At 50.4% G+C, this 88667-nt stretch carries 75 protein-coding genes and 1 tRNA gene (1 of these 76 only partly in view); 35 read left to right on the plus strand and 41 right to left on the minus strand.

Annotation, left to right across the window (positions count from 1 at the left end; translation table 11 throughout):
• Positions 1-664: the 5' portion of a UbiA-like protein EboC gene (eboC, locus tag ACYU87_RS08155; RefSeq protein WP_461133533.1), read on the minus strand. Its footprint begins 212 nt before the window's first position; only the first 664 of its 876 coding nucleotides appear in the window; its start codon is at positions 662-664; its stop codon lies beyond the left edge, outside the window.
• 88 nt (positions 665-752) lie between these two features.
• Positions 753-1685, minus strand: a complete 933-nt coding sequence (locus tag ACYU87_RS08160) for a TatD family hydrolase (protein WP_461133534.1) — start codon at positions 1683-1685, stop codon at positions 753-755.
• Positions 1686-1923: 238 nt separating this feature from the next.
• On the opposite strand from ACYU87_RS08160, the gene ACYU87_RS08165 reads away from it, so the two are divergent.
• Together ACYU87_RS08165 and ACYU87_RS08170 are read left to right on the plus strand one after the other, a co-directional pair.
• The gene (locus ACYU87_RS08165) at positions 1924-2598 is read left to right on the plus strand and encodes a DUF4136 domain-containing protein (protein ID WP_461133535.1); all 675 of its coding nucleotides are present in this window, start codon (positions 1924-1926) and stop codon (positions 2596-2598) included.
• A 6-nt stretch (positions 2599-2604) separates the two neighbouring features.
• Complete coding sequence (locus ACYU87_RS08170) at positions 2605-3267, plus strand: porin family protein (protein WP_461133536.1); 663 nt, start codon at positions 2605-2607, stop codon at positions 3265-3267.
• A gap of 68 nt (positions 3268-3335) precedes the next feature.
• On the opposite strand, the gene ACYU87_RS08175 is transcribed toward ACYU87_RS08170, so the two are convergent.
• The 3 genes from ACYU87_RS08175 to rpsU all read right to left on the minus strand — a co-directional run bounded on the left by ACYU87_RS08175 (position 3336) and on the right by rpsU (position 5387).
• Entirely contained in the window at positions 3336-4010 is a 675-nt protein-coding gene (locus ACYU87_RS08175) for an EboA domain-containing protein (RefSeq protein WP_461133537.1), read from the minus strand.
• Between the two features lie 54 nt (positions 4011-4064).
• Complete coding sequence (locus ACYU87_RS08180) at positions 4065-4985, minus strand: tyrosine-type recombinase/integrase (RefSeq protein ID WP_461133538.1); 921 nt, start codon at positions 4983-4985, stop codon at positions 4065-4067.
• A gap of 204 nt (positions 4986-5189) precedes the next feature.
• Entirely contained in the window at positions 5190-5387 is a 198-nt protein-coding gene (gene rpsU, locus ACYU87_RS08185; protein ID WP_046576296.1) for a 30S ribosomal protein S21, read from the minus strand.
• A gap of 58 nt (positions 5388-5445) precedes the next feature.
• On the opposite strand from rpsU, the gene ACYU87_RS08190 reads away from it, so the two are divergent.
• The 3 genes from ACYU87_RS08190 (at position 5446) to ACYU87_RS08200 (ending at position 8178) form a co-directional block, all read left to right on the plus strand.
• The gene (locus ACYU87_RS08190; protein WP_461133539.1) at positions 5446-6372 is read left to right on the plus strand and encodes a Ppx/GppA phosphatase family protein; all 927 of its coding nucleotides are present in this window, start codon (positions 5446-5448) and stop codon (positions 6370-6372) included.
• A 124-nt stretch (positions 6373-6496) separates the two neighbouring features.
• The gene (locus tag ACYU87_RS08195; RefSeq protein WP_461133540.1) at positions 6497-7489 is read left to right on the plus strand and encodes a bile acid:sodium symporter family protein; all 993 of its coding nucleotides are present in this window, start codon (positions 6497-6499) and stop codon (positions 7487-7489) included.
• A 26-nt stretch (positions 7490-7515) separates the two neighbouring features.
• Entirely contained in the window at positions 7516-8178 is a 663-nt protein-coding gene (locus tag ACYU87_RS08200) for an alpha/beta hydrolase (RefSeq protein WP_461133541.1), read from the plus strand.
• 28 nt (positions 8179-8206) lie between these two features.
• Here ACYU87_RS08200 and ACYU87_RS08205 read toward each other — a convergent pair whose 3' ends face one another.
• The 9 genes from ACYU87_RS08205 to ACYU87_RS08245 all read right to left on the minus strand — a co-directional run bounded on the left by ACYU87_RS08205 (position 8207) and on the right by ACYU87_RS08245 (position 18339).
• Complete coding sequence (locus tag ACYU87_RS08205) at positions 8207-10291, minus strand: PAS domain-containing sensor histidine kinase (protein WP_461133542.1); 2085 nt, start codon at positions 10289-10291, stop codon at positions 8207-8209.
• 295 nt (positions 10292-10586) lie between these two features.
• Positions 10587-10883, minus strand: a complete 297-nt coding sequence (locus ACYU87_RS08210) for a hypothetical protein (RefSeq protein ID WP_461133543.1) — start codon at positions 10881-10883, stop codon at positions 10587-10589.
• A 376-nt stretch (positions 10884-11259) separates the two neighbouring features.
• Positions 11260-11622, minus strand: coding sequence for a hypothetical protein (locus ACYU87_RS08215; RefSeq protein WP_461133544.1), 363 nt, complete (start codon positions 11620-11622; stop codon positions 11260-11262).
• Positions 11623-12176: 554 nt separating this feature from the next.
• Positions 12177-12692, minus strand: a complete 516-nt coding sequence (locus tag ACYU87_RS08220; RefSeq protein ID WP_461133545.1) for a hypothetical protein — start codon at positions 12690-12692, stop codon at positions 12177-12179.
• A 112-nt stretch (positions 12693-12804) separates the two neighbouring features.
• A complete protein-coding gene (locus tag ACYU87_RS08225; RefSeq protein WP_461133546.1) occupies positions 12805-13359 on the minus strand; it encodes a hypothetical protein in 555 nt (184 codons plus the stop codon).
• A gap of 39 nt (positions 13360-13398) precedes the next feature.
• Complete coding sequence (locus ACYU87_RS08230) at positions 13399-14787, minus strand: alkaline phosphatase family protein (RefSeq protein WP_461133547.1); 1389 nt, start codon at positions 14785-14787, stop codon at positions 13399-13401.
• A 10-nt stretch (positions 14788-14797) separates the two neighbouring features.
• Positions 14798-16042, minus strand: a complete 1245-nt coding sequence (gene eboE / locus ACYU87_RS08235; protein WP_461133548.1) for a metabolite traffic protein EboE — start codon at positions 16040-16042, stop codon at positions 14798-14800.
• Complete coding sequence (locus ACYU87_RS08240; protein WP_461133549.1) at positions 16039-17205, minus strand: 3-dehydroquinate synthase; 1167 nt, start codon at positions 17203-17205, stop codon at positions 16039-16041. Before ACYU87_RS08240 ends, eboE begins: the two co-directional genes overlap by 4 nt.
• A 144-nt stretch (positions 17206-17349) precedes the next feature.
• Positions 17350-18339 (minus strand): glycosyltransferase family 2 protein, encoded by a 990-nt coding sequence (locus ACYU87_RS08245; RefSeq protein WP_461133550.1) that lies wholly within the window; start codon positions 18337-18339, stop codon positions 17350-17352.
• Between the two features lie 315 nt (positions 18340-18654).
• On the opposite strand from ACYU87_RS08245, the gene ACYU87_RS08250 reads away from it, so the two are divergent.
• The 6 genes from ACYU87_RS08250 (at position 18655) to ACYU87_RS08275 (ending at position 28734) form a co-directional block, all read left to right on the plus strand.
• Positions 18655-19407, plus strand: coding sequence for an SDR family NAD(P)-dependent oxidoreductase (locus tag ACYU87_RS08250; RefSeq protein WP_461133551.1), 753 nt, complete (start codon positions 18655-18657; stop codon positions 19405-19407).
• 241 nt (positions 19408-19648) lie between these two features.
• Positions 19649-20209, plus strand: a complete 561-nt coding sequence (locus tag ACYU87_RS08255; protein ID WP_461133552.1) for an RNA polymerase sigma factor — start codon at positions 19649-19651, stop codon at positions 20207-20209.
• Positions 20210-20334: 125 nt separating this feature from the next.
• Positions 20335-21432, plus strand: a complete 1098-nt coding sequence (locus tag ACYU87_RS08260) for a FecR family protein (protein WP_461133553.1) — start codon at positions 20335-20337, stop codon at positions 21430-21432.
• Positions 21433-21624: 192 nt separating this feature from the next.
• Positions 21625-25263, plus strand: a complete 3639-nt coding sequence (locus ACYU87_RS08265; RefSeq protein ID WP_461133554.1) for a SusC/RagA family TonB-linked outer membrane protein — start codon at positions 21625-21627, stop codon at positions 25261-25263.
• A gap of 20 nt (positions 25264-25283) precedes the next feature.
• Complete coding sequence (locus tag ACYU87_RS08270) at positions 25284-27089, plus strand: RagB/SusD family nutrient uptake outer membrane protein (RefSeq protein ID WP_461133555.1); 1806 nt, start codon at positions 25284-25286, stop codon at positions 27087-27089.
• Between the two features lie 109 nt (positions 27090-27198).
• Positions 27199-28734, plus strand: a complete 1536-nt coding sequence (locus ACYU87_RS08275) for an FG-GAP repeat domain-containing protein (RefSeq protein ID WP_461133556.1) — start codon at positions 27199-27201, stop codon at positions 28732-28734.
• Between the two features lie 27 nt (positions 28735-28761).
• Here the strand turns inward: ACYU87_RS08275 and ACYU87_RS08280 are convergent, their stop codons facing one another.
• Positions 28762-29187 (minus strand): response regulator, encoded by a 426-nt coding sequence (locus ACYU87_RS08280; RefSeq protein ID WP_461133557.1) that lies wholly within the window; start codon positions 29185-29187, stop codon positions 28762-28764.
• 326 nt (positions 29188-29513) lie between these two features.
• Here ACYU87_RS08280 and ACYU87_RS08285 point away from each other — a divergent pair, with 326 nt between their 5' ends.
• Positions 29514-30365, plus strand: a complete 852-nt coding sequence (locus tag ACYU87_RS08285; protein WP_461133640.1) for a sugar phosphate isomerase/epimerase family protein — start codon at positions 29514-29516, stop codon at positions 30363-30365.
• A 223-nt stretch (positions 30366-30588) separates the two neighbouring features.
• Here the strand turns inward: ACYU87_RS08285 and ACYU87_RS08290 are convergent, their stop codons facing one another.
• Together ACYU87_RS08290 and ACYU87_RS08295 are read right to left on the minus strand one after the other, a co-directional pair.
• A complete protein-coding gene (locus tag ACYU87_RS08290; RefSeq protein ID WP_461133558.1) occupies positions 30589-32130 on the minus strand; it encodes a YifB family Mg chelatase-like AAA ATPase in 1542 nt (513 codons plus the stop codon).
• A gap of 282 nt (positions 32131-32412) precedes the next feature.
• Complete coding sequence (locus ACYU87_RS08295; protein ID WP_461133559.1) at positions 32413-34830, minus strand: PAS domain-containing sensor histidine kinase; 2418 nt, start codon at positions 34828-34830, stop codon at positions 32413-32415.
• A gap of 296 nt (positions 34831-35126) precedes the next feature.
• Between ACYU87_RS08295 and ACYU87_RS08300 the strand changes: the two genes are divergently transcribed.
• Positions 35127-35615 carry a low affinity iron permease family protein gene (locus ACYU87_RS08300; RefSeq protein WP_461133560.1) on the plus strand — a complete coding sequence of 163 codons (489 nt, stop codon included), beginning with the start codon at positions 35127-35129 and terminating at the stop codon, positions 35613-35615.
• Between the two features lie 104 nt (positions 35616-35719).
• Here the strand turns inward: ACYU87_RS08300 and ACYU87_RS08305 are convergent, their stop codons facing one another.
• Both ACYU87_RS08305 and ACYU87_RS08310 read right to left on the minus strand, forming a co-directional pair.
• Entirely contained in the window at positions 35720-36655 is a 936-nt protein-coding gene (locus ACYU87_RS08305) for a YihY/virulence factor BrkB family protein (protein ID WP_461133561.1), read from the minus strand.
• A 155-nt stretch (positions 36656-36810) separates the two neighbouring features.
• The gene (locus ACYU87_RS08310) at positions 36811-37653 is read right to left on the minus strand and encodes an SMP-30/gluconolactonase/LRE family protein (RefSeq protein WP_461133562.1); all 843 of its coding nucleotides are present in this window, start codon (positions 37651-37653) and stop codon (positions 36811-36813) included.
• Between the two features lie 249 nt (positions 37654-37902).
• Here ACYU87_RS08310 and ACYU87_RS08315 point away from each other — a divergent pair, with 249 nt between their 5' ends.
• The 9 genes from ACYU87_RS08315 to ACYU87_RS08355 all read left to right on the plus strand — a co-directional run bounded on the left by ACYU87_RS08315 (position 37903) and on the right by ACYU87_RS08355 (position 48931).
• Positions 37903-39150, plus strand: a complete 1248-nt coding sequence (locus tag ACYU87_RS08315; RefSeq protein ID WP_461133563.1) for a glycosyltransferase family 4 protein — start codon at positions 37903-37905, stop codon at positions 39148-39150.
• A gap of 526 nt (positions 39151-39676) precedes the next feature.
• The gene (locus tag ACYU87_RS08320; RefSeq protein WP_461133564.1) at positions 39677-40123 is read left to right on the plus strand and encodes a cold-shock protein; all 447 of its coding nucleotides are present in this window, start codon (positions 39677-39679) and stop codon (positions 40121-40123) included.
• 119 nt (positions 40124-40242) lie between these two features.
• Positions 40243-40422 carry a hypothetical protein gene (locus ACYU87_RS08325; RefSeq protein ID WP_460940605.1) on the plus strand — a complete coding sequence of 60 codons (180 nt, stop codon included), beginning with the start codon at positions 40243-40245 and terminating at the stop codon, positions 40420-40422.
• Positions 40423-40661: 239 nt separating this feature from the next.
• Positions 40662-41351, plus strand: a complete 690-nt coding sequence (locus ACYU87_RS08330; RefSeq protein WP_461133565.1) for a response regulator transcription factor — start codon at positions 40662-40664, stop codon at positions 41349-41351.
• Between the two features lie 2 nt (positions 41352-41353).
• Positions 41354-42721, plus strand: coding sequence for a sensor histidine kinase (locus tag ACYU87_RS08335; protein WP_461133566.1), 1368 nt, complete (start codon positions 41354-41356; stop codon positions 42719-42721).
• 99 nt (positions 42722-42820) lie between these two features.
• The gene (locus ACYU87_RS08340) at positions 42821-44071 is read left to right on the plus strand and encodes a TolC family protein (RefSeq protein WP_461133567.1); all 1251 of its coding nucleotides are present in this window, start codon (positions 42821-42823) and stop codon (positions 44069-44071) included.
• A gap of 41 nt (positions 44072-44112) precedes the next feature.
• Positions 44113-45195: an efflux RND transporter periplasmic adaptor subunit gene (locus tag ACYU87_RS08345; protein ID WP_461133641.1), complete on the plus strand. Its 1083-nt coding sequence runs from the start codon at positions 44113-44115 to the stop codon at positions 45193-45195.
• A gap of 20 nt (positions 45196-45215) precedes the next feature.
• Positions 45216-48320: an efflux RND transporter permease subunit gene (locus ACYU87_RS08350; protein ID WP_461133568.1), complete on the plus strand. Its 3105-nt coding sequence runs from the start codon at positions 45216-45218 to the stop codon at positions 48318-48320.
• Positions 48321-48538: 218 nt separating this feature from the next.
• Positions 48539-48931 carry a LytR/AlgR family response regulator transcription factor gene (locus ACYU87_RS08355; protein WP_461133569.1) on the plus strand — a complete coding sequence of 131 codons (393 nt, stop codon included), beginning with the start codon at positions 48539-48541 and terminating at the stop codon, positions 48929-48931.
• Between the two features lie 51 nt (positions 48932-48982).
• Here the strand turns inward: ACYU87_RS08355 and ACYU87_RS08360 are convergent, their stop codons facing one another.
• Positions 48983-49990: a YpdA family putative bacillithiol disulfide reductase gene (locus ACYU87_RS08360; RefSeq protein WP_461133570.1), complete on the minus strand. Its 1008-nt coding sequence runs from the start codon at positions 49988-49990 to the stop codon at positions 48983-48985.
• A gap of 322 nt (positions 49991-50312) precedes the next feature.
• On the opposite strand from ACYU87_RS08360, the gene priA reads away from it, so the two are divergent.
• From priA to ACYU87_RS08380, 4 genes are all read left to right on the plus strand, one after another.
• On the plus strand, positions 50313-52847 hold the full coding sequence (gene priA, locus ACYU87_RS08365; RefSeq protein ID WP_461133571.1) for a replication restart helicase PriA: 2535 nt from the start codon (positions 50313-50315) through the stop codon (positions 52845-52847).
• A 324-nt stretch (positions 52848-53171) separates the two neighbouring features.
• Positions 53172-53450 (plus strand): hypothetical protein, encoded by a 279-nt coding sequence (locus tag ACYU87_RS08370; RefSeq protein WP_461133572.1) that lies wholly within the window; start codon positions 53172-53174, stop codon positions 53448-53450.
• An 847-nt stretch (positions 53451-54297) separates the two neighbouring features.
• Entirely contained in the window at positions 54298-54600 is a 303-nt protein-coding gene (locus ACYU87_RS08375) for a hypothetical protein (protein ID WP_461133573.1), read from the plus strand.
• Positions 54601-54715: 115 nt separating this feature from the next.
• Positions 54716-55945 (plus strand): outer membrane protein assembly factor BamB family protein, encoded by a 1230-nt coding sequence (locus tag ACYU87_RS08380; protein WP_461133574.1) that lies wholly within the window; start codon positions 54716-54718, stop codon positions 55943-55945.
• 445 nt (positions 55946-56390) lie between these two features.
• Here ACYU87_RS08380 and ACYU87_RS08385 read toward each other — a convergent pair whose 3' ends face one another.
• Positions 56391-57299 (minus strand): helix-turn-helix domain-containing protein, encoded by a 909-nt coding sequence (locus tag ACYU87_RS08385; protein WP_461133575.1) that lies wholly within the window; start codon positions 57297-57299, stop codon positions 56391-56393.
• Entirely contained in the window at positions 57296-58270 is a 975-nt protein-coding gene (locus ACYU87_RS08390; RefSeq protein WP_461133576.1) for an NADP-dependent oxidoreductase, read from the minus strand. Before ACYU87_RS08390 ends, ACYU87_RS08385 begins: the two co-directional genes overlap by 4 nt.
• A 229-nt stretch (positions 58271-58499) precedes the next feature.
• On the opposite strand from ACYU87_RS08390, the gene pyk reads away from it, so the two are divergent.
• Positions 58500-59936, plus strand: coding sequence for a pyruvate kinase (gene pyk, locus ACYU87_RS08395; protein WP_461133577.1), 1437 nt, complete (start codon positions 58500-58502; stop codon positions 59934-59936).
• 181 nt (positions 59937-60117) lie between these two features.
• Here pyk and ACYU87_RS08400 read toward each other — a convergent pair whose 3' ends face one another.
• Entirely contained in the window at positions 60118-60642 is a 525-nt protein-coding gene (locus tag ACYU87_RS08400; protein WP_461133578.1) for a DUF5606 family protein, read from the minus strand.
• A gap of 145 nt (positions 60643-60787) precedes the next feature.
• A complete protein-coding gene (gene yihA, locus ACYU87_RS08405; RefSeq protein ID WP_461133579.1) occupies positions 60788-61390 on the minus strand; it encodes a ribosome biogenesis GTP-binding protein YihA/YsxC in 603 nt (200 codons plus the stop codon).
• A 184-nt stretch (positions 61391-61574) separates the two neighbouring features.
• Between yihA and ACYU87_RS08410 the strand changes: the two genes are divergently transcribed.
• Positions 61575-62048 (plus strand): thioredoxin family protein, encoded by a 474-nt coding sequence (locus ACYU87_RS08410; RefSeq protein ID WP_461133580.1) that lies wholly within the window; start codon positions 61575-61577, stop codon positions 62046-62048.
• Positions 62049-62082: 34 nt separating this feature from the next.
• On the opposite strand, the gene ACYU87_RS08415 is transcribed toward ACYU87_RS08410, so the two are convergent.
• The 14 genes from ACYU87_RS08415 to tgt form a co-directional block, all read right to left on the minus strand.
• Positions 62083-63075, minus strand: coding sequence for an MraY family glycosyltransferase (locus ACYU87_RS08415; RefSeq protein ID WP_461133581.1), 993 nt, complete (start codon positions 63073-63075; stop codon positions 62083-62085).
• Complete coding sequence (locus tag ACYU87_RS08420) at positions 63072-63989, minus strand: NAD-dependent epimerase/dehydratase family protein (RefSeq protein WP_461133582.1); 918 nt, start codon at positions 63987-63989, stop codon at positions 63072-63074. The genes ACYU87_RS08415 and ACYU87_RS08420 overlap by 4 nt, the downstream gene beginning before the upstream one ends.
• Complete coding sequence (locus tag ACYU87_RS08425) at positions 63986-65236, minus strand: glycosyltransferase family 4 protein (RefSeq protein WP_461133583.1); 1251 nt, start codon at positions 65234-65236, stop codon at positions 63986-63988. The genes ACYU87_RS08420 and ACYU87_RS08425 overlap by 4 nt, the downstream gene beginning before the upstream one ends.
• The gene (locus ACYU87_RS08430; protein WP_461133584.1) at positions 65233-66840 is read right to left on the minus strand and encodes a heparinase II/III domain-containing protein; all 1608 of its coding nucleotides are present in this window, start codon (positions 66838-66840) and stop codon (positions 65233-65235) included. The genes ACYU87_RS08425 and ACYU87_RS08430 overlap by 4 nt, the downstream gene beginning before the upstream one ends.
• On the minus strand, positions 66833-69040 hold the full coding sequence (locus tag ACYU87_RS08435; protein ID WP_461133585.1) for a bi-domain-containing oxidoreductase: 2208 nt from the start codon (positions 69038-69040) through the stop codon (positions 66833-66835). Before ACYU87_RS08435 ends, ACYU87_RS08430 begins: the two co-directional genes overlap by 8 nt.
• Positions 69037-70191 (minus strand): non-hydrolyzing UDP-N-acetylglucosamine 2-epimerase, encoded by a 1155-nt coding sequence (wecB, locus tag ACYU87_RS08440; RefSeq protein ID WP_461133586.1) that lies wholly within the window; start codon positions 70189-70191, stop codon positions 69037-69039. Before wecB ends, ACYU87_RS08435 begins: the two co-directional genes overlap by 4 nt.
• 20 nt (positions 70192-70211) lie before the next feature.
• Complete coding sequence (locus ACYU87_RS08445) at positions 70212-71351, minus strand: Gfo/Idh/MocA family protein (protein WP_461133642.1); 1140 nt, start codon at positions 71349-71351, stop codon at positions 70212-70214.
• Entirely contained in the window at positions 71351-72484 is a 1134-nt protein-coding gene (locus ACYU87_RS08450) for a glycosyltransferase (RefSeq protein ID WP_461133587.1), read from the minus strand. Before ACYU87_RS08450 ends, ACYU87_RS08445 begins: the two co-directional genes overlap by 1 nt.
• Positions 72481-73503, minus strand: coding sequence for a glycosyltransferase family 4 protein (locus ACYU87_RS08455; RefSeq protein ID WP_461133588.1), 1023 nt, complete (start codon positions 73501-73503; stop codon positions 72481-72483). Before ACYU87_RS08455 ends, ACYU87_RS08450 begins: the two co-directional genes overlap by 4 nt.
• A 7-nt stretch (positions 73504-73510) precedes the next feature.
• A complete protein-coding gene (locus ACYU87_RS08460; RefSeq protein ID WP_461133589.1) occupies positions 73511-74842 on the minus strand; it encodes a hypothetical protein in 1332 nt (443 codons plus the stop codon).
• Positions 74839-75915 (minus strand): CgeB family protein, encoded by a 1077-nt coding sequence (locus ACYU87_RS08465; RefSeq protein WP_461133590.1) that lies wholly within the window; start codon positions 75913-75915, stop codon positions 74839-74841. Before ACYU87_RS08465 ends, ACYU87_RS08460 begins: the two co-directional genes overlap by 4 nt.
• Positions 75890-77182, minus strand: a complete 1293-nt coding sequence (locus ACYU87_RS08470) for a nucleotide sugar dehydrogenase (RefSeq protein ID WP_461133591.1) — start codon at positions 77180-77182, stop codon at positions 75890-75892. Before ACYU87_RS08470 ends, ACYU87_RS08465 begins: the two co-directional genes overlap by 26 nt.
• A 52-nt stretch (positions 77183-77234) precedes the next feature.
• Positions 77235-78302 (minus strand): GNVR domain-containing protein, encoded by a 1068-nt coding sequence (locus ACYU87_RS08475; protein ID WP_461133592.1) that lies wholly within the window; start codon positions 78300-78302, stop codon positions 77235-77237.
• A gap of 136 nt (positions 78303-78438) precedes the next feature.
• Complete coding sequence (tgt, locus tag ACYU87_RS08480; RefSeq protein WP_461133593.1) at positions 78439-79569, minus strand: tRNA guanosine(34) transglycosylase Tgt; 1131 nt, start codon at positions 79567-79569, stop codon at positions 78439-78441.
• A 165-nt stretch (positions 79570-79734) separates the two neighbouring features.
• Between tgt and ACYU87_RS08485 the strand changes: the two genes are divergently transcribed.
• From ACYU87_RS08485 to ACYU87_RS08510, 6 genes are all read left to right on the plus strand, one after another.
• A complete protein-coding gene (locus ACYU87_RS08485) occupies positions 79735-80934 on the plus strand; it encodes a glycosyltransferase (RefSeq protein WP_461133594.1) in 1200 nt (399 codons plus the stop codon).
• A gap of 74 nt (positions 80935-81008) precedes the next feature.
• Positions 81009-81638, plus strand: a complete 630-nt coding sequence (gene rsmG / locus ACYU87_RS08490; RefSeq protein ID WP_461133595.1) for a 16S rRNA (guanine(527)-N(7))-methyltransferase RsmG — start codon at positions 81009-81011, stop codon at positions 81636-81638.
• Between the two features lie 96 nt (positions 81639-81734).
• The gene (locus ACYU87_RS08495) at positions 81735-82037 is read left to right on the plus strand and encodes a hypothetical protein (RefSeq protein WP_461133596.1); all 303 of its coding nucleotides are present in this window, start codon (positions 81735-81737) and stop codon (positions 82035-82037) included.
• Positions 82038-82133: 96 nt separating this feature from the next.
• A tRNA-Asn gene (locus ACYU87_RS08500) sits at positions 82134-82207 on the plus strand.
• Between the two features lie 321 nt (positions 82208-82528).
• Positions 82529-82945 (plus strand): hypothetical protein, encoded by a 417-nt coding sequence (locus ACYU87_RS08505; RefSeq protein WP_461133597.1) that lies wholly within the window; start codon positions 82529-82531, stop codon positions 82943-82945.
• Between the two features lie 697 nt (positions 82946-83642).
• Positions 83643-83858: a hypothetical protein gene (locus ACYU87_RS08510; RefSeq protein ID WP_461133598.1), complete on the plus strand. Its 216-nt coding sequence runs from the start codon at positions 83643-83645 to the stop codon at positions 83856-83858.
• A 139-nt stretch (positions 83859-83997) separates the two neighbouring features.
• Here ACYU87_RS08510 and ACYU87_RS08515 read toward each other — a convergent pair whose 3' ends face one another.
• Positions 83998-85065, minus strand: a complete 1068-nt coding sequence (locus ACYU87_RS08515) for a lipid A deacylase LpxR family protein (RefSeq protein WP_461133599.1) — start codon at positions 85063-85065, stop codon at positions 83998-84000.
• A gap of 381 nt (positions 85066-85446) precedes the next feature.
• Positions 85447-87018, minus strand: a complete 1572-nt coding sequence (locus tag ACYU87_RS08520; protein ID WP_461133600.1) for a Na+/H+ antiporter — start codon at positions 87016-87018, stop codon at positions 85447-85449.
• Positions 87019-87611: 593 nt separating this feature from the next.
• Between ACYU87_RS08520 and ACYU87_RS08525 the strand changes: the two genes are divergently transcribed.
• Positions 87612-88328 carry a LytR/AlgR family response regulator transcription factor gene (locus ACYU87_RS08525; RefSeq protein WP_461133601.1) on the plus strand — a complete coding sequence of 239 codons (717 nt, stop codon included), beginning with the start codon at positions 87612-87614 and terminating at the stop codon, positions 88326-88328.
• A 109-nt stretch (positions 88329-88437) separates the two neighbouring features.
• Here the strand turns inward: ACYU87_RS08525 and ACYU87_RS08530 are convergent.
• The coding region (locus ACYU87_RS08530) for a type IX secretion system membrane protein PorP/SprF (protein WP_461133602.1) at positions 88438-88667 on the minus strand (230 nt) is incomplete at its 5' end.

Below are 88667 nucleotides of genomic sequence, written 5' to 3' on the forward strand. Positions count from 1 at the left end.
ACAGCAGAAAGGGTAGCGCCGTACCTAATTGTTGCTGCCGCTGGGCCAGAGCTGCTACACAACCAATAACAAGCGCGTACAAAATACCCGCGAACCGCAAAATGGTCGGGCTACCGCCGTGCACCTCTCCCCGACTGATCATAGTGATAGCCGCAATGTACGCAATGGGAACGACCCCAACCCATAGCCAGGGCAACACCTGATCGGGTAGAATGCTGATACCTAACAGTAAGTTTAACCCTCGGCATAACCCCATGTTAACCGGCCCCAGCCAACTATGATGCTTACCGAACCGGTCGTACACGAGCGATGCCACACTGATAGCGACAGCGAGAAAGCCCGCCGTCTGGTTTACCAAAAACGAACATACGATCCCAATGATCAGTAAAACAGCTCCCAGTAGCGCTGCGGTAGATTTGCTAACGATTCCGCTGGGAATAGGACGCTCCGGGCGCTCGATGGCATCCAGTTCTGCATCAAAAACATCGTTGAACACAACTCCCCCACCATACAGCCCGATTGTCGCTAAACAAAGCCAGCCTACAGGAACCGGAGCCGGATCGAATACCCCAAAATAACCCGCAATGGCCATCCCAGCCAGCACATCGGCAACGGCCGTAACAAGGTTAGCCGGGCGGGTTAAGGAAAGAAGTGCTTTTAGCATAGGAAAGAGTGAAAGAGTGAAAGAGTGGAAGAGTGAAGAGCTGGCGGATTCTTTGGGCGCTCTTTCATTCTTTCGCTCTTTCACTCTTTTATTTAATAATCGTTGATTCCTTATCTACGCGCGGGGCCTGCCCACCACGCAGAATTGAGCTGCCATTGAACCGTTGGCTCTGATCGACACCCATCGGCTGGGTGAGTTCGTCGAGGCTAAGCTGGCCGCTTTGCGCAAAAGCCGTTACGGCATTGGTAAACGTAACGAGTTTAATAGCCTCGTCTGAGATACCCCGCTGCTTCATCAAGGCCGCCGTTTTTGGCACCGCCAGCGGATCACTGATACCCCAGTCGGCGGCCGAGTTGATCATAATGCGCTCCGGACCGTACTGTTTCACGATCTCAACCATCCGCTCATTTCCCATTTTAGTGAACGGGTAAATGGTAAAACCAGCCCAGAAACCCCGGTCCAGTACTTCCCGCACCGTTTCTTCATTGTTGTGATCAACGATTACCATACCGGGCGCAATACCGTGCTCAATGGCAATATCCATACTACGGCTGGTTCCCTGTTTTTTGTCACGGTGGGGCGTATGGATCTGAACCGGCAGATTGGCCTCTTTTGCCAGCTCCAGCTGCGCCCGGTAGTATTTGTCTTCTGCGGGAGTCTGGTCATCGAAGCCAATTTCCCCAACGCCTACTACGCCTTCTTTATAGATGAATAAAGGCAGGATTTCCATAACCTGCTCCGCTAATTCTTCCTGATTGGCTTCCTTAGAGTTCAATCCAATCGTGCAGTAATGCCGAATACCGAACTGAGAAGCTCGGAACCGCTCCCACCCAACCAGGCTGGCAAAGTAATCGCGAAACGAATCAACACCCGTTCGCGGCTGACCTAACCAGAAAGCCGGTTCAATCAGGGCTACTACGCCCGCATCGGCCATTGCCTGGTAATCATCGGTGGTGCGGGAGGTCATGTGAACGTGCATATCGAAGAAAGACATGCCACGAATTGAATCCATAAAATCCATAATTGTACTACGTTAAAGGCATTGTGCAAGGGTCAATCGATCCGTAAAGTTCTGCAAAAATTACCCCCTTTCTGCACGTTTTTTAGCAACATTTAATTCAACTCAACAAACTTCAGACTAGCCTATTCGTTTTATAGATAGAACTTCCGTAAAAGAACATAGTCTGTTCTGATCAGATGCCGCCAAGGGCATTTGAACGCTCTACAGTAGCAAAATCAATTGTACAACAAATGCAACCATGAAGATGTATCAACAACGTAAAGCAGGAAAGTGGAAACTCGGCGTAGTTTTACTGCTCCTTGGCATTGGTGGATTGACAGCCTGCCGCGAAAATGCAATTAACGACCTGAGCCCTGCCGATAGTCCGGTTTATATTACCAACTACGACCGCTCGGTTAACTTCAGCCAGTACAAAACGTTCAGCCTGCCCGATTCAGTCATCATCGAGTCAAACGATTCGTACAGTATGACACAATCGGATGTTTCAACCCGGTTTGTCACGAACGTAGCCAACGCACTAACAGCTAAAGGATTTCGGCGGGTTAGCCGGGGCGAAAACGCCGACCTGGGCGTAGCCATCATTCGGGTCAATAACCAGTATACGGGTGTAGCCTCCAATCCATATTCCTACTATTCAAACTATTGGGGCGGTGGTTTTGGCGGCTTTGGCGGGTACGGCTATTCTCCCTATTACCCTAGTTACTACACTTACCAGGTTACAGACCAGTACTGGGAGATTCAGATTGTCGATCTGAAAAATCGTCCCGCAACGGGCACGGGTACCACACAGACCCAGTTGAATGTCATTTATGATGCCACCATTCGCGGCACCGACATCACCGATCAACAAACCGTCGACACAGCCGTTACGGCTATTTTCAACCAATCGCCTTACCTGAAGGCCACTGAATAATCACGCATGAAACCGATCATAGCTTTCTTTGCCCTGATGGCGTTAACAACAACGGCCTGGGCGCAGTATCAAAATGACAATAAGGGAAACTACGACTTCCCGTCACCTTATCAGGAATACGTAACGTTCAACATTTCGGCCCGGTACGGTGTCGCGTTCCCGATGGGTGGAACGCAGGGGTACATCGACAAAGTGTCGCCTACGAATCTGGCGCTTGATGGCGAATGGCTCTTTCCAAGGCAGTTCTCAATTGGTATAAAAACAGGGTATCAGTACAACAAGCAGCGCCTTCCCCGTCAGGTCTACCAGTACGACAATCAGTCTATTTCGGCGGTACAAACGCGTACGCTATCGGTCATTCCGGCCATGATTTCCCTGTCTTACTATTTTGCGGATAATGCAGCGGCTCTTCGGCCATATGTGCAGTTTGCGGGTGGTGGCGCTTTTGTCAATTACACAAACTACTTCGGTCCCTTGGCCGATCAGTCGAGTGGATTCAAAGGAGCCATTGCTCCGGCTATCGGAGTGAAGTATTATGGCAAGCGAGAACAGGGCTTTGGTGCCGAGTTCCAGGCTCAGTACCAAAACGTATTTTTTAACTATGACCTGTTGAAAAACAGTAGCCCTTCGCTCATGTTGTCAGCCGGTATTTCGTACCGGTTCTACTAATCGTTTTTGGTTGGCTGACGCGAAAGCCATACGGCCGCTCCAGCCAACCAAAAATCGTACAACCGACCTTACATCAGTTCCTCTATATGAGTGGGTAAACTGCGTCCGGCAGCCCGGCGTTCGGCAGCATAATCAGCCAGCGTCTGGGCAAGTCGGGCGTTTTTGCGTTCATGCAGGCCTGTAATCTGGGTTACGTCTTTATCCGTAAAAAACGCTTTCATAATCAGCTGATTCCAAGCGGCTTCGGTAAAGTAGTCGGCGGGAAACGGATTGTGAAGCATAATAGCTGACTGCACATCGGCAATGTTATTCCGTATACCTTCTGTAGCCTGAAACGTCCAGGCTTCGGGATACGACAGCACCGGTAGCGCCGAATAAAGCGCGACCAACTCATTTAGTTCGCCCGCTTTGAAGAGTTCGCTGATCGTTTTGACGTAGCCAAGCTGATCATCAGCCGGCAGTTGAAGCAACCACCACACTCGCGCCAACCGATCAAGTGTCCAACCCTCGACCGTGAAGCCGGGCCGCACCCGCTGCAACGCAAATTGCAGATCGGTCGGTATGCTGATGGGTTGTTTGCCCACGAAACGGGGAATAGCCGTGAATACACGGTAAAAAACAGCGACCTGCTGGCTGGTGTTAAACGCGTCGGCCTGTTGAGTAAGGTAGTTTACTGCCTTTTCAGAATTGGGCTGCTGTTCAAGTAGATAGAACAGCGTTTGACTCATTGTGAGAATATTCATACCGTAACGCGGACATCCAGTCCGCTTATGTTAAAAGCGGACTGGATGTCCGCGTTACTTTTTTGCCTTTGGGTGGGCCTGGTCATATGTGTTTTTCAACTGTTCCAGGCTGGTATGGGTATAAATCTGCGTAGCCGCCAAACTACTGTGTCCGAGCAGATCTTTAATGGCATTTAAGTCGGCCCCCCGGTTGAGCAGGTGGGTGGCAAAAGAGTGACGTAGCACGTGCGGGCTCTTCTTTTCAAGCGTCGTGACAAGCGTAAGGTGCCGGGTTACAATGCGCTGGATCAGCATCGCATAAGCCGCCACGCCTTTGTCGCTCACAATTAAATGCAGCTGGTCAGCCTGCCCCAGAAAGGTTTCCTCTTTCAAACGGCTGTATTGTTGAATAAGCACGAATAGCGGGTCAGTCAGGGGAATAATTCGATGCTTGTTCCGTTTGCCCAGCACCGTAATTGTTTTTTCGTAGAGATTTACGTCGGCTGTTTTCAGGCCCGTCAATTCACTCAATCGAATACCCGTACCGTATAGCAGTTCGAGCACCAGTTTGTCGCGCACACCCTCGAATGTTTCGGGAAACTCGACATCGCCAAGCAGCATTTCCATTGGCTTTTCTTCGACGTACTGCGGCAGTTTTTTACTGGTTTTCAGCGCCTGTATTTTCGACATGGGGTCGAAATCGATAACTTTCCGGCGTAGCAGAAACCCAAAAAAAGCGCGTAACGTAGCGATTTTGCGGTTCACGGACGATTTGTCCATATCGCCCTCGACCAAACTTACGATCCACGACCGAACGTGACGGAAATCGGCAAGTTCGGGTTGGTCGATGTTGCATTCTGTTGCCACAAACGTACAGAACTGGTCCAGATCCTTTGTATACGCCGTTAGCGTATGGTGACTCAGCCGTTTCTCAAACCGGATGTGCTGGAGGAAATCTTGCCCGCTTCGGCAGCCCGTCGGATCTGTCTGATTCATAGGATTCCTCTGATTTTAGTCAAATCTAATCATGCCAATTAAACGAATCAAAAAAATCTGGCCGGGCCGCCGAAACAGACAAAAAAAAGCAGCAAGCATGGCTGCTTACTGCTTCTGTGTCGTGTTATACCACTTGGCGATTCATCATCGTTGACTGCGCATTCAACGATTCATCCACAACCAACTTCACACCACCAAACAAGTCTATTGCTCGGTATGATTGCCGTACATGCGTTCTTTGTACGTGGCTTTGATGATTTCTGTGCGACGCTTGATGGATGGCTTCTGGAAAGCCGTCCGCGACCGCAACTGCCGCAACACACCCGTCTTTTCAAATTTCTTTTTGAAACGTTTCAGGGCCTTGTCGATCGACTCGTTGTCTTTTACGTTAATGATAAGCATGTTCTAAATATTCTGTTTTAGCTAAAAACCGGACGGCAAAGGTAATAGCTTTGCAACTATGAAACAAGCCATTATCGACTTAGGTACCAACACATTTCATCTGTTAATCGTTGAAAAATCCGGTTCGGCCTATACAACCCTGTTTCGGGAAAGCCATCCCGCTAAAATCGGGCAAGCGGGTATCAATCAGGGGTTCATCACCGAAGACGGCATTGGCCGGGCGCTGGGCGTGCTGGCCTACTTTCGGCAAGTGATCGATCAGTATGGAGTTGATCCCGGCCAGGTCATTGCGACGGGTACGAGTGCCATTCGTGTTGCCCGCAATCAGACGGAGTTCATTGACCGGGTTCGCGAGGCAACCGGTATTCCAATTACCGTTATCTCGGGCGAACAGGAGGCCGAGTATATTTATCGGGGCGTTCGGGCAGCCGGCGCGCTGGACGAGGCTACCTCGCTGGTCGTTGATATTGGGGGCGGTAGCGTTGAATTTATCCTGGGCAATCAATCGCGGACGTTCTGGAAACAAAGTTTTGAGATTGGCGGGCAGCGTCTCCGCGAACGCTTTATGACGACTGACCCCATCAGCTCGGGCAGTCTTCGCCGACTCCACGACTATTTTCAGGAACGGCTGCTGCCCCTGGCTAATGCCATTCATCAGTATCAGCCAACTATTCTGGTGGGTTCATCGGGGTCGTTCGATACATTGGTCGATATGTGGTTTATGCACGAATACGGCCATTTACCCAATCCGGCGCACACGTCGTTTACGTTGCCCGTATCCGAATTTTATCGAGCCTACGCCCTGCTTATCAGCCGTAACCATGCCGACCGGATGCAGATTCCTGGTATGATCGAACTGCGCGTCGATATGATTGTGGTAGCCGTTTGCCTGATCGATTATGTATTGAAAACGTATGGCATTTCGCAGATCAGAACCTCTACCTATTCCCTGAAAGAAGGCGTGCTGGCGTCACTTTTTGCGTAAGCAGACCAGATACAAGACTAGTTTAGCAGGAAATAAACCCTCTCGCAAGCACGGGTAAGTTTGGCCATCTGTGCGCTTTTACGTCCTGGTTTAGTTACCCATTATCTGTTAGTCCGTTGAGGAAATGAAAGCCGACACAAACGAACGCTCGTCTTACAGCAATTTACTTTATACAGCCCTCATCATTTCAGCCGTAGCCGTAGCGCTCGCGTTTCCGGGACCATTTACCAGAGTAGGCGATTTTCCACTGAAAAAATTAATTGTGCCACTGCTCCAGATCATTATGCTGGGGATGGGCACAACCATGTCGATCAGGGATTTTGAGGGTGTCATTAAGCAGCCCCGGGCGGTATTGGTCGGTGTATCGTGTCATTTTCTTATTATGCCTCTGCTGGGTTTTACGCTGGCTAACGTCTTCCATTTTCCACCCGAAATTGCAGCCGGTGTTGTACTGATTGGCTGTTCGCCCAGCGGTCTGGCCTCCAACGTCATGTGCTTCATTGCCAAAGCAAACGTACCCCTGTCCATCACCGTAACCACTTTATCGACGTTGCTGGCCCCGTTCCTGATGCCTGCCCTGATGACGCTGCTGGCCGGCCAGTTTATTGAGATTTCGTTCTGGAAAATGATGGTCGAGATTATGGAAATCGTCATTTTGCCGGTTATCATCGGGCTGGCGCTGAACCGCATTTTTCATAAATCGGCCATTCTCCTGAACCGGGTTATGCCCCTCATCTCAATGGCCGGTATTGTCCTGATTGTCGCCATCATTACGGCCGCCGGGCGAGATAGTTTACTGACAGTAGGCTGGACATTAGCACTTTGCGTTCTGATTCACAACCTGACGGGTTTCATATTAGGCTACTGGAGCGCCCGACTATTCGGAATGGATGAGCAGAGTTGCCGTACGGTAGCCATTGAGGTCGGCCTACAAAACGGCGGTCTGGCATCAGGTATTGCCGTCCAGATGGGTAAAGTAGCGACCGTAGGCCTCGCTCCTGCTCTGTTTGGTCCCATTATGAACACAACAGGTTCGCTGCTGGCCACCTATTGGAGCCAGCACCCGCCCAAAGAAGTATTGTTGGCAGAACCGGATAAGTCGGTCGTCTTGCCGTAGCCATCTGGTCAACATTGGCGTATATTATGGCAACCGAACATCACCTTACCGTTCAGCGAACGGCCCGTTACTACATGCTCGGCGAGCTGAACACGGCAACAACACACGTCTGGTTTTGCCTGCATGGCTTTGGTCAACTGGCCCTGTATTTCAGCCGGAAATTTGTCGATCTGGTCGATGGCAAAACATGTATTGTGGTACCAGAAGGTTTGTCCCGCTCCTACCTCGATGGTACCTATAATCGGGTCGGGGCATCATGGCTCACTCGGGAAGATAAGGAGCACGAAATCAGTGACTTCCTGGCCTATCTGAATACCCTGTATACTACTGTGCTAAACGAAAAAGACCGTTCGAGCCTTCATATTACGGTGCTGGGTTTTTCGCAGGGTGCGGCCGTTGCCTGCCGCTGGCTAAACCTGGCCCAGTCCATTCAGGCAGACCGGCTGATTTTGTGGGCAGGCTACTTCCCGAATGGGCTGACTGAACTGATCGATCCAGCCAGACTAGCAACCATCGAAACCCATTATGTTTTCGGCCAGCAGGATGAATACATCTCCCGGATGGATGATGCACAGGGCTACCTGGACCGTATACAGGCCGATGTGCCAACGATGAAACTAACGGCGTTTGAAGGCGGACACAAGGTAGAGCCCAGGGTATTAACTCAACTGATTGGGCTGGGTATTTAGTCCTTTTTCTATCCTTATCTAAACCAACTTACACGGGCAGATAGATACTGAACGTGGCCCCATTGCCGGGTCTGCTTCTAGCCGTGATCGCTCCTCCGTGGTTGGTCACTACCTTCTGGCAGATGGCTAATCCTACCCCTGTACCGGCAAATTCGCCCCGCCCGTGCAGGCGCTGGAAAACCTGAAAAATACGATCGGCGTATTTCTCATCGAAGCCAATGCCATTGTCCGCAACCTCTATGACATGATAGGCCACTGCCTGCCGAGTAGGCTTCACCCCATTCGGCAAGTCCTGGGCCTGCACAACCATTGCACTGACCTCGATTCGGGGAGGAACATCCGGCCGCCGGAATTTGAGTGCGTTTGAGAAAAGATTCTGGAGCAACTGGCCTAGTTGCGATATATCGCCAAATACAGTCGGTAAGGGATCTATCTGGACGTCCGCTCCCGTTTCGTCAATGGCCACCGACAGGTTATCCAGTGCTTCGCTGACAACCCGCGAGAGTGACACGCGTGCGGCTGGTGCAGGGCTCGTCGAAATGCGCGAGAAAGTCAGCAGGTCCTTTATTAACAGCGACATACGGCTGGCCGCAACCTGCATCCGCTCCAGATAAACGAGCTCGTCGCCGGATGATGCTGCATAGCGCGTTTTGAGCAGATCGCTGAACTGCTGAATCTTCCGCAAAGGCTCCTGCAAATCATGACTGGCAATGTAAGCAAACTGCTCCAGGTTCTGGTTAGACCGGGTAAGGTGTTGATTGGACTCGGCCAGCTCTTCATTGGCTTCCGTCAGTTCCTCATTGGTAGCTGCTAACTCTTCATTAGTGGCTGCCAGTTCCTCAATGGTAGCCGCCAATTCTTCATTCGTTATTTCCAGTTCTTCGGTACGTTCTCGAACCTGCTGCTCCAACGCCAGCTGCACTCTGCGTTGTTCGGTAACGTCCTGCGCATTACCGCTTAACATGACCGGAATTCCCTTCTCATCGTACAGCAATTGAGCCTGTGCATGAATAAGACGCTCCTGCCCCGTCAGTCGGTTAATGATTAAATGCTCATTTTCATAACGCCCGCTCGAACCGGGCCGAATGGCCGCGCCGATGGCGTCGGCAACCGATTGTCGGTATTCGACCGGCAGTGGATTAAAGGCATCATCCAGGGTCTTGGTGTCACTGGAAAAGCCCAGCCACTCCATGAACCGCTTCGAATACGTGAAGGTATTTGTCTCAATATTCAGGCTCCAGGTCGCCAGCTCAGCAAGTTCAATTGCGCCCCGGAGGCTTTCTTCCGTATTGATCAGTTTACGATTTGCCAATACCTGTTCGGTCACATCAACCGCCATATTCAGAATGGCGTACACATTCCCCTGTTCATTGGTAAGGGGCTGGTAGGTAAACGTAAACCAAAAGCTTTGCAAACGACCCTCTACGACGAGGTACACTTCCTGCTCGCTGGTTTCATAAGCAACATTCGTATCATAAACCTGCTCCAGCAAGCCGATGAAAGGTTGCCCTTCCAGCTCCGGCAGCGCTTCGGCCAGTTTCATACCAACAACCGCTGGCGTTTTTCCCCACACTTTGATAATGGCATCATTAGCCATGTCAATGATGAACTCCCGTGTTGTGTAAACACCAATGGCAAAGGGAGCTTCTTGAATCAAACCTCTAAACCGCTGTTCACTCAGTTCAATCCGTTGGCGAGCCAGTACATCCTCGGTCACATCCTGCGCAACACCCGAGAACCTGAACAGTTCACCAGCCGCATTAACGTAACCCTGCCCCATAAATCGAACCCAGCGCAGACGGCCATTATCGGCCCCAATCGTGCGGTATGTCACGTCCAGTTCACCGGTGCCTTGGGGGTCCATGGCGGATTGGACGGCCTTATCTACCCAATCCAGGTCATCGGGATGAAGATATCGGATGGTTTGCCTGTAAGGAACCTGATTGCTGAGAGTCATGCCGTACAGCTCCTGACAGCGCTTGTCCCAATGGATGATAAACGTTGCCGGATCTATCTCCCAAACACCAAGACGTGCTGCTTTTAACGCAAAATTTACATCTAAACGCTCGCTGAGTGCCTTATCCTGATCAAGTGGCTTTTGCTCGCCGGTCATAGATGAAGAAATTAATGTTGCCAATATAGTAACGTCCTGGTGTAGTTTTGGGTTTCGGGGTTCTTTCATTTAGACAGAAAGGCTTTATTCCGCGAGATTCGGTTTCGGCCCTACTGGGCAGGGCAACAAAAAACCAGACCCCTTTTGGAATCTGGTTTTGCTGTCAATGCAAACTCAATGATCAGGAAACGCTAGTGTGGTTATGGGCAACCCGACACAAGTGGAACAACGTTTATCTACTTAACTTAGTCATTTTCAGGAAAAACTGCGTATTGTAGCGCCCGCAGCGCAGCTGTTACATCAGGATCCATTTACAGATATAGCCCAGTATGGTTAACCCGGCAATGGCACCGGCCGAGAACAGCCAGTTTTCTTTTCGCGTCAGGCTGTACATCGTGTGATTGTTATCATCGATTCCCAGAAAATCTCTGCCTAACAACAAATGAGCGGCTGGTTCTTCCATAGAGAGTGATGAATATTCTTTCTGACTCATGGCCAATGAGTTATCCAGAATACGACTATTTACACGTTGATTGTCCGATATAACGACAGTCGACAAAGCAGGGCGAAGGGTTGAGATAACAGGGTTCATGCGTGTATGTTTATGCCTTAGTGAATGGTGGTTTGTGCCAGCGATTTATGATTCAAATTTGGCAAATAATGAGCCTTTGATCTCTCATATTTCGATGAACTGTCGATTTCTCCGGTTTTTTGGTAAGAAAACCAAGAAACAGCTTTGTCAACCGGTTTGTAGCACTCTCTCCGAAGTAGTCTGTCGGCGCTTTATCACCTATCTCAGGTATAAAAAACGAACGAGAAGACGCTGATATTTTATAAATAAAACAAAACCGACTCTGGAAGTCGGTGTACATTAACTAAAAAGCCCTGACCGATGGCCAAGGCTTTCAACACTTATAAGATAGTAGGAAGGGGTGGCGACTTCAAAGCGGTCGGCTTTTCGAGCGCGTTCAGCCCATTAATTGACTTGTGTTTGATTCCTGCTGATGACGTGCCCAAATCAAATCCCGCTTTTTCTGGAAAAACATAGACACTTCTTGTGACTCCCGTGATTCAGCGGCCAGTATGGCCATTTGCTCGCCATGGCTCAGCGTACCCGCCTGGCTCCGAATGTGTTGATAGTTTTCCCGGATCTGCTCTATTGCCTGACTTTCGAGCGTGTAATGTTGTTTCCACTCCTGAACATGCCGTTGTAGAAGTTGTGCCCAGGTTAGCGTAGCATTTGCAGGGCCTGGAACAATGGAAGACACATTTTTCTCAATAGTCTGCTGCCGATAGGCATCCAGTAACTGGTTAAACGTATCAGTAGTCATATTTACTTGGTAGTAATTCAATAAACCCTACTGTAGATAGATAGGCTTCACCTTTTGCTTGTCCGTAACAAAGTTACAAAACAAAGATACGATTTTCCAGAGATTGACTAAACGGTACGCTTTTTGCTCTACGTCAGTTCCCTTTCGGAAAATATCTATTTAACACATTAGGCAGCTTATTGCTTTCCTCTCACCGCATCAGTATCGTTTAGCGAGGTTATTTATAGGTTTTTTGGTTACTATAAAGTCATTTTTATTAATAATAAGCATATAAAATTCAACTATAGTCTATTTTTTGTACCTGTAGTTTATGTCCGATTTCGGCGCTAAAAGCGGCTGGAATGTATGGGCAGTTGGTAAATTCTACACCAGGAAGCGGGGAAAAGTAGGTAGGATTCTGTTAGTGAAAAAGGCTTAGAAAGAATTAGCGCAGGAAATTCCCGCGCTAATTGCCCAATTCATTCTTTTTAATTTTACCTACAAACTAACTAAAATTTAAATGAACTGTACACTTATAGCTAAATTATTCCTGTGTCGGAGCGCATTTCGACCATCTACTGGTCTCCCCGCTTCGTTATGGTCTGAACAACTTTCCCGTTTTCGACCAGTTTGGTTTTCAATACAGTCTGCTTGGGTATCATGACCAACAGGACTGGATTTACAGATTCAGGTAAAGGCGCGTTGGTCAAGGTAGTATCAGCAACGCGTATGTAGCGGACGGTTAGTGTTGAGTCCTGAACGAATAGTCTACTCACCGACAGTTTAGGTGGCTTCTTTGTCGAAGGGAGGACGATACCAATGCCCATTTCCTTGTCGAAGTTCGGAGCATCACGCTTTCGCGACGATCCGCTGCCCGTTAATTGAAAAACCTGGCTGAAGGTATCGGCTTGCTCAAAGACAAAAAGTGTGGGCTTCCCTTTAGCAACGGGGGCGTCGGTGCTGAGTGCATAGCCGGTCAATAAACGATAGGTCAGGTTGACTTGGGCGAGGACGAACAAACTGGAAAACAGACCGATAGAAACAAGAAAGGGAGTGCGTAAACGACGCTTAAGTGATGAAAAAGAGGGCATGATCAAACAAAAACAAAATGATAACCGTACTTGGTTAACGTCTGATCAGTCCGTTCGGTGTATAAACGGGCAGAAAAAAGCGCCCGGCTCACGGCCAATTCGCCCAAGCCGGCTAATTCTCTTTAACCTCCGAATGAAGCGGATTCTGGACGGTCATGCCGGCCACATTGAAGCATGAGTTTAGATCGTCGCTTTTGCACTCGAACAAATCGAACAATTCGATACCCTTGTCCAGCCGTTCGAAGTAAAGGACAAAAGGCACTCGTTCGTCGTTTTTGATTTCACGACTATCCGGCGACATGGGGATGCCTTCCGTTTTTACTAACGCGTACGTTCGTTTACCATCTGCCGAAGCCAGTACTGCTTTGGGGTTGAAGGAAATGTTGCTGGTGCCGTAATAATTGCTGTATCGGTCGTCCTTGTTTTTGCCGAATGTCATGTACAGTACCGTGTAGCTGGCCGTCAGTCGAATATCCGTCACACGAATGTCGGGGTCCTGCGCATGGCCGAGTCCCCCTTGTGGATCAGGATAGAGACGGGGCATCCCGGCTGATACCGACTGGTTGGGCTGGTAATATTCGGCACCATCGGCGGGGGCATTTACGGCCGATGGCCGGGTCGATGTGCAGGCGGAGACCAACAAGAAGAGGACGACAAGGGCTTTCATACACGTAAATTACATGCTTTCGTCCGAATAACCAACACCTTAGCTCGTCTGTTTTTCAAATACACCCGCCGATAGCGTATCCCATATTTTATCGTATACAGCGGTGGCTGTCAGGGTTTTGCCTACATTCTGACTGCTCACAAAAACGGGATGGTATTCGGAAGCGGTCCCGATTCGGCCGTGCGATCCTTTCACGAGCGTGGCATCCAGCGAGATCACATTCATCAGGTACCGGAACCCGAGCAGTTTACGGCCCAGTTTGTACCCCGCTTTTAGTTTAATCAGCGGATTCGTCTGGTCCATAAACATCTCGACGGGATCATAGCCGGGTTTCTGGTGGATTGCTACCAGTCGGGCAAAGTCGGGAGCGCGGGCATCATCAAGCCAGTAATAATACGTAAACCAGCTGTCGGCATCGGCTACAACAACGAGGTCACCGGAGCGTTCGTGATCAATGTGATACTGCTTCTGCTGCTCCTTATCCAGCACGAGGTCAATGCCAGGCGTTTTCTCCAGCAACGACCGGACTTTCTCAAAAACCGACGGGTCGTTAATGTACACATGAGCAATCTGGTGATCGGGCGTTGCGAAGGCGGGCGAAGCACCCCCATCGAACAACTCCAGTCCGCGCTCTTCACGGTAGCGAATCATACCGGCCTCGCGCAGAATCCGGTTGATATGAATGGGCTTACTTACGTTCGTTATGCCATACTCTGATAGCACGATGATTTCGGCGTTCTGCTTCTCGTAGTACTGGATCAGATCCCGGCAAACGTCGTCGATCTCCCGTAAGTCGTTGGCAATTTTTGAAAAATCCTGACCGAACTTTTGCAGACAGTAATCAAGGTGGGGCAGATAAATCAGCGTCAGGGTCGGGTTGTGCCATTTATCCACCAGCATAGATGCATCGGCAATCCAGCGCGTACTTTTGATCGTCGTAGCCGGTCCCCAGAACTGAAAAAGTGGAAACGTGCCTAATTCTTTGGTCAGCCGGTCGCGCAGATCGCCGGGCTGGGTATAGCAATCCGGTAACTTCATACCATCTGACGGGTACTGAGGACGGGGCGTTGCCGAATAATCGGCGGACGAATACATGTTGTACCACCAGAACATTTTCGATACCGTAAACGTAGGATCCAGCTTTTTGGCCCGTTCCCAGATTTTTTCCCCGGCAACGAGTTTGTTGGACTGCTTCCAGAATTTCACTTCCGAATCCGTCCGATCGTACCAGCCGTTGCCAACAATGCCTGTTTCGCTGGGCCATTTACCGGTTACATACGTAGACTGTACCGACGTTGTAACGGCGGGAAGCATCGGATCAATGGTAGCCTGGTGCTTTCCGGCGAACCATTGTTTCAGAAAAGGCGTGTGTTCGCCGATCAGCGAATACGACAGGCCCACAACGTCGAGTACGACAGTCTTTTTCATTTTTTATTCCTTAGATGGACAATGCCTGATTTTTACTGGCCAGAACCCACTGGATCTCGCGTTCGATGGAGTCGACCAGATCCAGTTTGAGGGGTGAGGGCAATACGTCCCACGTATAGGTTTCCACTTCCAGCTGATTGGTAAAGGGCCGGGTTGCCAGTAGATCGAGAACAACCCGAATATCGTCCTGCGTCGACCGCAACACCCCATAATCGTCAACAAAAATGGGCACATGAAAATGAGCCCGCCATTCAGCGTGGGTATCATCAAAAGCAGCCAGCGCGTTGGGTAAATCGGGGAAACGCAGTAACTCGCCCGACTTCGTTCTCGCCACAACCTGATGCAGGTAGGTGGGCTCGTCGAACCGGGCAAATGCCTGCCGGACTGCTTCACGTTCTTCGGCTCCATCAGGAAACTCAGCCTTTAACGCTGCGCTGATCTGAATTTTACCGACCCGTAAGCCATACTTTTTGAGTTTGTCCAATACCTCGACCGGCCTTTCGTAACCCACCGCAAAGTGGCACACATCGTAACACAGGCGAACGTGTTCGCAAATGGCAGCCTCGGCTTCTTCGTCAGTCAGCCCGAACTGGTCGCTCAACTGTTCAATTCCCATCGGCAGCAGGTAATCCGTGAACCAGCTGATAAACTCGTCGGCCGTTTCAATAACGCCATCCGGTTCGGGTTCCAAATCGAGGTGCATGAGCCGGTCGGTTTGTTTTCTCAGCCGAATCAGTTCAGCCACCACCTCCAGTACGTTCTGGGTTGTCTGCGAAAAGATATAGTCGCGGGCGGCCGGTTGCTCCCATTCAAACCAGTGCCGATACGACAGGGGCGACGTAGAGACACCACCCTGAATGGGGTTTCCCAACTCATCGACGGGCAGCAGCACCGACAGAATGCGAAACAGCCGGTTGCTGTACTCAACCCGGGCCTCGGTTGTCCAGTCGGGCGCATGCACCTGATCTTTCACAACCGTATCATGAAACCCCCCGAACGGAAAGCCATTCATCGTAAAGACATAGCAGTCGTTCTGGGCCAGCCAGTGCTGAAAAGCAACCAGGTTTTCGGGAATTTCCAGTTCTTCACTTGCCATGTTCGACAGGCGAAGGCCTAAGCCAAACGCCTGGTCGGGCGATAAGCGTTTTTTTACGTCGGGGATAACCCGCTGCAACACCGCAAAATGATCCGTCCAGGTTTCGCCGGGATGAATATTGGTGCAATAGCCCACATGGCCAATAGCGTTCACGTTCATACGAGTTGTTCCTGCTGTTGCTGTTTCTTCAATGTTGCGATGGCCCGGCGAATACCGTCGGCGTCCATTTCGTGTACTTCTACACCTTGTCCGAGGCCTTTCAGCAGCATGATGGTCAGTTGTCCACCCAAATGTTCGCGAAATTCGGAGAGTCCTTTCAGTACCCCGGCGCTGTTATCGGCATCGAGCATGGGTTGGTAGAGCGCAAAGCCAAGGGTACGGAGTGTCGTCAGCACACGGTTTGTATCGGTTTCGGTAAGCCAGCCGAGTTGCTGTGAGTACAGGCTATCGAGCGCAATACCAATGGCAACCGCTTCGCCATGCCGAATCTCAAAATTGGTCAGTTGTTCTAACTTATGCGCGCTCCAGTGCCCAAAATCGAGCGGTCGGGAGGAGCCCATTTCAAACGGATCACCACCCGCAATGTGTTGCAGGTGCATCTCGGCGCACCGATGAACGAGGTACTGCATGGCCGTCATATCACGAGCGGCCAGTTCCTCGGCGTGCGCGTCAATCCAGTCGAAGAAAGTCTTATCCTTGATGAGGGCAACCTTAATGGCTTCAGAGATGCCCGCCCGCCAATCGCGGTCATCAAGTGTGGTTAGAAACTGGCTGTCGTTGAAGACGGCAATGGGCGGAACGAATGTGCCGAGGAAATTTTTCTTTCCCCGGTAGTTGACGCCATTTTTAACCCCTACCCCCGAGTCGTTCTGCGACAGTACCGTTGTTGGAATCCGAATGTGGCGAATGCCCCGGTGTGAGATAGCAGCCGCATAGCCGACCAGATCGAGCACCGACCCACCCCCAATAGCAGCCACGTACGAATGGCGATCGATACCATGCCGGTCTACCGCATCGACAATCTGTTCGACAAAGTCGGGATCATTTTTGGCAATTTCTCCCCCCGGAATAATCAGAAACTCGGCTACCAGATCGACCAGATCGGCGTGTTCTTTAAAATACGTTCGGATGTCATTCTGTACATCCGGTTGCGCATCGGCCACCCCGGAATCAATGACGAACAAAAGCTTCTTCCGGGCATCTGTAGTAACTTGCTGGCTGAAAAAATCGGCGAGTACTGGATTGGTACGATCGAAAAGACGTTCGGTAAAAAGGATACTGTACGAAAACCGAACGCTAAAAGTTTGATGCAAGTGATCCATGAAAGATGGAGCCAGTTGAGTAATACCGGCCCTATCCATCAAAAATACAATCAAATCGTTAATGGTTCCTTATTGCGTTGTTTCCACACAGGAAAATAGGTGTCAACGTGTATTTTTTACGTACTCATCACGTACGGATGTCACCTATAAATATAATACTCTGTATTTCACGGCTCCGTAAAGCCGCCAGTAAACCGACAGAAAGGGGGTTGCCATAACCGTAAGCGTAACGTGCTTAAAAATGAGCCAGGTTAAAGGTTTATTCGGTAAGTGATGCAATACCTGATCGGTCGATAAAATGACCCATATGCATAGCCCCATAATCGCTACGTTTGCCTGCCCGATGAGTAAACCTATCAGGCCAAACGCCAGGCTGATCACGGAAGCATAGTAGCTAATGATCTGCCGACGGTAGGTTGGGATGCGCTCCCTGAACAAATCAGGATGGCGTTTATACAGGAGTGCATCATAGCAGTTGTTGCGCTCATCCTGCAACAACTCATACCAGGGACATGGCCGAATTGGGTAAACGACAATGGCGTCGGGGCACTTTCGGATCGGAATGCCAAGCTGAATAAACTTGAATTGCAGATCACTGTCTTCGCGCCAGTCGGTATCGAAAGCTTCTTCAAAGCCGCCAACACGTTCCAGCGTCGATTTCCGGCAAAAGCAGTTGGAAGCCATAAACTCCGCCCGTTTCAGAAACGTCGCCGTACGGTCGAGGGGAGTTGGCTGGTTGGGTAAGTGTACCCGTAGCTGGCCGCTTAGCACCTGCGCTCCGCGCTGAAAGCAGGGTAAAGCCGCCGAAAGCCAGGCGGGTTCCGGCAAGCAATCGGCATCCGTAAATGCGATTACTCGTCCGCGAGCGGCCCGCCAGCCCCGATTGCGGGCAGCCGCCAGTCCGCGTTGTTCCGGCTGACCCAGGTAACGCACGTCGATGGGGGCTCCATCGCGGGCTATTTGTTTAGCAAAGAGCAGAACGGCCGTTTCCGTTTCGGACGAGTTTCGTTCATCGACCACAATGATCTCGAACCGGTCGTGCGGTAATCGTTGTCTGCCCAGCGCATCCAGGCATTTAAGAAGTAAAGCAGGTTGCTGATAGGTGGGGATGACAACCGAAAAGTCAGGTAGCATAGCAACGCGTATTGATTTCTGTTAGATAGAAAGAGAAAGGATTGAGTCAGCTAAACGGTCCTATACTTACCACGGGTTAGACCAAACGTTAACCGCCACTAAATCAACCTTTGCCCAGCTCGGCGCAAAAACCTGACCAAAATCGCTGATCGGCTATACTACGGGAAAATATTTTAGATAAATTTCAAAAAATGAGCAACTTATCGTGTACAGGCTGTTTATAATCGGCTTTCGGCAGCGGAATTATAGGCTATGGGCCATAAACCTGTTGCCCCCCGTTTATCTTTGTATGATCTTTTATTACATACCTTTCATATGTCTCGTATTGCCCTCATCACCGGTGCAACATCCGGCATTGGCCACGCTACCGCTAAAGCCTTTGCTGATCTCGATTATCAGTTAATTCTTTGTGGTCGTCGGCAGGACCGGTTAGACGAAATAGCCAGTCAGCTTGGTACACAGACGACGGTAACGACCCTTACGTTCGATGTACGCAACCGGACCGAAGTGGATGACGCAATAAGCACCTTGCCCGATGACTGGAAGGCTATTGATATTTTGGTGAACAATGCCGGTAACGCCCATGGGATGTCGCCGATTCAGGACGGTGACCCCGCCGACTGGGATCAGATGATTGATGGCAACGTACAGGGATTATTGTATGTATCGAAAGCCGTTGTTCCCGGCATGGTCGAGCGCCAGCGGGGGCACATTGTCAACCTGAGTTCGATTGCCGGAAAACAAACGTACGCCAATGGGGCGGTCTACTGCGCCAGCAAAGCAGCGATCGAGGCCCTGAGCACTGGTATGCGACTGGACCTGACCCAGCACGGCATTAAAGTAACCAACATTGCACCCGGTGCCGTCGAGACAGAATTTTCGGTTGTTCGATTTAAAGGCGATCAGGAACGGGCGGCCAAAGTGTACGAGGGCTATGCACCCTTAACCGCCGACGACATTGCGGATTCGATCGTCTATGCCGTGACGGCTCCGGCCAATGTCACCATTGCCGACATGACCATTCTGGCAGCCGCCCAGGCAGCCGCTACTACAATACACCGCCAATAGGCCGTAGTCAGGCTTTGGCATGGTATGATGGCGGTTCTAGTTACCAGCCTTGCACTATGTTAAAGCCTGCTATAAGCATTGCCTGGCTCCCTCTCCGAAGCGGGTAACTCGGCCAGACAAACGAATAATAACCGAGCAATTACGTTTTATTATTTCTTGATGGATTTCCACTTTTCCGTGGAATTAACCGGAACGAGAATGCGGTTTACTATATGGGAAAGGTAGTGGTTCAGGTCAGAAAATGAAGCGTTTATTCTCAACTAATTTGCCGAACGATGAAGTGCTTTGGGATCGCTTTAAAAAGGGTGACCGCCAGGCCTTCGAGCAAATTATTTCGGCACATTATGCCGCGCTGTTCCGGTTTGGAACGCGCTACTGCAAAGACACTGATCTGATTCAGGATTGTCTGCACGACATGTTCGTGTACCTGTGGGAACGGCGTTCGCACATCGGCGGTACGGATAATATTAAAAAATACCTGCTCAAATCACTGCGCCACAAAATATTGCTCGAACTACAACGGACCCAGCGCCGGGGCTGGGTCGATGAAGACGAAGCACTGGACGTTACACCCGAGCAACCCTTCGAAGATTTTTTTATGGCCATTGAGGCTGAGCAGCTCTCAGCCCGAAAAATAAAGACCCTGTTCGACCTCCTCCCCCAGCGTCAGCAGGAAGCGCTCCACCTTCGCTACTTTCAGGAACTCGATATTGAACACATTGCCGATGTAATGGCCATCAGCCGGCAGTCCGTTTCCAACCACCTCCACAAAGCCCTGAATTTTCTGCGGGAACACTGGTGATCCCTTCCTTTCTGTCTTCCCTAAATTAAAAATCACTTTACTTAAAAAAAATAGCAGAATTAGAGGGTATGATGCGCTGACTGGCTAATTATATAAGTAGACTAGCCAAAAAGTAGACATTTTCTATGAAATCATTTGATCATTTCGAGCTACGTGATTTTCTGGAAGACGAATCATTTCGATTATGGGTGTTTGAGCAAGCCCCGGCCTCAGTTGTAGAGTGGTGGGAGCGCTTTCCGGTTATGTTTCCGCAGAAGGCCATGCTGATGATCCAGGCCCGTGAAACACTACAGGCTATTCAGGAAGATACCCTTGACCCAACACCCGACTTAGTTTACCGAAACATTCAACAAATCATGCAGGATACCGAACCAGCCCTGCATGACTCGGTACCTTCTATATCATACGGGCGGCTGGCCTGGGTGACGGCTGCCTCGGTAGCTGTGATTTTGTTTACCTGGTTTGGCTGGTACAGCGGGCAGGATAAACCAACCACCGTGTACCAGAAGCTGGTGACAACGTCCACCCTGCCCATGAAGGAAGTGATTAACACGGGGGCAAAAACGAAACTGGTGCTGCTGGCCGATGGGAGTTCGGTCTTGTTGCAGCCTAACAGCCGTATCAGTTACCCGAGTGCCTTTTCCAGCTATAAAAAACGGGAGGTGTATCTGGTCGGGGAAGCGTTCTTCGAAGTAGCCAAAAATCCCGATAAACCCTTTTTTGTGTACGCCGACAACCTGATTACGAAAGTACTGGGCACAAGCTTTACCGTGCGGGCGTACGACAAAAAAATCGTTGACGTTACGGTGAAAACCGGGCGCGTATCTGTCTTCACCCGCACGGATCACGAACGCGTGGAAAAACAGGAGTCCCGTCAGTTAATCGGGCTGGTGCTAACGCCCAACCAGCGCGTACATTTTAATCGGGATGAGAGTCAGTTGTTCCGGTCGCTGGTCGATTCACCGACGCTGCTGGACATGCCCATTCAGCAGGCCATGTTCGAGTTTAGCGGAACCCCCATTGCGCGGGTTTTTGCCGCCCTCGAAAAAGCGTATGGCGTTGAAATTGTCTTCGATGCTGAGGTCATGAAAAACTGTTACCTGACGGCCTCCTTGGATGACGAACCCCTGTTCGAAAAGCTAACGATGATCTGCCAGACGCTGGATGCACAGTACGAACAAATGGATGGAAAAATAATCATTACCAGTAAAGGGTGCCTCTGAAATTACTCAACTTACTAAACCAGCCTATGCCCGAAAAACACTCACGCTAGAATACAAAAAAAAGAGTCAGCGATGCGCCAACATCACTGACTCCAGAATTTAGTCTCCCAATTGCTCTCTGCGAAAAAAGCATGCCCTGGTGGGGTATAGGGATTTTTATTGCCGATGTAAACCGACAACCAATTCAAAAGTATGACAAATAGAATACAAATGCAGCAAAAGCTGCTCAAAATTATGCGAGTCAGTTTTTACCTGTTTTTTGTGGTGACCGCCTTTGCGACCATAGCAAGAGCGAACGACACGTATGGTCAGGAATTACTTAATCGCCGGGTGAGCCTTCAGCTGTCTAATCTGACCATCGAGCAGGCCATCAGCCGCATTGGGAAAGAAGCCGACGTGAAGTTTATGTATAACCCACGCATTTTTACCCAGCAGCGAATCAGCTCGTTCTCGTTTACCAACGAAAAGCTTTCTGATGTACTCAACGTTGTGTTAGGACCCGCAGCCATCAACTATGAAGTGGGCGGCAAAACGATTATTCTGAAACGGGCAGCCGATGCATCGTCCACAAGCGCCCGCCCAGCCGCTGACCCAAACGCCGAAAAATCCGTTCCGCCAATAACCGTCACGGGTCGGGTTCTCGATGAAAAAGGGACAGGGTTACCGGGCGCAACGATTCTGGTCAAAGGAACTGCCAACGTCGGCACGGCAACCGACGCCGATGGCCGCTTTACCCTGAACGTACCCGACGGTAACGGAACGCTGGTCATCTCATCGATCAGTTACACAACGCAGGAAGTCGCCATTAATAACCGAACAACCCTCCCCGATATTCAACTGGCCTCCGACGTAAAATCACTGAACGAGGTGGTTGTGGTTGGGTATGGTACGCAGCGCAAAAAAGACCTGACGGGTGCCGTTTCGGTGGTTAACGTGGCAGAATTACAGCAGCAGCCAACCGCTCAGATCACCAACCAGTTGCAGGGCCGGGCATCGGGCGTTACTGTACTGGGGTCGGGTCAGCCGGGCGAGGCTCCCCAGATTCGTATCCGCGGGCTGAATACATTCGGCAATAACCAGCCGCTGTACGTGGTTGATGGTGTACCTACGCAGAACATCAACGACATCAACCCCAACGACGTTGCCTCCATGCAGGTATTGAAAGATGCCGGTTCAGCGTCGATCTACGGTTCGCGGGCGGCCAATGGCGTGATCATCATCACCACTCGTCGCGGAACGGGTAAAGTAAAAGTGCAGTACGATGCCTATTACGGGGTTCAGATTCCTAAGAGCGGCAACGTATGGAACCTGCTTAATCCGCAGGAAACGGCTCAGTTGAAGTTCAATGCCCTCCGCAATGCCAACCCGAATGTGGCTATCAACGATCCGTTGTACGGTAGTGGTACCACGCCCGTTTTACCGGATTACATTGCCCCCCAGGGTGCGAAAGAAGGCGACCCTTCCGTCGATCCATCGCGGTACAATGTTAACCCGACGTACAACGATGCCGCGCAGTACAACGCATTCAACCGAATTACTCGCGCCAACAAAACGGGAACGGACTGGTTTCACGAGATTTTCAAAACAGCACCCATCACGAGCCATAACCTGGCCGTTAGTGGTGGTAGCCCACAAGGCAATTACCTATTCTCGTTCAACTATTTCAACCAGCAGGGTACACTCATCAATACGTACCTGAAGCGCTACACGATCCGGTCGAATAGCCAGTACAACATCCGGGAGAATATTCGGGTAGGCGAGAACATTGCCTTTTCCGTATCGGATAACCCGCGCGTTAATGCGTTGCAGGAAGGCAGCGCCATCGGGATGGCATTCCGGGAGCAGACCATTATTCCGGTGTATGACATTGCCGGAAACTACGCCGGTGGCTACGGTCAGGGATTGGGGAATGCCAATAACCCCGTTGCGGTTCAGCAGCGGACGGCCAATAACCGGGGGCAAAACAACCGCCTGTTCGGTAACATGTACGCAGAAATCGACTTTCTGAAAGACTTCACGGCCCGCACCAGTTTCGGGGGCGAAATCTACACGGGTAACTTCCATTCGTTCACGTACCCAACGTATGAGAACCAGGAGAACACCACGACCAACTCGTACACAGAAAATACCTTCAACGGGGCGAACTGGACCTGGACCAACACCATCCAGTACCAGCATAATTTCAACAATACGCACGACCTGAAAGTACTGGTCGGTACGGAAGCGTATCAGAACCAGGGCCGCAATGTGGGGGGTACAACGCAGGGCTACTTCTCGTTTGATCCTAATTTTACCAACCTCTCAACGGGATCGGGAACGCCAACGAACTACAGCAATCGCTACGCCGATGCGCTCTTCTCGCTGATTGGCCGGGTCGACTACTCGCTGAAAGACAAGTACCTGTTTGGCGCAACGATTCGGCGCGATGGTTCATCCCGTTTCCTGAACTACCAGTATGGCTGGTTCCCGGCGGTGAGTGCCGGCTGGCGGATTTCGCAGGAAAGTTTTATGAGCGGACTGACCTGGCTGAATGATTTGAAAATTCGCGGGGGCTACGGAATCATGGGTAACCAGTTGAACGTTGATCCGGCCAATGCCTACACAACGTATGGTGGCGACCGGACCTCGTCTTACTACGCCATTACCGGTTCAAACTCGGCCAACTCGCTGGGCTTCCAGCGTACCCGCATCGGTAATCCCGACGCTCGCTGGGAAAAGAACATCAACGCCAATATCGGCTTCGATGCCAGTCTGTGGAAAGGCAAACTGGACCTGACTGTCGATTACTACAACAAACAGGTCCGCGATCTGCTCTACACGCTCGAACTGGCCGGAACCGCCGGTTTGGGAACTGCGCCTGCCGTTAACGTGGCCAAAATGCGTAACCACGGTCTCGACATTGCTGCATCGAGCGCCATTAATGTAACAAGTGATCTGAAGCTGACCGGAACCCTGACGTTTACCACCTACAACAACAAGATTGTTTCGCTGGCGGATGGTGTCGACTATTTCGATCAGGAAGGTCGTCGGTTTAACGGAAGCTACGTTGTTCGCAACGCCGTCGGTCATTCAATTGGTCAGTTCTTCGGCTACAAAACGGCCGGTTTCTGGAATTCACAGGAGGAGATCAACGCAGCCAATGCCCAAGCGCAACAGACAACGGGCAACACCGCAGCCGTGTACCAGAGCGATGTAGCCGTCGGTCGGTTCCGGTATGCCGATACCAACGGCGATGGTCAGATTACCGAAGCCGACCGCACCTTTCTGGGTAACCCAAACCCGAAGTTCAGCTACGGGTTTAACCTGGGCGCTACCTACAAGAAATTCGATTTCAGCATTTTCTTCTACGGTACGCAGGGTAACGACATCTGGAACAACGTACGCTGGTGGACCGATTTCAACGCTAACTTCCAGGGGGCCAAAAGCCAGACCGCTTTGTATGATTCCTGGACACCCGATAACCACAATGCCAAAGCGCCAATTCAGGAAACCGTTGGTTCATTCAGCTCGGCCAACGTACCCAACTCGTATTTCGTAGAAAACGGGTCGTACCTCCGGGCCAAAAACGCGCAGCTTGGGTACACACTACCCGCCAATACGCTGAAAAAACTGGGTATTGAACGGATGAGGGTCTATGTTCAGTCGGCTAACCTGTTCACGATCACCAAGTATTCAGGTCTAGACCCTGAGATCGGCACCACCGCCAATACCAACAACAGTTCGGGCGGTAGTTTGAATCAGTCGTTCTCGAACAGCACCTCGTTCGGTATCGACGAAGGCGTTTATCCGAACCAGCGCCAGTTCCTGTTCGGGCTGAATGTGACGTTTTAACCTGTATTATCTCAACACAAATGAAAGTAGCACACTATATAACGATCATGGCAGTTACGGCTGCTGGATTAACGGGTAACAGTTGCCAAAACAGCCTGGAGATACCCGCTCAGGGTGCCCTGAGCGATCAGGTATTAGCCACCCGGGCGGGCGTGGATGCTTTGCTGACGGGTGCCTACGCGGCCCTGGATGGCCAGTACAACAATGGATCCGCCCTGAATTTGAGTGGCTCTGATGCCTGGCAGGCATCGCCCAGCAACTGGGTATACGGTAGCATTGCCGGTGGTGAAGCGCATAAAGGCAGCGACGGCAGTGACCAACCCGCCATTGATGCCATCGCCAAATTTACAACCGATGCCAGCAATGGGTATTTCAACGGCAAATGGCGAACCGTGTACGAAGGTGTAAACCGGGCCAACTCGACGCTGCGTCTGTTGGCTCAGGCAACGACTATTTCGGATGCCGACCGGACCCTGCTGGCTGCTCAGGCCCGTTTCCTGCGCGGACACTATTATTTTGAGCTGAAGCGGATGTTCAACCGAGTACCCTGGATCGACGAAACGATTGAAACATCGACCGCGAATGCTCAGGCAAATACAACGGATATCTGGCCAAAGATTGAGGCTGATTTCAAATACGCGGCCGATAACCTGCCAGCTACCCAGTCCGATGCGGGCCGGGTCAACAAGTGGGCCGCTACAGCGTATCTGGCCAAAGCGTATTTGTACGAGCACAAATATGCCGAGGCAAAACCACTCTTCGATCAGGTGATCAGTCAGGGGGTTACGAGCAATGGCCTGAAGTATGCCCTGGTGACTAAGTACCACGACAACTTCGATGCGGCTACGGAAAACAACGCGGAATCTGTGTTCCAGATCCAGATGGTAGCCAATGATGGTACGGGTACGATTGCCAGCGCCAACCAGGGCGATATGCTGAACTTCCCCTATGGCAACAGTCCTTTCCGGTGCTGCGGCTTCTTCCAGCCTTCGCAGGATCTGGCTAACTCGTACCGCACCGATGCGACGGGGCTACCCTACCTGACCGACTACAACAGTCATCCGGTCAAGAACGATCAGGGTGTTGCGTCAACGCAGCCTTTTACGCCGGACGCCGGTACACTGGACCCACGCATCGACTGGACCATTGGCCGTCGGGGCATTCCGTACCTGGATTGGGGCAACCACCCCGGCGCCGACTGGATCCGGAGCCCTGGCCAGACGTATGCCGGTCCTTATTCGCCCAAGAAAAACATTTACATGCAGGCCACGCAGGATCAGTACGCCGATAACCATTCGTGGGCACCGGGCACGGCCATTAACCTCAATCTGATTCGGTACGCCGACGTGTTGCTGATGGCAGCCGAAACGGAAGCCAATTTGGGTAACTTCGAACAGGCACAAACCTACGTTAACCAAGTACGGGCACGGGCCGCCAATCCGGTCAATTTTGTGTATAGGTATACAAACGAAGCCGCACCGCTGTCGGGCTATTCGACAACACCCGCGGCCAACTACAAAATTGCGGTGTATCCGGCGGGTGCCTTTGCGGGTCTGGGCAAAACCGGTGCGCTGAATGCAATCTATTTTGAACGCAAGCTGGAATTGGCCACTGAAGGGCACCGCTTCTTCGATCTGGTCCGCTGGGGTGTTGCCGAAACCGAGCTGAATAAATATTTCAGCTACGAAAGTACCATCACGACGGATATTCGGGGCGGCCGCTTCGTGACCGGGAAGAATGATTACTACCCCATTCCACAACGGCAGATTGACCTGAGTACATCGGGTGGCAAATCAACGCTGACGCAGAATCCGGGGTATAATTAATGGATCGAGCGTTTGATAGGTATAGAAAAGGGCAGTCATCGCACTGCCCTTTTTCTTGTCCGAAACCACTACCAACTGACGCGTTCCGTTTCCGTAAATGCTTCCCCTTATGCGCCATTCGTCTATTCTTCATTCCAGTTGCCTCGTGGTATTGGCTGGCCTGTGTCTGGCCATGACCAGTTGTCAGTCAGGCAACGACTCATCGACGGCCAACCTGCCAGCGGCCTCCGAAGGCGAACGACTGGCCCGGAACTACTGCGGCCGTTGCCACTTACCCGTTGCGCCCGATGCACTGGACAAAGAAACCTGGAGCAAGCGCGTTTTACCGGCAATGGCACTTAAGTTGGGGCTGGAGGTCTGGCAGAAAACGCATTACTATTACCCGTCAACAGCCACTATTTCTCAGGCAGACTGGCTGAAGCTGGTTGATTACTACGAAACATTGGCTCCGGTAAAACCCAAAAAGGCAGTCACCCCCATTAAACCAGTAGCCGACTGGTCTGTTTTCAGGTTAAAAAAGCCCGCCGAGGTAACCAGCAAACTGGCCACAACGACCCTGGTTGCTTTCGATTCGGTTCATCATCAACTTTATACCAGCCATGAGTCTGACGCAGGGCTTTATCAGTGGAATTCATCCTTAACACCAACGCTGATTCGAACGCTGCCTTCTCCGGCGGTTCAGGCCAGTTTCAGCGTCGATGCGACCGGTTCGCCACGGGCACAACTTACGTGCATTGGTACCCTGCTGGCAGTTGATCGACCCTCGGGCGAAATTCTGGACATTAGCCTAAAAAAAACGTCTGCATCGCCTGCCACTAGTTTGGCCAGTCAACTGCCGCGCCCGGTGCAGGCTGTCCCCGGTGACTTTACGAACGATGGCCTAACCGACTGGCTTGTTTGCGGATTCGGGCATGAGCGAGGAGCCCTCTACTGGCTAAAACAACGCCCCGATCACACGTTCGAAAAAGCGATAATCAGAGAGGTTGCCGGAGCATCGCAGGTGATATCCGGTGATTTCAACCACGATGGGTGGCTTGACTTTATGGCCTTGTTTGCCCACGCTGACGAAGGCATCTGGCTGTTCACAAACGACCAGAAAGGCGGCTTTTCTGAGAAAAATTTACTACGCTTTCCGCCCGTTTACGGCTCAACCAGCTTTCAACTGATCGACATCAACAAAGACGGGCGTCTGGATATTCTCTATACCTGCGGGGATAACAGCGATTATTCGCGCATCCTGAAACCGTTTCATGGCGTTTATATCTTCACCAATCAGGGGAACGACCAGTATAAACAAAGCTATTTTTACCCGATCAACGGCTGCACCAAAGCCATTGCCGCCGACTTCGATCTGGATGGGGATCTGGACATAGCCACCATTGCGTTCTTTGGGGATCTGAAGAACAACCCTGCCGAAACGTTTATCTATTTTGAGCAGGCAAAACGTCAATCGTTCATTCCTCACGCGGTACCGGTGAGTCAGTACGGGCGCTGGATTTGCATGGATGCCAACGACTGGGACCGCGATGGCGACGTTGACATTGTACTGGGAAACTATTCGATGGGCTTCCTGAATGAGGTTGGTTTCACCCCTGCCTGGAATGGCTTCCTGCCCTTTATTGTACTGGAGAACCGACGGAAGTAATGCCGGTTGTCGCCTTCTTACCGGACTTTAAAGATGGCTGTTCGGGTGCAGGCAGCTTTGCCAGTATTCAATAATAAGCCGGAGTTGTCGATTGAGTCCCGAGTAATCAATAGCCTTTTTGTAAAATCCCTGAACCAGGCAATCGTACGCTTCCCTGACCAGTTGGCGGTTGGCGGCTGTTGTCAGGTAAACGAAGGGAATCGATTTCATTCGTAAATACTCATTCTCATTGATTTCTTTCCGTAGCTCCAGGCCATTCATGATAGGCATATTGATATCGCACAAAATCAGAAACGGTTCATCGGTAGTGGTCCTCAAGTAGTGCAGAGCGGTTTGCCCATTGGAAAAGAAGCGAAGTGGATTGGGAAGGTTAAGCTGCCGAATGACTTCACCGATCAGGTACTGATCGTCTTCATCATCCTCGATAGAAATAATAGGCCCCGTCAATGACATGCGTTGTAGTATAAATGCGGTTCGAAACTAAATGTATGACTACCAGGAAAATAGCGAATGAAAAACCTAGTTGTTTCCGTTTTTTATCTTCTCGCGGCTTACAATAAACTGGTAAATAGTCATTAAGACAAGAAATGAAGACCTAACGGTGTACCTCTTCACCTGGGTGCGCCGACCAACCATTACCCTCAACAAGGTACAATTATTTTAGCTACCCATCAGGAAAAATCCGCTCTTCGACGCTTTACTAAGTTCTCCTATACCTGTATTCGCTTTAATCCTGCCCTTGTATGCCAGAAGCAGCCACAGCCTCCCAACCAAGCACAATGTCTCCCATTGGCTTTAATGTACTGGCCTGGTCAGCCGTTATGTCGGAGCAACTAAATCCAATAACCGAACGACTGAAACAGATCGGGTACGACGGTATTGAATGCTTTATCGACAACCAGGACGTTGCTGCCTACCGTCGGTTTGGCGATCACCTGACGCAACTGGGCTTGCAGCGCACCTGCGTTATGGTCGTGGGTCCCGACCAGAATCCGGTCAGCGAATCAGCCAGAGTTCGGGAGCAGGCCGTGATTTTTCTGAAAGAAGCCATCGACCGGGCTCAGGCTATGGGGGCTACTGTTATTTGCGGCCCCATGCACTCCGCCTTTGCCACCTTTAGCCGACGCGAGCCCCAGCCCGACGAATACGCCTACAGTGCCGAAGTGCTTCATGCCGCCGGCGACTACGCCCGACAAGCCAACATCATTCTGGCCCCGGAAGCCTTGAATCGCTTTGAATGCTACCTCTGCAACACCATGAGTCAGCTGCTGGATCTGGTGAACCGGGCTGACCACTCGAATGTGCGGGCCATGTTCGACACCCATCACGCTAATATGGAGGAGAAACGTTTTCCGGAAGCCATTCGCACAATTGCGCCCGTACTGGCTCATGTGCACATCAGCGAAAACGACCGGGGTACTCCCGGCGATGGGCATATTCCCTGGGATGATACCTTCCGGACGCTGGCAGAACTGAACTACAACGGCTGGATGACGATTGAAGCCTTCACCCGAAACGACGTTGATTTCGCCAATTCGATCAACGTATGGCGGGAGTACAACGACCCCTGGGCTATTGCCGAGAACGGCCTGACATTTATTAAACTGATGCAGACCAAGTATGCGCGCTAGGTTCGCACCCAGGTTTGCTTAGTGAAACTGAGACGCCGACTTGTGGGAACTTCTATTTTGCAAGGCTGTTGAGGGCTGGCATCTTTACCTACTAGCCCTCTGAGAGGTTGTTTGAGATTTCACTGTCGTGATCAAAATCGCCCTTTTTGTCATCCCAACGAAGGCCCGGGTCGCCGGAGCGGGGATCTTCGTCGGGATAACAGAAACCATTCCCCAAACAACCCTATCCTGCCCAGTTCTCCCGGTCTAAACTCCGGTACTGGATGGCTTCGGCCAGGTGTTCGATGCGGATATCGTCGCTGGCCGCTAAATCGGCAATAGTGCGGGATACTTTCAAAATACGGTCGTAGGCGCGGGCCGATAAACCCAGGCGCTCCATAGCCGTTTTGAGCAAAGCCCGGCCGGGATCGCTGATCAGACAGATTTCCTTGACCAGTTGTGAGGGCATCATGGCGTTGGAGTAAACACCCGGCTGGTTAGCGAAGCGGGTTGTCTGAATCTCGCGGGCCCGAATCACCCGTTCGCGAATGGCTTCGCTGGTTTCAGCGGGACGATTGGCGGTCATCTGGTCGAAGGAAACAGGAGTTACCTCAACGTGCAGGTCGATTCGGTCGAGCAGTGGCCCGCTGATTTTAGCCAGATACCGCTGCACAACGCCCGGTCCGCAGACGCATTCTTTTTCGGGGTGGTTGTAATAACCGCACGGACAGGGGTTCATGCTGGCAATGAGCATAAAACTGGCGGGAAACTCGACCGCCCATTTGGCCCGGGAAATGCTCACCTTGCGGTCTTCGAGTGGCTGACGCATTACCTCCAGCGCCGACCGTTTAAATTCCGGCAGTTCGTCCAGAAACAGCACTCCATTATGTGCAAGGGAGATTTCGCCCGGCTGCGGAAAGCTGCCCCCACCTACCAGAGCGGCATCCGAAATCGTGTGGTGCGGGGAGCGGTATGGCCGCGTTGCCAGGAGGGTGGCCCGGGTACCAAGCTTACCCGCTACAGAATGGATTTTTGTCGTTTCAAGTGCTTCCTGCAACGTAAGCGGGGGCAAGATACTGGGCAGGCGTTTCGCCAGCATCGTTTTTCCCGCGCCCGGCGGGCCAATCATAATCACGTTATGCCCCCCAGCAGCCGCTATTTCCATAGCCCGTTTTATGTTTTCCTGGCCCTGCACGTGCGAAAAATCAGCATCGTACGCGTTGATCTGGCTCATGAACAGATCGCGGGTATCGGTTTCCAGCGGCACAATGTCTTTTTTTCCTTCGAAAAACTCGATAGCGTCCTGAATAGTCGCTACCCCAATTACGTCCAGCTGGTTAACGATCGAGGCTTCCTGGGCATTTTCGATGGGCAGCACAAAGCCCTTATAACCGCGTTTTCGGGCTTCAATAGCTATGGGTAATACGCCCTTGATGGGTCGCAATGTGCCATCGAGAGACAGCTCACCCATAATGACATAGTCCTCCAGATTGCGGGTCGTTGTGATCTGTTCAGAAGCCTGCAGCACGCAAAGCCCAATAGGCAGGTCATAGGCCGACCCCTCCTTCCGGATATCGGCGGGAGCCAGGTTGACAACTACTTTCTGGCGGGGCATTCGGTAGCCAAAAAATTTCAGCGAGGCTTCTACCCGCTGTTCACTTTCTTTAACGGCACTATCGGGCAAGCCTACCAGATGAAAATGCAATCCCTGCGCAACAACGACTTCAATGGTAATCAGACTGGCATTTACGCCGTACACGGCTGCGCCGAACGTTTTGGCTAACATAAAAAGAATTAAGTAAACGATTGTGGTCGATAGATTTTAACAGTACGCTTCTACCGGACCATAGAAAAAGCGGATTTGGTTTTTTCTGCGGTCGTCCTGTTTCGTGGCGCTGTAGTGTGTTACCGTGGAGTCAGTTTCTTAAACCCGAATTGGTCAGCCAGCCGCACAAGGTTTTATGAAACCGACTCCACAGGTAAAGAACTGACATTACCGCAAAAATTACACCAGTTGCCGGATACGCTGTCTTAGTAGAACACGCCAACGCGTGAGAACGGTTCGCCACTAACTAACGGGCAGATAAACGGAGAAGGTAGAGCCCTGACTAGGTTTGCTGGTAGCCGTAATAGCCCCGCCATGATTGGCTGCTACTTTGTGAACGATGGCCAGACCAATGCCGGTACCCATGTACTGGCTCCGGGTGTGCAGTCGCTGGAATACCTGAAAGATACGATCCAGATACATTTCATCGAAGCCGATGCCGTTGTCTTCTACACTGATTTGGTGATACTGAGCCGCTTGGCGGGTCGGTTTGATGCTGGTCGGCAAATCAGCTTCGGCAACGAGCCGGGCGCTAATTCGAATCTGCAGGGTTACCGCTGGCTTACGAAATTTGATAGCGTTGGAAAGCAGGTTCTGGAAGAGCTGCCGCAACTGAGACTCATCCCCTTTTACGGCGGGCAATGGGTCAGTATGAATACTGGCGTTGGCCTCCTCAATAATAAAATCCAGATCTTCAATAACCCGGCCAACCACCCGAGACAAGGGAATATCAACAGCCGAATGATGCTGCGTGGTAATGCGCGACAGGGTGAGCAGATCTTTAATCAGCACGGACATTCGTTCGGCAGCCACCTGCATCCGCTGAATCAGGTCCGTACCGTCACCCAGTTGTTCCGCGTACTGCTCCAGCAACAATGTACCGAATGATTGAATTTTTCGCAACGGTTCCTGCAGGTCATGCGAGGCCACAAAGGCGAACTGCTCGAGGTTGTTATTGGCCTCTAGTAGGTCCTTGTTGAGCGCTTCGAGCTTGAACTGGGTCTGTTTGAGTTCGGTAATATCGAGAAAAGACAAAACCATCAATTCACCCTGGCGCACCCCCTGCACCTGGTACCAGATGTCGTACCCGTCCTGGGTATAATGGTTATGGTAGCGGAGCGGAACACCCGTTTTAGCCAGCTCAAGGTAGCGCAGCCAGATGCTGTTCTGCCGCATACCCGGAAATACTTCCAGCATGGTATGGCCCAGCAAATCAGCGGCCTGGCGGCCTGTCATGCGCTGGGCCATCTGGTTGATCAGTTCATACCGCAGATCAACAACCTCCCCCGTCGTTTCATCGCGAATGATGGAATACAGGGCAATAGCCGTCAGGGAGCTGTCTGTCACAAACCGGAGCTGATCGGCCTGGGTTTTAACCATCGAGTTGGCCCGTTGCAGGGCGTACGTACGGCCCTGCACCTGCTGTTCCAATTCCTGCGCGTACTGACGCTGGGCGGTTATGTCTTTCGCGATTCCACGTATCAACAGCGACGCATCGTCCAGGCTATTTCGGACCACGCGCCCCTGGGCATGGTACAGCCGTTCCTGACCCGTTTGCTGGTTCCCTATCCAATATTCAACGTCTATTACCGCCCCCAGTCCGCTGGCTGCTGTTTGCTGAAGAACCGTTTCAATACGTTCACGATCCCGGATTGTATCAAGCACCTGATTAAGCGAAGGCGTATCATCCGGTTTGAAGCCAAGCCAACCTTTGGCACGCCCGGAAAGCAGGATCGTACCGTCGTCAACGTTTATATCAAATGTTCCTAACTCCGACAGGTTAATGGCGTCCCGAAGTCGTTCTTCGCTGGCCTTCAGCAGGGCAACCAGTTTCTTCTGCTCCGTCTGGGCCTGAAGTTCTGCCGTAATATCTTGTACAATCGTGATAAAACTGTCGGGTTTGCCCTCCTGGTCCCGAATCAGGGCCGAACTAACCTGCCCCCATACGATGCCACCGTCTTTACGCAGATAGCGTTTGTTAAATATGTACGAGTTCGATTCACCCCGCAAAAGCTGCTGAACCAACGCTGTGTTCTCCTCCACATCGTCGGGATGGCTGATGGTGGCAAAATGCTGATCCAGTAATTCATGTTGCGAATACCCGACCAGGTCAGCGAACGTTTTATTGATGAGCTGGATGTTACTGTTCGTATCCAGGATAACGACGCCAACGGCGGCATTCAGAAAAGCTGTCTGAAACCGCTGTTCAACTGTTTGCAACGTTGCTTCTTTCCGTTTTTCGTCGGTAATGTCCTGAGCCGTGCCCGAAAAGCACTCGATCGTTCCTGACGGCTGCACGGCTACCCGACCCGTTATTCGTATCCATCGTGTAACCCCATCTACCGGACTAGTGATGCGGTAATCAACGACTGTCGGCTTCTGCGTTTTCCGGCTGAGTGGATCGGCTAATAGCGCCACCAACTGAGCGACATCCGGCGGGTACATTTGCCGAAACAGTTCATCTATCGAAACCGTCGCCTGTGGCCATCGGTAAATTTTCTGGCACTGCTCATCCCAGTCGATCCGGCGATGGTCAGGGTATAAAACCCACAAACCGATTCCGACGGCTTCCAGCGCAGAAGCCGTCTGTTGCTTAACCCGTTGAAGTTCTTCCCGGAGGGCGAGTACCTCCTCGTCAGCGCTTTTTTTATTGCCCGTCATCCCGTTTAGTAACTAATGGCAATCCAAAGTACAGGAAAAAAAAGATGTAATGGTTTATTCTGCCTACAGATTAAGGAATCAACTGTTTGTCAGGCCACAGCCAGTATTCCCGGATAGTCCCCGTTACCTCTGCCGGGTATTACCAGACCGCTGTTTTTCATATTTACGATGACAGCCGTGTTTTACTAAGCTACCGATTAAAAATTCATTAAACCGGGCCACAGGTACCACTACCACGTACCACTATTCTGTTAAATAGAGACAATAGTCGACTTCGCCCTATTTTCTACCCGGATATGGAGACCCAGCAGCCTTTACCTCACAAGCCCGCCAAAGGGATTTTTGAACGTTTTTCAACCACCGTAACAAAAGCGACGGGTAGTTCGGCCGCATTTCTTCTGGCCCTGGCCACCGTTATTATCTGGGCCATAACAGGCCCTATTTTTGGCTATTCAGAAACCTGGCAGTTGGTGATCAACACCGGTACAACGATTATTACTTTCCTGATGGTCTTTCTGATTCAAAAAGCCCAGAACAAGGAGTCGATGTCGGTTCAGTTAAAGCTGAACGAGCTGATAGCGGCCACCAAAGGGGCCAGCAACCGGCTGGTATCGGTAGAAGATTTGACCGAAGAAGAATTATGTGTGTTGCAGCAACACTACCAGACCCTGGCCGAGATAACCCAGAAAGCCTCCGACCTTCGCAAATCTCATTCAATAGAAGAAGCGATTAAGGATGCTGCGGAGAAACTGGAGGAAGAGACTGGATTTAACCATACGGTATAGCCTAACGCGCTCATGGGCTTTTCCTTTCAACCACTTTTAATCGGCTGAACTGCTCAATCGGTAAAGTTTATGGGTATTCTTCCCAAACGTTGCAGGCGCACTACCTACTGATCACGTACCTGGTCAGTTGGCTTATCTGTGTCTATTTCGGTGATGGTGTAGGCCACGGCGTGACTGCTGGGCTCCACGGACAAGTTGGTCCACTCGCTGAACTGACGGGTAAAGGCAGCTCCGTAGTAAAACATAAGGGATGCGTAAAAAACGAATAATAGCAGGAGGATGATCGCTCCCGCGGTGCCATAAAGCGATCCCACCTGACTGTCAATAAGCAGGTAATTCAGGACACCTTCGCCCAGCTTAAACAGGCAACTCGTAAAAAAAGCCCCCAGCCAAACGGCCCGCCAGGCAATTTTAACATCAGGCAGAAACTTGAACAAAAGGGCAAACCAGACCGTACGAATCAGAACCGACGCCACCAGATGAGCCATTCCGACCATGCCTTTGTAATAAGCCAGCGACGACAACGCCAGCGCTCCCCCCAGTTGACCCATAAGTTGCTCCACCGTCAGAAACGTGCTAAACAGCAAACCGGAACCCAGAATAATGGCCAGTGCAATCAGCTTGTCGGTCAGCACGTTCAGGATGCCCCGCCCTGCTTTTTGCTTAACGTTCCAGAGTTGATTGAGCGAGTTTTTAAGGATGGCAAATAAGGTTGTAGACGCCGTAAATAACAACACGAAACTGATGGCGGTTAACAGCAGACTTGGCTTTGGGAATTGAAGGCGATGCGAAATATCTTCCAGCTGATTGGCGCTTTTGGGACCGAATAAATCGGCCAGCTCATCAAACAGTTGGCCGCTTACCCGCTGGTAGCGATCGTTAAAAAGCTGGCTTAGTACGCTGCTGAGAATGATGATGATGGGTGGCAACGCAAAAAAGGAAAAGAATGCCGTTGCCCCCGCCATACGAATCGGATCGTTGGCCTGCAAGCTGATAAAGGCTTGCCTGAGCAGCCGAAAAACCGGAATTACTTTTTTCAATCAGGTAGTCATCTGGCGACTTTTACGTAACCCCATGTTGGGCGGTTGGGTTCTGGCTATGTCTGTTTATACAACATGATAGGCGGCTTTGGTCGTACACAAAAAAAGGCCCCGGCAACGCGGAGGCCCTTCTTCATTAAACATCCAGAAACTCTTTACTGGGCCCCTTTTACCTGCATCTGAAGAGTGTATATCGATTCGGATGCCGTAATGAACAGGACAGAACGGTCTTTACCGGCAAAACAAATATTACCGGTCCAGCCAGCCGGAACCGGAATCGTCTGTAGCTTCATCCGATCAGGACCGTACACGGTTACGCCTTTGCCCGTCAGGTAAAGATTTCCGCGATCGTCAAGCGTCATCCCATCGGAGCCCTGGCTAACGTAAAGCTGGCGGTTTGTCAGCAACCCATCGGCCTGTATGTCGTATCGATACGTCTTGTTGTCCCGGATATCAGCCACGTACAAGTACTTGCCATCGGGGGTACCGATAATCCCATTCGGCTGTTTTAGATCATCGTCAACCACAATGGCTTTCTGCTGCCCTTTCGGTAGATAATACACTTTTTCACCCTCGATCTCCGGCTTTTTCCGCTCCCAGTAATCCCGCTGGTAGTAGGGGTCTGTAAAATAAATCCCGTCTTTCGAATCAATCCACAAATCATTAGGTCCGTTATGCCGACGGCCTTCGAAATCGGCTAACAGAACGGTAACTTTTTTATCCGGACTGATGGACCACAACTCATTTTTTTCGTCGGCGCAGGTAATCAGGTTGCCCTTGCTATCGAAGTACATGCCGTTGGAGCGGCCAGTTTTGTCCAGAAAAAGCGACAGTTTGCCATCGGTATCATACTTCCATATCTTGTCGTTTGGTTGATCGGTAAAATAGACAGCCCCGGTTTTATCGACGGCCGGGCCTTCGGTAAACTTGAACTGGCTCGCTATTTTTTGGAGCGTGGCGTTTGGGGCAATAATTGGTTTAGATACGGTCTGTGGCATAGTGGTCGATTGACTGAATAGACTCTGGGATACCGCCAGAGAAATTGCCCATATTAATCCCATCCTTTTGTAATTGTTCATAAATAGACTGGACAGTTGTTTGTACAGTAAGCCAACCTACAGCGAAAACTAACCCTGCTGACGGCTTTATTTAGCGCATCTACTTTTCCTTTTTTCGCTGCGTCGGCGACATATTTAGCCGAAAAGGGTAATTTTAATCCCTCTATACACAACTACTCACTTTCCCGTTTGATCAACTCACCAGCGTGCCTGCCTGAAAACAGCCCGTTGCCATTACCTGATCGCGATTCTTCCCCTTACCTGATGCGCATTCTGATTGTTCATAACATCCTCTGGGCTCATTACAAATCCAGTGTTTTTCAGGCGTTACAACAACTTACCGACCAGCTACCGGCTACCAGCCTTGCCGTTTTTCAGATTGCCCGTAACGAGAAATCCAGAGCCAAACTCGAAGCCGCCCCGAGCGACGGGACTACGCCCGCTTACACGTACACGTACGAACTGCTCTTCGATCGATTTATAGAAGAGGTTAACCTGCGCGACCGAAGGAAGGCACTTTTGGTGCGGACCCGCGCTTACAAACCGGATATTATTGTTCTCACGGGCTACTATGATTTCGCACAGGTCTTTTTACTGTGGTGGGCCAAACGCAATGGCATTCGGGTAATCATGCAGAATGAAAGTACAGCCGCCGACCATGACCGGGGCGGCTGGAAAGAACGCATCAAACGCTGGATTTTCAGGCAGTGCGATGGGTTCTTCTGTTTCGGAACGCAGTCAGCCAACTACCTAATTCAACTAGGAGTCAGTCCGGATAAGATTCTGCTTCGCAAAAACGCCGTTGATAACAATACTTTGCAGGCTGCATACGAGCGTGCCTTGATCAACCGCACTGCGGAACAGAATCGACTCGGACTGCGCCCAAACAACTTCGTTTTTGTGGGCCGGTTCATTGCATTCAAAAATCTACCCAGGCTCATTTCGGCTTTTTCCGAAGCCCTGAACCAAGCTCCTCAGTCGGCCGACTGGGGACTGATTTTGTTAGGGGAGGGACCCGATTCTGATTCGCTTACGAGCCAGATCAACGACCTGAAACTGACTGATCGGGTCAAATTGATGCCAAGCCGCCCCTGGTATCAGGTGCCCGATATACTAGCCCTGAGTGATGTACTGGTGTTACCCAGCCTGTCAGAACCCTGGGGATTGGTAGTTAATGAAGCGATGGCCTGCGGCATGCCCGTCATTGTTTCTGATCGGTGCGGTTGTGCCGCTGATCTGGTTCAGGAAGGCAAAAACGGATTTGTTTTTGACCCGAAAAATCAGGCCCAGCTTACAGATTTACTTCTTCGCTTTATGCGCAATGACCTCGAACGGGCGAACATGCAGGAGGCCTCCCGATGTATCATTACTCCATACTCACCCGAAGCCGTAGCGCAGGATATGCTCGCCGGAATCGAGAAAGTAATGCGCATCTAAGCTATTGAAAATGAATACATCAACATCAAAAGAGCCGCTAGATAAAGACCATTGGGCAGTCCTATGAAAAGGAAATAGGTTTCTTTAGATTGCCACCTATTTAGCACTTGTTTTACTAAAATTAGGTATAGTAACATAAAGCCCCCTTACTTTGTAATGGGGCTTTTTAGTTTAAACTTCGTAACGGGCCCAGTCGAGGCTAGCCTCTGTTGTTGTCCTTCCTCTGTAAGCGCTGTGTCTTCTCATTTGAGGGGCTACAGTTCTCCGTTAAAACTTTTTCTGGAACGGCTTTTGCTGACGAAAAATGCCGGTTTGCTTAAGTGAACTCCCGGCCAGAATAGATATCGTTCATAATATCGCGTAATCCACGGACGATGGTCAACTTATTTCACTCGTTTTTGGTTATTTATCAGGTGGGGCAGCTATAACTGCTACGTATATCCATTTTCAATCTACCTAGCCACCGCTTCCAGAAAATACCATACCTAGTTCAGGTAGGTTAACCTCACACGAATAAAACCGCGGAATGGAGACATTTAGTAAAAAAGAAAAAGAGAAGGCTAGACAAAAAAAGAGAAAAGACAAAGAAGAAAAACGAGAAGATCGGAAGGCAAATGCCGTAAAAGGACTTGCTCTTGACGAAATGATGGCGTACGTGGATGAGAACGGAAATATTTCGTCAACTCCTCCCGACCCTAGAAAAAAGAAGCGCATTGATCAGGAGGATATTCAGATTGGTGTTGCCAAACAGGAACCGACTGACCCCCAGGATTTGATCAGACAAGGTGTAGTTACCTTTTTTAACGACTCAAAAGGGTACGGCTTCATCAAAGATCTCCAGTCGCAGGACAGTGTTTTCGTACACGTCAATGGACTAAAGGAACCCATCAAAGAGCACGACAAAGTGTCTTTCACCGTTGAAATGACGCCAAAAGGCCAAAGTGCGGTTGACGTAACCAAGCAGGTCGCTTAGCTTTTAGAATTATTCTAAGGGCTCTTTGGTCATAAATGACACTAATTACAACCAAATGGGGTTGTCTGGATAGACATGTACCAATACGGTCACATGAATCCATTATTATCCCCTAGGTTATGAGCCAACAGACGTACACTTCCATTCCCCCAACTACTGATAGCGTCTACTGGATGCTCAAGTCTTCGGATGGCAAAACAAGTATCTTTGTACCCCGTGATAAAGAACTGGATCGGAAGTTAAAGGTAAAGTTTCAGGCCGAAGTTGCAGCCCGAACGTCAGTGAAGCGGAAGCGATAAGGGACGAATTTAGTGACCCATTTGTTTGCGATACCATAGCCCGGCCCATCATGCCGGGCTTTTTTTACGCCCAGGACAGAATTAACCCAATGACTTTACCACGCTCATAACGACCATAATCGGCAAGGCTAAAGGAAAATGGGTCGCTATATATTCATGGTTCGGGAAGACACAAACCGTGGGTTGACGCGTTGGTATTCATAAAATCAGTTTTACGTCGTTCTATAGTTTTGACACCGATGAAGACAATTCTGCTTGTGGAAGACGATCGGCGCATTGCTCAGAACATAAGCCGGGGCCTGACCGATGAAGGGTACGACACCGTCATTGCCTACGATGGGTTCGAAGGCCGACAACTAGCCTTCTCCAATCCGTTCGATCTGATTATTCTCGACATAAATCTGCCGGGCCTGAATGGCTATGATCTGTGCCGCGAGTTACGCGCCGAAAATCCGCACCTGCCCGTTCTGATGCTGACGGCCTATGGCGAGATTGAAGATAAAGTAACCGGCCTGGGCGTTGGCGCCGATGACTACCTGGTGAAGCCATTTGATTTCCGGGAATTATTGGCGCGGGTGGCGGCCTGTCTGCGCCGGGCCGATCTGCGCACAGAACCCGACAAGTCCGACGACATCCTTACCGTAGCCAATCTGACGCTCAATCGTACTACGCGGGAGATTTTTCGGGACAAGACCCTGATTGAACTGACAACCAAAGAGTTTGTGCTGCTGGAGTACCTCATGCAACACACAGGCCGGGCCATATCCAGACTTGAACTAACCGAACACGTTTGGCGCATTCCCTTCGACACAGGCACGAACGTAGTGGAAGTTTACGTGAACTACCTCCGCAAAAAAGTAGATCGCGACTTTTCGCCCAAACTTATTCACACCCGCTCCGGCTATGGGTATGTCCTGAAAGAAGAATAAGCATGACCATTCGCAACCGCATATCAGGCCAGTTTACGTTGATCGTCGCGTCGATCCTGATCGGGTTTTCGCTGTTGATCTACCTGGTTTCGGCAACCTATCGACGGGAGGAATTCTACGAACGACTCAAGAGCAAAGCCCGAACCACGGTCCGTTTTCTGGTCGAAGTGAAGGAGGTGGACCAGGATCTGCTTCGGATCATCGACCGGAATACCCTGTCGGCCATGATCGATGAGAAAGTCCTGATTCTGGATGACAACAATAAACTGGTTTACAGCAGTGTCGACGATTACCCCGTTCGCTACAAGCCCGATTTACTCGATGCCGTTCGTCGGGAACGGGAAATTGAAACGACTAACGGCGAGAGCGAGCTGGTTGGCATTCTGTACGAAGCGAACGGAAAACGTCTGGTTGTGCTGGCGTCGGCCTATGACCGATTCGGGCAAAGCAAACTGGAAAATTTGTATCTGACGCTCGTTTGGGGGCTATTGGGTGGCATCGGGTTAACCATTGGCCTCGGCTTTTTCTTTGCCGGCCAATCGCTGCAACCAATTGGCCACATCAACCGGCAGGTACAAACCATTACCGCCCGTAACCTTCGCCAACGGCTCGACGAAGGTCCCCGGCAGGATGAGATCGACCAGCTAGCCGTTAATTTTAACGCCGTACTGCAACGCCTGGAGCAGGCATTCGAGCAGCAGCGTAGCTTCGTATCGCACGCGTCGCATGAATTACGAACCCCGTTAGCCGCCCTCAAATCTGAAATTCAACTGGGTCTCCGCCGACCGCTTTCCGCCGAAAGACATACCGAAATTCTTCAGAACCTCCTTTCGGATACGGACCGGCTGATCGCCCTATCGAATAGCCTGCTACTGCTGGCACGCACCCTCGAAAACCTGGAAGCCGTTACCCTGACTTCGGTCCGGCTCGATGACGTATTTTTTGCCGCTCAGGAAGAATTGCTCACGGCCCACCCCCGGTATACCGTATCGTTTCAGTACGATCAAATTCCGGAAACGGAAACGGATATGGTTGTGCTGGGCAACGAATCCCTGCTGGTCCGTGTCGTACTGAACCTGCTCGACAATGCCTGTAAATATGCCGCCGATCAGCGGGCGAGCGTAACCATCGGCAAGAGCGTACAACAGGTCTGGCTGAGCGTGACCGACGCGGGAATTGGCCTGAGTACCGACGAGCAGAAACACATTTTCGAGCCATTTTACCGGGCACCAGGTGCTATCCAATTTGGCGGCTTCGGCATAGGACTAGCTGTTTGTCAGCGCATTATGGAGCTACACAATGGCCATATCAGCGTAGCCAGTGAACCTGCTCAGGGAAGCACGTTCACTATGCTGTTACCCCGGCCTTAAGCTCCCTTAAGGAAATCTAATTTTTTTCTAATCGGTTAAAATCGGACGGTCTGATTCGCCTTAGCAACTTTGTGGCTGGTATCAACAAAACCATCCGTAATGCGTTCCGGCCTTTTTCTTTTTTTGCTTCTTATCGCTGGTCAGGTTAGCGCCCAGGATTCCCTGCGTCTTACCCGGCAACAGGCGGATAGCGTATTCATCAAAAATAACCTTTTGCTCCTGGCAGAGCGGTTTCGGATCGACGTTAGCCAGGCTCAGATTTTACAGGCCAGCCTGCGCGACAACCCGACCGCCAGTGTGGAGATAAGCGCCTACAATGGACAGACAAGACGAGCGCTGGATGTAGGGCGAGGGGGCGAAAAAATCATATCCATCCAGCAGTTACTGTACACGGCCGGCAAGCGTAACAAACGGGTTGCTCTGGCTACCGAAGCCGCTCACCTGACCGAACTCGAACTACTTGATCTGCTCCGTGGCCTTCGATTTGAGTTACGCAGCCGGTTCTACGCCATTTATTTTCAGCAGCAGACGATTGCCCGCTACAACCGGCAGATTGCCACGATCCAAACGACCGTAACGGCTTACGAACGCGAATATGACCGTAACAATGTATCGCTGCGGGAGCTGCTTCGACTCAAAGCCCTGCTGTTTCAGTTGAGCAACGACCGTAACGAAATCCGGTTTCAACTGGCCGAAGATCAGCGAAGTATTCGAACCCTGTTATCGTCAGAGCAACCGATTCAGCCGATTGTTCGAAACGAGGCCCTGACCCGTTACCGTATTCCATCGCAACCGGAAGACTCGCTGCGGCAGTTGGCGCTACGGAATCGCCCCGATTTGCTGGCGGCTCAGTCGTTGAGCAAGCAGGCGGAGTTGAACTACACCCTTCAGAAAGCACTGGCCAAGCCCGACCTGCGGGTGGGTGGCAACTACGATCAGAATGGTAACTACATCGCCAATTACGTAGGGTTGTCGGTAGGGATGGACCTGCCGGTATTCAACCGAAACCAGGGGGCTATCCGGGCCGCTCGTAGCCAGATCGCTTACCAGAGCCAGATTCAGAAACAGCGGGCCATACAAATAACGAACGAAGTGTCGACAGCACTGCAAAAAGTCCGGGATGTCGAGCAGATGGTCCAGTCGGTAGAGGGCCGTTTTACCGAGCAGTTCGAATTGCTGAATCAGGGCGTTGTGACAAGTTTTCAGAAGGGGAATATCTCGCTGCTGGAGTTTGTCGATCTGATCGAAACCTACAACGAGAGCGTTCGGCAGCTCAATCGCCTGAAAGCCGACCGCGTCAACGCATATGAGGAACTCAACTACCTCCTTGGCGACGACTTATTCAACTAATCACACGTCTTCTTTCCTTGATCATGAACGCTCCGCTACCCATGCGCATCCTCACTTTTTTCTGCCTGGCAGGTCTCACGGGACTACTGCCAGGCTGCCAGCCCAAACCCGCCCCTCAGGAGGCTACGGCATTTATGCTGTCGGACACAATGCTCCGTAAAATTCGGATTGACACCGCCAAAATTCAGCCCTTGCGCAGCGAACTGACGCTCGTGGGGCGTATTATCGCCGACGAAAACCGGGTTATCGAGGTATTTCCACTGGTTGGTGGTAACGTCGAAGCCGTAAAGGTAGAACTCGGTGATTATGTTCGGAAAGGTCAGACGCTGGCAACCATTCGGTCGGGCGAAGTCGCTGATTTTGAGCGCCAGAATACCCAGGCACAGGCCGACCTGCTTCTGGCCGAGAAGAATTTTCGGGTAGCGCAGGACCTGTTCGAGAGCAAACTCAACTCCCAGCGCGAGGTGATTGCGGCCCAGAAAGAGGTGGAACGCGCGCAGGCCGAAGTGAATCGAATCAAAGAAGTGTACCGAATTTATGGTGTCGGCAAGTCATCGACCTACGTCGTCAAAGCGCCCATTGATGGCTATATCATTCAGAAAAACGTAAACCAGGGTACGCAGCTCCGGTCAGACAATGCCAATAGCCTGTTTACAGTCGGGCAGATCAGCGACGTGTGGGTCCTCGCCAATGTCAACGAAAGCGACATTAGCCGGGTAAAGCCCGGTATGTCGGCCGAGATGCAGACGCTGGCTTATCCCGATGAGCTGTTCCGGGGAAAAGTTGACAAGCTCTATACCGTGCTCGACCCCGGCACCAAAGCCATGACGGTACGCATCCGGCTCCCGAACCCCGGCCTCAAGTTACGCCCCGAAATGCACGCAACCGTAACCATTCGCTACGAAGATGGCGGGCAGATGGCCACAATACCCGCCGGATCAGTCATTTTCGACAAATCCAAGCACTATGTCATGGTGTTCAACAGCCGCACCGACATTGAAACCCGAGAAGTAACCCTGCTCAAGTCCCTCGGCGACGTAGCGTATATCCGTACCGGTATCAAACCGGGCGAACGGGTCATTGCCAAAAATCAGCTTTTGGTGTACGACGCGCTGAATGATTAACCCACTTCTCCACCTCAGCTATGAATGCTTTCATCCGTAACGTAGTGGGTTTTTCGCTGAAGAACCGCTTCTTTATCTTTTTCATGACCATCGGCCTCATCATTGCCGGTATTGCCAGTTACCTCACCACCCCACTCGAAGCTTTTCCGGATGTTACGAATACCCAGATTATTGTCGTAACGGAATGGAAGGGCCGCTCGGCCGAAGAAATCGAACGCTTTGTCACGGCGCCCATCGAAATCGGGATGAACTCCGTGCAGCGCAAATCCAGCGTTCGCTCCGTCACCATGTTCGGGCTGAGCGTCATCAAGATTATTTTCGATGACGATGTCGACGACTTTTTCGCCCGGCAGCAGGTCAATAACCAACTTCGCTCGGTATCGCTGCCCGAGGGTGTCGATCCGGAAGTGCAACCGCCTTATGGCCCTACCGGCGAGATTTTCCGATTTACGCTCGAATCGCCCAACCGCGACAGCCGCGAGCTGCTTACGCTCCACAACTGGGTCATTGACCGCCAGCTCCGCAGTGTACCGGGTGTAGCCGATGTGGTTGCGTTTGGCGGGCGGGAAAAGAGCTATGAGATTCGGGTTAACCCGACCCAATTGGCCAAATACGATATTACGCCCCTGGAAGTGTACCAGGCCGTAACGCGCAGCAACATCAACGTGGGGGGCGATGTCATCGAGCGAAACGGGCAGGCGTATGTGGTGCGGGGCATTGGTCTGTTAACGTCAGTTGCCGATATCGAGAACCTGATCGTTGAGGATTTGAGCGGCAATCCGGTCCTTGTCAAAAACGTGGCTGAAGTAGCCGAGTCGAACCTGCCGCGCGTTGGGCAGGTGGGCCTCAATAGCGACGACGATGTGGTCGAGGGTATCGTGGTCATGCGCAAAAATGAAAACCCCAGCGAGGTACTAGAACGGGTAAAAGCTAAAATTGACGAGTTGAATACCCGCGTTTTACCCTCCGATGTCAAGCTGGTCACGTTCTATGACCGCGACGACCTGATTTCATTTTGCACCCGAACGGTGCTGCACAACCTGACCGAAGGGATCGTTCTGGTAACGGTCGTTGTGTTTTTATTCATGGCCGACTGGCGCACCACCGTCATTGTGTCGATTGTTATCCCGCTGGCCCTGCTGTTTGCGTTCATGTGCCTCAGACTGCGGGGTATGTCAGCCAACCTGCTGTCCATGGGTGCTGTTGATTTCGGGATCATTGTCGACGGCGCGGTGGTTATGGTCGAGGGCATTTTCGTCACGCTCGACCACCAGGCTCACCGCGTCGGCATGGCCAAATTCAATAAAATGGCCAAGTGGGGGCTGATCAAAAAAACCGGCGGTGAGCTGGGCAAAGCTGTTTTCTTCTCCAAGCTGATCATCATCACCGCCCTGCTACCCATCTTTTCGTTCCAGAAAGTAGAAGGAAAAATGTTCTCGCCCCTGGCCTGGACCCTGGGATTTGCCCTGTTGGGTGCGCTGCTGTTTACGCTGACGCTGGTTCCGGTTTTGTGTTCGATACTGCTCAAAAAAGACGTCAGGGAAAAGAATAACCCGCTGGTCAACTTCTTCGATCGAACCGTGATGGCGGGCTTCACGTGGTGCTTTTCCCGTCGGCGGCTGAGTTTATTTGCCAGCATCGCCTTTATGGCAACCACGTTCTTTTCGTCAACGCTGTTAGGATCAGAATTTCTGCCGACGCTCAACGAAGGAGCCTTGTGGGTAACGGCCGAAATGCCCATGAGCATGTCGCTGCCCGAAAGCATCAAAATGGCCCATTCGATCCGGGAAGATCTCCAGAAGTTTCCGGAAGTAAAACAAATTCTCTCGCAAACGGGCCGCTCCAACGACGGCACCGACCCCAACGGATTCTACTTCTGTCAGTTCCAGGTCGATCTTCAGCCTAAAACAGCCTGGAAGCGTACCATTTCGGTCGATGGCCTGATCGAAGAGATGGACGCAAAACTAAAGAACTACCAGGGCATTAACTACAACTACTCGCAGCCCATTATTGATAACGTTGCCGAAGCCGTAGCCGGGTTCAAAGCCAGCAACGGAATCAAGATCTTCGGCAGTGACCTCGACGAGCTCGAAAAATATGCAAACCGGGTAACGGAGGCCATCCGCGATGTGCCGGGGGTGAAAGATGTGGGCATCCTGCGAAACATTGGTCAGCCGGAAATCAGCGTCATGTTCGACGACCGGAAGATGGCGCTTTACGGCGTAACAACGGCCGACGCCCAGTCGGTTATCGAGATGGCCATTGGGGGTAAAACAGCGTCTGTTCTGTACGAGGGCGAACGCAAATTCGACATTCGGGTTCGGTACGGCGAAGATTACCGGCGTACGGGTGATGACATTATGCGGCTGATGGTACCGACCCTGCGCGGAGACAAGATACCGCTCCGCGAAATTGCCACTCTGCGCGAAGTGACGGGACCCGCCTTTGTGTACCGGGACAACAACAAACGATTTGTGGGCGTGAAATTTTCGGTGCGGGAGCGCGACCTCGGTAGTACCGTTGCCGAGGCTCAGCAGCGGGTCGATAAAGCCATCAATGACCTGCCCAAAGGATACAGCATTAGCTGGACCGGCGAGTTCGAGAACCAGGTGCGGGCAACCAGTCGGTTAGGGCAGGTGGTACCCATTAGCCTGGCAACGATTTTCGTTATTTTGTTCATTCTGTTCGGGAGCGCCAAAGATGCGGGACTGGTACTGCTCAACGTGCCGTTTGCCCTCATTGGTGGTATTCTGGCGTTGCACGTAACCGGCATGAACTTCGGTATTTCGGCGGGGGTAGGTTTCATTGCGCTGTTCGGTATTTGCGTGCAGAATGGTGTCATCCTGATCTCGGTATTCAACAACAACCGCAAAGCCCGAATGCCGCTCGATGAAGCCATTCGGGAGGGCGTCCGGTCGCGGATTCGACCAGTCGTCATGACGGCGCTCATGGCTGCCATTGGCTTGTTACCAGCCGCCGTCTCGACAGGTATTGGTTCCGAGACACAGAAACCACTGGCTATAGTAGTGATTGGCGGACTCATCACAGCGACGATTCTGACGCTGCTTATCTTTCCTATAATTTACCGGATATTCAATCGCAAGCATCACGCGTTAACTATTTAACCGGTAGTGTAAACAGCAGAACGGCCATCTATTCACTTTGAATAGATGGCCGTTCTGCTGTTTACTGACGCTATACCGTTATTCAGCTACGAATAGCCGTCGTTGACAACATAAATGCTGCCTGGTCTTCAGGGTAGGTTATTTTTGATCCCGCTCAAGCAAGTATACTGGTGTATATTATTACTTAGGCAATGTGACCAACTTCTCCACTCAAGCCCATGAATAACAGCCTTTTTCCAACGCCACTGGTTACCACACCAACCGGTGCGCTAACGATGTCTGTACGATCAAACAAGCAAATTGATCTTCCCATAGCGGACCTCCTGTTTTTGCAGGCTACCGGCAACTACACCTGGCTCCACTGGAAAGATGGCCAGCGTATACTGATGCCGCGTACCTTGAAGTACTACGTGCCCCAACTACCCGACAACTGGTTTATTCGCCTACACCGCAACTGCATCGTTAACATAAACTTTATTGATCGGATGGAGCGCGTCGAGCCGGACAAGGGCGGACTTGTTCACCTGCGGTCGGGGGCGGTTTTACCCGTTTCCCGTCGCCGTTGGTTTACCGTCAGGCGAATGTTCGCGAAGCATAGTCTATCAAATTAAATCAGCCGAATATTGGCGGGGTCTGGCTTCTGCACGATCCCGCCAAACCACTCAGATACGCTGAATCAGCTCGGCTACTTTATGCACCTCGCGGCCCATAATGTGGTCGACGATGGCCCGCGCATGTTCGCGGCCATTCTCGATGAAAACCTTTTCGGTGTAAATACCCGCCATAACCGTACCGCACACGTACAGGCCCGGCACCGTAGTCTCGAAGGTTTCCTTGTTGTAGGTAGGCACCTGCGTTACCGGATCGAGCTCGATACCGCACCGATGCAATAGATCAGCATCCGGAATATACCCCGTCAGGACCAGGACAAAATCGGCCGGAATCTCCGTTTCTTCGCCGGTTTGCAGGTTATTAATCGTGACAGATTTCTCGTTGATCTGCGTCACGCAGGTGTTGAAAGCCGTTTTTATTCGTCCCTCTTTCACCCGGTTTTTCACGTCCGGCACAAGCCAGTACTTTACCGTACTGCGGAAATCATCGCCCCGGTGTACTACGGTTATGTTCACGTCGTGCCGGTACAACTCCAGCGCAGCTTCGACGGCCGAATTCGATCCACCAATGATCACCACGTTGGTAAACGAGTATTTGAACGGCTCATCGTAGTAATGAGAAACATGCGGCAGATTTTCGCCGGGAATATCGAGCCAGCGGGGGCGGGTAAAGTAACCCGTTGCCATGATCACTTTCCGCGCCCGAACGTCTTCGCCCATTGTGGTTGTAACGACAAATGTGTCATCGCTGTCTTTACGCACGGCCCAAACTTCTTTGAACAACTCGAAATTCAGATGATAGTAAGCGGCTGCTTTGCGGTAGTACTGAAGCGCTTCATCACGACCGGCTTTCACATCTGAGATAGCAAACGGGAGCCCGCCAATTTCAATGTTTTCGGCGGTTGAAAAGAACCGCATACGGCGTGGATATTGCCGAATCGACTCTGTCAAACTACCCATATCCAGAATCAGATGACTCAATCCGGCTTTTGCCGCTTCAATACCAGCCGCCAGCCCACAGGGGCCACCGCCAACAATAATGACATCGTATGTTTGCATATAGAGTGCTCAGTAAGGCGCAATTATTTCTGTCCGTGAATGCGAGAACACGGTATACTCTATTAACAAGCAAAAAGTCCTCAAAGGTTGCGTAAACCGCACCTATTTCCGGTTCACGTACCGGTATTCAGCGCCGATACGGCGGGCCTTTTGCCCATACTGAAATCTTCTTCTATTCCTGCTATACAACCCGTTGCAACCAGCCAGCAGCCCGTTTTTACTAGTGGCACACCACTATCTTTGCCAGGATCCGCCCTTTTTAGGCAGGGCGTTTGCCCGTAGCGAGCGGTTTTGTCTGTATATTTACTAGACGTTCGTCATCATGGTGGAAAACAAAGCCGATACCTTATTCTTATCATTCGACAGTGAAGAGGTCACTTTCTTCGCCGATTTGATCTTACCCATTCCTGTTCCCAAACTATTCACTTACCGCGTTCCCCGCGGCATGGCAGAGGTCATTAAAATTGGGGCCAGGGTTATTGTTCCCTTCGGAAAAAGGAATGGCCGGGTTCTCACGGCTATCGTTGCCAAGCTCCACAACACCCCCCCTACTGGGTATCAGGCCCGTTACATCAACGAAATTCTGGATGATTACCCGTTAACGACCAGTTACCAGCTAGAACTCTTCAGGTGGATAGCGGAGTACTACATGTGCTGCATTGGTGAAGTCATGAACGTTGCGCTCCCGTCGGGCCTGAAGATTTCGAGCCAGTCGAAGGTACAGTTCAATCCCGATTTCGACTATCCTGAACTGCTCACCGAGTTTGAAACGACTTTACTGACCGAGTTAAAAAAACACCCGGCGTTATCCTACGAAGAACTGGAGCGACTTATGGGCGAAGGCAGCAATGCAGCCGCCCTCATCAAGTCGCTGGTGGGTAAAAAGGCCATTATTGTCTTTGAGGAAGTGCGGGAAAAATACGTCCCGAAAATGATTCGGAAGGTCCGCCTGCACCGTACCTACGAAGAACGGGAGCAGCTGCTGGTTCTGCTGCAGCGGCTTGAAAAACTCCCGAAACAGCAGGAGATCGTGATGCGCTACCTGAGCCATATTCCGATGCAGCGCACGCCCGCCCTCAACCAGAAAGGACTTGATAAATCGATTTTAAACCAGGATGATGAGCTATCGCAATCGTCACTGTCGACACTGATCAGGAACCAGGTGTTCGAAACGTTCGAGATTATCCAGCCGCGCTTCTCGGATAGTAACGCCGGAACGCCCCAGGCAGAGATTCAACTGACGGACGCGCAACGGGCCGCGTCGACGCAGATCATGAGCCAGTTTGATACCCAGAACATTGTACTGCTTCATGGTATTACCGGCAGTGGTAAAACGGAAGTGTATATCGACCTCATCCAGCAAGCCCTGGCCGGCGGATCGCAAGTGCTGTACCTGCTCCCCGAAATTGCCCTGACAACTCAGATCGTGGTTCGTTTGCAACGGGTTTTCGGCGATACCATGGGTATTTACCACTCCAAGTTTTCGGACAACGAGCGGGTGGAAGTCTGGAAAGGCGTTGTGTCCGGCCAGTACCAGTTTGTGGTTGGCGTCCGGTCGGCGGTGTTTCTGCCGTTCGATAATCTGGGCCTGATCATCGTTGACGAAGAACACGAAACCAGCTACAAACAGCACGATCCGGCTCCCCGTTACCACGCCCGCGATGTGGCCATTATGCTCGCTCACTGGCAGCAGGCCAAAGTTTTGCTGGGGTCGGCCACACCCTCGCTGGAAACCTATTACCAGGCCAAACAAGGTCGTTACGGACTCGTTGAACTATTTCAGCGGTTTGGCGCGGCAACCCTGCCCAACATTGTATTGGTGAATGTGCAGCAGGAGAAAAAGCAGAAGACGATGAAGAATGAGTTTTCGTCGGCGCTGCTCGGTGCGCTGGAAGCGAATATGGAGCGGAAAGAGCAGAGTATTCTGTTTCAGAACCGCCGGGGCTATTCGCCCTACATGCAATGCGAAGACTGCGACTGGACAGCCGAGTGCACCAACTGCGCCGTTAGCCTGACCTACCACCAGCGCGACGCAGAACTACGCTGCCATTACTGCGGCCACAAGGAATCTGTGCCACGCACCTGCCCCACCTGCGGATCGACGAAAGTAAAAACCATTGGCTTCGGCACGGAGAAGCTGGAAGATCAGCTACAGATTTTCTTCCCGCAATCGCGGGTCCTACGCATGGACCTGGATACAACCCGAGCCAAAAATGCGTACCAGCAAATCATTCAGGAGTTTGAAGGCGGCCAAGTCGATATTCTGGTGGGCACCCAGATGATTACCAAAGGACTCGACTTCGACAATGTTAGTCTGGTCGGTATTTTTGACGCCGACCGGCTTATTCACTTCCCCGACTTCCGCGCCACCGAACGGGCGTTCCAGATGATTACGCAGGTAAGCGGGCGCGCCGGACGACGGGCCGGACGACAGGGTACGGTGCTGATCCAGACCAGCAATCCGCAGCAGCCGGTACTGCAAAAGGTAATCGACAACAACTACAAGGGCCTTTACGAGGAAGAGCTTCAGGAGCGACAAAACTTCAATTACCCACCCTTTTGCCGCCTGATCAAACTGACCGTTCGGCATACCGACCGGGCTATTAGTCAACAGGCCGCCAGCCGTCTGGCCACTGAACTAACGGATGCCTTGGGAAGTAGCCGCGTTTTAGGTCCCGAAGAACCGCTGGTAGAACGAATTCGCAACCAGTTCCTATACGACATACTGATCAAGATCGAGCGCGACAAAGTGAATATCAAAGCTGTAAAAGCCTTCATTCAGGATCGTATCAACGATATTCTGACCGACAAGGGCCTGCGGCAGGTAAGTATTGTAACAGATGTGGATTGCTTGTGAGCGTAGTCAGTGAGTTGTTTTGTGACAATGCGGTAAACGTCAATTCTGTATTACGATTTTATTACCTAACGCAGGTATAGTAGCTGTTGTAGGCAATAAATAGCATTTTTGAGGTAGACAACATTCAGAAATCAGATGACGAACTATGTTTGATGCTATCGTGCCGACTTTTGTAACAGCCATCGTTCTTATATTAGGCTGATTTCCAGTGAACAAATTCAGGAAATGGCCTACGAATGGACAGTAACAAAGCTTGTTTTAACCAGAGCAACAGATTAAATCTTAGTCCCTTCTGGCTTTAGTCTAAAAACTAAAATATATTCCATGTCCCGTATCAAATCCCTCCTTACCACGGCTGCCGTTATCAGCAGTTGTGTCATCGTTTTAAGTGGCTGTGCAACTGTATTTGGTGGACCGAGAACTAGTTACCAGGTAACCAAACCATTGGATGGACAACCCCAACGCCAAGTACGCGTGGGTGCCTTAATAGCGGATATCATTTTATTCTGGCCAGGTACTATTGTTGATTTTGCGACCGGGGCGATTTACAAACCCGCTCCCGTGAAAGTACCTTATGCTGCTCCGCCAGTTGAGATTCGGTAGTCCAGCAGAAACGATTGATAGACGATTTGAGGAAGCTTTTTAGTTAGCCTCCTATCAATCGCCAGCTTAGTATAAGGCCAGTGGCTGTTGCAAAATCGAAGTCGACTCGACTATGCACAGAGAGATAGCAATCTTGACGTAAAGTTCTGGCAGACTAAATTGATTTACGTAGCTGTGTTACTCAGAGCAGAGTTTTGCAACAGCCTCAGCACTTGTGCAACACATTCTTCTTAATATCATGACTCGAGTTAATGCCTATTGGCCAAAGGCTTTTAAACGCATTATAATACTAGTCGTTAGCGTGCTGCTTACTATTTCCTGTAAACCGGACGCCGTGTTGACCAGTGGCGAAAAAGCAGCCCAAGACATTCAGAATACTGTCGGCTCTTATTCTCAAATCGAAGTCAGAGCGCAATCAACTGGTAATAGCGATACGGATACGGCTTTACGAATCAGTGGTCAATTCATTCAGGTTGGGAGAACGAACTATAATTTGAATCAACTTTTATGGTATTCTTATTACAAACCAAATTCTACACTCACGTTACGCTTTCCCTGATCAAGAATTTTACTTAGTAACGCTATTTTAAAGTTGGGCTAGCTTATCATGCTGGTCTATTTCTCACATTACCTTTTTACTATAGTCAATGTGGCTGTTATAAACACATAAAAGCAGTCCTTTTATGTCATCCCGACGAAAACATGTAGTACGGTATACTTATTGAAAAATTTAGACGGTTTATTGAACCATGAAAACACTTATTGCATAATAGCTTTGGCTGGTCTCATCAGCATTAGTTAACAAGCTTAATCTGTCAGCTCCGCCAAGCTCCATTTTCTCCATGCGATGTCTGGTGGCTTGTCGATTCCGGAAATAAAAACCACTCTTGATGAGGGAGGATCAGTAATACTCAAATCCCGAACCTGGCACCTTATTCAAACGACGGTTGATAGTATTGGTTTCTTTGTCGATATCAAACCCTACTATCTTCATTTTGAGCCGGTTAAGCAGTACTATTTTATCGTCCAGACCAGCTACGGCTCTCGACCAGTAGTTACAGAAAAATCCGAGAGAGAATTTATTTTAACCGCGACGATTGAGTCTATCAAAGGACCTGAAATTCACATTCTCAACAAAATCAATAATTGAGTGGCTTTTTTAGCGGAAGAGCCTACCTTCTTTTTATTTCCTTTTACATAAAGTTGGTTGTGCAACCCATTCAATTAAACCGCTTATCAGTATACATTTCGTTCGATTATTCTTTTTGCTGACATTTCTTGAAGTAGAATTGACAATTCTTTTTTTCGTTGATTATATGCGTCTTTTTCTAATCATTTTAGTATTCACACACTTCTTTCTTGTTGGTTGTAGAAAACAACCAGACATTTTAATACAAACGGACAATGTCGTTTATTTCACGAGTCAAGACGGTAATCTCTATGCTCTTGATGCGTTGACAGGAAGCCAGCGATGGAAGTTTACGATGGACTCCGTCAATAATTTACCCTTTTCTATTGGAACAGGCATTTCCTCCCCTATCATTAATAAAGGTGTGCTTTACGTAGGTCATCATAATGGTAGCCTTTATGCTGTGGATGCTACTACAGGAATGAAACGGTGGGAATATAAATCTGGAGCGTCTATTGATTCATCCCCTACTGTTGTTAACGGTATTGTTTATGTGGGAAGTAATGACAAAAACGTATATGCCTTGGACGCCCTTTCAGGAATGAAACGGTGGTCCTATAGTACAGGCGGGGTAGTTCACTCTAGCCCTACTGTTGTCAATGGGACTGTTTACGTAGGTAGCTATGGTCAAACACTTTACACAAATAACAAGCTTTATGCTTTAGATGCGGTATCCGGTGCTAAGAAATGGGAGTTTGACGCCGGTAGTCCTATTTTTTCCAGCCCGGTGGTCGAAAAGGGGCAAGTCTTTATTTCCAGTACATTACTTAATAGTTATCCTCAAGTCGATGGAAAAATTTTTTCATTGAATGCAGCTTCAGGCATTAAGCAATGGGAATATGTGCGGGAACAAGGAGGATCCTCCTTTTTAGTGAGTCCTATCATAAGTAATGGAACCCTATATACTGCTGGTGATTTAATGGTACAGGCTATCGATGCTACCAAAGGAACAAAGAAATGGTCTACAGATATGCGTTGTAATTACTCTTCCAGCCCCGTGGTTGTTAATAATACCTTGTATATAGGGGGTAATGAAGGTCATAATATGATTGCTATTAATGCTACTACAGGTGAAAAGAAGTGGGTTGTTTTTAAAGGAACTTTCGATACAGTAAGTAGCCCTGTTATAGCCAATGATCTAGTTTATTTCGGCGGTGAACAATTCTCTTTCTACGCAATAGATGCGACTACAGGCCAGAGTAAGTGGGAATTTAAGACAAAAAGCTACGTCAATTCAAGTGCCTTAGTCGTTAAAAATGGAGAAATATACGGAGCCTATTCTACTGACAGTGGCGCAACAAACTAGCATAGCCTAAGTAGGCCTGCTGAAGCGATTCAGATATTTTTTGTCATGCTGACGCAGGAAGTATCTTCGAATGAGTTGATTAATTCAGCTACCGAAGATGCATTCTGTGTCAGCATGACAAAAAAGAGGACAATGTATTTCCGCCGAAGCACTTTCGCAAAATCACTTTATTTACGTTTTCGTAGAAACCACCAGAATACCATTACCAGAACAAGCATTAATAATACTGGCAAAATGAGACTGCCTTTGTAAATCACTCCGTAGGAATCGTCTGGAGCCGGTTGGATTTGTTTAATCGTGTTATTCTGTTTATATGGTATATTTAGTTTTACGCAAGGTTGTGCAGCTATCAATATTCCACTCAGAACAGATGAACCAATCTACAAATATTCTGTCCACATGCGATTTGCTTCCTTTATCAAATTACGCTCCATCCCGTTCATTATCAGTTGAACGAAGCTCTGAATTCTACTGGCGATAGTTTCGTTTTTGTCTTGAACAATTTGCTGAAAGATGGCAGGTGTTCGAAACCCAGTTCATAGGCTATTTCACCAATACTCAGATTCGTGGTCGATAAGCGTTCTTTGGCTTTTTCGATTAGCTTTTCGTGAATATGCTGCTGCGTATTTTGGCCTGTCAATAACCGCAATACGTTACTTAAATACTTCGGCGAAAGATTCAGTTGCTCGGCAACGGAGCGAACGGTTGGCAATCCCTTTTCCATCCTATCGGGGCTGTTGAAATAGGCGTTCAACAACGTTTCCAACCGGTCAAGGATTTGATGAGCCGACTTTTCTCGGGTGATGAACTGACGGTGGTAAAACCGGTCTGCATAAGCCAGCAAACTGTCAAGTTGCGAGATGATAATCGGCTTGCTAAACGTATCAATATTAGCCTCATATTCCTGCTTAATATTCAGCATAATGCCGGTAATGATCGCTTCCTCCTTTGCCGACAGAAACAAAGCTTCATGAAGCGAATAGTCCCAGAAATCGTATTGTTTAACGGTTTTCGCTAATGGCGTGTTCCAGAGAAAATCGGGGTGAATGTAAATCACCCACCCCGATTTTTTAACTACTTCTTTTTTATCGTCAACCGCCATGCTGAATACCTGGTTGGGCGACATAAAAGACAGGATACCTTCATTAAAATCGAACGATTGCTGTCCATATTTCATCGTTACGTTGTGCATTCTTTTTACCGCGATGGAATAAAAATTCAGCACCAGATTCGTGGGTTCCTCGCCATCAATATGCGGAACCGTTTCGACATCGATCACACTAATCAGCGGATGTTGCGGTTTGGGCAAGTTCCGGAACGCATGGAATTCACTAATCGTCTTAAACGACTTCATACCTGTTTAGCTTCGGTTACAATTTCCAATACGAGTTTACCCCGTACGTGCCAGCTTTCACTTTCGCGGTGTGCTTCAGCCACCTGCGCCAGCGGGAACACTTTACTGATGTGTACCTGCACGTGACCCTCATCAATCAACCGGGCAATCTCTTCCAGCCAGTCCTGTCTGGACTGAACAGCCGCCAGTTCACTCGTTGCCTGTTTACGGGCAAGCGCTTCCAACACATCATCCGTAAACGGCAAATCGACGTTGACGCTCACTAATATACCACCTTCTTTCAAGACGCCCACCGATCTGACACGTACACTGTTGTCACGAATCGGCGACGCTTCCAGAACCACGTCTATGTCGTGCAGCAGATCCTCGAATGTCTGGGTTCTGTAGTCGATTACTTCATCGGCTCCAATCTGCTTCAGATAATCGTGATTCTGAGCCGAAGCCATACCTATTACATAGGCCCCTTTTGCTTTGGCAAATTGCACCGCAAAACTACCCACCCCACCCGATGCACCCTGAATCAGAATGCGTTGCCCCGCCTGTAGCTTTCCGCAGTGAAACATACCCGTCCAAGCCGTCAGGGCTGCCAGAGGCACACCAGCCGCTTCAATAAAGCTGATATTCCTGGGCTTCATGGCGAATTGAGTTGCTTTCGCCGTACAATACTCGGCATAGCTTCCATCACCGGGAAAATTGGGAACTCCGTACACGGCATCCCCTTTTTGAAAGCCGGTTACGTCGCTGCCCGTTGCTTCCACCACACCAGCCGCATCCCAGCCTAATGTTAAAGGTAATGTCAGAAAAGACCGCAGAACGTCGTTGCCGCCTTCCCGAATTTTCCAGTCTACCGGGTTCACGCCACTGGCATATACATTCACCAAAATCTCGTCCGGTGCAGGAACGGGGCGCCCTATGTCTTCCACTGTCAGCATATCGACTCCGCCGAATGCATGAATTCTAACTGCTTTCATACCGTCTTTTTCTGTTTGTGTTGATGACACAAATTTCACTACGCCTGCCAAAACAGATTTAGCCGGAATGCCCTTTGTCTTAGCCAAAACAGCTGGGCAGCAATGGGCTGGGCTCGGGAGTCAGGTAAGGGTTCTCGTAAAATTTACACAAATACCACCGTTTATCAGACCAGTCGGTTATTTTTGCACTGGCTATTGGCCAATTTTGCCCAATTTTTTTCCGCCCCTCATGTCTAAGAAAACCAAGATCGTGGCTACTGTTGGCCCGGCTTCCGAAACGAAAGAGCAACTACTGGCCTTAGCCAAAGCAGGAGTAAACGTATTCCGGCTTAACTTTTCTCACGGCACCCACGAAGATCACCTGATGCGGCTCACCCGCATTCGTGAGCTGAACGCCGAGCATAACCTCAACCTGTGCGTCTTGCAAGATTTACAGGGCCCTAAAATCCGTATCGGTAACGTTGAACATAAAGATGGCGTTTTGATAGAGGCCGGCCAGGAACTGGTCTTCACCAACGACGATATTATCGGAACAGCCCAGCGCGTCAGTACCCCCTATAAAGACATGTACCGCGACGTACACACGGGCGAACGTATCCTGATGGACGATGGCAAACTGGAGGTAAAAGTGCTCCGCACAGAGGGCACCGATGTAGTGACGGAAGTCGTTTATGGCGGCTCCATGAAATCGAAAAAAGGCGTAAACCTGCCGAACACGAAGGTATCCATGCCCGCCGTTACGGATAAAGACTGGGCCGATCTGGAATTTGGTCTGGAACATGACGCAGAATGGATTGCCTTGTCGTTTGTGCGCGAAGCGTCTGAAATTCTTGAGATTAAAGAATACATCCGGTCGAGAGGAAAGAAAAGCCGCGTGATCGCTAAAATCGAAAAGCCGGAAGCGATTCAGAATATCGACGAAATCATTGCGGCTACGGATGGCCTGATGGTTGCCCGGGGTGACCTTGGCGTTGAATTACCAGCCGAGGAGGTTCCGATGATCCAGAAAATGCTGGTGGAAAAGTGCAATCGGGCTGCAAAACCCGTTATTGTGGCTACCCAGATGCTCGAAAGCATGATCGACTCGCCACGACCAACCCGCGCAGAAATCAACGACATTGCCAATTCGGTAATGGATGGAGCGGATGCTGTCATGCTGAGTGCCGAAACGGCGTCGGGCAAATACCCGATTCTGGCGGTCGAGAGCATGGCCAACACCATTCGCCAGGTTGAAGGCGCTACCGATAAAATCTATTATCGGTACCACGCCCAGGTAAACGAGCAACCAAGCGAAAACGCCATCAACGACAACGTAGTGATGAGCGCCTGCCGCCTGGCCCGTGATACCAAGGCAAAAGCCATTATCGGTATCACTAACTCGGGTTATACGGCGGTTCGCCTTTCGCATCACCGTCCAAAAGGCGACTTATTTGTTTTCTCGAACGACGCTCAATTGCGGAATACCCTGGGGCTGTACTGGGGCGTTCAGGTGCTGCCTTACGAGCCTAATCTGGATCTGACGATTGACCAGACAGTTGAAGGAATCAAACAAACGCTTGTTAGTCAGAAACTGCTGGCTTCCGGCGATATTTTCATCAATACGCTTAGTATGCCGCTTACTCAGGCCCGTCGTACCAACACCGTTAAGTTGAGTACGGTAGACTAGCGATAAGTAGCCAAGCTCTGTGTAATATATAGCCGACGCAATAGCCGTTTACCACGCATACCAAACTAAAAAGCCGCGAAACCAATGGTCATCGCGGCTTTTCTGTTCTCACTGAAAATGAAGAATTTTATTCGTCTTACCTGACTAATTAACCCGGTAAGACGAGGTATGTTTAAGCTTTTTACGCTTTTGTTGCGTTCTTTTCGTCTACAACAGACGCTTCAGCAGCGGGTGCTTCTTCGACTGTTGTTTCTTCGGTTGTCACAGCCGTTTCTGGCTCGGCTGCGGTTGGTTCTTCGGCGGCTGCGGTAAATACGTCCGGAGCAAACTGCCGCAAAATACCATACCAGATGATCAGCTTCTTAATATCGGCCGTGCGAACACGGTCACGATCATAAGCCGGTACAACCGATGCCATAAAATCTGCCAGTTCTTCGTTCGACCCCTTCGGATCGACCTGTAAAGTTTCCCCGTATTTTGAATTAATTTCGGTCAGTACGGCACTCAATGGGATTGACTGCTCCTCATTGTCATCTACATAAATAGAAATATCATTCAGGACGGACACACGAGCGGTTGGTCCCATCATCGTTTTCGCCTTCTTTTCGTCCAGTGACTCAACGATAACACCCGCCCGGCCGGGCTTCAAAATTCGGTAAAGGCCGCTGTAGCCAGCCACATTGGCAATCTGTTTTAATGCTTCCATAAAGAGACTTTGTAAATTGGTAACGTGTATTTTGCTGCGTGTATTGCCTTTTTAAGGACGAAAGAGCGAATGAGTGAATGAGCGAAAGATTACTTAACCAGCCTGGTATTAAATAGGCGAATCGCTCTTTCGCTCGTTCACTCTTTTATTTTTTATATCCCTCGTTTAAAGGCCGAATAAAGGCCAGCAGGTCTTCGCGCCCGGCGGCCGTAACGGCAGACGTAACGAAAAACTGCGGAGCTTCTTCCCATTCTTCGAGCAGTCTCGCGCGGTAATTATCCAGCGTAGTCTGGAGTTTGGTTGCGTTAAGCTTTTCCGTCTTGGTGAACACAATGACAAACGGTAAGCCCCGCTCACCCAGATTAGCCATAAAATCGAGGTCCAGCTTCTGCGGCTCGATCCGCGAATCGACCAGCACAAAGATGCACAGCAGATTCGGGCGACTCGTCAGGTATCCATCAATCAGGGCGGCAAACTTCTCGCGCTCAGTTTTGCTCACCTGGGCATAACCGTAACCGGGCAGATCGACCAGATACCACTCATTGTCAATCACAAAGTGGTTAATCAACTGAGTCTTACCAGGCTTTCCCGAAATTTTGGCCAGTGACGACCGGCTCGTCAGCATGTTGATCAGCGACGATTTACCCACATTCGAACGACCAATGAAGGCGTACTCGGGTCGGTCGGGCTTTGGACAGAGAGCCGGGTTGGAGTTGCTGACGATGAATTCGGCTTGCTTAACAGGCATAGTGTAATGGACTAAAACGGCCGCAAAGTTCGGAAAGATTAAGGAGAATGGCACATGATTTGTAATTTGCCATTCTATCTGTTAACTATGTTCTGCAAAACGACGCATCGGCGGAAACGAAAAATACCGCTTCGTTCGTTATCATCCCGAAAACCATAAAGACTGCCGGTTCCCCGGTTCGACTATGAAAAAAGTTATTTGGCTCCTGGCGATTTTGCTGGTTGGTGTTCACTCTTTACCAATTCATGCGGGCTCTACTCCACCAAAAGGGCATCGTACAAACGACAGCAAGCGTATTTTGAGCGATGATGCCGCGGGTATTCAGTTCACAGAAGCTTCCTGGAAAGATATTTTAAAGAAAGCGAAAGCCGAGAAAAAAGTGATTTTCCTGGATGCCTACGCCAGTTGGTGTGGCCCCTGCAAACTGCTCCAGAAAAACGTATTCACCAAAAAGGCGGTTGGCGATTTTTACAACGAGAAATTCATCAATGTGAAAATGGATATGGAAAAAGGCGAAGGTCCTGCTCTGTCGCAGGTTTACCCGCTGGAAGCGTACCCTACCCTGCTGTTCATTGATGGCAATGGAAAAATACTGAAGAAGGTTCTGGGCCTTCAAACACCGGAGAACCTGATTGCCATTGGCAAAAGCGTGAAATAGAAAAGTCGGGTGCACGCTGACATGACAAGATTTTTTACCAAAAGGTCGGCTTTTCGAAGCCGACCTTTTGTGTTTTACCCAGTTTGATTCTGGCCCATACACCCGTTAACGTCAGGCACCCCAACACAAACCCAACTACCAAAGACTGGCTCATTAGCGACCAATTTACAGCCGCCATTACGAGTAGATTGATACTGACCTGCACCAACGCGTAAAGAGCCGACACCCGCAGATGTGGCCAGTTCCTCTGGTGAACCAGCAACTGAAACAGATGAAGACGGTGCGCCTGCAGAATATTCTGTCGTGAATAGACTCGATAAAGAATGGTCGTTACCGTATCGACGCCGTAAACCGAAAGAAATAGAACAGGCAGATACGTATGACTTCGGTTGATGCATTGCAGAAGGCCGTATAACACCGTAAACCCCATGACAATACTGCCCACGTCGCCCGCAAAGCAGATGGCCTGCCGCCGGGCATTGACGTAGCTAAAAATAAGCAGTGCGATACAAAGGCAAGGAAACAGTGAATCGGCTCCTCCCGGTAAGTGGGTTTGCCAGAACCAAAGCGTCGCTACGGTAACCAGGCTGTAAAAAGCAGTCATCCCGTTGATACCATCCATAAAATTGTAGGCGTTAACGATGCCCACACCCAGCACCAGTAACCCGAAAAGAAACAACCCATGGCTAGACACGTCGCGCTCCTGCATCAATAGCAACCCCACCGATAGCCCATGAACGATCAGGCGAAGGCGTTTGGAAACCGGCGCAACATCGTCCCAGAAACTGACAAGCATCATAGTCGTCAGCCCTACTCCGAGATACAACCGATTCGCTTCATCAAAGATGACAACCCCCATAGCGGCCAGATAAAACACGAAGCCCCCCGCCCGGACAGTCGCGCCGTCTGTATGAGCAGAACGCTCGTTTGGTTTATCGAACAACCCCACCCGACGCGCCAGCAGGATATAAAACGCTTCGGCAGCGATCAGAAAAAGGGTTAAGAAGAAATAATCGGGTAAGCTCATTGCAGCAAATCAAGCACCGGGCGCGGCTGCCAGGCAAGGTGCTGGCGAGCCCGTTCGTCAGAAAAAGTAAGCGTACTCGTTAATTTTTTCAGTGCAATCGAGTCGACCGGAAACCGTCGGCCAATGACAGCATTGATCCCGTTGCCAAGTTGGGCAATGGGTTTCATCAACGGGAGGGGAATGGAAAAAATGGGACTTCTACGGCCAAGTTTTCGGGCCAGCGCGTCTTCCAGTTCGCAAACCGGCGGGTGATACCCATCGGTCAGATTAAACGTACCGCCAAGGCCGCCCGCCCGGGTGAGCACAGCCGCTACATCGTCAGCCCTGACCATACTTCGACGGGCCGAACCGTCGCCAATTCGAATGTAGTAGCCTCGCCGGATAGCCGTTTGCATGGTAGCCAGATTACCGCTGAGTGGTTCAGCAACAACCAATGGCAAACGCAAAATGGTTAACCGGACGTCCGTGCGGGTAGCCCACGCCTGCAAAAGCCGTTCGGCCTCCGCTTTACTCGCACCGTAAGGGTCAGTAGCCAACAAGGGTGTCGTTTCCGGAATCCCTTGCCCAGACGAGCAACCATATACCAGCACCGTACTCAAATAGACAAAAGCCGCTGGCAGAGTGGTTTGCTTTTCCAGGGCACTCAGCAGATTAAGGGTACCCTGTACGTTAACGCGCTGGTAGTCGGGAAGTTCGGTCTTTGTTCGGGCAACGGCATTGGCTTTTCCAGCCGCATGGATAACCAGGTCGAACCGACAGGTCGGTAACTCGGGGACCTGACCCGCCAAATCGCACCGAATATGCTGGGGGCTGCACAGGGTTCGACCAATTGTCGTCATTGACTGCTCCGGCACTAATTGCTGATAGATTCGGCTCCCCACAAACCCGGATGCGCCCGTTAGTAGTATATTCATCGCATTGTTTCGGTCGGTCCATTTGACAGATTCTTCAATTTATCGGGCACCACATCGAGCATTTGCTGAACCATAGACTGGCTGATCGCTTCCCGACGGAAGGTCGCCCGGAAGTCCGTTCTGCTTAAGGTACGATAAGGGATTTCACGAACCTGCCTGACCAAATCGGCAACATCGCCGGGCGCAAATACAATGGCATTGGCCAGGTGTTGACGCACAAACGAAGCCGCATAGCCTGCCACCCCGGCAACAATAGGTTTATCCGTCGCACCGTACTCAAACAGTTTTGAGGGCAGGACCCGCGCAAAAGCCACCAAGTCATTGAGGTGCAAAAATAAGTAATCAGCTTGCTGATAGTGAATACTCAATTCGCTCTGACTTACAGGCGGATACAATTCGACATTTGTAACATTCTCCGCCCGGATCGCGCATTCCAGTTCCTTTTTCGCCCCACCACTACCAAAAATGATGAACCGGTAGCCTTCGCCTAATTGCCGAGCGGACTGCGGGATAATTTTATGCAGTCCCTGCCCCTGTCCAATGTTACCCGCGTAGAAAAGGGTTTTAATGCGCGTAGCCGGTGCAGGCATACTTGGAGGCATGGACAAAAAAACCTCGTCAATCCCGTTTGTAAAATAGCTGTAGCTCGCTTGTCGAAAGGACCGGAAGTAGGATTGAAAACCTTCAGAGATCAGGTTGATGTGGTTGGCGCGGCTGAACGTATACCGTTCAACGGGCCATAATACCATGTTTAACAGGTAACGAACCAGCGGATTTGCGTTCATTTCCAGCATAACCTCCCGAAATAAATCCCGAATATCGAGGTATAATGATGTGGGGTGGCCACTGTAAATTCGGCCGAATCCACGGCGGACCAGTACTGCTCCCAGAAAAGCGGTAAACAAGCGGGACGATGAAGCGACAATCAGATCGTATTTTTGTTGACGGGCCAGTTGATACGCGGCCCGGAAATAGGTCCAGAAGGCGCGCACCTGACCAAGCTGGCCACTTTTGTGCGTCGGAATCTGAATGCGATGAATACTAACCGGGCAGTTGCCATAGTACTGCTCTTCGTACGCCGGAGCAGTTGGTTGGTACGATTGATACCGATTGGGCCGGGTCGTGATGACATGAATGGCATCATCCGAACCAAGCTGATGGGACAACGCCTGCACCAAGGCCGTATTCCGGAAAGAGCCAGGGCCAATGTCTGGTTCAAAATAGAAGGTCAAGTAAAGTACGTTCATTGGACAAGGCGCAGGGTGGTTTCTAAATAGGTGGCAAACTGAATCTCAAGGCATTGGCCGGTACACAACCGATTAAAACCGTCGGCCATGTCGTAGTTTGTGACAGATACCAGCGGTTCGGTTTCTGACGAGACCAATAGCTGCATCGGGCCAATGGTGATTCTGTCACCGGAACGCTGTACCTGAATGTCAGGGTGAATATGAAACCGAGCGGTCCCCGATGGGTTCCGCCGATTTCGGGTAGTCTTCAGGCGGTCGGTAATCAGGAGTCGATCCGGCTCGACAGACCAAGTTCGTTCATGAATGATGCCAAGTCGGCGATACCCATCATGCTGGGCCGTCAGTGTGGTTGGAGTATCGGTCAGGACGTTTGATCGGGCCCGATGGCCCACCCGAAAACCCGCCCACATTTCGGATGAGTTTTCATTGCCTATACTCACCGTATTGTGAGCGACTGTACTACGCTCGTGATCCCGGCGAGGGCCAATCTGATACGTCGATACCCCTTTATCCACAAGCAGCAGAACATTATCCACATGAAGCACGAACGACAGCGTATCGGCGTGGGCATGACCGGGTTGATGATCGGGCCCAACAGGCCCCACGTCAGCGAAGAGTTCGTACCGGGCCGTTCGAACCATGCGGTAGCCACTATCGCTTAGACTGATTTCCTTTTTCGATGTTTGCTGGGCACCCAACACCCCTTCTGCTTTTACCCGAAGCTGAGCGGTTGTGGGTGCCACCCCCATAACCGAGTCATTGACAAGGGGCGTATCGCCGTTGCGGAATGTAATAGCCGTCAGCCAGTTGAGCATTTGGCCCGCTCTATCAGCCAGATGCTCAACGAGTGAGGAGTCCCCATGCCAGGTGTCGTGCTGCAAAGCCAGTAGAACAGTTAACAACCGATCGAGCAGTAACTGATGATACATAGGGCTGCGCTCATCGTGGCCGCCGTCGGTCAAAACCTGCCGATTCAGTTCAGAACAAACAAGCGTTGTCGCCAGTCGAAGCCAGCTTCGTTGCCGGAAATAAAGTGCACCAATGAATAGAGCATAGCCATTTTCCAGCAGATGATTACCGCCGAGATGGTATTCCAGCCGATGACGAACCAACGTAACCTGAGCAAACAGATGGCGGTTAACCGTCGCCTGCCGGATTTGATGTCGACTCAGAAATTGAACCCAATTTATAATCCGCAGCGACGTCGGATACGTTTCCAGACCATCCCGCAACGAACCGGTTTGCCGTATAAAATCCAGAATCAGTCCAAGACCATTATCGGGGTTCATGTCCGGCTGGTTCAGAAAATCGAAGTAATTCAAGTGATAGGTCCAGAGCTTACCGTAATCCATCGTTCCCGTGTACCGGTAATTCCAGTTGATTGGTTTATCACCTGGTGCATAGGATCTGTTGAGCAATGTAAACGTTCCCACCCGCCACGATACAGGCTTATCGGCGTCAGGCATTGTCAGGAAGTGGACCATTGGTGTCATTCCAGGCCAGATCAGCCGAGGCCGGGCACGCAGGCGAATCAGCACCTGAAAGAGCAACTGGCGAATGGTCAGGTGCCTTATCGTTCGCCAGATCAGCCCAGCCTTACGCATTTTCGTCTGGCTTATGCGGTCTCTCCGCCGTTATACTAATATCCGCAACGGTTATAAATCGTTTTTCCCGTAAGCTTTCTAAAGCAGCGAACATCGTTCGTGTGGTGTTGATACTGTCGTCAAACGGAATCAGCGATTGCGCCGGATCAAGCTGGTCATCCGTTTGCCGCTGCCCCGCTCGTACCCGGTTTAGGAATCGCTTCATTTGCTCGACATGTCCCTTATCCTGCCGACCCGACATCCTGGAGAACCCTTTGAATCCGTAGCCGGTCAACGTTCGAAAATTGTCCAGCACCAGCGTTCGATCCTGCGAGTACACCTCTACCCGTTCTTTGGCATAGGCCTTGCTGCCATTGCTGAAGTAATTGATCGTACCCGTGGAGCCGTTTTCGTAACGCAACAGCATCGAGGCTGAATCGCTTGTTTCGGTGGGTTGACTCCCCATCGCGTTCAGGCACACACTCACGACCCGACTTCCCGTCAGGAATGTGATCAGATCGACGAAATGACAGGCTTCGCCCAGAATTCGCCCGCCCCCGATAGCCCGATCGTGTACCCACGACGTAGCCGGAATACAACCCGCGTTGACAGTCGCGACAATATTCATCGGCAAATTGGCCGACTGGTCGCCACCCAGCAGCTTTTTCATTTTTTGCGCATAAGGCGAAAATCGCCGGTTAAACCCAACCATCACCAGCCGACCTGACCGCTGTTGGTGTTCGATCAGCGCGGGTAGTTCGTGCGCGTAAATAGCCAATGGTTTCTCCACAAATACGTGTTTACCGGCTTTCAGTGCGGCAACGGCCAGCCGGGCGTGGCTATCGTGCCGGGTGGTAATCACGCACACATCAATATCAGGGTCATTGAGCAGTTGCTGGTAGTCAGACGTGCTTTGTGCAATGCCGAATTTTCTGGCCAGTACCGTTGCGTTCAGGCCGCCAGCACTGGCAATGGTTTTGACGACTCCCCCGGCGGCTTTCAGAGCAGGCAACAGGATGGCACTCGTGAAGTTTCCGGCGCCAATAACCCCGATGACCCCGCAGCCCGGCTCGTACGCCTGTTCCCGCAACCTAAGTACCGGCGTCGCCTTAGCCTCTTCGGGGTACGTGAGCAGCGAGGCAATCCGCTCCGACGATTGAAGGTTACTGTATATATTTTTGTAATCGGCCAGTGGTACGTTTTCAGTAATAAACGGCGTTACGCGTAACTGACCGGTGGCCAGAAAATGCAGAATTACCTGAAAATTACGGTTCGCCGTCCACCGAACGTGAGCGAGTGGATAGTCCTGCCCTTTCTGTTCATAGGCGTCATCGTAACGACCGGGCCCGTAGGAACGCGCAACCCGAAGACTGACTTCTTTTTCGTACAAATCAGTCCGGCTCACGGTCAAGTCAGCCACACCCACTAGAACAATAGTTCCCTTTTGTCGACTCATACGGGCAGCCTGCGACAGGAGTTTATCGGTCGGAGAAGACGCGGTGATGAGCACCCCATCGGCCCCTACGCCATTGGTCAGCGCCATAACTGCGTTGATCGGCTCCGCTCCCAGCGCCGGGTTGATGACTTTTATTCCACTCTTGGCGGCCAACTGACACTTCGCTTCATTGATCTCCACGCCAATAACCTGACAACCGCTTAGCTGGAGCAGTTCTGCCGTGAGCAACCCAATCAACCCCAACCCAATAACCACTACCGTTTCGCCAGCGACCGGAGCAAGAAGCCGAATACCGTTCAGACCAATAGCCCCCACAACGGTAAAGGTCGCTTCGTTATCGCTTACTGCATCGGGAATGGGCACGACCAGGTTTCGGGGTGCACAAACGACCTCGGCATGGTATCCGTTAGACGCCACCCGGTCGCCAACGCGCAGGTCAGGCACCCCATCGCCCACGGCCAATACAGTTCCAACATTGCAGTACCCCAACGGTATGGGCTGATTCAATTTACGAACGACCGCTTCCAGAGTTGGTCTTAAGCCATCTGACTGAACCTTGTCAAGAACCTGCCTTACCTTATCGGGTTGCTGGCGAATCTTGTCCGGCAGGCTGGCTTTACTGAATTCAACCAGCATTCGTTCCGTGCCCAACGACACCAGCGACCGTCGCGTCTGAATCAACACATGGCCCGGCTGCACCTGGGGCGTTGGTACCTCAACGAGCATCGTTTCCCCGGTCCTGAGGTTCTGAATAAGTTGTTTCATGCCAATCCGTTTGCTGGGTGGGGTTGGATAACAGAGCGTTCGTGTGGCGTAGTCTCCCCTGTCAGCGAAGTCAGTAGGTTCGCAATCCGGTCGGCCGCGTGTCCATCCCATAAAGGCGGAACCTGTCCTATTTTTGCTCGACCATTCAGACTGTCAAGCACCCTTATTAAGGCGGTGTCAGGAGTAAGGTCGGCAATCAGCTGATTCGTGCCCAGGTCAACGGTTACGGGTCGTTCAGTCGAGTTACGAAACGTCAGACAGGGTATATTCAGGTAGGTTGTTTCTTCCTGAACGCCACCCGAATCTGTAATAACGATGGCCGCGTGCTCCATTAAAGTCAGAAATTCCAGGTATCCCTGCGGCCCCAGAAGACGAACGTTTGGCATACTTGACAGACGGCCCATCAGGCCAAAGTGACTCAAGCTGGTTCGGGTACGCGGGTGAAGCGGAAACAGCACCGTTTTATGCTGGGCAATGGTTTGCACCAGCTTCAGCAATTTATTCAGGCCGATTTCCGTATCCACATTGGTCGGCCGGTGCATGGTGAGCAGCACGTACTGTTTGGGACTTATAGCCAGCTCTGCGAGGGTATTCAACTGAGCCGCTTTCCGGCGATACCGAACCAGCGAATCAATCATGACATTACCGACAAAAAATATTTTTTCGGGAGCGATGCCTTCCCGACGGAGATTATCCAGCCCGGCTTGTTCAGTCACGAACAATACATCCGCAAGCCGATCAGTTTCAATCCGATTGAACTCCTCGGGCATCCGGTCATCACCCGACCGCAGACCCGCTTCCACGTGCACCACACGAATACCCCGCTGCACAGCCGCCCGCGCACAGGCCAGTGTGCTGGTCACGTCACCCACCACCAGCACCCAATCGGGCTGTTCGAGACGGAGCACAGCATCAACTTTATTCATCACATCGGCCATCTGCTGAGTCGATGACCCCGGTAAGGCATTCAGAAAATAGTCTGGCTGGGGTAAATCAAGTTGCCGAATAAACACATCACTCAACTGACTATCGTAGTGTTGACCGGTATGAACGATTTTAGACTGGGTATTCGGTTGTCTCAAAAAAGCCCGGTGCAGCGGGGCCACTTTCATGAAATTTGGCCGGGCACCAATAATGTTAAGAATTTTCATCGTACGTGTTAGTCGTTGATTCACTGTCCGCGAATGCCCGTCACCTGAATCGTCGTGTTTGTGTCCAGTGCTTCTTTCGTTTTAAGCATGAGATAACCCGTTTCCCAAATCATTCTGGTACTTTCCCGCTTTGACAAATCCTTCCGCATTAAGTAACTGCCCACAATGGATTGTTGATGACCATGATCTCTGAACCACAGCCGGTGGCGAGTCACCGTGGCCGTATTATCCAGCCTTAACTGCTGAAAATCCGTCAGGCTAGCCAACAGATTTCCTTTATGCACATTCAGCGTTTCCCGAACCCCCTCGAACGTATGTCCTTTGGCCGAGAACGTGATGGTTCCGATGGAGCCATCGGCAAACAGGTATGAGACACTGATATCGCAGTCGGCCCGGTGGGAACGGGCGGGGATAATCTGGACAGGAAACCGATTGATCTCCGGAATCAATCGCAGCGTAAAATCAATCCAATGGCATAAATTACCCAGAATGCGCCCACCCTCTTCTTCGGCAAAGTACCAGTGACCATCGGGGATGGCGTGGCCCGCGACAAACCAGTTGATCATAGTAGGTCCCGTCTGCGCGTCTAACTGTTGTTTTACGATTAGTCCAAGCTTACTTTCCGGCCGATTGAACCCCAATCTAACGCGACCCTTATATGTTTCGATTGCCTCACACAAGCGTGCAAGTTGGTCCTGGTTCACGACAGGCGGCTTTTCTACATGCACTGCTTTGCCCTGCCGGATGGCTGCTATGGCATACTCGGTATGGGATGCATGATTGGAAACAATGTAAATCAGATCAATGTGCGGATCATGGATAAGGTCATCGGCGCAGGTTGTATAATAATCCGCCCCGTACCGTTGCGCCAGCGAAATGGCTTTGTTCAGGTCGGTGTCCATAACACCCCGAATAACCGCGCCGAAGTTTTTATGGATATAGTAAGCCACATTGGCGTAGGCGAACTTGCCGCAACCCACTATACCCACCTGCTTACCGGTTGCTCCGGCAGGTACGGGCAGCGGCAGACGACCTACAAACTCTTTCTTCATATGGTAGTGCGCCTGCACTTTCAGCCAGGTGCGGACAAGGCCAAACAGGCGTACATACCGTACTACTTTTCGAATATTGACGCGGATGGGTTGCCGGGTGTAGTCCATCACGATTCAGGTATGGTTCTCATACGAGCAGCCTGGTAAAAGTCCAACCAGAGAGCAGGGTTGGCGGAGCTGTCATAATCTCGCCGGGCCAGGTAAAGGGCTCGTTCCCGGTAGCGCTCGTACGGGTCGGGCAGCATCGTCAGGAAAGGCTCTATGGCCTGCTGAAGTGAAGCGGGTTCATTGGCTACCCAACGGCCAGCCCCCTCCTGCTCAAGCGCCTGCCAGGGCGTATTACTAGCGGCTATAACCGGTGTTCCCTGCGCCAGCGATTCGATGACCACATTGCCAAAATTTTCGGAATGCGAGGGTAGTACCAACAGGCGGGCATCGGCATACAGTTGATCCTTGCGCTGGCCCTGCACTGAACCAACAAACGATACCTTTCCCGACAGACCTAGCTTTATGACCATTTCTCGCAGTTTCCGGACGTATGCTTTGTGCGTTTCAGGTCCAGCAACGACCAATGTATATTCACTTTCCCGAAACAGCATGGATGCGCCGAGAGCCTCCAGTAACCGATCAACGGCTTTTATGGGATGCAATCGACCCATGAACAAAAGGAAAGGTTGCGCTTTACGACTAGCCAAAGCGGGCAGTTCCATCATTGTTCGGCGCTTCCCGACTCGTGCATCGGGTCCAAAATGTTGCCGGATTTGATTAACCTCTTCGGCACAGGTAGCATGAAACAAAACAGCCGAACGACACCCCTTAAACAGGGTCAGTAATACCCGTTTCAGGCGCGGCCGAAATTGGAGTGCGGCCGGACTCAGTTCGCCGTGTGGCGACCAAACAACGGGTTTATTTAAAAGCTGACACAGAATAATCCAGACAAACGAAGCGGGGTAAAACAGGCTGTTAACATGCACAACGTCAGCTTTTCGGATAGCCAGCCAACCCTGCCAGACATGCTTGACGGGGAAATAGAAATGAGGATTTCGGGTATAAATCACCCGCCCCCCATCCTGCGCTAACCAGCTATCGAGTGGTATCGATGTGGGTACGTTCTCTGAAGTAGCCACCACAGTAACTTCATGGCCGGCCCTGGCCAGCGCTTGGACCTGCCAGTGAACGGTACTGGCCGTTCCACCTGCCTGAGCCGGATAAAAGCGGTCTGCCGATAGGAGTATCTTCATAAAGCAACGGACGAGTTGGCCTGAGTAAGGCGGTACTGTTGCACATATAGCCGTTTGTAGTGGGCAGCAGTCTGACTGATGGTGTATCGTTGAGCGTTTTCCAGCCCTGCGTCGATCAGGCTTTGTCGGTATAGGTCATCCAGAACAATCCGCTCGATACCGGTTCGGATAGCGATTGCATCAGCCGGGTCAACCAGAAGCGCAGCGCCAGCGGCCAACTCCCGCATTGGCGAAACAGCCGATGTGATCACGGCCCGGCCGCTGGCATTCGCTTCGAGAACAGGCATACCAAATCCCTCCTGAATGGATACGAACGTGACGATATCGCTTTCGCGGTACAACTGAGCGACTTGTTCTTTACTCAGACTACCATAGTGTCGGTACTGAATTTGCCGCTGGTGTAATTCAGCCAGTAGCCTGTCGGTCAGTGAACCAACGATTGTGAGTAGACAAGGCATTCCTTCAAGGGCCGCGATCAGGCGAGACAAGTTTTTATGGGGAGCCGTTCCTAGTTGCAGTAATCTCGGCTGCCGGTGCGTAAAGACGCCGGGATGATACGTAAATATGGGATCATAGCCATTGTAGACAACTTGCACCCGGTGCGCGACAGGCCCCATATACCGTATCAGGTCCTGCCTGGTTTTCTCCGAAACAGCCGTCACCACGCCAGCCCGACGAATGGGCAGGTAATACCAGAGTAGCCAGAAAACAGCGTACCGGAGCGGTCGTTTGCGATTGTTCGTCAATAAAAAACAATCGTGAATGGTCAGAACCGTGCGGGATGCGGGTAAGGCCAATGCAGCATAATGCACATCGCCCGTAATGTGAAACAGGTCGGCGGTGAGCCGCTTGGCGAAGCATATATTTTGCCAGACCGTTCGCAGTCCTCGACTCACGTGCGGGAATCGAACGGTCTTCGTCTGTACACCCTGACGCTCCACGTCAACGCGAATAGCATCGAATAGCTGATCGATACTGTGGCCGGTACCGGAGCTCCGAAACAAATATAGAATAGTCATCAGTGGATTATAATTGAATGCCTATGCGCTTTAGCATCCAGAAGAGCAGCGCGATAAAAATGGCATTGTTCAGCAGGCTACCCCAGGTTGAGAGCAGGTCGGTTTCCATCGTCAAACAGCCGATGTACAGCATTGGTAACCAGAGAACAAGTGAGGGAATACGGTCTGCTAGCGACAGAATCCATTGAAAAACCCCGCTCAGTAACGAGCCGTAAAATAAGGCGAAGAGTATACCGCCATAGCCAAAATTCACGTAGCCCTCGCCCAAGGGTGATAGATTGACGCTCGTGTTTTCGGTTTGTCGCAAATTTGTGAAACGCCGTATGTTCTCGTAGCCACCCGTTTGCGGTTTATTCGCCCACAACAGGCGGGGCACAAACGGATGAATCAATGACAGCAGCACATCACCCTGGGCATACTCTTCGTGCAGGGGCACTTTTGTCATGGCGCTTCCAATCATAATGCCCTGATTGAACCGGACAAACGATAAAAAGACATGATCGACGTTTAGCAGTTTTTCCGGATGGGCAAGCCGATCCGCGAGTAGTTCCACCATCAGGCCGGTATTGGCGGTCCGCTCCGCCCGGTTATAGCCCCACGTGTTGTACCGATACTCACCTTTGATTGATTGGATCAGTAGCAGAAAAACGAGAGCGGAACCGATAACGATTACTTTCAATGAACGGGTGATTCGTTCAGGTACGCCGGCCGCCAGAAAGATAACCGCCAGCAGGAGCCAGAAGAATAGCTCACCAAACATACCACTCCAGACCGTATTGACCAGTAAGACTAAGCCCACGATACCGATCACGACAAACCGATAGCTATTTTGGGCATAGTAAACATAGAACGCGCTGATACACAAACAATACGAGGGCATTGTGCCCACTAACGTCGGTGCAGTTGGCACCATCGTTTTCACAGCAAACCCCAGCAAACCAACAAGTAACAAAACAATACCAGTTGTTGGCTTCGTCTGGAGATACGTTGCTACGGCCTGACTATAAGCTACGTGCGGCCGGTCCGATCCACGGTTATCGAACCAGTTTATACCCGTGTAAAAGGCCATAAAAGCCGGTAAAGCATAGCTAAAATAAACGGCTGATTCAATAGGCATCGACGCCGGGAACACCCAGTACGTTACCGCAGGAACCAGCAAAATCTCCAGCGATGCGATGAAACTGATGCAGGGCAACAGAGCGATCGTTTTTCCAATACGCCCCACAAACGTCAGAAACACGTAAACCGATAGCGCCACCGCCAATGCCTCCAGAAGGGCACTGTTCACCAGATAAATAGCTAGTCCGAAAACGCTTACAGCTGGTAACAGGTATTTCATCCGACGGCTAATTTTGTCTCTGTCAAACTGGTCAGCGAAGGCAATCCCAGCAACTGCATCAACTGCCCGACGCGGTGGTCGAAGGTATGCCAGCGCTGAAAATGGATATACTGTCGGGCAGCCAATTCATGACGCTCGTTGGCGTGCGCCAGGTAATACCGGATTTTGTCAATGGCGTCATCAATCGTTCGGAAGGTTACTGCATCAGCCGGTACACCCGTGTATTCCTCAATAGTTGGTTTGTAATCGCACAGTTGAAATCCGCCAATACCATTGATTTCAAAATACTTCTGGTTAACAGAGGTGACTTCGGCATAATGCAGATTATTAAAAACGATTCGGGCGCCATACAGCAACCGGTTTTTCTCCTCCCCCACTAGGTACTGCCGCCGGAAAGCTGACTGTACGGACAGACGGCCATAGGGACCGGGCGTTCCATAAACAGCAACGCTTATGCCGGCCCGGATAAGCTGTTCAAGTATGCGGGTGCGATAGGCGTATAGACTCCCATAAACCAGCACATCAATGTTGGTCTGTTCCTCAGCAACGGCCTTCTCAACAGCTGGTTTCCAATGGATACGCGGGTTAAATCCTTCGGGCAAATAATGAGCCTTTGCCCCTAGTTTGGTCCGTAAAAAATCAACGATGTAGGGCTCTTTCGAGAAATAGCAATCGAAGTCAGCCGCAATTATTTGCTGTTTCTCCAGGTTTGAGAGGGCATCTGGATTCATCTGAACCACGGGCACACCGGGCAAATATTCGTTGATGTTTGCTACGATGACCGGATTCAGATGGCGGTAAACAATGATTACCAGATCGGGCCGAAGCCTGGCAACATTAGCGGCCAATCGAGTGCTCACCAGCCGGTCATACGATTCGTTAAAACGGGCTAGCCAGTAATTCAGGCGGACCGACATGGGCAATACGTCTGTTACATCAATTACCGAAACGGCATGACCCAACGTCCTGAACGAGTCGCCCAGATGGTATTCGAATGAGTCGAACAAGCGACTGCCGACAATGGATACGTTCATGCTATCACCCCGTTCAGAGCCGCCAATAGTCAATTTCATCCTCCTTTTTCACCGAGTATAAACTCTTCAGATCCAGTAGGATAGGTGCACTTTTCATCAGCGATTTAAAGTAGTCTACATCAAGCGTCCGGTAGACATCGTGCCCAACGGCTACGATTACGGCATCATACTGCGTTGAGGGGCTATCGAGCAGGCTCATATTATACGTCTGAGCCACCTCATTGGGCGATGCATACGGGTCAACAACATGCACATTGATGGCAAATTTCATCAGCTCCCGCACCAGGTCAGCTACTTTGGAATTTCGAATATCAGCGATGTTCTCCTTGAACGTCAGCCCCATGACCAGAACTTTCGTTTGGGCCGGATTGGTGTCGCGATGCAGCAGCATCTGCACCAGTTTGGTCGCGACAAACGCGGGCATTCCGTCGTTAATCCGCCGACCGGAATTAATCACCTGCGGATCGTAGCCAAGCTGCCGGGCTTTATAGAGCAGATAATACGGGTCGATACCAATGCAATGGCCACCAACAAGGCCGGGCGTAAAGGGCAAAAAATTCCACTTCGTCGATGCCGCCCTGATAACCTCCTGCGTGTCAATACCCATCTTATCGAAGATGATCGCCAACTCGTTCATAAGCGAGATATTCAGATCACGCTGAACGTTCTCAATTACTTTAGCCGCTTCGGCCACCTTGATGCTGGGTGCCGTGTATATGCCCGCCCGGATAACACAGCCATACACCTCCGCAATGGTCCGCGCAGCTGCCTCATCACTTCCAGAAACGACTTTCAGAATATCCGTCAGCGTTCGCACCTTATCGCCGGGATTAATGCGCTCGGGAGAATAACCCAGCTTAAACTCATTGCCCAGCCTCAAACCAGACTGACGAAGCAGAATAGGTAAACAATCATCTTCCGTACAACCCGGATAGACCGTCGATTCATAAATGACATAGTCTCCCGGCTTCAGCGCCCGCCCAATCAGTTCAGACGCCTGCTGCAACGGCTTGAGATCAGGCACTTTATAATCATCGACCGGCGTAGGCACCGCCACGACAAAAAAATGAGCCTGTCGAAGATCGTCAGGATTGGCCGTAAACGTCACATCAGCCCCATCGAATGCATTGGCTTCGATCTGCTGTGACGGGTCTTCACGTTGTTGCAAACGGCTTACCCGATCGGCATTGGTGTCGAAGCCAACAACCCTAAACTGACGCGCAAAAGCGAGCGCAAGCGGCAGGCCCACGTAGCCCAGGCCGATGACGGCAATTTGTTTTTCTTTTTGTCGAAGTGCGTTCAGCAACGGGTCGGGTTCGTTAAATGGGTGAAATTTTTCTCCGCAGACATAGCTGCCGTTATGGGCTGATTAAATCCGCTTTCCGGATGAGTGCGTATAACGCTCCGGCTACCAGCCCGGCCAGGGCAAAAAGCAAAACAATGAGCATCCGCCGGGGCGATACTCGGTTGAGTGGCACGCCCGGTGGTTCAAGCACTTTAAAGATTGGGGTTCGTGCCTGCACCCTGAGTTTTGACTGTTCAAATTGACGAGACAGTTCGGTATAAACGGTCTGGGCTATGGTCAGTTCAGCTTCCATCAGGTGCAGATTCATGGTTGTGGCCAGCCGCACGACGTTTTTATGGTGGTCGTTGTATTGAAAAACGGCGAGTTGCGCCTTTTGGTACCGGTTGCGGGCCGCGGTCAATTGCCTGGTGTAAAACATCAGGTCCTGCCGGGCTTTCTGCGTGCGGTACGTCGTGACGTAATCGGTTAGGTAATGCATAGCCAGTGCCGCTACGGCTGCCGCCACACTTGCATCAGGCATGGTGGCGGTGATGGTTATAATGCCCGACCGCGTATCGAACCTGGCTTTCACCCGCTCGCCCACTTCCTCGGCAAACTCTTGTTGGCGGGCCGATAAACGCACGGTTCCAACCGATTGTGTTACGGGTAATGAACCTGACTTCTTTTCGTTGCTTACCGACAAAAACGTACGAAAGGACCACCCGCTTTCCGGCAACAGAAACTGGCCAATCGGCTGCGTATAACCGGCTGTCGTGGTAATCGGCTGATCGATAAGGTACAACATGAACGGGGTACTTTGTAACACGTTGGGATACAAGTCAGGCCGAACGGCATCCATCTCTTCAGCATCGGAAAAATCGACCCCGGCAAAACCCGCCATGGATGCCAGCCGCTTAAGTACATCCCCCGACCCATTGTTCATCTCGGGCATCAACCGCGCTTCTGATCTGAACTCCGGCTTCATGATCAGAGCGACAATTATGCCCATTCCAGTAGCCAAAATCGTCGTCCACAGGAGCTTATACCGTACCAGCCAGAGCGTTTGCACAACCACGTTAGCCGGCAAACGCAGCCAGCGATTGGGTAGCAACGTTAATCTTGTTTCGGTCAGTTCGATCATGCAGCGTGTTTAGAATTAGCTTGTTTTCAAAGCCCGGCTTCCGAGAATGACCCTATGACGCTGAAATACATAAAAAGTCTCCCGGAAATTTCAGGAGACTTTTTATATTGATGTTTAAGCAGACGGTGAAGACTACTTACAGACGCTGCATCAGCCGAACAACCATTTCATTTTTCCAGCTAATGAAATCACCCGATTCGATGTGCTGGCGTGCCTGGCGCACCAGCCAAAGGTAAAATGTCAGGTTGTGCAGGCTGGCAATCTGACCGCCCAGCAACTCCTCCGACTTAACTAGGTGACGCAAGTAAGCCTTTGAATAAAAAGTACTGGCGTATCCGCCCAGACCGGCGTCGATAGGACTAAAATCGCGACTCCACTTTTCGTTCTTGATGTTTATGATACCCTCCGTCGTAAACAGCAGGCCATGGCGGGCGTTGCGCGTCGGCATCACACAATCGAACATATCGACGCCCCGTGCAATCGCTTCCAGAATATTGGCGGGAGTTCCTACGCCCATCAGATACCGGGGTTTATCAACTGGCAAAATTTCATTCACCAGGTCAATCATGGCGTACATCTCCTCGGCGGGTTCGCCCACGGCCAAGCCGCCAATGGCGTTCCCTTCACGCTCTTTACTCGCAATCACCTCCGCCGACTGACGGCGCAAATCGGGATAGGTACTCCCCTGCACAATCGGAAACAAAGTTTGTTTGTAGCCATACAAACCTTCCGTCGAATCGAATCGATCAATGCAGCGGCCCAGCCAGCGATGAGTCATCTCCATCGACTGCCGCGCATAACCGTACTCGCAGGGATAGGGTGTACACTCATCGAAAGCCATGATAATATCGGCTCCGATGGTTCGCTGAATATCCATCACTCCTTCGGGCGTAAACATATGTTTGGACCCATCAATGTGTGATTTGAACGTTACCCCTTCTTCTTTAATCTTTCGGGTATTCGACAGTGAGTACACCTGATACCCGCCCGAATCGGTCAGAATAGGGCGACGCCAGCCGTTAAAGCCGTGTAGCCCACCGGCCTGATTGAGCACCTCCAGCCCCGGCCGCATGTATAGATGATAGGTATTACCCAGAATAATTTCGGCGTCGATATCCGTTTCAAGTTCGCGCTGGTGAACCGCTTTCACGGTACCGGCCGTGCCGACGGGCATGAAAATTGGCGTTTGAATGGGTCCGTGATCCGTCATCAGCGTTCCCGTTCGAGCCTTTGACTGTGGGTCGTTGGCAGTAATCGAAAATGTCATAGTGCAAAGATACGCACCCAATTCGTTCAACGTTCGCGGATCTGCTTGCGGCCCCGATGTTGTCGGTACTGGGTCTACGAAACCCTAACCACCAAACAGCCTTCTTTGCGTATCTTTGCGTGATCAATCAAAATCAGCGCATTAGCGAGTAAACGTCTCCCCTTTGTGATTATTATCCTGCTGATAACCTGGCTATTACTAGTCGGCATTCAGCTCATTTACATTTTACTTGTTTATTCAAGAACCGCCTTTCATCGTCAGTCTTTCCCAATCGATCCTACACGATCAGTTCCGTCGGATAAATCTACTGATCTTACCCGGATTGGCGTAACCATTATCGTTTGTGCCCGTAATGAGCTGACCAATCTGACTGAATTATTACCGCTACTGAACGAGCAGCAGTACCCCGAATTCGAGGTGTTAGTCATGGACGATCGCTCAACCGATGGCACGCAGCAATTTCTGGAAAATGACATTGCGGAGTTATCGCAGGTCCGGTTTATCCGAATCGACCGGGAACACGAGCATGTAACGCCCAAGAAATACGCCCTGACCATTGCCCTGAAAAAAGCTACTTACCCCACCGTACTGCTCACCGATGCTGACTGCCGCCCGGCCTCAACCAACTGGCTGGCGGGTATGACAGCTACTTTGCAGGATGATCATAAGGACATTTCCCTGGGTTTTTCTCCCTACGATTATCAACCCGGCTTCCTGAACCTGCTGATTCGGTCAGAGACTCTGATGACAGCCGTGCAGTATTTTTCGCTGGCTCTGGTGGGCAGACCTTACATGGGCGTAGGGCGGAATCTGGCCTACCGAACCAGTGTGTTTTTTGCCAACCGTGGCTTTTACACCCACAAAAATGTAGTTGGTGGCGACGATGATCTATTCATCAACGAGGTAGCGACCGCACGCAATACCGCCGTTTGTCTCGACCCCGATACGTTCATGTGGTCGAAGCCCAAAGAAACCTGGGCCGACTGGCGAACCCAGAAACGGCGTCACCTCAACGTGGGCAAATATTACAAACCCGGTCATACGTTTCGGCTCGGACTACTAACCGGCTCGCACGTCTTGAGTTGGCTACTGGCACTAATAATCGGCCTTGTTTTGCTGGTTCACGAGGTATCACATCATTCATTTACCGACAACGAATGGTTACTTTTGCTGATTGGTACGAGCCTGTTCCTTTTTCGGTCACTTGCTTTCTGGGGCATTGTCGGGCGCATTAGTTACCGGCTCGCGCATACCGTACACTGGGCCCTTATTCCGTTTGTCGACCTGTTACTGGCCGCGTACTACGGCATGGCTGGTATAAAAACGATGTTCAGACGCCGTAAGAAGCGTCTGTATTGGCGCTAGAATTTCCCGGACGGCCACGTCCGGGCTAGAATCCGTTAACAGTACACCCGAACGTGGCCGTCCGGGCTATAGCAATGAATATCGATCTTATTCTGAAATACTTTCCGAACCTAACGGACGAGCAAAAAGAGCGTTTTGCCGCTCTGGACGGTCTATATCGTGAGTGGAACGCACAGATCAACGTTATCTCCCGGCAGGACATTGATGCTTTGTACGAGAAGCATATTCTGCATTCGCTGAGTATTGCCAAAATTGTGTCGTTCAAGCCCGGCACCGAAATTCTGGACGTTGGCACGGGCGGAGGTTTTCCGGGTATTCCGCTAGCCATTCTATTCCCGATGGCCGATTTTCATCTAGTCGACAGCATTGGCAAGAAAATAAAGGTCGTGCAGGAAATAGCGGATGCGCTGGGTCTTAAAAACGTGAAGGCCGAACAGGCTCGCGTCGAACAGCTGAATACAACGTACGATTTTGTGGTGAGCCGGGCCGTTACCCGTCTGAAGCCTTTTCTGGGTTGGATACGCTACAAAATTCACAAGGCAGGTAACAACGACCGGCCAAATGGAGTTTTGTACCTTAAAGGGGGCGACCTGACCGAGGAGCTAGCCGAAGTTCCGGATCGTTACCGCGTGTACGACCTCTCCGACTACTTTGAGGAGCCCTTTTTTGAAACTAAAAAAGTAATCTACATTCCTAAAAAATAACCGGCTTTTTGTAATTTCCTGATTGTCGTGCTTTTACAGACCAGTTTTCTAGAGAAGCAGAATCAATGAAATTACAAAAGTCCCGGTCCAGACATTATGGCAGAGAAATTCCGTTCCAGCAGTTTCAAAGACCCCCTCAACCCCGATGAGGTTGAGTTCAACGACAAGGGAGTCACGTTTCGGGCTCGCAAATTGATTGGTGGAACCGACAACTTCGTATTTTACTCCGATATCTCGGGCGTTGAGATCGAAAATGGCGTTTTCTTTTCAACAATTCGGGTCATTCCACGTGCTCGTCCCGAAATTGTTATCCGAAATTTCTCAAAAGGTGACGCCCGACGCATTAAAGAATTGATTTTGGAGAAAGTCCCCAACAACCGTCCAGATGCTTTCCGCTGAGGGATATCTGATTATCACACGATTGTGAAATAAGTTATTTTTTTTTCGGTTGATACTTGCGCAGTATGGTTCTACGGCCTACTTTTGCACCACGATTCCCGAATAGCTCAGTCGGTTAGAGCATCTGACTGTTAATCAGAGGGTCGCTGGTTCGAGCCCAGCTTCGGGAGCTTTTACAAATACCTGATAACATGTTAGTTATCAGGTATTTTTGTTATCAGCCAGGAAGTTTGCACTTTTTGACTTAAACATTCTGTATTTCCCTCGATGTCTTAACCAAGTGTTTTAGTCAACAGTTGACCTGTTTACCCATTACCAGTAAAGAATAACCGCTGCAATCGCTAGAAATAGTAGAATCTACCATGTGTAGTTAGTTTGATAATCTATCAAACTTTTAGCTGGGCTGTCATCAACGTAGACTTGACTCAACGAATACCTCTCGTACACTGCTACTGTAACCAACAAACCAACCCTTGCTGAGTTGTTTACGTATGAAGTACAGAAAAGAAGAAATGAGTAATGAGTTTACCAAACACCTGTTCGACTTTAAGGGTAAGCTTACCCCTTTTCACATGGTGGTGCATCACTTTACGGACAGGGACAAGGGTGATCCTCACGACCACCCCTTCCGGTTCACGACTCATATCCTCAAAGGCGGCTATATGGAACGGGTTTATCAACTAACTGAAAAAGGGAATTGGCAATATGCCGATGTGTTTCGCGCACCCGCTACAACGCACGTCGTTGAAGCGGGTTGCATCCACGAGTTGATTGACTTACCCAATGGCGAGTGCTGGACGGTGATGATTCCCGAAGAGAAGGTACGGGAACCCAGATTCTGGCGCTTCACCCCGGAAGGTGCTTTTTCGCGAATTTGGAACAAGCGAAAATGGGTCAGGCAGGAGTGATGTTAGAAAACACCGGGTCTGCGCCCCGAGTAGTAATTACCCCTCGCTTTTAACTGAATTCACCGCGTAGGCACTATGAAGGACAGGCAGAACCTGGACTTACGTAGTTAAGAAACTGACTAAAACTAAACAATCGGGCGTTACATAGTGTAAGCTTTCATCTATTGACGTTGATTTAATACTGGATTGGCCTTCACTATTCGTGGTAGAAAATTATTGCTCTTAACGCATATAAATCAACTGGTTTAACGGCAAAACCCATCATCGTACGCTTGGGGTATTTTAGCTGGCCTTACTCAGCTTTAAGGTTGATCAGCGACAGGACTTCAGCAGATGTTTCTTAAATAACTGTTGAGGGTCAGCGGGATACTGCCTACAATAAGTTTCATCAGCAATACAGGTTACTGCGCACAAACATATCCAGTCGAATTGACCTGTTCTTTATTCCGGATGGCCACGACTGTAAACAGGTTTTATCACGTGCGGTAAATTACAGTGGCGCTGCAGCGTTCAAAACAATAATTAGCTTTCCAAGCTTTTGACTAGTGAATGAACGCAAACAGGATTCACTATTTCTTCCAAATTAAAGTAGCCTTCGTGGCGAGCGTTAACCAGGTACGCAATTACTTAACTGGTTCTCTTGCATGCCTAGTTGGCTAGAGTAGTTGGCCAGAGATAACACTAATTAATTTTTGAGATGAACCAACCGCAAAGCGAAAAAGAAAAAGTCACCAGTCAAATAGCGTACTATGATGATCTGACTGCCACTTACATTGATGTGATCGAACGCCTTAACGAGAACGGCACCACAGACGAAGCCAAGATTTTGATCGGATTGGCTAACGAAAGCATACAGCATTGTCAGGATAAACGGGCTATCTTGATCAGCCATCTGAACACGCTTTCCGAGTAGGTGTTCGCACACGCAACAACACACCTACTTAGTGGAAATGAGTAATTTCTGCCCGTTTTGACCTTGTAACTTACCAGACAAAACTGGTTCTCGGTTTTCAATTAGGCGTTGGTTCCCTACATCAAAGGAAGCTCTGTTATTAAAAACAATAAGCCGTCGTTACAGTAACGTATTGCTCATTGTGGCGCATACTGGTAGCCTCTTTCGTTTTTAGCGAATACACCAATTGAGCAGTCCACCGGTTTTGCGCGTAAGCAATGCCAACATCGTGCTGGTATACCCAGGGTTCAGTAGACGATAAAATTGACCCTGTATTGGATCCTAAAAGCCGCCCCTCAACGGTCGCGTTAAAGACCTGATATTGGTAAGTCGGGTGAAAGAAACCATACAATTCTACAGCTTTACGGCGGGTTGAGGATTGCCGGTCCAGTCGAGCATCGTAAAGAGCTGATTGCGCTGGTCGCGCGAAGCGCCCCCATTGAAACAGCAGCCCCACTGAACCATTCGTGAACGTGTTTCCCAAGTTCATTTGGGCTGTACTGTGCAGATCAAACCACTTTCTGGATCGGCCAGCGGGCATTAATTCGTGCCAATACTGAGCTTGCAGGTTCACGCCTGCTTCGTTCTTCACCTGATACGACCAAAGCTGGGGTATATAAATTGCAAATGTCCTGTGAATTAATACCTGAGTTTGCTGAGCCAGGGATGCGGGACCGACCACACCCAACGAAACACTGGTACGTAAAACGTGGCCCCTTCTGTAGAAAAAAGTCATTCCTTTTTCAATGAACAGGTAGCCCGCAAAAGGCCGGTCAATTTGATCGACGATCGAATTCTGAATTGATTCGGGCGTAAACATCATTTGCCCAACCTGGTAATAAGCCGCAATTTTGGTCAGCTTACGTACTGAGTCAGTTACCACTTTGAGGTGAGGCAAATAATTGACGCGAATGAATAAACCATTTGTGTAATAGCCATCGTGAAGGTTAAGGCAATAATTGTCATTGGCTGAAGCAATCTTTACTTCGTAGAGCTGCTGACCGTGTAGGTTGCCGATAGACAGGATCAGTATTATACTACAGATGATCCGCCCAAGCCAACGTGAAGAATAAATTTCTGAGTAATCTTCTTGTCTAAACAACAGGTTCAGGAAACTACCGCATAACCTGGTTCCGCCGGGGTCAGTACAGCCTATCGATAGCTTCATTTTCAAAAAACCGTGTAATTGAAGTAGAGTAATTAGGTTAGCAGATGAGCCGATAAATTACTTATCTGTATATAATCCACAATTAAGTATAAACTAAATACTTATTCGAGCAGGAATTGTTTTCCATACGTGATCGAATCATTCAACTAAGCTACCCTACTGGTAACATTTGTTTTAGCATCTGGCATGGACTCTGCTGGTTATTGGCCGGATGCGCTCAACAGAACAACAACCGAAGAAACCTTCTTACAATCGTGGTACAACGAGGAGATAACCGGCGAAGTGAATCATGTTCATAAATTCCGATCGGAAATGGTTTGGTTCGGCATTGCGGAACCAATGGTATGTGCAGATGACGTGTAAAATAAGATACTGTATCCCCTATAGAAAGTGGATTCGCTCCTCTTCCAGATCCAATCGCAGCAGGTGCTTCCGGATAACTTCCTCGCTCGTAGCCGGGTCACTGTTCCACTCCCGCAACCACTGCCGCTGCTGATCAAGCAGTTGCAAGTAAATTTGTTTATGGTCAGAGGTTTGCAATTTATCATCGAGCAGTTGATTACTGTCTTCCCACTTTCTTATAAGTTGTTGAAAGGCCGGGTGTTTGTTTTCCTGCTCAGCATACTGGCTTTGGAGATGAGCTAGACTAGCCTGTGCCAGTTTCTGGTACATCTGATGATAGTCCTCTTCTTCGGGTAGCCGACGGTCGAAATCTGGCAGGTTAAATTGCCGGATCAGGTAAGGAAGCGTCAGACCCTGTAGCACCAAGGTCGATAAGATGACAACAAAGGTGATGAACAGAATCAGATTACGCTGGGGGAACACCACTCCATTACTAAGCTGAACAGGGATTGACAAAGCGGCTGCCAAAGAAACCACTCCCCGCATACCCGCCCAGCCTAACAGAAAGGGACCTTTGACACCGGGATAACGATCATCAGCTACGGTGATAAAGTTCCGGGCAATCATCGTTACAACGATAGCCCCGTAGGCCGATAACAATCGGATTAGGATCAGCACCAGCGTAACGAGTAAACCATAACCAACCGCAGAAGGAAGGCTTACGCCATCTAGGTCCGTTGTGATTTGGGGCAGATCTAACCCGATCAGGATGAACACCAATCCGTTCAGAATAAAACTGATCGATTCCCATACGTTGACCGCTCGCAGACGGCTGGTCGCATTCAGAAACAGGTGTCTGCGCTGGGCCAGAAACAACCCCCCACTAACCACGCTTAACACCCCTGAACTATGTACCGACTCAGCGACGATGTACATCGTATACGGAGCGACCAGCGTTAACACCAGATCCGTATTGGTATCGCCCGGCAGCAGCCTGTGCAGTTTAAAAAAAACAAAGGCAACGGCCAACCCAATACTCACCCCACCCAACACCATCCAGCTGAAACTAGAGGCTGCATCCGCAAAAATGAACTGACCCGTACTGACCGCAGTCAGGGCAAACTGAAAGATGATCAGACTGGATGCATCGTTAAGCAGGCTTTCCCCTTCCAGAATCGACTCCATCCGCTTGGGCACTTTAACAAACTTCAGAATAGCTCCGGTACTCACCGCATCGGGTGGCGAAACAATGCCTCCCAACAGAAACCCCAGGGCCAGTGTAAAACCGGGTATAAATTTGCTGGAGACCCAAGCCACTGCCAATGAGGTCAGGAAGACAATCAGGAAAGCAAAGCTGCTAACAATGCGTCTCCACTTCCATAGTTCTTTCCAGGAAATAGCCCAGGCTGCCTCGTATAGCAATGGCGGTAAGAAGATAATAAAGATGAGTTCAGGATCGATCTGAACGGTTGGCAAACTAGGCACGAAGCTGATTACTAAACCAGCCAGTACCAGCAAAATGGGATACGCCACCCTGATCTTGTTGGCCAGCATGATTAATAACACAATGGTTACAATAAGCGCCAGATAATAGGGAAACAAGTCAAGCATACAGAACGGTCATAATTCAATTTTCACTTAAAGCTAAAAAGTAAATAGTTGACTGCGATTATGAAAAGCCCTAAAGTTCCTACTACCCTTACTGGTTCATTAATTTGTCAGGCTGGATCAAACGGAAATCACAAACAGGTAGAGTAAAAAAACACCTTGAATGAAGCTGGTATGCAGTTTCACTCACCCGTCTGAAAACTCTATCAGCATCGGATAGCCAATGCTTTTTCTATAATATACGTTTGTGCCCGGACCTAACTCAGCATGCCGTAGAAGCATAAAAAATCCCGTCATAGGGTCTATATACACCAATAACGAGTTAATATATATCAATCACCTACTTAAACACATTAACGGCTCTTTTAGTAATACGATTTCAACTGGTTCTAGCTTTTCAACCAAGCTATTGGATAAAATTTTGCACTGCTGAATAGGGTATCTAAAGTCTGATTTGAACATTTACAAATATGATGAGTAGAAGTGATTTAGTTCTTCTGATTCGAGTTACTGAAAATCAGATTGAATCGCAAGATGTTCTGATTGCGCTGTTGAGACAAGGTAGATGACCTTTTTATCCATACATAAAGTTTACTATGAATAGCAGAAAGTACATCATTATCGACGATACCGATTCTGATGCTCTACACGTGAGGGATCAACTGGAAAAACTTCCTTTCCTCAATCTGGCCGGAATTTGTTCTAGCGTGGAGAAAGCCACGGAGTTACTATCTCAGGAAGTAATTGATCTGATTCTACTCGACATCAATTTGGCAGATCAGTCTGGGCTAACACTATTAAAACTTGGCATACCATTACCTCCGGTTATTATCGTTACGGCCTTTCCTGATTTTGCGCTCGAAAGCTATGAAATTGGGAAAGCATCGGATTACCTCTTAAAGCCGTATACTTTTGAGCGGCTGTTGATAGCCGTAAATCGCGCAATAAACTTACAGGTTTCGGCAACCAGCATTGCTGACCCTAACTACATCTTCCTGAAAATGGGCAGGAAAATACAGCGATTTGATTACCAGACTTTGGATTTCGTCGAAGGCTACGGATTGTACTCTAAAATAGTTACGGGAACCCAAACGCATGTCGTTAATGAACGGCTGGCTTCGCTAACTGAACTATTGCCCTCCCGTTTCTTTTTACGGGTTCACAAATCCTACATTATTAACATCACAAAGATTACCAGTTTTGACCGCAACACCTTGTGGGTAAACAACCATAAAATACCAATTGGCATTTCGTATCGCCCTAAACTAGATGGTTTGCTACGCCTTTTCAACAACGGTGATTCCAGCCTTTGATCCTAAAATAGCCCTGACAATCTAAACACGTTTCTAGATTGTCAGGGCTATTTTAGTTGATCAAGTTTTCGGGCATTCAGATTACTAGAGGCCTTTTCTGACTAATCAGCTAGAAATACCTCGGCGTCAGAATACGATTCTTGCCGAAGCCGAACTCGTACCGAATCATCACCTCGTGCGAACTCGGCGCTACGCTCTGCAACTGGCTCAGCGTCCGATCATACGCATACCCGAACCGAAGCTGATCCGTCAGCTGGACCTCCAGCAAACCCACCACCGCATCGGTGGTGTAACTCGTCCAGCTCGAAAACTGGTGACGCCGGAGCGACGTGCCCACCG

The organism is Spirosoma lituiforme (genome assembly GCF_054776635.1).

Bases quoted from the DNA above. Each gene is read 5' to 3' on its own strand.
- ACYU87_RS08385 (WP_461133575.1), bottom strand. From the start codon at position 57,299: ATGAAGTCGTTTAAGACGATTAGTGAATTCCATGCGTTCCGGAACTTG.
- ACYU87_RS08475 (WP_461133592.1), bottom strand. From the start codon at position 78,302: ATGATCGAACTGACCGAAACAAGATTAACGTTGCTACCCAATCGCTGG.
- ACYU87_RS08355 (WP_461133569.1), top strand. From the start codon at position 48,539: ATGAATAACAGCCTTTTTCCAACGCCACTGGTTACCACACCAACCGGT.
- ACYU87_RS08205 (WP_461133542.1), bottom strand. From the start codon at position 10,291: ATGACCGGCGAGCAAAAGCCACTTGATCAGGATAAGGCACTCAGCGAG.
- ACYU87_RS08255 (WP_461133552.1), top strand. From the start codon at position 19,649: ATGAAGCGTTTATTCTCAACTAATTTGCCGAACGATGAAGTGCTTTGG.
- ACYU87_RS08450 (WP_461133587.1), bottom strand. From the start codon at position 72,484: ATGAAGATACTCCTATCGGCAGACCGCTTTTATCCGGCTCAGGCAGGT.
- ACYU87_RS08390 (WP_461133576.1), bottom strand. From the start codon at position 58,270: ATGAAAGCAGTTAGAATTCATGCATTCGGCGGAGTCGATATGCTGACA.
- ACYU87_RS08465 (WP_461133590.1), bottom strand. From the start codon at position 75,915: ATGAAATTGACTATTGGCGGCTCTGAACGGGGTGATAGCATGAACGTA.
- ACYU87_RS08415 (WP_461133581.1), bottom strand. From the start codon at position 63,075: ATGAGCTTACCCGATTATTTCTTCTTAACCCTTTTTCTGATCGCTGCC.
- ACYU87_RS08170 (WP_461133536.1), top strand. From the start codon at position 2,605: ATGAAACCGATCATAGCTTTCTTTGCCCTGATGGCGTTAACAACAACG.
- ACYU87_RS08180 (WP_461133538.1), bottom strand. From the start codon at position 4,985: ATGAATCAGACAGATCCGACGGGCTGCCGAAGCGGGCAAGATTTCCTC.
- ACYU87_RS08505 (WP_461133597.1), top strand. From the start codon at position 82,529: ATGAAGTACAGAAAAGAAGAAATGAGTAATGAGTTTACCAAACACCTG.
- ACYU87_RS08295 (WP_461133559.1), bottom strand. From the start codon at position 34,830: ATGACGGGCAATAAAAAAAGCGCTGACGAGGAGGTACTCGCCCTCCGG.
- ACYU87_RS08215 (WP_461133544.1), bottom strand. From the start codon at position 11,622: ATGACTACTGATACGTTTAACCAGTTACTGGATGCCTATCGGCAGCAG.
- ACYU87_RS08495 (WP_461133596.1), top strand. From the start codon at position 81,735: ATGGCAGAGAAATTCCGTTCCAGCAGTTTCAAAGACCCCCTCAACCCC.
- ACYU87_RS08240 (WP_461133549.1), bottom strand. From the start codon at position 17,205: ATGGATCACTTGCATCAAACTTTTAGCGTTCGGTTTTCGTACAGTATC.
- ACYU87_RS08200 (WP_461133541.1), top strand. From the start codon at position 7,516: ATGGCAACCGAACATCACCTTACCGTTCAGCGAACGGCCCGTTACTAC.
- ACYU87_RS08460 (WP_461133589.1), bottom strand. From the start codon at position 74,842: ATGAAATACCTGTTACCAGCTGTAAGCGTTTTCGGACTAGCTATTTAT.
- ACYU87_RS08330 (WP_461133565.1), top strand. From the start codon at position 40,662: ATGAAGACAATTCTGCTTGTGGAAGACGATCGGCGCATTGCTCAGAAC.
- ACYU87_RS08520 (WP_461133600.1), bottom strand. From the start codon at position 87,018: ATGCTTGACTTGTTTCCCTATTATCTGGCGCTTATTGTAACCATTGTG.
- ACYU87_RS08420 (WP_461133582.1), bottom strand. From the start codon at position 63,989: ATGAATATACTACTAACGGGCGCATCCGGGTTTGTGGGGAGCCGAATC.
- ACYU87_RS08510 (WP_461133598.1), top strand. From the start codon at position 83,643: ATGAACCAACCGCAAAGCGAAAAAGAAAAAGTCACCAGTCAAATAGCG.
- ACYU87_RS08345 (WP_461133641.1), top strand. From the start codon at position 44,113: ATGCGCATCCTCACTTTTTTCTGCCTGGCAGGTCTCACGGGACTACTG.
- ACYU87_RS08190 (WP_461133539.1), top strand. From the start codon at position 5,446: ATGAAACAAGCCATTATCGACTTAGGTACCAACACATTTCATCTGTTA.
- ACYU87_RS08325 (WP_460940605.1), top strand. From the start codon at position 40,243: ATGAGCCAACAGACGTACACTTCCATTCCCCCAACTACTGATAGCGTC.
- ACYU87_RS08335 (WP_461133566.1), top strand. From the start codon at position 41,354: ATGACCATTCGCAACCGCATATCAGGCCAGTTTACGTTGATCGTCGCG.
- ACYU87_RS08410 (WP_461133580.1), top strand. From the start codon at position 61,575: ATGAAAAAAGTTATTTGGCTCCTGGCGATTTTGCTGGTTGGTGTTCAC.
- ACYU87_RS08400 (WP_461133578.1), bottom strand. From the start codon at position 60,642: ATGGAAGCATTAAAACAGATTGCCAATGTGGCTGGCTACAGCGGCCTT.
- ACYU87_RS08165 (WP_461133535.1), top strand. From the start codon at position 1,924: ATGAAGATGTATCAACAACGTAAAGCAGGAAAGTGGAAACTCGGCGTA.
- ACYU87_RS08260 (WP_461133553.1), top strand. From the start codon at position 20,335: ATGAAATCATTTGATCATTTCGAGCTACGTGATTTTCTGGAAGACGAA.
- ACYU87_RS08250 (WP_461133551.1), top strand. From the start codon at position 18,655: ATGTCTCGTATTGCCCTCATCACCGGTGCAACATCCGGCATTGGCCAC.
- ACYU87_RS08375 (WP_461133573.1), top strand. From the start codon at position 54,298: ATGTCTGGTGGCTTGTCGATTCCGGAAATAAAAACCACTCTTGATGAG.
- ACYU87_RS08225 (WP_461133546.1), bottom strand. From the start codon at position 13,359: ATGAAAGCCCTTGTCGTCCTCTTCTTGTTGGTCTCCGCCTGCACATCG.
- ACYU87_RS08360 (WP_461133570.1), bottom strand. From the start codon at position 49,990: ATGCAAACATACGATGTCATTATTGTTGGCGGTGGCCCCTGTGGGCTG.
- ACYU87_RS08265 (WP_461133554.1), top strand. From the start codon at position 21,625: ATGACAAATAGAATACAAATGCAGCAAAAGCTGCTCAAAATTATGCGA.
- ACYU87_RS08175 (WP_461133537.1), bottom strand. From the start codon at position 4,010: ATGAATATTCTCACAATGAGTCAAACGCTGTTCTATCTACTTGAACAG.
- ACYU87_RS08515 (WP_461133599.1), bottom strand. From the start codon at position 85,065: ATGAAGCTATCGATAGGCTGTACTGACCCCGGCGGAACCAGGTTATGC.
- ACYU87_RS08270 (WP_461133555.1), top strand. From the start codon at position 25,284: ATGAAAGTAGCACACTATATAACGATCATGGCAGTTACGGCTGCTGGA.
- ACYU87_RS08220 (WP_461133545.1), bottom strand. From the start codon at position 12,692: ATGCCCTCTTTTTCATCACTTAAGCGTCGTTTACGCACTCCCTTTCTT.
- ACYU87_RS08290 (WP_461133558.1), bottom strand. From the start codon at position 32,130: ATGTTAGCCAAAACGTTCGGCGCAGCCGTGTACGGCGTAAATGCCAGT.
- ACYU87_RS08350 (WP_461133568.1), top strand. From the start codon at position 45,216: ATGAATGCTTTCATCCGTAACGTAGTGGGTTTTTCGCTGAAGAACCGC.
- ACYU87_RS08280 (WP_461133557.1), bottom strand. From the start codon at position 29,187: ATGTCATTGACGGGGCCTATTATTTCTATCGAGGATGATGAAGACGAT.
- ACYU87_RS08275 (WP_461133556.1), top strand. From the start codon at position 27,199: ATGCGCCATTCGTCTATTCTTCATTCCAGTTGCCTCGTGGTATTGGCT.
- ACYU87_RS08435 (WP_461133585.1), bottom strand. From the start codon at position 69,040: ATGAAACAACTTATTCAGAACCTCAGGACCGGGGAAACGATGCTCGTT.
- ACYU87_RS08160 (WP_461133534.1), bottom strand. From the start codon at position 1,685: ATGGATTTTATGGATTCAATTCGTGGCATGTCTTTCTTCGATATGCAC.
- ACYU87_RS08370 (WP_461133572.1), top strand. From the start codon at position 53,172: ATGTCCCGTATCAAATCCCTCCTTACCACGGCTGCCGTTATCAGCAGT.
- wecB (WP_461133586.1), bottom strand. From the start codon at position 70,191: ATGAAAATTCTTAACATTATTGGTGCCCGGCCAAATTTCATGAAAGTG.
- ACYU87_RS08455 (WP_461133588.1), bottom strand. From the start codon at position 73,503: ATGACTATTCTATATTTGTTTCGGAGCTCCGGTACCGGCCACAGTATC.
- ACYU87_RS08340 (WP_461133567.1), top strand. From the start codon at position 42,821: ATGCGTTCCGGCCTTTTTCTTTTTTTGCTTCTTATCGCTGGTCAGGTT.
- ACYU87_RS08445 (WP_461133642.1), bottom strand. From the start codon at position 71,351: ATGGACTACACCCGGCAACCCATCCGCGTCAATATTCGAAAAGTAGTA.
- ACYU87_RS08425 (WP_461133583.1), bottom strand. From the start codon at position 65,236: ATGAACGTACTTTACTTGACCTTCTATTTTGAACCAGACATTGGCCCT.
- ACYU87_RS08245 (WP_461133550.1), bottom strand. From the start codon at position 18,339: ATGCTACCTGACTTTTCGGTTGTCATCCCCACCTATCAGCAACCTGCT.
- ACYU87_RS08310 (WP_461133562.1), bottom strand. From the start codon at position 37,653: ATGCCACAGACCGTATCTAAACCAATTATTGCCCCAAACGCCACGCTC.
- yihA (WP_461133579.1), bottom strand. From the start codon at position 61,390: ATGCCTGTTAAGCAAGCCGAATTCATCGTCAGCAACTCCAACCCGGCT.
- ACYU87_RS08195 (WP_461133540.1), top strand. From the start codon at position 6,497: ATGAAAGCCGACACAAACGAACGCTCGTCTTACAGCAATTTACTTTAT.
- tgt (WP_461133593.1), bottom strand. From the start codon at position 79,569: ATGACATTTTCGATTACTGCCAACGACCCACAGTCAAAGGCTCGAACG.
- ACYU87_RS08300 (WP_461133560.1), top strand. From the start codon at position 35,127: ATGGAGACCCAGCAGCCTTTACCTCACAAGCCCGCCAAAGGGATTTTT.
- priA (WP_461133571.1), top strand. From the start codon at position 50,313: ATGGTGGAAAACAAAGCCGATACCTTATTCTTATCATTCGACAGTGAA.
- ACYU87_RS08525 (WP_461133601.1), top strand. From the start codon at position 87,612: ATGAATAGCAGAAAGTACATCATTATCGACGATACCGATTCTGATGCT.
- pyk (WP_461133577.1), top strand. From the start codon at position 58,500: ATGTCTAAGAAAACCAAGATCGTGGCTACTGTTGGCCCGGCTTCCGAA.
- rpsU (WP_046576296.1), bottom strand. From the start codon at position 5,387: ATGCTTATCATTAACGTAAAAGACAACGAGTCGATCGACAAGGCCCTG.
- rsmG (WP_461133595.1), top strand. From the start codon at position 81,009: ATGAATATCGATCTTATTCTGAAATACTTTCCGAACCTAACGGACGAG.
- ACYU87_RS08430 (WP_461133584.1), bottom strand. From the start codon at position 66,840: ATGCGTAAGGCTGGGCTGATCTGGCGAACGATAAGGCACCTGACCATT.
- ACYU87_RS08285 (WP_461133640.1), top strand. From the start codon at position 29,514: ATGTCTCCCATTGGCTTTAATGTACTGGCCTGGTCAGCCGTTATGTCG.
- ACYU87_RS08230 (WP_461133547.1), bottom strand. From the start codon at position 14,787: ATGAAAAAGACTGTCGTACTCGACGTTGTGGGCCTGTCGTATTCGCTG.
- ACYU87_RS08210 (WP_461133543.1), bottom strand. From the start codon at position 10,883: ATGAACCCTGTTATCTCAACCCTTCGCCCTGCTTTGTCGACTGTCGTT.
- ACYU87_RS08320 (WP_461133564.1), top strand. From the start codon at position 39,677: ATGGAGACATTTAGTAAAAAAGAAAAAGAGAAGGCTAGACAAAAAAAG.
- eboE (WP_461133548.1), bottom strand. From the start codon at position 16,042: ATGAACGTGAACGCTATTGGCCATGTGGGCTATTGCACCAATATTCAT.